This is a genomic window from Actinomadura livida (genome assembly GCF_014648675.1).
Classification (GTDB): Bacteria; Actinomycetota; Actinomycetes; order Streptosporangiales; family Streptosporangiaceae; genus Spirillospora; species Spirillospora livida.
In genome coordinates this window covers 418,711-530,756 of the sequence record NZ_BMRO01000003.1, presented here as the reverse complement: position 1 = coordinate 530,756, position 112,046 = coordinate 418,711, and the positions used below count along the sequence as shown (strand labels likewise).

Here is a 112,046-nt window from a genome sequence, read left to right as displayed (position 1 = left end):
CCCTCGCCGAGGAGGTCAACCGGCTGCGCGCCCAGGCGGCCAAGGGCGCCCAGGGCGTCATGGCCCCGGAGGACGCCCATTTCCAGGCCGTCCGAATCCTCTCGCAGGCCCAGCAGACCGCCGACCTGTACGTGGCGGACGCCGAGCGCTACACGCGCGAACTGGCCCACGAGGCCAGGCTGCAGCGCGAGGCGATCCTGTCCGACGCCAGGGGCCGCGCCGAGCACATGCTGGAGGACGCCCACCGCAAGGCCGCCGCAGTCGCCGACGCGGCCGTCCGCGAACACACGCCGTCACCCACCGCCGACGCGCAGCCGGACGACCAGCGCCGCGCGATGGAACGCGAGATCGCCTACCTCCGCACCTACAGCGACGTCTACCGCACCCACCTCCGCTCCTACCTGGAGGCCCTTCTGCGCAACGTCGACGAGTGGGAGAACGCGGAACGAGTTTCGACCCCCGTCCCCTGGCCAACACCCTGATGGACAGACCTGCCAACGACCCGGCCTGAGCCCATCCCCGCCGGACCGCGTCGGTATGACGTTCGACCGGCTCGTGACGGGGTTCTATGGTTTCTGGCCGGGTCACTCCCTGTTTCTTGGAGCGACCTCAGCCCGTGCGGAGCGGGGGTTCCAGGGGGTGGCCCCCCTGGGCTAGCAGGGGGGCCGCCCCCTGGGCGACACACTCTGGAAAACTGGGAGCGCTATGGAATATCTGATCGTCATCGCCGCGCTGGCCGCCGTCGCTCTGATCGTCGGCGGCGTCGTGCTGCTGCGGCCCCGTCGTGGAAGGCCGCGTCCGCCCGCCGAACGCCCCGCGGAGCGGACGGGCGGCGCGACCGTCGCCGAGGAGGGGGACGCGGGCGCCCCCACGATCGAGCGGGCGCCGCCGACGGAGGTTCCGGCGCCGCGGCCCACGGTCGAGATCGAGAAGCCGCCGCCCGGCGCGGGCCGGCTGGTGCGGCTGCGCGCCCGGCTCGCCCGCTCCCAGAACACGTTCGGCAAGACCCTCCTCGGGCTCCTGTCGCGCGAGACGCTCGACGAGGACGCCTGGGAGGAGATCGAGGACACCCTGATCACCGCGGACATGGGCGCGGCCGTGGCCCGGCAGATCACCGACGACCTGCGGACGCGGGTGCAGGTGCTCGGCACCCGCGAGGTGGGCGAGGTCCGGGAGCTGCTCAAGGAGGAGCTGGTCAAGCAGATCGGCCCGGATCTGGACCGCTCCCTGAAGACGGAGACGGCGGGGGGCCGTCCGGCGGTGCTGCTGGTCGTCGGCGTCAACGGCACCGGCAAGACCACGACCTGCGGCAAGCTCGGCCGCGTCCTCGTCGGGGACGGCAAGACCGTGCTGCTCGGCGCCGCGGACACCTTCCGCGCCGCCGCCGCGGACCAGCTGGAGACGTGGGCGAGCCGCGTGGGGGCGCAGGTCGTCCGCAAGGAGGAGGGCGCCGACCCCGCGAGCGTCGCGTTCGACGCGGTCAAGCAGGGCATCGACAGCAAGGTCAACGTCGTGATCGTCGACACCGCCGGGCGGCTGCACACCAAGACCGGACTGATGGACGAGCTGGGCAAGGTCAAGCGCGTCGTGGAGAAGCAGGCCACGGTCGACGAGGTCCTGCTCGTCCTGGACGCCACGACCGGGCAGAACGGCATGCAGCAGGCCCGCGTGTTCGCCGAGGTCGTCAACGTCACCGGCGTGGTGCTGACCAAGCTGGACGGCACCGCGAAGGGCGGCATCGTCGTCCAGGTGCAGCGGGAGCTCGGCGTCCCGGTGAAGCTCGTCGGGCTCGGGGAGGGCCCCGACGATCTCGCGCCGTTCGAGCCGGAGGCGTTCGTGGACGCCATTCTCGGTGACTGACATTTGCCGAAAAAATCGCTATGTGAGGATTTAGAAACACCGGCGAAACACGCCGGGGCCGGTTTTCACACCGCGGAAACGTAGCAGCCGATCGGGTGAAACGGCCGCGCCAGAGTCTCTGAGCAGTCACGTTCCCTGGCGAGGAGGGACTCTCTCAGAGATGAAGATCGATAGCGGTAACACCGCGTGGATCCTGACGAGCGCGGCGCTCGTTCTGCTGATGACACCGGGCCTGGCCTTCTTCTACGGAGGCATGAGCCGGGCCAAGAGCGTGCTCAACATGATGATGATGAGCTTCGTCAGCATCGCCACCGTCGGCATGGTGTGGATCGCCTACGGCTGGTCCATGGCCTTCACGTCGGGCGGCGGGCTCAGCTCCTTCGTCGGCGGGTTCAGCGAGTGGGGGCTGGTCGGGCTGGAGACCGTCGCCACCGCCGACGACGGGACCGGAATCCCGCAACTGGCGTTCGTGGCGTTCCAGGCCACGTTCGCCATCATCACGGTCGCGCTCATCAGCGGAGCCGTTGCGGACCGTGCCAAGTTCGGGGCTTGGGTCGTGTTCACCGTGGTCTGGGCGACGCTCGTCTACTTCCCGATCGCGCACTGGGTGTGGTGGTCGGACGGCGAGGAGGGCGGCAAGGCCGGCTGGATCTTCGAGCTCGGCGCACTCGACTTCGCGGGCGGCACCGTCGTCCACATCAACGCCGGCGTCGCGGCGCTCGCCCTGGTGCTCGTCCTCGGCAAGCGCCGGGGCTGGCCGAAGGAGCCGATGCGCCCGCACAACCTGCCGTTCGTCCTGCTCGGTGCGGGTCTGCTGTGGTTCGGCTGGTTCGGGTTCAACGCCGGCTCGGCCGGGGCCGCCAACGAGATCGCGGGCATCGCGTTCATCAACACCATCGGCGCGACCTGTGCCGCCGCGTTCGCCTGGATCGTCGTGGAGAAGCTGCGGGACGGCTCGTCCACCACGCTCGGCCTCGCGTCCGGCATCGTCGCCGGACTCGTCGCGATCACCCCGGCCTGCGCGTTCGTGACCCCGCTCGGGTCCATCGCGATCGGCCTCGTCGCCGGTGCCGTCTGCGCGTTCGCGGTCAGCCTCAAGTACAAGCTCGGCTACGACGACGCGCTCGACGTGGTCGGCGTCCACATGGTCGGCGGCATCGTCGGCGCCCTGCTCATCGGCGTCCTGGCCACCACGGCCGTCAACGAGGGCGGCGCCGACGGCCTGTTCGCCGGGGGCGGCGTGTCGCTGCTCGGCAAGCAGGCGATCGCGGTCGTGGCGACCCTCGCCTACTCGTTCGTGGCGACCTACATCATCGCCAAGATCATCGACCTGGTGATGGGCTTCCGGGTCAGCGAGGACGACGAGGCCGCCGGCCTCGACAGCACGGCGCACGCCGAGACCGCCTACGACTTCGGCACCATCCGGACGGGCGGCGGTTCCGGTGCGACGCTGGCCGCGGCCGCCGCGCCCGCCCCGGCCGGCGGGGACGCCGACAAGCCCGAGGGCGCGGCGAAGAAGGTGGAGGCGTAGGGATGAAGCTCATCACGGCGGTCATCAAGCCGTTCAAGCTGGACGAGGTCAAGAAGGCGCTGGAGACCTTCGGCGTCAAGGGCCTCACGGTCAGCGAGGCCAGCGGCTACGGCCGGCAGAAGGGGCACACCGAGGTCTACCGCGGCGCCGAGTACCAGGTCGACCTGGTGCCCAAGCTGCGGATCGAGGTCCTCGTCGACTCCGCGGACGCCGACGACATCATCGACGTGATCGTCAAGGCGGCCCGCACCGACAAGATCGGTGACGGCAAGGTCTGGGCCGTTCCCGTCGACACGGTCGTCCGCGTCCGCACCGGCGAGACCGGGCCGGAAGCCCTGTAGGCGTCCCGGTGACCCTCGCCACCCCGCGCCCCGGAGACCGCCCGGCAGGACCGGGCGGTACCGGGGCGGACGGGGCGGGAACCGCCCGTGCCGCCCTCGCGGCGGCGCGGGCCTCCCGCGCCGCGGAACTGGACCGCTGGCTGGGCTCCCTCCTCACGGCCGGCGGCACCCCGGACGGCGTGGCGCTCATCGCGGTCGGCAGCCACGGCCGCCGCGACCTGACCCCCGGCGGCGACCTCGACCTCGTCCTGCTGCACCGAGGCCGGGCCGACATCGCCGGGATCGCCGACCGGATCTGGTACCCCGTCTGGGACTCCGGGCTGCGGCTCGACCACTCGGTCCGCACCGTCCACGAGGCCCGCACCGTCGCGCGCGGCGACCTGAAGGCCGCACTCGGGCTGCTGTCGGCGCGCCGGATCGCGGGCGCCCACGCGCTCGCCGACGAACTGCGCGCCGCGGTCCTCGCCGACTGGCGGGCCGACGCGCCCGTCCGGCTGGCCGACCTGTCGGCGATGTGCCGCGAGCGCTGGGACGGGCAGGGCGAGCTGGCCTTCCTGCAGGAGCCCGACCTCAAGGAGGCGCGCGGCGGGCTCCGCGACGTCCACGTCATGCACGCCGTCGCCGCGTCCTGGGTGGCGTCCGCCCCGGGCGGGCAGGTCCGGGACGCCCACGACCTGCTCCTCGACGTGCGGCACGCGCTGCACGAGGTCACCGGCCGGTCCACCGACCGGCTCGTCCTGCAGGAGCAGGAGGCGGTCGCGCACGCCCTCGGCCTGCTGGACAGGGACGTCCTGCAGCGCTCGATCGCGGAGGCCGCCCGCACGATCACCTACGCGGCCTCCCACCTGTGGCGCCGCGTCGACCGCTTCACCGCGTCCCAGGGCCGGCGGCCCGGTGGCCAGCGGGCCGGTGGCCAGCGGCCCGGTGGTCAGCGGCGTGGCGTGGAGCGGCGTCCCGTCGGGGACGGCGCCGTCGAGCACGAGGGCGAGGTCGTGCTCGCGCGGAACGCCGACCTGGACGACCCCGCGCTCGTCCTCCGCGTCGCCGCGGCCGCGGCCCAGGCGGGCCTTCCGCTCGCCCCCGCCACGGTCTCCCGCCTCGCCGAGCACGCGGCCCTGCCTGCGGCGCCGTGGCCCGCCGAGGCCCGCGACGCCCTCGTCGCGCTGCTCGGCGCCGGTCCAGCCGCCATCGGCGTGTGGGAGGCCCTCGACCAGGCGGGGCTGGTCGTCCGGCTGCTGCCCGACTGGGAACGCGTCCGCAACCGCCCGCAGCGCAACCCCGTGCACCGGTTCACCGTGGACCGCCACCTGGTGGAGGCCGCCGCGGGCGCCGCCGCGCTCACCCGCGACGTCTCCCGGCCCGACCTGCTCCTCGTGGGCGCGCTCCTGCACGACATCGGCAAGGGCTGGCCGGGCGACCACTCCACCAGCGGCGCCGTCGTCGCCCGGGACCTCGGCGCCCGCCTCGGCTTCCCCGAGGAGGACGTCAGCGTGCTGGAGACGCTCGTCCGCCACCACCTGCTGCTCCCCGAGACCGCCACCCGCCGCGACATCGACGACCCGGTCACCGTGCGGACCGTCACCGCCGCCGTCGCCGAGGTGCCCGGCCGCGAACGCGAGATCATCGAGCTGCTCGCCGCCCTCGCGATCGCCGACGGCAACGCCACCGGCCCCGCCGCCTGGGGCGCCTGGAAGGCCCGGCTCGTCGCCGAACTCGCCCGCCGCTCCGCCGCCGCGCTGGCCGGCGGGACACCGCCGCCCGCCCCCGGCCCCGGCCCCGACCGGCTGGCCCTCGTCCGCCACGACGGCGGCGCCGTCCGCGTCAGCGGCTCCCGCATCACCATCGCCGCGCCCGACCGCCCCGGCCTGCTGTGGCGCGCGGCCGGCGTCCTCGCCCTGCACCGGCTGGCGGTGAAGACCGCCCGCACGATCTCGTCCACCGAGGACTCCGCCGGGACCGCCGTCCTGGACTTCACCGCCGTCCCCGAGTACGGGACGCCGCCCGACCCGGCCGGCCTGGAGGCGGACCTGCGGCGCATGCTCGCCGACCGGCTCGACGTGGCCGGCCTGCTCGAACGCCGAGCGAGGTCGGCCCGGGTGCGTCCGGGCGTGACGGTCCCGCCGCCCCGCGTGCTGATCGTGGACGACGCGTCCCGCACCGCCACCGTCATCGAGGTCCGCGCCCACGACCGGCCAGGGCTGCTCTGGCGGATCGGGCAGGCGCTGGGCGCGTGCGGCCTGCGGGTCCGCGCCGCTCGGGTCGACACCCTCGGCGCCGAGGCCGTCGACGTCTTCTACGTGGTGGACGAGCGCGGCCGCCCGGTGGAGGACCCCGCCGTCCTGGCCGATGTGCGGACCGGGATCCTCGCGTCCCTGCGCTGACCCGCGCGTTTCCCGGCGACCGCCGGGCGGCCGCGGAAAGGGCTCGGCGAGACGGGTGGGGCTCGGCCGGTGACCCGATACGCTGATAGACGATCCCAGAAGCTTTCCAAGGACGGTCCAGACACGTGTTCGAGACGCTCTCCGACCGGTTGACGACGGTCTTCTCGTCGCTGCGCAGCAAGGGCAGGCTCTCCGAGGCCGACATCGACGCCACGGCCCGGGAGATCCGGATCGCGCTGCTCGAGGCCGACGTCGCGCTGCCGGTGGTCAAGGACTTCATCGCGCAGGTCAAGGAGCGGGCGCGGGGCGCTGAGGTCTCGCAGGCGCTGAACCCGGCGCAGCAGGTCGTCAAGATCGTCAACGAGGAGCTCATCAACATCCTCGGCGGCGAGACCCGCCGGATCAAGCTCGCCAAGACCCCGCCCACCGTGATCATGCTCGCGGGCCTGCAGGGCGCGGGCAAGACCACCCTCGCCGGCAAGCTCGCCCGCTGGCTGAAGCAGGAAGGCCACGCCCCGATGCTCGTGGCCGCCGACCTGCAGCGGCCCAACGCCGTCCAGCAGCTCGAGGTCGTCGGCGAGCGGGCCGGGGTCGCGGTGTTCTCCCCCGAGCCGGGCAACGGGGTCGGCGACCCGGTCGACGTCGCGCGCCGCTCGATCGACCACGCGCGGCAGGCCCAGCACGACGTCGTCGTCATCGACACCGCCGGCCGCCTCGGCATCGACGCCGAGATGATGCAGCAGGCCATCGACATCCGCGACGCCGTCCAGCCCGACGACGTGCTGTTCGTCGTCGACGCCATGGTCGGCCAGGACGCCGTCAACACCGCCCAGGCGTTCGTGGACGGGGTCGGCTTCGACGGCGTCGTCCTCACCAAGCTCGACGGCGACGCCCGCGGCGGCGCGGCGCTGTCGGTGCGGCACATCACCGGCCGGCCGATCATGTTCGCCTCGACGGGGGAGAAGCTGGAGGACTTCAGCGTCTTCCACCCGGACCGCATGGCGGGCCGGATCCTCGACATGGGCGACATCCTCACCCTGATCGAGCAGGCCGAGCAGGCGTTCGACGCCGAGCAGGCCGAGCGGATGTCCACGAAGTTCGCCTCCGGCGAGGACTTCACGCTCGAGGACTTCCTCGAGCAGATGATGATGATCCGCAAGCTCGGCCCCATCGGGAACCTGCTCGGCATGATGCCGGGCATGGGGCAGGTCCGGGACCAGATCAGCGGGATCGACGACCGGGACCTGGACCGCATCGCCGCGATCATCCGCTCGATGACCCCGCAGGAACGCGCCCAGCCCAAGATCATCAACGGTTCGCGGCGGGCCCGCATCGCGCGCGGTTCCGGCGTCGGCGTCGGCGAGGTCAACAGCCTGGTCACCCGGTTCTTCGACGCGCAGAAGATGATGCGCCAGATGGCCGGGGGGATGGGCATTCCCGGCATGCCAGGGATGCCGGGCGGACGGAAGAAGGCGGCCAAGGCGAAGGCGGCCAAGAACAAGAAGGGCAAGCAGCGCAGCGGCGACCCGCGCAAGCGCGCCGCCGGGGGGAAGGGCCGCCAGGACGACCAGCAGCCCGCGGCCGACGCGATGCCCCAGGGGCTCCCGCCCGGCCTCGGCGGGGGGCAGCTTCCCCCGGGCCTCGGCGGCGGCCAGCTCCCGCCCGGCTTCCAGATGCCCGACCTGGGCAAACTGCAGGGCCGCAAGAAGAAGTGACCGCTCGTTCCGCCCTCGGGCGGGCGCGTCCCGGACACGGCATCGTGCGATTGCGCTTTCGCCGCCATCGTCTGGCAGAATGGCTTGCTGGAAACCCGGATCCGCGAGGCGCCCTCTCTCGTCCTGCGCGGCCGGAGTCCATCGGACGGCCGTGAGCCGGTGTTCCCCACCTGGCACGGGCCCGTCCACCCGTAATGAAGTCTGGAGTGCACCACACCCGTGGCAGTCAAGATCAAGCTCAAGCGTCTGGGGAAGATCCGGAACCCGCAGTACCGGATCGTCGTCGCCGACGCCCGCACCAAGCGTGACGGGCGCGCCATCGAGGAGATCGGGCTCTACCAGCCCAAGCAGGAGCCGTCCCTCATCAAGATCGACTCTGAGCGGGCGCAGTACTGGCTCGGCGTCGGCGCGCAGCCGACCGAGCCCGTGCTCAACCTGCTGAAGATCACCGGCGACTGGCAGAAGTTCAAGGGCGAGCCGGGTGCCGAGGGCACCCTCAAGGTCGCCGAGCCCAAGCCCGACAAGAAGGCCGTGTTCGAGGCGGCCGTCAAGGAGTCGATGGGCGACGCCCCGGCCCCGGCCCCGGCGGCCAAGGGCAAGAAGAAGGCCGAGCCGAAGAAGTCCGAGGCGAAGCCCGCCGAGACCACCGAAGCTAAGAGCGAGGGCTGACCGTGCTCGAAGAAGCGCTCGAGCACCTGGTCCGCGGGATCGTGGAGAACCCGGACGACGTCCGGGTCCGCGCCCGCCGGATCAGGGGCGGCCGGGTCCTCGAGGTGCGCGTGCACCCCGAGGACCTCGGGAAGGTCATCGGCCGCAGCGGTCGTACCGCCAAGGCCCTGCGCACCGTGATCAGCGCCCTGTCCGGGGGCCGCTACGTGCGCGTTGACCTGCTCGACGTCAACGAGGTCCGCTGAGTGGCGTCCCGATGAGCGAACCGCTCGTGGTGGGACGGATCGGACGGGCACACGGGATCCGCGGTGAGGTCGCCATCGATGTCCGCACGGACGAGCCGGAGTCCCGGTTCGCCGCGGGCACGACGATCGCCACCGACCCCGCGCCCACCGGCCCCCTCACCATCGAGCGCGCCCGCTGGCATTCGGGGCGCCTGCTCGTGCGCTTCGCCGGGATCGGCGACCGGTCCGCCGCGGAGGCCCTCCGCGGCACCTGGCTCGTCGTCGACCCCGGTGACATCGCCCCGTCCACCGACCCGGACGACTACCACGACCAGGAACTGATCGGCCTCACCGTCGTAACCGCCGACGGCGGCGCCGTCGGCGAGGTGGCCGACATCCTCCACCACGGCCAGGACCTCCTGGTCGTACGGGGCTCCACCGGCGAACGCCTGGTCCCCTTCGTGGCAGCGATCGTCCCCGAAGTGGACGTCCCCGGGGGGCGGCTGGTAATAACCCCGCCCCCCGGCCTGCTCGACCCCTCTGACTAAAGCGCGCGAGTGTCTTCGCTGCTCTGCGGAGCCGGTGCCTTCTCCGTGCCGAAGCGGAGACTTCCTCGGAAGGACTCCGATGAGACTCGACATCATCACGATCTTCCCCGAGTACTTCGGTGCCCTGGACATCTCCCTCCTGGGTAAGGCGCGGCGGGCCGGCATCCTCGACGTGCACGTCCACGACCTGCGCGACTGGACCCACGACCGGCACCGCACCGTGGACGACACCCCGTACGGCGGCGGCCCCGGCATGGTCATGAGGCCGGAACCATGGGGCGAGGCCCTGGACGCCCTGGTCCCGCCGCTCTCCGGCCGCGTCGACGAGAACTCCCCGCGGCCGGCCTCCGGTGCGTCCCCCGCGGGCCTCCTGTCTTCGACTACGTCCGGTGCGACCACATCGGACGCGGGATCCTCGCGGCCAGAAACCCTCAACCCGGCGTCTCCCGCCACCGCACCCGGCAACGGAGCACCCGGCACGGCCTCCGCCGACGCAGCGTCCGGCGGAAGGCCCGGCAACGCGGCGGCGGCTGGCGGGACGTCCGGCAACGCGCCTTCCGGCGGCGAAGCTTCCGGTACCGCAGCAACCAGCGGGGCGTCCGGCAGTGAAGCTGTCGGGCGGGAGGACGGTAACGCATCACCCGGCGGCATGGCACTCGGCGGCATGGCACTCGGTGGCAGGGCGCCCGGCGGTGCGGCATCCGGGGGTGCAGCGACAGGTGGTGTGGCGACAGGCGGTGCGGTGTCCGGGGAGACGGCGGGCGGCCGGGGGACGGGAGAGCTCGGGCCGCCGCGGCTGATCATTCCGACACCGAGTGGGCGGCCGTTCACGCAGGCCGATGCGGTCCGGTACGCCGCCGAACCGTGGCTCGTGTTCGCCTGCGGCCGCTACGAGGGCATCGACTCGCGTGTCGCCGAGGAGGCCCGCACCCGCATGCCGGTGGACGAGGTCAGCCTCGGTGACTTCGTGCTCGCCGGCGGAGAGGTCGCGGTCCTCGTGATGGTGGAGGCGATCGGGCGGCTCCTGCCCGGTGTCCTGGGCAACGCCGACTCCGTCGCCGACGACTCCTTCGCGCCCGGCGCCATGGAATCGCTGCTGGAGGGCCCCGTCTACACCAAGCCCCCGGTCTGGCGCGAGCGGCCCGTGCCCGACATCCTCCTGTCCGGACACCATGGCGCGATCGCCCGCTGGCGACGGGACGAGGCGCTCCGCCGGACCGCGCGGACCCGTCCCGAGCTGCTCTCCCGCCTCGATCCGGAGGCCCTCGACAAGCATGATCGCGCCGTGCTCCGCGAGGCCGGTTTTCCGGTTGACGGCGAAGATATGGCAGACTAAAGCGTCCGTGCGTCCAGACCGCACGGCACCCCACGACCACATTCCGCGGCGCGACGCCCCCACGCACGATCCACCGGGGCCTCTCGGCGCCCGCGTTCGACCATGAGGAACCTCTGCGATGCACACCCTGATCCAGGAGATCGAAAAGGCCGCGATGCGCGCCGACGTCCCGGACTTCCGTCCGGGCGACACGCTGAAGGTTCACGTGCGTGTCACCGAGGGTAACCGGAGCCGTATCCAGGTCTTCCAGGGCGTGGTGATCCGGCGTCAGGGCGGCGGCGCCCGCGAGACCTTCACCGTCCGGAAGGTCAGCTACAGCGTCGGCGTCGAGCGGACGTTCCCGATCAACAGCCCCTCCATCGACAAGATCGAGGTCGTCACCCGCGGCGACGTCCGCCGCGCCAAGCTCTACTACCTGCGCAACCTCCGCGGCAAGGCGGCCCGCATCAAGGAGAAGCGGGAGAACTGAGCCCCCTCCTCGCTCGCGAACAGGACAACAAGAGCTGATGAACCACGACGCCCCGGGACCCCGTAACGGTGACCGGGGCGTTGCCGGTTCCGGAGGAGGAAGTCCGCCTTGAACGCCGGCGACACGCCCACGGGAGGCGTCCCGCGGGGCCCACGCCGCTAGGCTTTCGCTCTGATGACTGACGAGGACGATCGGAGAGACGTGCGATCCGAAGCCGAGGGCGCGGTGCCCGAGGAGAAGGAGCCTGTGGACTCGGCCGAGGAGACGGGCGACGACTCCGAGGACGACGGCAAGAAGGAAGAGAAGAAGCAGGGCTCGTTCTGGAAAGAGCTCCCGATCCTCATCGTGGTCGCCGTCGTCCTGGCCCTGGTCATCAAGGCGTTCGCGGTGCAGGCCTTCTACATCCCGTCCGGCTCCATGGAGAACACCCTCCAGGTCGGCGACCGGGTCCTCGTCAACAAGATCGTCTACCACACGCGTGACGTCGCCCGCGGTGACGTCATCGTCTTCAACGGCCTCGACTCCTGGGACCCCGAGATCCAGGTGGACGAGCCCGGCAACCCCGTCTCCAAGGTGCTGCGCGCGATCGGCACGGCCTTCGGTGTCGCGCCCAACGAGAAGGATTACATCAAGCGCGTCATCGGCGTCCCCGGCGACCGCGTGAAGTGCTGCGACGCGCAGGGACGGGTCACCGTCAACGGCGTCCCGCTGGACGAGAACTCCTACCTCTACACCGACCCGATCACGAACGAGCGGAACAAGCCGTCCAACGATCCGTTCGATGTCACGGTGAAGCCGGGCCAGCTCTGGGTCATGGGCGACCATCGCGAACTCTCCTACGACTCGCGCTCCCACCGCGGCGACCCCGGCGGCGGCACCATTCCCGTCGACCGCGTCATCGGCCGCGCCTTCGTCATCGTCTGGCCCCTGGACCGCGCCGACACCCTCCCGATCCCCGACACCTTCAAGCAGCGCGGCCTGGCAGTGCCGGCCGCAGCCGCACTCCCCGCCACCCCCTATGCCCTGGGCGTCCTCTGCACCCTCCCTCTCGCCTACCTCCGCCGCCGCCACTACAAGAAACCGCGACCGCCGCTCACCAACGCGAGCGCGCCTTAAGCGGGAAGGGAAGTTCCGGAGCGGTAGGTGCTGTCGGGACGTACGCTGCGTTGCATGAAAGGTCGTCCGCTTCGTTTCACGCCGCGCCGCGACGCCGGGATGCATCGGTATGAGCGTGCCCTGGAGCACGCCGGGTTCAGTCCGGTGGCGGGCGTCGACGAGGCCGGACGGGGAGCGTGCGCGGGCCCGCTGGTCGTGGCGGCGGTGATGCTTCGCGGCGGACGGCGCAGGATCGACGGCCTCACCGACTCCAAGCTGCTCACTCCCGCGCGCCGCGAGGAACTGTACGCCGAGATCACCGAGCGCGCGCAGGCGTGGAGCGCGGTGGTCATCCCGTGCCACGACATCGACCGGCTCGGCCTCCACCGCTGCAACGTGACGGGGATGCGGCGGGCCCTCGCCGCCCTGGACGAGCAGCCCGCCTACGTGCTCAGTGACGGATTCCCGGTCCCCGGCCTGAGCGTCCCCGGGCTCGCGATGATCAAGGGCGACCAGGTCGCGGCCTGTGTTGCGGCGGCCTCGATCGTCGCGAAGGTCACCCGAGACCGGATCATGGTGAATCTTCATGAGCGCTACCCGGAGTACGGGTTCGACCTCCACAAGGGCTATGTGACCCGGGCGCACGGCAGAGCGCTCGCCGCGCACGGACCTTGTCCTGAACATCGCTTCTCCTACGTCAACGTCGGCCGTGCCCTGCGTAACAATGGAGAGGTGGAGCTGGTGGAGGAGACCGAAGGGGAGATCCCCGGCGAGGACCGCACGGAAGGGGCACGAGCGTGAGCGCCGAAGACCTCGAGAAGTACGAGACCGAGATGGAACTGCAGCTCTATCGCGAGTACCGCGACGTTCTCGGGCTCTTCGCCTACGTCGTCGAAACCGAGCGAAGGTTCTACCTCACGAACTCGGTCGACCTCCAGGTCCGCACCACCGACAACGGCGAGACCTTCTTCGAGGTCACGATGCAGGACGCCTGGGTCTGGGACATGTACCGCCCTGCCCGCTTCGTCAAGAACGTGCGTGTCGTCACGTTCAAGGACGTCAACGTCGAAGAACTCGCCAAAACCGACTTCGAACTCCCCGCAAACCGATAACCGACTAGGGCATCCCACCTCCCCTCGTCCCAGCGCGCACTCGCCGCCCCCCACCCCAGCCGAAGACGACGACCGCGACCACCAACCGCGCACCACCCACCCACAACGCGACGCGGCACTCTCTCCGACACCTCACTCCGCTCGTTTCGTGTGCGCGTCGCTCGGGTTCGGTTGCTCGGTCTGATGTCCGATGCGGGGGTCTCGTGCGGGGGGTTTAGTTCGGTTGTCTGCCTGGGTGTTCGTGTGGTCGCTTCGTGCTGGGGTGGTTGCATACACGCTGGGGCGGCCTTGGCCGAGGTTGACGTCTGGAAGACGTCTACGGCGCCTTGTCTGTGTCGACGTGGTGGTCACTTGGTTGAGGAATGGGTGCGTGCGCCGCTTCCGTTCCGTGCCGCTCCGGGCGTGGGCGGCCGGAGGGATTGACTGGCTCGCGGTGGCTGGTGCGGGAACCGGTTGGGCCGGTTGGTCGGGTTTGGGGTCATGGGGGGTGTGGGGGAGGGGTGGGGTGGGTCGGGGTGTCGGTCAGGGGTTTGGGGGTTTTTGCTGACTTGGTTAGGCGCCAGCCTGCGGATACGCGTTCTACGAAGCCCGCCGCTGCAAGGAGGCCGAGTTTGGCGTTGATCGTGGTCAGGTCGACGCCCGCCTTGACGGCGAGTTGGGCGGGGCCGGTGGCGCCGCGGGCGGGGAACGCTTCCAGGACCGCGCGGGTGACCGGTTCGAGGCGGTCGCGGGGGAGGACGGGGGTGTGCGGTGGCGGGGCGAGGTCCGTGCCGATGCTCCCCACCGCCTCGATGATCTCCTCCGTGCGGGTGACGAGGGTGGTGCCCTCCTCGCGCAGCAGCCGGTGACAGCCGACCGACGTCCGGCTGGTGACGGAACCCGGCATGGCCATGACGACGCGGCCGAGCCTGGCCGCCCAGCCCGCGGTGTTGAGCGCTCCGCTGCGGGCTTCCGCCTCGATGAGGACCGTCCCGCGGGACAGGGCGGCGATGACGCGGTTGCGGACGAGGAACCTCAGGCGATGCGGGTGCGTGCCCGGCGGCGACTCGCTCACCAGGAGGCAGCGCCGGGCCATCTCCGCGAACAGGCCCTCGTTGGACGCCGGGTACGGGACGTCGACGCCGTTGGCGAGGACGGCGACGGTGGAGCCGTCGGCGGCCAGGGCGCCGCGGTGCGCGGCGGCGTCGATGCCGAGGGCGCCGCCGGAGATCACCGTCCAGCCCCGGTCGGCCAGCTCCGAAGCGAAGTCGGCGGCTGCGCGCAGCCCGTAGGGGGACGCGGCGCGGGAACCGACGACGGCGACCGAACGCAGGCAGCCGTAGCGCAGGTCGCCGGGGCCGCGCAGCCACAGGGCGTACGGGCGTCCGTCGCCGAGGTCGTCGAGGGTCGTCGGCCATTCGGGGTCTCCCGGGCAGATGAGGCGGCCGCGGAACCGGGCGCACACGGCCATGTCCTGGTCCGGTTCGGCGGCGATGAGCCGGATGCGCCATTGGCCGAGCCGCTTGACCTCCTTCGCGTCGGCGATGACGCCGTCGGGCAGCGTGCCGGTGCGGATCGATTCGAGTGCCCGCTCCGCACCGGAATGGTCGATGATCCGGTTGAGGAACGTGTCGCCGGGCTCCGCCACGGCGGTGAGGGTGGCTCGGGCGGTTCGCTCGTCGCTCATGGGCGCCCCGCCGACCACAGCATGAGCGCGCCGCCGACGTCGTCCGGGCCGGGTTCGTCATGGCCCGCCAGGTCCGCGATCGTCCAGGCGACCCTCAGGACGCGGTCGAGGCCGCGTGCGCTGAGCGCGCCCCGCTGCAGGGCCTCATCGGCGCCCTGCATCGCGTCGGCCGGAGGTGTGAAGCGGCGGCGCAGTTCCGGTCCGGGGATCTCGGAATTGGACCGCCACGGGGTGCCTGCGAGGCGTCTGAGCGTCCGTTCCCGCGCGAGCTGGACACGTTCGGCGACGACCTTGCTGGACTCCGCGAACTCCAGGTCGTAGCGGAGTTCGGCCCGGGTCGCGGGCGCCAGTTCGAGTTTGAGGTCGATGCGGTCGAGAAGCGGGCCGGACAGGCGGGACGCGTACTTGCGGCGGACACCGGGCGCGCAGGAGCAGTCGATCTGCTTGGCCGCGGCGCACGGGCACGGGTTCGCCGCGAGGACGAGCGTGAACCGGGCGGGGAACCGCGCCATGCCCTCGATCCGGCTGATCCGGACCTCGCCCTCTTCCAGCGGCTGGCGGAGGGCGTCGAGCGTGCCCGCGATGAACTCGGGAGCCTCGTCCAGGAAGAGGATCCCTCGGTGCGCGAGGGACACCGCGCCCGGCTGGAGGACGCGGCCCGAGCCGCCGCCGACCATCGAGGCGCGCGAAGCGGTGTGGTGCGGCGCGTAGAACGGCGGTTGCGTGATCAGCGGCTGCCCCGGCCGGAGGGTCCCGGCGACGGAGTGGATCGCGGTGACCTCCAGCGCGATGTCGGGTTCCAGGGGCGGCATCAGCGTCGGCAGCCGTTCCGCGAGCATGGTCTTCCCGCAGCCGGGTGGGCCGGCGAAGAAAAGGTGGTGACCTCCTGCGGCGCTGATCTCCAGCGCCCGGCGTGCCTCTGCCTGGCCGCGCACGTCGTTCAGATCGAGGTCGGGCGGTATGTCCTGCTGCCGCAGGGCGAGATTGTCCGTGGGCGGGGACGGGCCGTCTTCCTCGTCCTCCTCGATGGGCGGCGGCTCGTCTCGCAACAGGCACAGGAGGCCGCGCAGAGTGCTCGCGGATACCACCTTCATTCCCGGGACGAGTTCCGCCTCGGCGGCATTGGCCTTCGGGACGACGACCGTGTGGCAGCCCTGGTTCGCCGCGGCCAGCACGGCGGGCAGGACGCCCTGGATGGGGCGCAGGCGTCCGTCCAAGCCGAGTTCACCGATCAGCACGAGCCCGGCACACGCCCGAGCGGGAACGGCCTCGGCCGCCGCGAGCAACGCGATCGCGATGCTGATGTCGAAGGTCGAGCCCTTCTTCGGCATGCTCGCCGGGAACAGCGACACCGTCACATGCCGGTTGGGCCAGTCCTCGCCCGAGTTGAAGATCGCGGCGCGGACCCGGTCGCGGGCCTCGCTGAGCGCCGTGTCCGGCAGGCCGACCAGGTGCAGGCCCGGGACGCCGCTGGTGATCGCCGCCTCCACGTCCACCACGAAGCCGTCGACACCGACGAGGGAGACCGAGCGGGTCTTGGCGAGCGTCACCTAGCACACCTCCCGCAGATGGTCGATAGAGAAGCCGTCGCCGTCCGCGACGAGGCCGAGGACGTCCACCCGCACGCGCGGGCCGCCGGCGCCGTGTTCGGCGGCCCACCGCCCGGCCAGGCGCCGCAGCCGGGCCGCCTTGTCCGTGGTGATCGCTTCGAGGGGGTCGCCGAACCGTGCCGAGCCGCGGGTCTTCACCTCGCAGACGACGTGGCCGCGGCCGTCGTGGGCGATGATGTCGAGCTCGCCGCCGTCGCACCGCCAGTTGCGCTCGACGATCGTCCAGCCGAGTCCGGCCAGGTAGTCGGCCGCCGCGTCCTCGCCGCGCCGGCCGAGACTGATATGGGCTCTCATGGCCTCACCTCCGGCCTTCGACGCTGCCGGAGGGTGACGTTGCGTCGCCGAGAAACGACTGCCTGTGGATAACTTCGGGAGAGCAATCCCGGCGACTCGCGCGAAACGGTCTGAGGTCCTTGCTTCGCGGAGGCCGTTGGCGCAGCGTGACGCCTGTGAGCAACGCGCTAGAGGAGGCACTCTCCGAATTCGAACGCCATCTGCGCGCGGAGCGTGACGTTTCGCCGCACACGACGAGGGCCTATCGCGGTGACCTGAGCGACCTGATCGCCTACGCCACCGACCTCGGCGTGACGGAGCCCGCGGAACTCGACGTGTCGCTGCTTCGCGCCTGGCTCGCCCGTCAGCACGCACTGGGCCGCTCCCGCGCCACCCTTGCCCGCCGGACCGCCGCCGCCCGCGCGTTCACCCGTCACCTGCACCGGCGCGGCGTGCTCCAGGACGATCCGGGGCTGCTGCTCGGCACGCCCAAACGGCAGCGTGCCCTGCCCGGGGTCATCACCCAGGACGGTGCCGCGCACCTCCTCGACAAGATGGACGCACAGGGGCCCGTGGGCCTGCGAGACCTGGCCGTCCTGGAGGTCCTCTACGGGACGGGTGTGCGGGTGAGTGAGTTGTGCGGTCTCGACATCGACGACCTGGACGCCGGCCGCGGAACCATTCGCGTCCTGGGCAAGGGCGGCCGTGAACGCACCGTTCCCATGGGCGAGCCCGCCGCCCGCGCCATCCAGGATTGGCTACGCGCAGGACGGCCCGCACTGGCGACTGAGGACAGCGGCCCGGCCCTCTTCCTGGGCACCCGCGGGGGACGCCTCCACCCCACCAGCGCACGGCGCATCGTCCACGCACGAATCGCCGAGGTCGGCCAGGTGCCCGACCTGAGCCCGCACGGACTCCGCCACAGCACCGCCACCCACCTGCTCGAAGGCGGAGCCGACCTGAGAAGCGTTCAGGAGATCCTGGGCCACGCCTCCCTGCAGACCACGCAGATCTACACGCACGTATCGGCCGAGCGACTCAAACAGGTCCACCGCCGAGCCCACCCTCGCGGCTCCCAGGCGGACTAGGGGCCTGCGGGTACCGTCCGAGGCGGCCAGGGCGGGCTTCAGTGGTCCCGTGCCTGCTGGGAGCGCAGGCGGCCACACCTTGGCTCCTGCTGCTCGGCCGCGGGCGGGAACGGGGGCCGCGCTCGTTTCCACCGTTAGTGGATCCCCGACTCCACGGCACAATCTGGCACTCGATTCGCCGCAGCAGTATCGGCAGGCCGACGTGCACCGGGTCCAACCCCGCGATCGCGCACCGTCGGCCTGTTCCTGGATGCACTTAGGAACGCCTCCGCCCCCGCCGATCCTGTATGTCGGATCGGCGGGGGCCTGGGGTCAGAGGGTGCGGCGTAGACGGCGTTCTTCGGAGAGGTTGACCACGCCCTCCGGTGGGCGGCGCCGGCTGTGCAGGCGGTAGCGGGCACGGGTGCGGCGCCAGGTGAAGGCCAAGGTTAAGGTCAAGGCCATGCCGGTCAGTGCCCCTCCCGTCGCCGTGGTCGCGTCGCGGAGGGTCATCCTCGGCTCAGAGGAAGGTTCCGGGGCGCGTGGCGGCGGCGAGGGCGATTGCCAGACGGGAAGCAGGCGGACTTGGCGCTGCACCAGGTCGAGCGGGTTCAGGTACAGGGAGCCGCGGCGTAGACCCCAGTGCAGGCAGGGCTTGGGGCAATGGGAGTGCCCCTCCTCCAGAACGCCGATCCGGGTGCCGGACGCGACCCGGCCGCCCACGCGGACGCTGGGACGGACGGGCAGGTACGTGGTGCGCAGCGTGCCGTGGTCGATCGCGACGATGCCGCGTCCGGCCAGCCGGTCGGCATACGAGACGCGTCCGGGTCCGGCCGCGTGGACGGGCTGCTCCGCTCGCGCCGCGAGGTCCACGCCCCGGTGGCCCGGACCCCACGGGGACGCGGGCGGTGAGAAGCCCCGGACGACCTGCGGGGCGGGCGGCCCTAACGGCCACCGCCAGGCGTCCAGGCCCGGCGTCCCGGCGGTGATCACACAGGTCAGGAGCAGAGTCAACAGCGTCATGGACCCGAGCCTGCAGGTTCGCAGCACCGCCCGGAGGCCCCGCCGCCAACTGTGGATAACCGCGCTGGGCGTTGATTCCCGGACGCGTCCGGGCCCTGATAATCTGTAGGAGTGCCCGAAAGGACACCGGCCAGGGCCAGGCCGTCGCCGATCCGTCCCCAGGGCGGGGCGGTGAGAAGCCGCTCCCGGTGAGCGGAGAGGTCACGGACCCGGTAACGGGCACAGCCGCCTGGGGTATCCCGGCGGCTGATTTCACGCGTCCGCATGCCACCGAAGACATGGTGGGGCGCCGTCCCTCGGTCCGTCGCCACGGCGACGGTGGGGCGACACCCGGGCGTAGGCAACAACCAAATGCGGCCCGGCAGGGCCAGAGAAGGAGAGCACGGGCAATGGCACCCGTCGTCACCATGCGGCAGCTCCTTGAGAGCGGCGTCCACTTCGGTCACCAGACCCGCCGGTGGAACCCGAAGATGAAGCGCTTCATCCTCACCGAGCGCAACGGCATCTACATCATCGACCTCCAGCAGTCGCTGTCCTACATCGACCGCGCCTTCGAGTTCGTCAAGGCCACGGTCGCCCACGGCGGCACGATCCTGTTCGTCGGCACCAAGAAGCAGGCCCAGGAGTCCATCGCCGAGCAGGCGACCCGCGTCGGCATGCCCTACGTCAACCAGCGCTGGCTGGGCGGCATGCTCACCAACTTCTCCACCGTCCACAAGCGGCTCACGCGGCTCAAGGAGCTGGAGGAGATCAACTACGACGACGTGGCCGGCTCCGGCATGACCAAGAAGGAGCTTCTCGGGCTGCGGCGTGAGAAGGACAAGCTGGAGCGCACCCTCGGCGGTATCCGCGACATGGCGAAGGTTCCGAGCGCCATCTGGATCGTGGACACCAAGAAGGAGCACATCGCGGTCAACGAGGCCAAGAAGCTCGGCATCCCGGTCGTGGCGATCCTCGACACGAACTGCGACCCGGACGAGGTCGACTACCCGGTTCCGGGCAACGACGACGCCATCCGCAGCGTCAGCCTGCTGACCCGCGTCGTCGCCGACTCCGTGGCCGACGGCCTGATCGCCCGCGCGGGCGCCGCGTCCGGCGGGGACGAGAAGCCGGCCGGCGGCGCCGCCGCCGGTGGCGCCGAGCCGCTGGCCGAGTGGGAGCGCGAGCTGCTGGAGAACAAGCCGGCCGAGGAGGCCGCCGAGGCGACGGCGCAGGCCCCCGCCGAGGGCGAGCAGGCCGCCGCGCCCGCCGAGGCGCCGGAGGCGCAGGCTCCGGAGGCGCAGGCTCCGGAAGCCGCTGCTGAGGCCCCGGAGGCCCCGGAGGCCCCGGCCGAAGCGCAGGACGCTCCGCAGGCCGCCGAGGCCGAGCAGGCCTGATCCCGTGGTCCGGCGGGCCCTTCCGGGGCACCGCCGGGCCGTCGCGGGTCCCACGACCAACGACGAGAGAAGCGAAGAGAGCGATGGCTAACTTCACCACCGCCGACGTCAAGCGGCTGCGCGACCTGACCGGCTCCGGCATGATGGCCGTGAAGAACGCCCTCACCGAGGCGGACGGCGACTTCGACAAGGCGACCGAGCTGCTGCGGCTCAAGGGCGCCAAGGACGTCGGCAAGCGCGCCGAGCGCACCGCCGCCAACGGGCTGGTCGCCGAGTATTTTGCGAACTCCGGTGACGGGGCGCTCCTCGAACTCAACTGCGAGACCGACTTCGTCGCCAAGAACGACCAGTTCATCGGGCTGGCGGACCGCCTGGTCGAGTTCGCCGCGGGCAGCGGCGCCACCGACGCCGAGGGCCTGCTGGCCGCCGAGATCGAGCCGGGCAAGACCGTCCAGGCCCTGATCGAGGAGCACAGCGCCACGATCGGCGAGAAGGTGGAACTGCGCCGCTTCGCCCACTTCAAGGGCGCCTACGTGGCCAGCTATCTGCACAAGTCCGACCCGTCCCTGCCGCCGACCACCGGTGTCCTGGTCGAGCTGGACGGCGAGAACGCCGAGGTCGCCAAGGACGTCGCCCAGCAGATCGCGGCGATGGCGCCCAAGTACCTCACCCGCGACGAGATCCCCGCCGAGGCGATCGAGAAGGAGCGGGCGCTCGCCGAGCAGCTCACCCGCGACGAGGGCAAGCCCGAGCAGGCCATCCCGAAGATCGTCGAGGGCCGGGTCAACGCCTACTTCCGCGACTTCGTCCTGCTGGAGCAGGCGTTCGTGAAGGACGGCAAGAAGACGATCGCGAAGGTCCTCGACGAGGCCGGTGTGCAGGTCGCCCGCTTCGCCCGCTTCAAGGTCGGGCAGGCGTAGGGGCATCCTGGAGAGGGATGCCCGACAGATATCGCGAAGGAACGAGGAGGCCGCCGACGTGCCGGACAAGACGACCACTAGCGCGACGGCGGCCTCGTCGTCCGATCGGGACGCGCCGGCACGCGGCGCGGCCGGCCGGGCCGGGGCCGGCGGCGGTGCGTCCGGTCGGCCCGGGACCGGCGCGGACGCGTCCGTCCAGCACGCCCCGCGCGCCGGCTGGAAGCGGGTGCTGCTGAAGCTGTCCGGCGAGGCGTTCGCCGGACGCGAGCCCCTCGGCATCGACCCCGAGATCGTCCAGCACGTGGCGGAGGCCATCGCGGAGGCGGTCCGGGAGGGCGTGCAGGTGGCGGTCGTCTGCGGCGGCGGCAACATGTTCCGCGGCGCCGTCATGGCCGAGCGCGGCATGGACCGCGGCCGCGCCGACTACATGGGGATGATCGGCACCGTCATCAACTGCCTCGCCCTCCAGGACTTCCTGGAGAAGCTGGGCCTCGACACCCGCGTGCAGACCGCCATCACCATGAGCCAGGTCGCCGAGCCGTACATTCCGCGTCGCGCCATCCGGCACCTGGAGAAGGGCCGCGTCGTCATCTTCGGCGCGGGTCTCGGGCAGCCGTTCTTCTCCACCGACACCACCGCCGCCCAGCGCGCGCTGGAGATCGGTGCAGAGGCCGTCCTGAAGGGGACTCAAGTGGACGGTGTCTACGACGCCGATCCGCGAAAGAATCCAGACGCGGTCAAATTCGACCGTTTGGATTACGGTGAAGTTCTACAGCGGGGTTTGAAGGTCATGGACGCCACGGCCATCAGCCTCTGCATGGACAACGCGCTCCCCATCGTGGTCTTCGACCTCATGGGGCAGGGCAACATCGTCCGGGCCGTCCGGGGTGAGAAGATCGGCACGCTGGTCAGTCCGGCCGAAGGCTGACCACAGCCGGGAACCGCAGTGCGTGAGGCGGCGCGGAGCGCAGTGTGGAACCCTAGGATTAGGGCCGACCAGATGACATGGGAGTCACAGTGATCGACGAGACCCTCCTCGAAGCCGAGGAGAAGATGGAGAAGGCGGTCGTGGTCGCCCGGGAGGACTTCCAGACCATCCGCGCCGGCCGCATCACCCCCGCCATGTTCAACAAGATCACCGCCGAGTACTACGGGGTGCCGACGCCGATCAACCAGCTGGCGTCCTTCACGCTGCCGGAGCCCCGGATGGTCATCGTCCAGGTCTACGACAAGTCGTCCATGCAGGCGGTGGAGAGGGCGATCCGCGACAGCGACCTGGGCGTGAACCCGAGCAACGACGGCAACGTCATCCGGGTGGTCTTCCCCGAACTGTCGGAGGAGCGCCGCAGGGAGTACATCAAGGTCGCGGGCGGCAAGGCGGAGGACAGCAAGATCGCGATCCGCAACATCCGCCGCCGCGCCAAGGACACCCTCGACAAGCTCGCCAAGGACGGCGAGGCGGGCGAGGACGAGGTCCACCGTGCCGAGAAGGAACTCGACGACGTCACGCACCGCTACGTGGCGCAGATCGACGAGCTGCTCGAGCACAAGAAGGCAGAACTCCTCGAAGTCTGATGAAGATGGATGATGCCGGGGAGCCCTCGGGTTCCCCGGACGAACCGGAGGCCGCCGAGTCCGGGAAGGCACCGGACACCTCCCCCGAGAAGCTTCCGTCCTCCGGCCCCACCCCCGCCCCTGATACGACTGACGTGCGCGCCCACCCCTCGCCCGCGAACGAGCCCTCCGCCGAGGAGCCCCTAGCGCCCGCTGCCGACGAGGCTTCCGCGGGCGCGTCGGCTGGAGCGCCCGAGGGTGGCAAGCCCGTAGGCAAGACGGGCCGTAACCTCCCCCTGGCCGTCGCCGTGGGCGCCGCTCTCGGCGCCCTGGTGCTGCTCTCTCTCTACACGGTCAAGGAGATCTTCCTGGCCGTCATGGTCGTGTTCCTCTTCCTCGGGATGCGGGAACTGGCCGAGGCGTTCCGGAGCCGCGACATCGGCGTCCCGTTCATCCCCGTGGCAACGGGCATGGTCGGCACACCGGTCGTGTCCTACGTGTGGGGGCCCACCGCCACGGTGGCCGCGGTCTCCCTCACCGTCCTCGCACTGCTGATGACGCGGATGCTGGACGGCTCCGACGGATACGTGCGGGACGTCGCCGCAGGGTCGCTCCTGGCCGGCTACCTGGTGCTGATGGGCGGAATCGTCGCGCTGCTCATGCGGCCCGACGACGGCGACCACCGCACCGTCATCTTCATCGCCATCACGGTCGCCAGTGACACCGGCGGCTACTTCGTGGGGTCCTTCCTGGGCAAGCACAAGATGGCGCCCACGATCAGTCCCAAGAAGACCTGGGAAGGCGTCACCGGCTCGGCCGTCATGTGCATGATCGTCGGTGGCTGGCTCGTGTGGTGGCTGCTGGACGGCGGCCAGATCTGGCAGGGCGTGCTGGTCGGCCTCGCCGCCGTGGTCACCGCCACCGCGGGCGACCTCGTCGAGTCGATGGTCAAGCGCGACCTCGGCATCAAGGACATGGGAACGCTCCTGCCGGGCCACGGCGGAGTGATGGACCGCCTCGACTCCCTGGTCGCGACGGCCCCCGTCGTCTGGCTCCTGCTGGAGCTGTTCGTTCCGAGCTAGCGGTTCCGGGACGCGGCGAAGGCGTCAGACGCCCCGGACTCGGTGAGGCGAGCCGGGACGTCGGAAGGTCAGGAGACGACCCAGGACCTGCCCTGCTGGGCGAGGCGCCTGATCAGCGCGTCCGATCCCTCGCTCTTGGCGTAGCGGTGCTCCTCAGCGGTGATGGGCACAAGCCAGAGCCACCGCACGGGATCGCCGTTGAGCGTGAAGCCCGTCAGGGCGGGGCCTTCAGGGCCGGTCAAACGACTTGGATCGTCCAGCAGGAGCACACCCTCCCACTTCGCCTCGTCGCCGCCGAGGGGGAACGTGCGGGCCTCGTGGTACCACTTGACGACGTCCCCGGGGGCGAACCAGGTCACGGACCGCCATGGGTACTGCGCCAGCCAAGGGAAGATGCTGCCGGCGCGCTGGCTCGGGAGGGTGCTCGCGACGGCCAGTTCGATCCGCCCGAAGGGGGCGACGTCGTCCTCGTACAGTTCGACGGTGGGCATCCGCTGGCGGCACATTCCGACCGTGCTCAGCACGGTGAACTCGCGGTCACCCCGTGCGGGACGCTCGGACACCCCCACGGTCGGGGCCGCGCCCGTCCGCGCGCTGCCCAACTGCCGGCCGACATCGTGCCAGTAGTGGCCACCCGGGCCGAGCCGTTGCAGCAGGTGGCCGAGCACCGCCTGCTGGAAGTCCGCCCAGGAACCGTCTGCACGGACCATCTTCCAGTGCTCGCGCGCACGGTCGATCCGCGGCCCGAAGTCTTCGATCTCCTCGTCCAGTGGGAACGCGAAAGGGCTCTGGCGGGTCGCGTCGCGGGCGTATCCGGGGATGCCGCGTCCCATGTCGGACCAGCCGGGGATGACGAACAGCGGGTCGCCCGCCTCAAGGACGGCCACACCGTCGCCCTCCTCGAACCAGACGACCTCCAGGCCCTCGGCGTCGAGTGCCTTGCGCGGCTCCGGATGGCGAACATGGGACTCGGGCAGGAGCGGGGCACGGCCCGCCTCCAGCCGGGACCGGTCGAGCTCCGCCGGGGCCTTGCGGTGGTTTCCGACCCACGTTGCACCGACCACCGAGTCGCGTGCGTCTTTCAGGTAGGCCGCGGTGACGTCACCGTCGGTCTCGATGATGAGCCGCCGACTGCCGTAGGGGCTGGCAGAGGCGTGGACGACCGTGGCCTTCGATCCCCGGGACGGGGCGGCGCCCTTACGCAATACCGACATGATCGAGACCTTAGTCGCACACAAGGTCATGTGCAGGAATGTCGTCGTACGCGTCGAGCGGCGCCGCGCCGGCACCGGACGCGGGGCCGAGACGGACGATACACATGGACCGTGCACATGGACGATGCACACGGCCTTGTTTGCGACACTGGAGGCACCATGTCTGCCACCCAGCCCGCAACCGCCGGCCCCGCGCCCGAGAAGACCCCGGCCAAGCTCGTCTTCGCCGCCCCACGGCGCGGCAAGCCGCCGAGGCATCTCGCCGACCTCACCACCGCGGAACGCCGCGAGGCCGTCACCGAGCTGGGGGAGAAGCCGTTCCGCGCGGACCAGCTGTCGAGGCACTACTTCGCCCGGCTGGTCGACGACCCGGCGAAGATGACGGACCTGCCGGCCGCCGTCCGCGAACGTCTCGTGTCCGAACTGCTGCCGTCGCTGCTGACCCCCGTACGGGAGATGGACTGTGACGGTGGCACGACGCTGAAGACCGTCTGGAAGGCGTTCGACGGCGTCCTGTTCGAATCGGTGCTGATGCGCTACCCGGACCGGGCGACGATGTGCGTGTCCTCCCAGGCTGGTTGCGGCATGAACTGCCCCTTCTGCGCGACCGGTCAGGCGGGGCTCACCCGCAACCTCTCCACGGCTGAGATCGTCGAGCAGGTGACCGCGGGCGCGCGCGCACTGGCGCGTGGGCGCATCCCAGGCGGGCCCGGACGCGTCTCCAACATCGTCTTCATGGGCATGGGGGAGCCGCTGGCGAACTACAAGGCCGTGATAGGCGCGGTACGCCGTATCACCGATCCGGCACCCGCCGGCTTGGGCATCTCCCAGCGTTCGGTGACGGTGTCCACGGTCGGGCTCGTCCCGGCGATCGAGAAGCTCGCCGCGGAGGACATGTCGGTGCGGCTTGCGGTGTCCCTGCACGCACCCGACGACGAACTGCGCGACGACCTCGTCCCGGTCAACAACCGCTGGAAGGTCGCCGAGGTCCTGGACGCCGCCTGGGCCTACGCGGAACGCAGCGGCCGCCGCGTGTCGATTGAATACGCCCTCATCAAGGACATCAACGACCAGGCGTGGAGGGCGGATCTCCTCGGCAGGCTCTTGCGCGGGAATCTCGTACACGTCAATCTGATCCCGTTGAACCCGACACCCGGTTCCAAGTGGACCGCGTCCCGGCCGGAGGACGAGCGCGAGTTCGTCCGCCGCCTGGAGGCCCACGGGGTTCCGGTTACGGTGCGCGACACTCGGGGCAGGGAGATCGACGGGGCCTGCGGTCAGCTGGCCGCGGCGACCAAGGACTGAGCGCGCCGCGGGCGTGTCACCGCCGTCCCGCGGCCGCGCTGATGCGGGCTGAGGAGCACGGTACCGGTGAAGACGGGTGTGCGGCTGCCGGTGGTCCTGCGCGGCTACGACCGCGGTCAGGTGGACGCGCTGCTGCGGAGGATCTCGCAGGCGCTGAACGGCGGGCCGCCGATGTCCGCGGACGAGGTGCGGGGCACCCGGTTCGACGTCGTCATGCGCGGCTACGACCCCCGCTCCGTCGACGAGCTGGTCGGCGAGTGCATCAGGGAGCTGCAGGCGAGGGCGCCGATCAGGGAGCGGCCGGGCCGGTCGCGCGCCCAGCCCGCCTGGTTGATCAACTGGATCCAGAACGCCCGGTTCTCGGGCGCCGGCATCCGCTCGGGCTACGACGTCCGGGATGTGGACGCGTTCCTCGACCGGGTCATCGCCGGCCTGCGCGGTTCGGCCCCGCCGGTGACCGCCCGCGACGTGCGGGAGAGCGCCTTCCGCGTCGTCCGCCTCGGCCCTGGCTACGACGAGCAGGAGGTCGACCGCTTCCTGCTGCAGCTCGCGAGCGCCCTCGAACGCCGCTGACGAAGTTATCCACATGTTCGCGGGATGCTGCGCGCCGTTCCCGTGCCGGGTGAGGCTACGTGCATGGATCACTTCGCGGAACAGTACGCCCGCCTCCGAGCGCTCTTCGCCGCCTTCCTGACCCCGGAGGTCACCGCGGCCCTGCTGCCCCTGGCCGGCCGGGCGCTGAGGCTCGGCGCCGAGGGCGACGCACCCGTCGACCTCGGCGGCACCCCGCTCCTGCCGCCCGGCGAACCCTGGCCGCGCTGGAACGGTCGCCCCCTGGACTTCCTCGGCGCGATCGACTTCACCGACCTCACCCCGTTCGGGGAGATCTCCGGCATCCCGTCGTCTGGGAAGGCCGCCTTCTATTACGCGAGCGACGTCCCGCGCCCCTGGGGCGACACGGCCGCGCAACGCGACGGCTGGCGCCTCTTCACCGGCGACCTTCGTGAAGCGGCCCCGCCCCCCGGCGCCTTGACCTACCCGCAGACGCGCCTGCACGCCATGCCGTTCCTCTCCCTGCCGTCCCCCAAGGAACCTGCTGTGCGCCGGCTGGAGGCCGCTTACAGCGGCCTCGTGCCCGTCTACGAGCAACTGCACGCCGTCTGGTCGCAGCACATCTGGCCCCGCGACATGCCCGCCCACCAACTGGGCGGCTGGCCAGCCCTGGTCCAGCGCCCCCTAGGCCCCGACTGCCTGTACACCTCGACGGGCCGCCCCCTGGACTCCGTAGCACCTCCGCCCCTGACTCGGGACGAGGAGCGCGCCGTAGACGAGTGGCGTCTCCTGCTCCAACTCGATTCTGACGACCGGCTCGGCTGGTACTGGGGCGACCCTGGCCGCGTCTACTTCTGCTCCAGACCGGAGGACCCCCTCGAACAAACCTGGCTGACCCTCCAGGCCGCCTGACCCCCGCTCCCACTCGGGACCTGCGACGCCGGGGGAGAATATGGCCATGGGTGATTCGAAGGTGTGCGTGTTCTGCGAGATCGCCAAAGGGGAGCGCCCCGCGCACGTGGTGATGGATGCGCCGGACGCGATGGCATTCCTTGACACGAGGCCGCTCTTCAAGGGGCACACGCTGCTCATCCCGCGCGTGCACTACGAGACCCTCACGGATCTGCCCGGCGAGATGCTCGGCCCGTTCTTCGGCCACGCACAACGCCTCGCGGCCGCGATGGAGTCGGTGCTAGAGGCGGCCGGCTCGTTCGTGGCGATGAACAACCGCATCAGCCAGAGCGTCCCGCACCTGCACGTCCACATCGTCCCGCGCGACCGCAAAGACGGGCTCCGCGGCTTCTTCTGGCCCCGCCAGAAGTACGCCTCAGAAGCCGAAGCCGCCGACTACGCCACCCGCCTCTCCACCGCCGTCCCCACCCCCTGACCACAAGCACCGCACCGGACGCCCGTAACCGCACCCGGTAATCACCTCAGGCGATTGCGACGGCGTTGAGTGCGGCCTTCCACCGCCCCCGCCGGCGCGGCATGACCCAGCGTTTGCGGCCCGTGCCCCCTGGGGGCCAGGCTCACCACCGTCAGGTAGCGCCCTCATCGGTCAACTCCTGCCCTGCTCACGGGCCGGGGCCACCAACCGGCCGACCAGCTCCTGATCAACTCCGGCCATCTCCGTGGTCGGGGTCGTCGGACTCGGCGCTCACGGCCTACCCGACGCCCTCTGCGCCGGGTAGGCCGTGAGCAGCCGTTGCCGTGTGCGGTGATGGTTGCGTGGTCGTTGGGGAGTCGTGGGGGGTGCTGGCGGGTTTTCGTCTCCGGGCGGGAGCTCGGGGGCGCCGGAGATGGAGGCGGGTCAGGTCAGGGCCGACAGGAGGGCTAGGAAGGGGTCTGACGGGTCGGTGTCGGTGAAGTCGGTGGGAGCTGCGGCCTCCAGGGCGGCGGCGTGTTCGTAGAGGTCTCGTTCGGCACGGTCCAGAACGGTGGACAGTACGTAGTCGGTGACCGTCCAGCCGGCCAGCTCGGCCGCCTTACGGATCACGAGGATCTGTTCCGCGGACATCCGCAAGGCGATGTGATCGTCGGCGTGGGTGGCGGGAAGGTCCTGGTGAACCGACTCAGACATGGCCGGTCTCCTTCCTTGCGGCATTTAAAAGTACGCCCGGTCGTCACCTCGGGACATCCCCACAGAGGACGAGAATCACCGCACGGCGGGACTATTCGGCGGGCATGGCTACCAGGCGCATCCAAGGGTGTGCGAAGGGGTCCTCGATCACCGGTGGCGCGGCCGAAACGCATATCTCTTGGTGAAAGCCCGGTAACACTCCGTTCCAGGATTCGCCTTCCTGGGAAGTGCATGTCTCGGTGTCGGCCGGAGGCAGTCGGCATCGACCGCGGTGCCTGAACCCGGGGGGGCACATGCCGGTGCGCCGCCGCCGTCGTCAGGACGGCGGGCCGAAACGTCGGGCCGCCGGGACGATGGGCCGCCGGGACAGGACGCCCGGCCGGGCCGCCGGGTCGGGCCGTCGGGTCGGGCCGTCGGGTCGGGCCGCCGGGTTTGGGCCGTCGGGTTGGGACGTCCGGTCGGGCCGCCGGGTCGGGCCGCTGGGTCGGGACGTCCGGCCGGGCCGCCGGGTCGGGACGCGAGGTCGGGATGGCAGGTCGGGATGGCGGGACGTGTGTGGGTGTCCGGCTGCCGTGTCGCTACTGGAGTGATGGTCGGCGTGCGGATGGGGCGGCCGGTCAGTGGAGAGGCGGGGGTTGCCGCGTTGGTAGGTGCGCGGGATCCGCGTGGCGGCCGGAGCGGGGCTAGTCGGGGGATTCGTCGATGGTGCCGAAGATCACGGAGGAGACTTCCAGGTAGAGCTGTTCCGGGTACGGCATGAAGTTGACGGCGCGGATGGCCTGGCTCTGGCCCGCGGACTCGGTGAGGAACTCGCCGTAGCCCAGCATCCGGCCGATCATGGAGCGGTTCAGCGTGATGTCGGTGACCTTGGACAGCGGCATCATCGCGACGTTGCGGTTGAGCACACCCTTGACCAGCATCACCCGGTGCTCGGTGACGAGGAAGAACTCCAGCGACCAGGCGATGATCTTCCACAGCAGGTAGCCGAGCGTGGGCAGCCACAGCCACCAGATCCACATCACGCCGGTGATCACGGCGACCGAGGCGCAGGCGACCAGCCCGCCGACGACGAGCGCGACCGAGGGGATGAGGACGGCGGGATGGTGGCGAACGGCGATGACGCGTCCCTCGTGGGACATGAGGTACTTGTCGACGGTGCGCGACGAGCTGTCGTGCTGCACCATCATGTCCTGCAGGTTCACGGCTGCGTCCTCGTCAAGATCCGGGTGGTTCAACGGTAGCCGACGCGACCGCGCCGCCGCAGTAAGGGAAGCGGGGCCTTGCCGGAGGGGGAGCGGCGGCTGATGATGATCGTCATGGACGGCGTTGGGGACGCGGGCGGGGCGCGGAGCGCCAAGGGGGCACGGGGTGAGTTCGTGCACGAGGTGACCCGGCGGCCCATCTGGCGGCTGCTCCTGCGGGGGCTCGGCGTCTACCTGCCCGGTTGGGAGATGCCGGCGGGGGCCCTGCGCGCCCGGGACGGGTTCGGCCCGCCCGCGTACCTGAACGGCGACGCCGGGTTCGGCCTGCAGATCTCCGGACGGCGCAGGGGGCTGGAGCCCGACCGGGAGATCTACGTCCGAGGGCGGGAGAATCCGAGCTTCGGCATCGTCGTGGCGGGCCCGGCGGCGGCCATCGGCAGCCGCGTGGTGGACGCGGAGGTGCTGATGCGCTTCGCGCGGAGGCTGACGTTCGAGGAGCTCTTCGACACCGGCGACGCCGATTCCGTCCCGTACGCGGTGCGAGGGGCGCGCGCGGTGGAGAACGCGGTCTTCCTTGATCGAGCGGCCGGTATCGGGCTCTGCGTCGAGGTGGATCCGGTGTCGCGCGCCCTGACGTGCCCGCTGTACGTGCGACTGGGCGGCCCGGCGGAGCGAACCGTGCGGGTTTACGGCGTGGCCGCCCAGCCTGTCGGGGCGCGGAGCTGACGGAGGGCAGCGCCCCAGCTGGGCGGTGGAGATCGCGGTCTTCTTGGACCCGGTGGCATTGGTGTGGGTTGGGGTGGCTTGGGCGGGCTGGGTGGGGGGGTTAGGGGGCGGTGGCCCAGGTGGTCAGGTCCCATAGTTGGTGGGAGGGGAGGCGGCGGAGGCGGACTGTTGCGGCGGACGGGTCCCAGAAGAGCTCGTCGCTTTCCAGTTCCAGGGACTGTGCGGCTGTCAGGACGGCGCATAGGAGTTCGTCGCGGGTTCGGACGGCCATTAGGGGGCCGATCTGGGCTACGGCGCCGGAGCATTCCGAGAGGGTTCTGAGGAGGGCCTTGAGGGCGGCCTCGTCTTCGGGGGGACGTGTCGGTTCCACGCCTGGGGGGAGGCCGGGTTCGATGCGGGCTAGGCCGCGTCTTACCTCGCCGCGGGGGGCGTCGTGCAGGCCGTTGCGGGGGAGGTCGGCGCCGGTTGAGATGAGCAGCGCGCTGAAGGCGCCGGCCAGGTCCTCGGCGGCTTGGCCGCCGAGGAAGTACCGGCGGCGTTCGGGGGAGCCGGGGGCCGGCCCGTCCGAGCCCTCGGTGGTGCGGAAGCGGACGTTGAGGCGGCTGGCGCGCACGCAGCGCTCGTACATTTCGCCGAGGATGTCGTCCAGCTGGTCGTCGCGCGTCCAGAGCCGTCCCGTGGCGGTGACGGCGTCGCCGTGGGGGCGGGGGCGGCCGGTGAGCGCCGCGCTGACCGTGTCGTCCAGCTCGCCCTCGGTGAACTGCAGCAGTTCGGCGACGACGTCCTCGACGTCCTCCAGCGTCCGGGTGAGGGTGCGCTGGAGGGCGAGGATCTCCTCGCCGCCGCGCTCAAGGTCGGCGAGCCGGCCCAGGGCGGTGTCGACCTTGCCCTCGATCTCCTCGGCGCCCGTCCGGGTGACGGCCCGCACGGACGTCTCCACCTCGCCGAGCTTGCGGCGCAGCGCGGCCAGCGTGATCCGCTGCTGCTCCAGGTCGCGGAGCCGGCCGGCCTGGGTCCGCAGGAACTCGTCGGCCTGGTGGACGAGCCCGGCGAGTTCCTCGACCTGCCCGGTGTTCTGGCGGAGCCGGGTGTCGAGGGCGGGCAGCACGTCCTGCTTGACGCGCGACAGTTCGGCGGTGAGCTGCTCGCCCACCGTGACCAGGACGTTGTTCTGTTTGGTGACCTGTTCGTTCAGTTCGTCGATCCGGCGGGAGAACGCGTTCGACTGATCCCGGCTCTGCTTGCCCGCGTACAGCTCGAGCGCCCCGACCACGACGCACATCACCACCAGGATGACCGTCGTCATTGCACTCCTCGGGGGTGACGGTGATTACCGGACCGATTTTTGATCGCGACCATAACTTACGATCACGCGGGCCGACCGTAACTTACGTAACCGACTGATCTCAGTGACCGGCCGAGGTCCGTGCCATTCAGTGAGTGCTCGAATACCGTTCGTGATGGACGTCAGATGCAGCCTTCGAATTGCGGGACGGTGGTCGTCAGGTCCAGTCCGGTGGGGGCGAACCAGCGCTTGAGCTGCAGGCGCATCGTGCCGTCCTGGTACATCTTCGTGATGGCCTCGTTCACCGCTTCGCAGCCTTCGACGTCGTCCTGCCGGAGGCCGACGCCGTAGCGCTCGTCGGAGAACGGCGCGTTCACGAGCCTCATGTACTCGCCCTTCTTGGCGGCCTCCGAGGCGAGGCCCGCGAGGATCAGGTCGTCGGTGGAGATGGCGTCCAGGTCGCCCGCGATCAGCTTGTTGAGGCAGTCGGTATATCCCTCGGCCTCGACGGGCACCGCGCTGACGCTCTGTTCCGTGGCGACGCGCTGGAACGACTGCGACCCCGGGACCATGCAAAGCCGTTTACCGGCGAGATCGTGCAGGTCCCCGATCGACGCGGGATTGGACTTCCGGACGAGAATGTCCTGGTGGGCGACATAGTAGGGGCCTGCGAACTTCACTTTCGTCTTGCGTTCCGGGGTGATGGAGTAGGTGCCCACGACCATGTCCACCGCGCCCGACTGGATGAGTTCCTCGCGGTCCTTGGACGCCACTCTCCGGAACGTCACGTTCGCGGCGGGGACCTTCAGGTGCCTGGCGATCTCCTTGGCCATGCGGATGTCGAAACCCTCGTAGGAGTCGTATCCGTCCGCCGGTTCGCCGATCTGCTGCCCGAGGCCGGGCTGGTCCCGCTGGACGCCGATGACCAGGCCGTCCGAGCCGGCGACGGACGACGTCGCCTCTCCCACGGTCCCGCATGCGGCGGCGAGGAGCGCGAACGCCGCGGCCGCCGCCGCCCATCTCGGGGACCGCAGGGCCCGTCCCCTCACTTCGACCACCGGTACTCGGCCAGGCGGGGACGCACTCCGACGAGCACGAGCAGGGCGATGGCGACGCCCGCGATGGGCAGCACCGTGTACCAGCCGCTCGTTCCGTCGTCTCCGTCCTTCACTGCTTCGTCGAACTCCTTCTGGTGAAGGCCGATGAGGCTCTGCAGGGACCTGTCGTACACGGCGAAGTCCTCGGCGGCGGAAGCGCGTGCCGCGATGGCCTCCGAGCGCTTCCCGGCGTGGACGAGGTCCCTCATCTGGCGGTCGTTCGCCTGCACCTTCTGGTAGTCGGCCAGGGCCTTGTTGAGGGCGTTCACCATTTGCGACAGCTGCTCTCCCGATTCCGTGGGCCGGTTGGCCTCGGTACCGAGGAAGCCGAGGAAACGGGCACGTCCGGGTTCGAACGACAGGTCTCCCTGCACGGCCTTGTTGTACTCGGTCAGGTTCCCTGCCGGGAGGTAGAGGACGGTCTGGGACTTGTTCAGGTAGACCTGCTCGTAGGCGTCGGCCCTATCCGGGTCGAGGAGGAAGCGGGTCTCGTCCGCGGCGGCGCTGTTGCTGATGGCGCGTGCCCGAGCGAGGGAGAGGATCGAGTCGAAACCGTCCTCCTTGGCCTGGCGGAGATGGCTCGCCTGACCGGACAGCATGGCCGTGCCCGTCACGACCAGGACGAGCGACGCCAGCGTGGCCAGGGCCAGCGGCACGTTCAGCATCCGGCGGAAGCGCTTCGCCAGGTACAGCTGGAAACCGGCCAGGACGACGAGCAGCGCCAGCCCGGTGATGAGGACCCACATCCGCCCGGTGAGGACGGCGGACCGCTTGTCCTCGTAGGTGTGCCGGACGAGGGTGCCGTTGTCGAGCGTGAGGTTGTACGCCTTGGGCAGCAGGTCCAGTTTCATTAGATCGGTCGCCTGCCGGTACAGGCCGATGACCTCCGCGGACGGCGCGCCGGACGCGCGGTCGGACTGCCGGTCGAGCAGCAGGGCCTGCCCGGCGAGGCGCTCGTAGCGGCCGAGCGCGTCCAGCACGTCGCGGGCCGTGTTCTCCTCGGTGCGCTCGTCGGCGAGCTTCGCCGCCTTGAGCAGCGCGTCGCCCGCCTTCAGCCGGTTGTCGTTGTAGCGGGCCAGCGCCTGGTCGCGCGCGCCGCCGGCCGCACCGCCCGCCAGCAGCGCGTTGGCGAGCTGCGCGTCCATGTCGGTGAGCTGGAAGTACAGGTCGCCGGTCGCGACGACCTGGGGCCCCGCGTCCTGGCCGATCACCCGCACGCCCTCGCGGGCGTTCGCGATCGCCGCCCACGCGACCGCCAGCAGCGCGACGAGCAGGACGAGCGACACCGCCGTCAGCGTCCGGATCCGGGCCGCGACGGTGCGGGGGAGCAGCCGCGCGACACGGCCGGGCGGAGTCTCGGGCTCCGCCCGGCGCAGCCCGGTGGTGCGGCGCCGCGCGGGTGGTGCGGGCGGCTGGGAGGGGGCGGGCTGCGCCGTCCCTGGAGCCTGCCGAACGGCCGTCATGTCGCCTCGCCTCGGATGAGCGTGATGGTGGTCCACGCGCCCACGTGGATGCGGTCGCCGTGGGAGATCGGGATCTCCACGTTGTAGGGGATGGGGTCGATCGTCCCGTTCATGCAGGTCCGGTTGGTGGATCCGGGGTCGACCAGCGTCCAGGTGCCGTCGGGCTTGGCCAGCAGGACCGCGTGGACGTGGGAGACGCCGGGGTCCTCGGGCGGCTCGCGCAGGTCGATCTCCGGCGGGGACGGCTGCGCGGAGCCGCGCCGTCCGATGCGGACCTGCGGCCCGGTGAGCGGGATCCGCCGCTCGGGCGCGTACGGGGGGAAGTTCAGCGCCTGCGAGTCGGGGCCCTCCTCGGCCATGACCATGTCGAAGTAGCCGCGGTCGGCCGTCACGACCGCCGTCCAGACCGACCCCGGGACGGGCGGGGCGGGCACGGGCGGCGTCGGCACGGGCGGAGCGGGCACCGGGGGCGCGGGCACTGGGGGAGCCGGTACAGGGGGTGCGGGGACGGGCGGAGCGGGGACGGGCGGGGCCGGGACGGGCGGGCGCGGCACCGGAGGGGTGGGGGCGGGTAACGGGCCGGACGGCTCCCGGCCCTGCGCCGAAGGCTGCGGCCCCGACGGATGCGGCGCCGAAGGATGGGACGTCGAAGGGTGCGGCGCCGTGGGGTGGGACGGGGCCGATTTCTCGGTCCGCGGAGTGGGCTGCCCGCCGCCCGTGGCGAAGTCGTAGCCGCACGCCTCGCAGAAGCGGTCGGTGCCGGGCGTCCCGCAGTCCGGGCAGGGCCGCGCACCGCCCGGCGGGGCCTGCGCCATGGCCGGGCCCGGGCCCGCGCCGGGCGCGGACGCGGCGCCGATGAGCGCGCCGCAGACGTCGCAGTAGTCAGCCGCGTGGGAGTCGTGTCCGCTGGGGCAGGTCGCCATGCTCAGCGCTCACCCGGCCGCGGCGTGGTCAGCGTCTCGTCCTTGCGCGTCCGGACCGTCTTGCTGGAACGCGTGTCGAGCGCCATCTCGTCGGCCTTCTCGACGTGGCGCTTCAGCCGGACGGTGCCGGTCGCGGGATCGACGACGTCCACGACCTTGCGCAGCATCGCGGTGATCGCTTCGTTGCCGGCCTCGTCGGCCAGCACCACGGCCCGGCCGAGGCGCGCGGTCGCGGTGTCGAAGTCGCCGTCCTTGCGGGCCTGGAGCCCCTCCTGGATGGCGACGGCGAGCTCGGCCTGCCCGGTGTAGTGCGCCACCCGCGGGTTGATCCGGGTGGACTGGGCCTCGTCGTCCGTCCACTGGGCGAGAACGTTCCCGGTGGCGAGGACCTGCGCCTCCTCACCGGGCGCGCCCGGCACGACGAGCTTCACCCACGCGGCGCGCAGCTCCTTGCCGATCTCGCCCGGCGGGACCTCCACGCAGATGTGGTAGTCGCGGCTCTCCGCGCCCCACGCGCCCAGCGGGTAGTCGCCGGCCTGCGGCGCCGACTCGACGCGCTTGCCGGTCAGGTCCTCCACGGACGGCATGACCTGCTTGACGAAGCGGAGCCGCGCGGTCTGCGGCGTCCACACCCGCAGCGCCACGTCGGCGACGGACTTGCCCATGGCCGCCTCCGTCATCGCCTGGAAGTCGGCGACGAGGCCGGCGGGGTCGGCGACGATGTCGACGCTGCCGAGCAGCGCGGAGGCGATCTTGCGCAGTTCGGCGACCTCCCAGTCGGTGCCGACGCCGCGGCAGTCGCACACGAACCGGCCCCCGCAGCGGAACAGGACGGCGTCGAGCTCCTCGGGCGTCTCGTGCTGGTTCTTGCCGTCGGTCAGCAGGATCGCGTGCCGGATGCCGCCCTGGACGTCGTCGAACAGCTCGTCGGCGAGCCGCAGCCACGAACCGATCGCGGTGCCGCCGGAGGCCCGGAGCCCGCTCAGCGCCCGCTTGGCCTTGTCCTTGGTCTGCGGGGACGCCGTGACGAGGCCGCCCTGCCGCGGGTAGACCATCGACGCGGTGTTGGAACCGGAGATGACCGCGAACTCCACGCCGTCGCGCAGCGTGTCGACCGCGACCTGCGCCGCCGCGACCGCGGCGCGCAGCTTGGTATCGGGGTAGCTCATCGACCCCGAGGTGTCGATGATGATGACCTCGGACGCCTTGGTGCTGGCGGGGGCCGGCATGGCGCCGCCCTCGGCGCCCGCCTCGACGGACACGATGGCGTGCACCTCGCGGCCGCCCTCGGGCAGGAACTTGTTCTGGTCGATCTTGACGGTGAACTGCGGCTGCTCGCTCATCGGGGCTGCTCCGTGCTGTGCGGGATGCTCTCGTGGATGCTGCTGTGCGGGGAGCGTGGGGCCGGGATCGGGATGACCGCGACCGTGATGTTGTCGCGGCCGCCCGCGTCCAGGGCGTGGCGTACCAGCGTCCGCGCGACGCCGAGCGGGTCGGCCGCCGGGTCGTGGCCCGGATCGGGCACGGGGCCGGGTGCGGGGTCGGTCGCGGTGCCGCCCGCCCCGTTCGCCGCGTCGGAGGCGGTCGCGGCGGCCGGCTCGTCCGGGCCGGGCGCGGCGGGGCCGGCGGCCAGCAGCGCCGCGAGGTCGCGGGCCGCCGGGAAGTAGTTCCACAGGCCGTCGCTGCAGACCAGCAGCGTGCCGGGACCCGCCGGGCGGAACGTCGCCACGTGCGGGCTGACCTGCCCGGCGTCCGCGCCGAGCCACGCCGTGATGACGTGGGCGTTGGGGTGCTCCTCCGCCTCCGCCTCGGTCAGCGCGCCCTGGGCGATCATGAACGCGGCCCACGAGTCGTCCTCGGTGAGCCTGCGGGACGGGCCGAGCTCCGCCATGTCGCCGGTGCTGAGCTCCGCGGTCTCCGGGCCGGACCCGTCCGTGGCCGGTTCTTCGTCGCCGCCCTCGCCGGTGCCGTCTTCGCCGGGGTCGACGGCGCCGTCCGCGGACAGCCAGTAGGCGCGGCTGTCGCCGATCCAGCCGACGGTGACGGACCCCCCGCGCGTCACCGCGGACACGTACGTGCACGACGGCGCGTCGCCCGGCGACGTGGAGAGCGCGGCGACCGCCGAGGCGGCCCGGAGCGCCGCGGTGCGCGTCGCGTCCTCGGGGTCCTCGCCGGCGCCGAGGAGCGCGACGAGCTCGGCGGCGCCGGTGTCGGCGGCCGTGCGGGAGGCGTCCTCGGGGCGCTGCGACGAGCCGACGCCGTCGCACACCACGGCCGCGACCCCGGCGGCGTGGGCGGCGAGGGCGAGCGCGTCCTCGTTGCGGCTGTAGCGGCGGCCGCGGTCGCTGGCCCCGGCCGCGGCGACCGGGCCGGACCCGTTCCCGCCGCCTGGCGCGGGCAGCTCGACCTCGACGTGGTCGCGTTCGGCGGGCTGGCGCATCCCGCAGGTCTCGCAGTAGCCGTCGGCGTCGATCGGCGTCCCGCCGCACCCGCGGCACGGGTCCCCGGCGGGCGCCGGGGCCGCACCGGCTCCGCCCGGGGCGGCGGACTCGACCGGCTCGGGGGGCGGGGCGCCGGCCAGCCGGTGCCCGCACTCCTCGCAGAAGACCTCGCCCGGGTACACCGTCTCGCCGCAGGAGGGGCAGGACGGCTCCGCCGCCTTGGCCCCGTCCGGGTCGGCGTGGCCGGCACCTTGGTCATCGGCCCGGTGGTCATCGGCGCCGTGCTGGCCGCCCGTCACAGCAGGGTCCTCGGGCGCACGGCGTTGGCGGAGTCGACGAGCCGGCGGCACTCGTCCCGGTCGCGGGTGCGCCGTGCCAGCTCCCGGTAGGTCTCCTCCAGCCGGCGGCGCAGCGGGGTCTCGGACAGCTGCGCGTCGAGCAGCCGCCCGCCCGCCCTGCCCGCCGCGCCCGGGCCGTCGAGCAGCCAGTCGAGCGCGGCCTCCAGGACCTCCGCGGCCAGCCGGTCGCGGCGTTCGGCGTCCAGGTCCAGCGCGGTGAGCCGCTCGCCCGCGGCGACCAGCTCCGGCGCCGTCAGCTCGGCGGGGCTGCGGCCGCGCACCGCCGTCGCGACCGCCGCCACCTGGGCGGCCACGTACCGGATGGAGACCTCCGGCACCGAGTTGAGCGCGGCGACCGCCGCGCCCCGGTCGCCCGCCGCCAGGTGCACGCGCGCGAGGCCGAACGCCGCGTTGATGTAGCTCTGGTCGGTGCGCCACACCATCTCGTACAGGCGGATCGCGTCGAGCGGGGCCCGCAGCTCGCGGCAGTAGGCGAGGGCCAGCTTGGGCGCCGCCTCGCCGGGCAGCAGCCCGTACAGTCGGTCGAACAGCGGCGCGGCCTCCTGGACGCGGCCCTGGGACAGGAGCGCGATCGCGCGGTACCAGTCGATCCGCCAGTCGCCGGGGCGCTCGGCGGCGAGCTCGTCGAGGATCTCGCCCGCCTCCTCGACCGCGCCCAGCTCGATCTTGACCCGGGCGTGCGCCAGCTTCACCTCGGGCGTGCGCTGCGGCGCCTTCGCCGCGGCCTCGGCGACCTGCGCGGGCTCCAGGGCGGTCAGCCCGGACACGAACGCGGCGGCGGGGTCGGAGCCGTCCACGAGCGGCACCGGCAGCGCCGCCGCGGCCACCGGCGGCGGGACGGGCGGCAGCGCGGACTCCGCCGACCCGCCGTCCGCGATCCGCGCCGCGAACCGCTCCGGCCCGAACAGCCCGGACGGGGCGGGCCGCGGCACGCCGTCCTCCGCGGCGAGGACCTCGCGGAGCACGCCGGTGAGCTGCTCGGCCATCTCCGCCGCGTCCTGGAACCGCTCCGCGGGCACCTGGTGCGTGGCGCGGCGCAGGAACCGGTCGAAGGACTCGAACCGCTGCAGCAGCGGGATCTGCGAGCGCGGCGGCAGGGATTCGGCGAACGTCCGGGTGTAGCCCTTGAACGGGAAGCTCAGCACGGACAGCGCGCGGCCGACCGTGTACAGGTCGGACGAGATGGAGGGGCCGGCCTCGGCGATCTCGGGGGCCTGGTAGCCGGTCGTGCCGTAGATGGCGCCGTCCGGGTCGTCCAGGCGCCGCACGCCGCCGAGGTCGATGAGCCTGAGCTGCTCCTCGGACTGGATGACGTTGTCCGGCTTGAAGTCGCAGTAGACGAGGCCCTGCGCGTGCAGGTACTCGAACGCCCGCAGGACCTCCAGCCCGTAGGCGATGGCCTGCGCGAGCGGGAGGTGCTTCTCGCCGCGCGGCTGCGGCTGCTGGAGCAGGATGTCCTTGAGGGACTGCCCGCCCACGTACTCCATGACGATGTAGCCGTCGCCGTCGTGCTGGACGAAGTTGTAGATCTTGACGATGTTGGGGTGCTCGACCTCGGCGAGGTAGGCGCGCTCGGCCGCGGCGGCGGCCATCGCGTCGGCGTCGCCGCTGTCCAGCAGGCCCTTGAGCACCACCCACCGGTCGCTGACGTTGCGGTCCTTGGCCAGGTAGATCCAGCCGAGGCCGCCGTGGGCGAGGCAGCCCAGCACGCCGTACTGCCCGCCGACGAGGTCGCCGGGGCTGAGCTTCGGGGTGAAGGAGAAGCGGGTGCCGCACTTGGGGCAGAACCCCTCGGTGCGGCCCGGCCGGTCGCCGCGCCCCCGGCCGACCGGCTCGCCGCAGCTGCTGCAGAACCGCTTGCCCTCCGCGACCTGCGGGTCGCTCATCACCGCCGTGGACGGGTCCCGGTACGGGACGCGCGGCACCTCGACCAGGCCCGCGCCGAGCATGCCGCGGCGGCCGGACGACCGCGCGGACCCGGTGCGCGTGCTGCCCGTCCGCGTGCTGCCGGTGCCCCGGCTGCCCGACGTGCCCGTTCCCGACGTGCCCGTTCCGGGCGCCGGGCGCGACCGCGAGGTCAGGCTGGTGTGGGCGGGCGGTGAGCCGCACACGTCGCAGTAGCCGTCCATGATCTTCCCGGTGCAGCCGGGCTGGCGGCACGCGTCGTCGGGCACGGCGACCGGGGGACGGGGCGCGGGCACGCTGGGCGCGGGGGGACTGCCGCAGACGTCGCAGTAGCCGTCCACGACCGTGCCGGTGCAGCCGGGCTGCGCGCAGGCGTTCGGGGAGGCCGGCGCGGGCGGCGGGCTGGAGGAGGCGGCCACGCCGCATAGGACGCAGTACCCGCCGTCGACGGTTCCGCCGCAGCCCGGTTCGGCGCACTGGCTCATCGCTTCGCTCCCTTCGACCGGGCGTTGACGGCCCGCTGGTATTCGGACAGCGCCACGGTCGCCCGCCGCAGGTCGCAGGGCGACGTCCACAGCAGCTCGCGGGCGCGGTCGTGGATCCGCGCGAGCCCGGCGTCCTCGGCGTGGCCGAGCCTGGCCGCCTTCACCCGGTACGCCTCTAGCCGGCCGCGCAGCTCCGCGCGCCGGTCGAGCAGCCCGCGGATGAGCCCGACGGTCTCGCGCGCCCGGGCCAGCGCGTCGTCCGCCGCCCGCTCCAGTTCCTCGACCCGTGCGGCGAGCTCGTTCCAGCCCGTGCCGTGCCCCGGCCGGCCGAGGGCGGCGAGCCGGTCGGCGAGGGACGCGGACGCCCCCGGCAGGTCCGGCGGCGCCGGTGAGGCGATCTTGGTGAGGACCTCGTCCCGGACGCGGCGGGCCTCCGCCTCTTCCTCGCGCAGCCGGTCCAGGACGCCGGCGACGGCGCGGAGCCGGCCGGTGAACCCGTCCCGGACCCGCTCCGCCTGCTCCAGGCCGCGCCGCACCTCCGCGAGTCCGGCGTGGATCGCGTCGAGGCGCCCGGTGTCGGCGCTGCCGCCGGCCGCCAGCGCCATCGGGTCGGCGCGCACGACGGCGGCGACGGCGTCGAGGTCGGCGCGGAGCCGGTCGAGCTCCGGCTCCGTCCCGCCGAGGGATTCGAGCAGCTCGTCCGCCGCGCGCCGCTCGGCCTCGACCTCGGCGAGCCGCGACAGCAGTGCCGACCAGACCGCGTCCAGCGACGCGACCGCCTGCGCGACCTCCTCGTAGAGGGGGGTCATGCGCTCGACCGCCGCGCGCAGCGTCAGCCGCTCGCCGGACGGCACGGACAGCAGCGTCCGCCGCCCCAGCGGCACCTCCGTGACGGGCAGCTCGACCGACGGGCCTGCGAGCAGCCGGGTGAGTTCCGTGAGCTGCGCCTGGCCCGGCCTGGGGTTGCGGGCGCGGAGGTCCTCCGCGGCGCTCACGACGCTTCCGTAGAGATCGAAAAGGCCCCAGAGGGAGGCCATCCCGGTGCGCACGTCGGCCTGCACGCGGCGCGTCTCACCGTCGAGGGCCGCGCCTTCCAGTAATTGGTAGCCGTGGTGGGCCTCCAGTTCGAGCAGTGCCGTGCTGATGCGGTCCCTCTCGTCCCGGAGCCGCGCTAGCGTGCGGTCCGCCTCGTCCCGGCTCATCGGGGGCCGGCCCACGCGTGCGTCGCTCAACGCCGGTTCACCGGTCCGCCCATGGTCGCCCCGATTTCCCCAGATTCAGCCAGTTCGGTGTTCAAGTTTTCACCATGCGAGGTCGCCTTCTCAAGCGGGCGGCCGATCCTCCGCCCCCGCCTGCCCGTACTGCGTCACGCGACCCGAAGAAGCCGCGCCCGGAACCTCCAGAATGTCAGTGTTCGAACGTATGATCGAACCATGGCGAACGTTGCGACGCACCACCAGACCGCATCCACCGCGCTCACCGCGGCGGAGATCGCCGCACTCGCGCTCTCCCTCGCGCACCTGGGCACGGGCCCGCAGGCCACGACCGCGCGCCGCGCCCTGCACGCCCTCCTCGACACCACCCCCCACGACGACGCCCCGCACGCCGACGCCCACAACGCCGCCACCCACGACGACGTGGTCACCACCACGCTCGCCACCCTCACCACGCCGCTCGACGCCTCCACCTCCGACCGCGCCCGCGTGGTCGCCGCGGCCATCACCGAGCACCGCGTCGTCCGGCTCTGCTACGGCGACGCCGGCGCCAACGTCACGATCCGCGAGGTCGAGCCCGTCACCTGCCTCGTCCACCGCGACCACTGGTACCTCGTCGGCTGGTGCCGCATGCGCCGCGGCATCCGCGCCTTCCGCTTCGACCGCATCCTCGCCGTGGAGTCCACCGGCCTCCTGGCCCGCCCCCGCCGCGCGGACCGCTACCTCCCCTTCCAGCGGAGGACGACCTGACCCCCGCCCGGCCCGCGGCCTTCGAGCCGCGGGCCGCGGCCGGCCGGGCCCAATAAAGTACTTCGATGAGCACCCAGGATGTCCTTGAGCATTTGCAGCGGCTTGGCATGTCGGGGTACGAGGCCAAGGCGTATGTGGCGCTGGTGGGGGCGGGCCGGCCGGTCAACGGCTACGAGGTCGCCAAGCGCTCCGGGGTGCCGCGCAGCACCGTGTACGAGACGCTCGGCAAGCTCGTGGCGCGGGGGGCGGCGTACGAGGTGCGCGGGGCGTCCGACGCGACGGAGTACCTGCCGCTGCCGCCGGAGTCGCTGCTCGACCGGATGCGGCGGGAGTTCGACGGGTCGGTGTCGGCGCTGCGGTCCGCGCTGCCCGCGGTCGCGGCCGCGCCGGAGGGGCATCTGATCCACAACCTCAAGGACGGGCAGGCGATGCTCGACCGGGCGGGGGACGTCGTGGCGGGCGCGCGGCGGGACCTGTTCATGTCGATATGGCCGGACGAGATGCGGGTGCTGCGCGGCCAGGTCCTGGAGGCGGCCGCGCGGGACGTCGAGGTCTCCGTCGTGTCGTTCGGGAAGGAGCCGTTCGACGGGCCCGGGAACGTCCACGAGCACCGTTACTCGGCGCCCGAGACGGTCATCGAGGAGTTCGGGTACCGGCTCATCGTGGTGGTGGGGGACCGGCGCGAGGCCGTGGTCGGCGGTTTCGGGGACGCGGCGGCGTGGGGCGTCTACACGGCGGACCCGGCCGTCGCGCTCATGGCGGCGGAGTTCGTCCGGCAGGACATCGCGCTGCAAGTTCTCGCCGACCGGGTGGGCGCGGCTGAGCTGGACCGCCTCTTCGCCACCGAGCCCGGCCTGCTGCGGCTGCTCAGGAAGCGCTGACGGCCCGGCTCACTCGCGGAGCCAGGAGGCGAGCAGCGTCCCCGTCTCCTCCTCGCGGTCGGTGTAGAGCATGTGCCCGGCGTCGATCTCGCTGATGACGAGGGCGGGCCCGAGGGCGGCGCGGCAGTCGGCGACGAACTCGGGCCGCACCATGTCGGCCTTCGCCGCGATCACCAGGTGCGCGGGCATGTCCGGCGGGGGCGTCAGCCGGGGGCGGGTCATCTCCGAGTACGCGGTCACGACCGCCGCCTGCTCGAACCGCCACCGCAGCCGCCCGTCCGGGCCGGGTTCGAGGTGCTCGGCGACCTCGTCGTCCAGCGCCTCGTCCGGCGCGTCCGGCCAGCGGGCCGCGAGGGCGGCGCGGGCCTCCGCCGCGTCGGCGAACGACACCGGCGCCATGTAGGAGCGCGCCTCCGCGGCCGCGTCCGCGGGCGGCAGCCCGATCGCCGGGTCCAGCAGGACGAGGCGCCGCACCCGCCGCTGCGACGTCCGCGCCAGATGCACCGCGATCAGCCCGCCGTAGGAGTGCCCGACGAGGTCGGCCCGCTCGATGCCGTCCGCGTCGAGGACGGAGAGCACGTCCGCCACGTGCCGCTCGACCGTCCACGGCGGCTCGTACGGCGACCGCCCGTGCCCGCGCAGATCGGGCGCGAGGACCAGGCGGTCCGGGAGGTACCGCTCGGCCGTCCGCCGCCAGCGGGCCCCGTGCCCGGTGACCCCGTGCAGCACGACGACCGGGGAGCCCGCCGGATCCCCGTACCGGTGAACATGCAACGCAGCGTCCGTCATGCACTGAAGGTTATGCGGGACGGCGCCGCCCCATGGCGGCCTTCACCGGCCAGAAGGTGCCGCAGCCGGGAGCGGTCAGGGCCGTTCCCAGCGGACGGAGCTGAGCGCCAGCAGCGCGACGTGGAGGGAGACGCAGGACTCGACGTCGTCGAGATCGGCGTCCAGGACGCGTTCGATTCGGCGGAGCCGCTCGTAGAAGGCGGGGCGGGACAGGTGGGCGTGCTGGGCGGCGACGGCCTTGTTCCGCCCGGAGTCCAGGTAGATCTCCAGGATGCGCGTGAGGTCGGCGCCGCGCTGGGCGTCGTACTCCAGCAGCCGCCCCAGCTCGCGCTCCACGAAGGTCTGGACGCGGGCGTCGTCGCGGAGCAGGTGCAGCAGGCCGCGGAGGCGCAGGTCGGGGAGGCGGTAGAAGAGGCGGGCGCCGGAGCCGCGCGCGGCGACGTCGGCGACCTGCTCGGCCTCCAGGAACGAGCGGCGGACGTCGCGGATCGTCTCCACCACGGACCCGGCCGCCATGACGGCGCCCTCCGACCGGCCGCGGACGCGGGTGGCGATCTCGGTGAGCGCGGTCTCCACGTCGGCGCGCGCGGGCAGCGAGGCCAGCACCCCGACGCGGGCGTGCGGCCCGCCCTCGTCGAGGACGCCGACGAGGGCGGCGAGCCGGGCGTCCTTGCAGGCGGCGGCGGCCGTCTCGGCGAGCGCGGACAGCTCGCCGGCGGGCGGGGCGCCGGGTCCGCGGTGCCGCAGCACGGCGCCGAGCAGGCGGCGGCCGGACAGCGGGACGCCGAGCGCGCGGGCCCGCGCCGCGGCCTCCTGCGGGTCGGCGTAGGCGTGCGCGAGGATGCGGGCGATGATCGTGCCGTGCGCCTGGCGCTCGACGCTCTCGGCGTGCCGGTCGAGGAGCCGGCCGAGCGCGAGGGTGGTGGCGGCCCGCTCGATCAGCACGGTCTCGCGCGGCGAGGGCGGCGAGCCGAGGTCGATGATGAGGCGGCCCCAGTCCTCGCCGCGGGCGCCGACCGTCGTCACCAGCCAGCCCGAGGTCGGGTCGTAGCCGGTGCGGCGGCCGGGCCGGACGGCGCGGGAGCGGGTCTCCCACGCCGACAGCAGCTCGGACGCGTCGGCGCCGCCGGCGTCCGCGGCGAGGACCTGGTGGGCGAGGTTCTCCAGGACGGCCGGGTGCCCGCCGAGCGCGGCGACCTGCCGGACGACCTCCTCGGTGGAGGCGCCCTCGACCGACAGCCGGGTGAAGATCTCGTGGAGCTGCTCGGAGGCGCGCAGCTCGTCGAACTGGTCCTGCAGGATGCGGGAGTGCACCGACTCGGTGATGTCCACGAACGCGGGCTCGTGGGCGAGGACGATGACCGGGAGGCCGTTCTCCTCGGCGGCGGCGATCAGCGCGGGCGGCGGCTCGGTCGCGTAGCGGCGGCCCAGCTCGATCATCAGGCCGCTCACCCCGACATCGGCGAGCTCGCCGATGTAGGTGCGCAGCCGCTCGGGCTCGTCCGGCAGCGCGATCCCGGTCGTCAGGACGAGTTCGCCGCCGTGCAGCAGGTGCGCGATGTCGGCGATCTCCGCGACGTGCACCCAGCGGACCCGGTTGCCGGTGCGGTCGCCGCCCGCGACGACGCGCGGCTGCCCGCGGCGGACCGCCTCAAGGCGGAGGACGTCGTCGACGGTGGGCAGCATCGACCCCGAGGATATCCGCACAGGGTGTCAAGAAACCCGCCGTTCTCCGTTACAGGATGTCAGCCGCCAGCAGACCGTTAACGGAACGCTCGGGGTCGTGACACTCTGCGGGTGGCCTGTCCGGCCTGCGCGAACGAGACTTGGGGCATGTCGGAACACGCGAACCTGCTCAAGCGCCACCGGGCGGTCATGCCGTCGTGGATGGCGCTCAACTACAGCGAACCCATCGAGATCGTCGGCGGCAAGGGCAGCCGCGTGACCGACGCCGAGGGGAACGGCTACCTCGACTTCTTCACGGGCATCCTCACGAACATGCTCGGGTACGACGTGCCCGAGGTGCGGGAGGCGGTGGAGCGGCAGCTCGCGACCGGCGTCGTGCACACCTCCACCGCGTACCTGGTGCGCGGGCAGATCGAGCTCGCCGAGAAGGTCGCCCGGCTGTCGGGCATCCCGGACGCGAAGGTGTTCTTCGTCAACTCCGGGACGGAGGCGAACGAGACGGCGCTGCTGCTGGCGGCGTACGCGCGGCGCAGCGACCAGGTCCTCGCGCTGCGGCAGAGCTACCACGGCCGGTCGTTCGGCACGGCGGGCGTCACCGGCAACCGGGCCTGGAGGAACCTCCCCTACTCCCCGCTGAACGCGCACTTCCTGCACGGCGCCGACCGGCACCTCCCGCAGTTCGCCGGGATGTCGGACGAGGCGTACGTCGACGCCTGCGTGCACGACCTCCGGCACGTGCTCGCGACCGCGACCGGCGGGGACGTCGCCGCGCTCATCACCGAGCCGATCCAGGGCGTCGGCGGGTTCACGATGCCGCCGGAGGGCCTGCTCGCCGCCTACAAGAGCGTCCTGGACGAGGCCGGGATCCTGTTCATCTCCGACGAGGTCCAGACCGGATGGGGACGGACCGGCGAGAACTTCTGGGGCATCGGGAACCACGGCGTGACCCCGGACATGATGACCTTCGCCAAGGGCCTCGGGAACGGGTTCACGATCGGCGGCGTGGTCGCCCGCGGCGACCTGATGGACGGCCTGCACGCGCTCGGCATCTCCACGTTCGGCGGCAACCCGGTCTCGATGGCCGCCGCGAACGCGACCCTCGACTACGTCCTCGACCACGACCTGCGGGCGAACGCCGCCAAGCAGGGCGGCACGCTCATCGGCGGGCTGCGGTCGGCGGCCGGGAGGTTCCCCGTCGTCGGGGACGTCCGGGGCAAGGGCCTGATGTTCGCGATCGAGCTGGTCGATCCCGGGACCGGCGAGCCGAGCCCGCCGCTCGCCGCCGCGCTGATGGAGGCGGCCCGCGAGCGGGGGCTGCTGATCGGCAAGGGCGGCCTGTACGGCAACGTGGTGCGCATGGCGCCGCCGATGACCCTGACCGACGCCGAGGCCGCCGAGGGTCTCGGCGTCCTGATCGCGTCCCTCGAAGCCGTGAACGGGGAAGCGGTGCACGGGGAAGCCGGCTCATGACCGCCGGCGGGCGCGTGACGCACTGGATCGGCGGCAAGCCGTTCGCCGGGGAGGCCGAGCGGCGCGGCGACGTCTACGAGCCCGCGTCGGGACGCCGGGCCGGCACGGTCGACTTCGCCGGGCGGGCCGAGGTCGACGCCGCGGTCGCCGCCGCCAGGGCCGCGTTCCCCGGCTGGCGGGACGCCTCGCTGTCGCAGCGGGCGCAGGTGCTGTTCAGGTTCCGCGAGCTGGTGCACGGGCATCGCGGCGAACTGGCCCGGCTGATCTCGGCCGAGCACGGGAAGGTCGTCTCGGACGCGGCGGGCGAGGTGGCCCGCGGCCTGGAGGTCGTGGAGTTCGCCTGCGGGATCCCGCACCTGCTCAAGGGCGGGTTCTCGGAGAACGTCTCGACCCGGGTGGACGCCTACTCGATCCTGCAGCCGGTCGGCGTCGCCGCGGGGATCACCCCGTTCAACTTCCCGGCGATGGTGCCGATGTGGATGTTCCCCGTCGCGATCGCGTGCGGGAACACGTTCGTCCTGAAGCCGTCGGAGAAGGACCCGTCGGCATCGGTCCGACTTGCGGAGCTGTGGGCGGAGGCCGGCCTTCCGGACGGGGTGTTCAACGTCGTCCACGGCGACAGGTCCGCGGTGGACGCCCTGCTGCACCACCCGGACGTCCGGGCGGTCAGCTTCGTCGGCTCCACCCCGATCGCCCGGTACATCTACGGGACGGCCGCGGCGAACGGCAAGCGGGTGCAGGCGCTCGGCGGCGCCAAGAACCACATGCTGGTCCTGCCGGACGCCGACCTCGACCTCGCCGCGGACGCCGCGGTGTCGGCCGGGTTCGGCTCGGCGGGGGAGCGGTGCATGGCGATCTCCGTGGTCGTCGCCGTCGATCCCGCCGGGGACGAGCTGATGGCGAAGATCCGGGAGCGGGTCGCGCGGCTGAAGGTGGGGCCCGGCGACCACCCCGAGTCGGAGATGGGGCCGCTGGTCACCCGCGCGCATCGCGACAAGGTCGCGTCCTATCTGGACTCCGGCGTCGCGCAGGGCGCCACGCTCGCCGTGGACGGGCGCGACCCGGACGTCCTGGGCGGCGCGGGGGACGGGTTCTGGCTCGGCCCCAGCGTCCTCGACCACGTCACCCCGGACATGGACGCCTACCGGGACGAGATCTTCGGCCCGGTGCTGTCGGTCGTGCGGTGCGGCTCCTACGAGGAGGCCATGGAGCTGATCTCGGCCAACCCGTACGGGAACGGCACCGCGATCTTCACCAACGACGGAGGGGCGGCGCGCCGCTTCCAGAACGAGGTGGAGGTCGGCATGGTCGGCGTCAACGTGCCGATCCCCGTTCCGATGGCTTACTACTCCTTCGGCGGTTGGAAGGACTCCCTGTTCGGTGACAGTCATGCCCACGGGATGGAGGGCGTCCACTTCTACACCCGGACGAAGGCCGTCACCGCGCGGTGGCTGGACCCGAGCCATGGCGGAGTGAACCTCGGCTTCCCGACCAGCGGCTGAGCCCGCTCTTCCCGGGCATTCCCCGGACGTGCGGCCGGCCGCGGCGACCGGCCGCACGTTCGCTGCGTCCAGAAAGCGATGAAACTCTCAGAATGCAGCACAAGTGGACAAACGTGGCACGGTGGGGTCGCAGCGCGTGAGAGCGGTTCGCCGCACCGTGAGAACGCCTAGGTCCGCGGCGTATGGGACTTTCCCACATCCGGTGGATTTCGTCGTCAATTTTCGTCCGGCGGCCGGTGGCGAATAATGCCAACACCCATTGACGGAGTCTGTGGCGGGCGACACAATCTGACTGTCCGCATTAAATGGGGCGAAATTAAAAGTCAGGTTCCATAGTCAACAAAAACGTGAGGTCCGGGGCCGCCGAAGCCGGCGGGCCGATGTGCAGGAGAGCCGCGCCATGACCGCAGTCGACCACGCAGCAGAGGTGGACGCGCTCGCAAGACGCTTTCCCGGCTGGACCATCTGGTTCGGCCTGTCCACCGGCCGCTGGTGGGCGCTGCCGCCCCGGGACCGCGACGTCGGCGACTTCGTCGAGGCCGACACACCGCAACGGCTCATCGCACGGATCGAGGTGGTCAGGCGCGCCGCACCGGCGCGCCCCGTGATCGAGCACGACCGTCCGCGGACGTCCCGCGACACCCGGCCCGACGTGCGATGTCCCTCGAACCTCCGGCGTATCGAGGGCGTCACACCGTCGCCGTCCGGCCGGGTACCGGCGATCGCGTGGCCAGGCAGCACTGCAAGGTGATCCGCTGTTCCCCAACCTCGCCACGCCCGCCGGTGCCGCCGCGGCCCCGGGCAAGGACGGCAGCCCGCGCCATATCCCTCTCCGGCAACCTCCGTGTATGGCGCGGACGCCAGCACCCGCCGTCCCCCCGGGGTCGTGGCGGTTTCCTCGTTAACAACACGTCCGAAACCGCCCATCCGGCAATCCGCCCCGGAAACGCGATACCGCTGGCCATCAATGGCCACATTGTTCTTACCTCCGGGAACGTGAACGGGAAACACCGGAGTTGCGACCACCGGTAATGACCGCACCTTCCCGGGAAGCCGGAAGTGTCATCGAAGAAAACCGGCGATCGACTCGTGCGCGGTCGCCGGGACACCCGGAATGGCTGCCGGGTGCCGCGCGGACCGCCGCCTCCGCCGGGTACGGGCCGCCCCGGGCGCCCCGAGACGCTACGCTCGCGACGGGCCCGGTTCAGGTCGGGGAGGGCCCAGGGCAAGGATCGGGAGCGACATGCGGCTGAAGGCCACGGCGCGGGTGAGGATGTGGTCCGCGCTGGCGGCGGCCGCCGCGCTCGGCGCCACGGGCGTCGCGGCGTGCAGCGGCGGCGGCGACGAGGAGCCGGTCGGCGTCGCCAAGGTCGCGAGCACCCTCGGCCCGGGCGAGGGCATGCTGAACCTCGTCACGCTGCCCGGATCGATCGAGAGCGGCACCAGCGACCCGCGCGTCGACTGGGTCACCCCGTTCGAGGAGCGCACCGGCTGCAAGGTCGGGCTGAAGACCGTCCGGACGCCCGAGGAGATGGCCGGCCTGATGCGCGACGGCGGCCGCCGCTACGACGGCGTCGCGGCGCCGCCCGAGGTCGCCGGGCAGCTGATCGCCGAGAACCAGGTCACGCCCGTCAACACCGACCTCGTGGACGGCTTCAAGAAGCTGGAGCCGAAGCTGCGCGGCCTCCTCAAGCGGGACGGCCGCCAGTACGGCATCCCGTACGTGTGGGGCTCCAACCTGCTCATGTACGACACCCGGGCCGTCCCGCCGCCGCCGAGCTGGGCCGCGCTGTTCGACCCCGGGCAGGCGAGCCGGTACTCCGGGAAGCTGGTCATGCGCGACAGCCCGCTGGCCATCGCCGAGGCCGCGCTCTACCTCAAGCGCGAGCGGCCCAAGCTCGAGATCGACGACCCGTACTCGCTGACCCCTGGGCAGCTCAAGGCCGCCGGGCGGGTGCTCGCCAAGCAGCGGCCGCATGTCGGGGAGTACTGGGAGCGGCCCGCCGACGCCGTCAGCGCGTTCGCGGGCGGGCGCGCGGTGCTGGGCCAGGCGTGGCCCTACCACGTGGACGTCCTCACCCGCGCCGCGCGGACCGTGCAGGCCGCCGTCCCGTCCGAGGGCGTGACGGGCTGGATGGACGCGTGGATGATCGGCGCCAGGGTCGAGCACCCGAACTGCATGTACCAGTGGCTGCAGTGGACCGCGTCGCCGGACGTCCAGCAGCAGGTGGCCGAGTGGACCGGGGTGGCGCCCGCGAACCCGCAGGCGTGCTCCGGAGACCGCCTCAAGCCGGGCTTCTGCACCGCTTACCACGTCGGTGACCGCGCCTACCTCGACAAGGTCGTCTTCGCGCACGCGCCGACGAAGGCGTGCGACGGCGAGTCCGACGACAACGACTGCACGGACTACGCCGAGTGGAAGAAGACCTGGATCGAGGCCACCAAGCTCTGACGGTCCACCAGGCGCGGTCCACCAGGCTCGGTCCACCGGGCTCGGACGACCAGGCTCGGACGACCGGGACCGTCCGCGACCCCGTCCGCGCGGCCCCGGCGACGGGGCCCGGCCGGTTCCGGTCAGGGAAAGAGTCTCTCCGGCGCGCCCGGCCGCCCCCAGCCGGGCGCGCCTGTCAGGTGGCCCCGGACTTCCCCCCGAACGCCCGGGTCACCCTTCTCCCTGGAGAGACCTCCACGACGACGGCGTCCAGTGCCGACGTCCGCGCGGGCGGCCGCTCCCCGGCCGGCCGTCCGGCGTCCGTGACCAGCTCCCGGGAGCCCCGCCGTGCGCGGGGTACCGGCGGGGCGGGTGCGCATTCGTCGCACGCGAACACCCCGGTCGAATCCGGCAGGCGGCCGACGCGTGCGCGCGGCCGCGGCCACTTCTTGCGGCAGACGACGCAGGCCTCGCCCAGGCGCTGGGCTGCGGTCAGCCCGCCCGGGTCCACGGTCGGCTCGCCTGTCTGGCCCATGCCCTCCCCCTGACGGGAGTCGACGTCACGTGCCTCCTTTATAGGCGGGGGAGTGTGTTGTCTCCGCTACCCAAAGTGAAAAATGCGGCAAAGGCTTATGTGTCGCCCGTCGGTACAAGGTCATCCGGATCGCGCGATCCGGCCAACCGCGCGGTCACTCGGGACGGGCCGCCCGCGAGGGCATACGCAGACCATGGCCATACGGTCGGCGACCGGACGCTTTGCCGCTGCTTTGGTAGGTAGTGCGTACAAAGGAGACATGTCGGTCCGGCACGCCACGCGGCGCGGCCGGCCGCACAGGCCCGGCTCCGCACGGGCGCGCGGAACGCTCTCGGTGATCGGCGCGGCCGGCTCCCTCCTCGTCGCCGCCGTGGTCCTGGCGGCGGTCGCGCTGTCCCTGTTCGCCGAGGTCTCCGGCGTCGCCGCCCTCGCGGCGGTCATGGCCGGGCTCTGCCTCGCCGCCCTCGCGCTGCTCGGCGCGGCCGCCTCGCACGCCGTGCGCGGGGCCATGCGCCCGGTGGAGCGGCTCAACGCCGAGCTGGACGGCATCGACATCGAGGAGGCCGAACTCGGCCGCCGGGTCTCGGTGCCGGCCGCCGGCGGCGACGCCGAGGAACTCGCCGGCCGCGTCAACGTGCTCCTCGCCCGGCTGGACCGGGCCGTGCTGCGGCGCCGCTCGTTCATCGCCGACGCCTCGCACGAGCTGCGCACCCCGCTCACGGGCCTGCGGACCCGCATCGAGCTGGCCCTCGCCGCCCCGGAGGACGGCGCGGCGTGCGACACGCTGCGGCACTCGCTGGACGACATCGACCGCATCCACCGGATCGTCGACGACCTCCTCGTCCTGTCCCGCATGGACTCCGGCGACGCCCCCGTCCGGGAGGTGCTCGACATCGGAGCGCTGGTCGAGAGCGAGGTCGGCCGCCGCGACCCGCCCGTCCCGACGACGGTGAAGGCGGAGCGGGGGCTGCTGGTCGAGGTCAACCGGCCGCACCTCTGCCGCGTGGTGCTCAACCTGCTCGCCAACGCCGAGCGGCACGCCACGTCGCTGATCGAGGTCGAGGCGCGCGCGGAACGGGGTGAGGCGGTCGTCGAGGTCCGCGACGACGGGCCCGGCATCCCGCCCGCCGACCGCGACCGGGTCTTCGAACGCTTCACCAGGCTCGACAGCGCCCGCAGCCGCGCCGACGGCGGCTCCGGCCTCGGGCTGGCCGTCGCCCGGGAGATGGCGGTCCTGTACGAGGGCCGCCTGTACGTCGGCGAGAGCGCGACCGGCGCCCGCCTGATCCTGTGCTTCCCCCTGGTGCGCCGCCGCTGACGCGCCGGCCGCCGGCCGTCCCGCCGCGAGGGCGGGACCTGGGCGCGGAAATGCCCGACAATGGTCCCGTGCTCTCTCACTCAAGCTCCGACGCACCCGCCCGCGAGCTGGCCGTGCTCGGCTCCACCGGTTCGATCGGCACCCAGGCCCTGGACGTGGTCCGCCGCAACCCGGGCAGGTTCCGGGTGGCCGGGCTGGCGGCCGGCGGCGGACGGGTCGACCTGCTGGCCGAGCAGGCGCTCGAGTTCCGGCCCGACATCGTCGCCGTCGCCAGGGCGTCCGCCGCGCAGGACCTGCAACTGGCCTTCTACGCCGAGGCCAAGCGGCGCGGCTACGCCTCCGGCGACTACCCCATCCCGAAGATCGTGGCGGGCCCGGACGCCGTCACCGAGGTCGCCGCGTGGCCGTGCGACGTGGTCCTGAACGGGGTGACCGGCGCGCTCGGCCTCGCCTCGACGCTCGCGGCCCTGGACGCCGGGCGGACGCTCGCCCTGGCCAACAAGGAGTCCCTCATCGTCGGCGGCCCCCTCGTCAAGGAGCGGGCGCGGCCCGGGCAGATCGTCCCGGTCGACTCCGAGCACTCGGCGCTCGCCCAGTGCCTGCGCGGCGGGCGCGCGGCGGAGGTGCGGCGGCTCGTGCTGACCGCGAGCGGCGGCCCGTTCCGCGGCCGCGGCCGCGAGGAGCTGACCGGCGTCACGCCCGAGCAGGCGCTGAACCACCCGACATGGGACATGGGCCCCGTCGTCACGATCAACTCCGCGACCCTCGTCAACAAGGGGCTGGAGGTCATCGAGGCGCACCTGCTGTTCGACGTGCCGATGGACCGGATCGAGGTCATGGTGCACCCGCAGTCGGTGATCCACTCGATGGTCGAGTTCACCGACGGCTCCACGCTGGCGCAGGCCAGCCCGCCCGACATGCGGCTGCCGATCGCGCTCGGCATCGACTGGCCGGACCGCGTCCCGGACGCCGCGCCCGGCATCGACTGGAGCAAGGCGCACACCTGGGAGCTGTTCCCCCTCGACGACGAGGCGTTCCCCGCCGTCGCGCTGGCGCGCAGGGCCGGTGAGCTGGGCGGGACGTTCCCGGCCGTTTACAACGCCGCCAACGAGGAATGTGTGGACGCGTTCCGCGCGGGCCGGCTTCCGTTCCTCGGGATAGTCGACACGGTCGCGCGGATAGTGGACGAGCACGAAGAGCACGGCGCTGGTCCGGCCGGGCGGCCGACGCTGGACGACGTCCTCGCGGCGGACGGCTGGGCGCGGGCCAGGACCAGAGAACTGACCGCGGCCGGCCGCCCGGCCGCGGGCGACTGACCCCCGGGGGTCCGCCTCGGGACTAGCCCTAGGGGACCCGCATGGCCTTCTTCCTCGGCGCGGTGGCGTTCGTCGTCGCGCTGCTGGCGACGGTGATGCTGCACGAGGGCGGGCACCTGCTCACCGCCAAGCGGTTCGGGATGAAGGCGACGCAGTACTTCGTGGGGTTCGGGCCGACCCTGTGGTCCACCCGGCGGGGCGAGACCGAGTACGGCGTCAAGGCGATCCCGCTGGGCGGCTACGTCAAGATCGTCGGCTACACGCCGCTGGAGGAGATCGACGAGGCGGACCGCCCCCGCGCGTTCTACCGGCAGCCCGCCCCGCGCCGCGCGGTCGTCATCGGGGCGGGCGTCGCCGCGAACTTCGTGTTCGCGTTCGTCCTGCTCATGGTGATGGCCATGACGATCGGCGTGCGGGAGCCCGGCGCGGTGACCAGCACGGTCGAGGAGGTCAGCCCCTGCGTGCCCGCCACGATGCAGTCGGCGTGCGCCGGGGACCGCCCGGCCTCGCCCGCCGCACTGGCCGGGCTGCGCGCCGGAGACCGCGTCGTCTCCTTCAACGGCACGCCGGTCGCCGACTGGAAAGGCATCACGGAGGCGATCGGCCGGGCAGAGCCGGGCCAGACGGTGCAGTTGGTGGTGCAGCGGGGCGATGCGGGGCGGGAGGTCCCGCTGCGGGTCACGCTCGCGGACGTGGAGGGCCGGCCGTTCGTCGGCATGTCGGCGAAGGTCGTCGGCGGCGGGTACGAGCGGACGGGCCCGCTGAACGCGGCGGTGTTCGCCGCGAACGGCATCGGCCGGACCCTCGCCGGCATCGGCGACGTCGTCGTGGACCTGCCGTCCGCGATCCCGCGGCTGTTCTCGCCGGACCGGGAGAGCACGCCGGGCGGCCAGGTCGGCAGCGTGGTGGGCGCGACCGACGTGTCCGGGCAGATCTTCGCCTCCGAGGGCGCCACCACCCGGGACAAGATCGCCCTGTTCCTGTCGCTCGTCGTCTCGCTGAACATCTTCCTCGGGGCGCTCAACCTCCTGCCCCTGCTGCCGCTGGACGGGGGCCATCTCGCGGTGGTCGGCTACGAGCGGGCGCGCGCCGGCGTCAACCGGATCCGCGGCAGGCCGGATCCGGGCACCGTCGACATGACCAGGCTCCTGCCGCTGACCTACCTCGTCGTGCTGCTGCTGGTGGGTTTCGGCGTGCTGCTGATACTGGCCGACCTGTTCAATCCGCTCCGGCTGCCGGAGTGACACAAATCGTTCACATAGAGTTGCCGAACGGTCACCTCGTTGGGCACCGGGCGCCGTCAATTCAGCGGTACGGGACGCTTAGGCTTTGTACGGGGCCGGCGAGCATGAGGAGAGGGATGAGCGTTTCACTGGGAATGCCGAGCGTTCGCGGGAACGGGGACGGTCAGGGGGCGCGGGGTCCCGTCGCGGCACGCCGCAAGGCCCGGCAGATCATGGTCGGGAGCGTGCCGGTGGGCGGCGACGCCCCGGTGTCGGTGCAGTCCATGACCACGACCCTCACCGCCGACGTGAACGCCACGCTGCAGCAGATCGCGGAGCTGACCGCGTCGGGCTGCCAGATCGTCCGGGTCGCGGTGCCGTCGCAGGACGACGCCGAGGCGCTGCCCGCGATCGCCCGCAAGTCGCCGATTCCGGTCATCGCCGATATCCACTTCCAGCCCAAGTACGTGTTCGCGGCGATCGACGCGGGCTGCGCGGCGGTGCGCGTCAACCCGGGCAACATCAAGAAGTTCGACGACCGGGTCGGGGAGATCGCCAAGGCCGCCAAGGACGCGGGCGTGCCGATCCGCATCGGCGTGAACGCCGGCTCGCTGGACAAGCGGCTCCTGGAGAAGCACGGCAAGGCCACGCCCGAGGCGCTGGTGGAGTCGGCGCTGTGGGAGTGCTCGCTGTTCGAGGAGCACGACTTCCGGGACATCAAGATCTCGGTCAAGCACAACGACCCGGTCGTCATGATCGCGGCGTACCGGCAGCTGGCCGCCGCGTGCGACTACCCGCTGCACCTCGGGGTCACCGAGGCCGGCCCGGCGTTCCAGGGCACGATCAAGTCGGCGGTGGCGTTCGGGTCGCTGCTCGCCGACGGGATCGGCGACACGATCCGGGTGTCGCTGTCCGCGCCGCCGGTCGAGGAGGTCAAGGTCGGCACCGCGATCCTGGAGTCGCTGGGGCTGCGCGAGCGCGGGCTGGAGATCGTGTCCTGCCCCTCGTGCGGGCGGGCCCAGGTGGACGTGTACACGCTGGCCGAGGAGGTCACCGCGGGCCTCAAGGACTTCCCGGTCCCGCTGCGCGTCGCCGTGATGGGCTGCGTGGTCAACGGCCCGGGGGAGGCCCGCGAGGCCGACCTGGGCGTCGCGTCCGGCAACGGCAAGGGTCAGATCTTCGTGAAGGGGCAGGTCGTCAAGACCGTTCCCGAGGCGCAGATCGTGGAGACCCTGATCGAGGAGGCCATGCGCATCGCCGAGGACATGGGCATCGAGATCGGCGAGGACGGCTCGGTCTCCGGCCCCGGCGCGGACGTCGTGGTCGGCTGACGCCGGCCTGCCGAAGCGCGGGCTGACGGCGGGTCGCAGCGCGGCCTGGCGGCGGGTCCGCCGCCGTACTGGGAGCGGACGAGAGCGAAGGGCCCCGGGTCACCGACCCGGGGCCCTTTCGCGTGCCCGTGCCCGGCCCTCCCGCTGTCGGCGGGCGCGGAACGTTCCGCGGGATCACGAAGTTCCGATGATCTTGTCACGATTGCGTATCCACTCATCTCCGCCCTTGCCGCCATAAGGGACGAAGTGCCAACAATCTCCACGCAATCGGCATCCGCTATGCATCGGCGCGGCTCCCCCTCCGGTCCCGATGGCGGGACGTCCGGAGCCGCCGATGGGAGAGGGTCACATGAAAAGGATCGTTCTCGTCGCGACCGCCTTGGTCACGACGGTCGGCGGCACCGGCGCCGTCGTTCCCGCGAGTGCGGACACCGGTCCGTCCGGGGCCGCCGCCGCTGTGGCGGCCCAGGGCATCGACTGGGGCAAGTGCGAGGTAAGCGGCCCCAATGACCCGATGAACAACGCGCAGTGCGCCCAGGTCGAGGTGCCCCTCGACTACAGCAGGCCCCAGGGGCGCAAGATCTCGATCGCGGTGTCGCGCTTCCGGCACACCGACGAGGAGAACTACCAGGGCGTCCTGTTCGTGAACCCGGGCGGTCCCGGCGGCTCCGGTCTCGCCTACGGTCCCGCCCTCGCCCGCTGGCTCGGCGGCGTCGGCCACGCGGACGTGGCCGCCAAGTACGACATCATCGGCTTCGACCCCCGCGGCGTCGGCTCCAGCAAGCCCGCGATCACCTGCGACCCGGACTACAACGACCCGGTCCGGCCCGCCTACGTGCCCGAGACCCGGCGCGACGAGCTGGCCTGGATCGCCAAGTCCAAGGGCTACGCGCGCGACTGCGAAGAGAAGTTCGGCTGGATGCTGCCGCACATGCGGACCACTGACGCCGCGCGCGACGTCGACACCATCCGCGCCGCCCTCGGCCAGGAGAAGATCAGCTGGTACGGCTTCTCCTACGGCACCTACTTCGGCGCCACCTACGCCACGCTCTTCCCCAAGCGCGTCAGGCGCATGGTGATGGACGGCAACGTCAACCCGAAGAACGTCTGGTACGACAGCCAGCTCGAACAGGACAAGGCGTTCGAGCGCAACATCCGGGCCTGGTTCGGCTGGGTCGCCGAGTACGACTCGGTCTACCACCTCGGCACGTCCGAGAAGGCCGTCCGCGCCAAGTACTACGAGGCCCTGCACGCGGCCGAGGAGTCGCCCATCGGCGGGAAGATCGGCCCGGCCGAGCTGACCGACATCATCCTGAGCGCCGGCTACAACACCGGCTACTACATCCCGTTCGCCGAGGCGCTCTCGGCCTGGATCAACGACAAGGACCCCTCCGTCCTGCTCCAGTGGCTCGGCTCCGGCGGCGGCGACAACGGCTTCGCGGTGTACCTCGCCGTCCAGGGCGCGGACGCCCGCTGGCCCCGCAACTGGACCAAGTGGCACCACGACGCGGCGAAGCTCCACCGGCAGGGCTACCAGTTCGAGACGTGGGGCAACGTCTGGTTCAACGCGCCGATCGCCTTCTGGCCGTTCAACGGCGGGCCCGCGCTCAAGCTGAAGGGCAGCAGGCACCTGCCGGGCATGCTGCTCGTCCAGTCCACGAAGGACGCCGCGACGCCCGTCGAGGGCGGCCTGGAGATGCACAAGGTGTTCCCGTCCTCGCGCCTGGTGTTCGAGGTCGGCGGCAAGACGCACTCCAACACGCTCAACGGGAACGCGTGCCTGGACGACAAGGTCGCCGCGTACCTGGACACCGGTGCGCTGCCGGACAGCAGCCGCGGCCCGGACGCCTACTGCGACGCCGTCCCGGCGCTGAACGACCCGGACCCGACGGCCATGCAGCTCAAGGCCGCGTCCGGGGCCGGCAAGGACCTCCCGGTCGGGCGTCCCTGACCCGCTGAGGCCCTCGCGCTGAGGCCCTCGCGCTGAGGCCCTCGCACTGAGGGCCCCGGCATTGAGTCGAGCACGCTGATCCGTGGCGTGCCCGCCGCGCTCCATTCCGTGGAACCGGCGGGCACGCCACGCGCCGTTCCGGCGGCGTTCGGCCCTGAGCGGGGCCGCGCCGTTCGGTGGGGACGATCCGGATTCGGGGAGGAATCGCGCGATCCCCGAGGTCACGCGGTCCGCGGCGTCCCTTCGGTAGAAAGCCGGAGTGCTGAACGACGCTGGAAAGAAGGCCGCGGCCGGCTCGGCCGCCGCCGCGCTCGTCCTCGGGACCGCCGGGGCCGCCGTCCTGCCCGCCCACGCCGCCGCGGGACGACCCGGATCCGACCCCGCCCCGCGGCCCGCAGGTCTCGCCTGGCAGCCGTGCCCCGCCCAGGACCACTGGGAGGGCGGCCGCATCAAGGACCTCCAGTGCGCGTCGGTCCGGGTGCCGCTCGACTACGGCCGCCCGGACGGCGAGCAGGTCACGCTCCGGCTGACCCGCGCCCGGCACACCGCGTCCGAGTCCCAGGGCGTCGTGCTGCTGAACCGCGGCGGGCCCGGTGCGCACGGGCGCGACCTCCCCGCCTTCTTCACCGGCTCGCTGCCCGAGAAGGTCGCCGCGTCCTACGACTGGATCGGTTTCGACCCGCGCGGTGTCGGCGCCAGCGAGCCCTCGCTGACCTGCGACCCGAAATACCAGGACCCGGGCCGCGCGCGCCCGGACACCGTCCCCGCCGACGTGCTGGACGAGTGGGCCTGGAGGGCCAGGGCCAAGGCGTACGCCGACGACTGCGCCGAGAAGTACCGGAAGGTCCTCCCGCACATGGGCACGGCCGACTGGGCCCGCGACATGGACGAGATCCGCAAGGCACTCGGCCAGCGGAAGATCAACTACTTCGGCTACTCCTACGGCGGCTACCTCGGCGCCGTGTACGCGACGATGTTCCCGAAGCGCGTGCGCCGCATGGTGCTCGACAGCGTCCCCCGCCCGAGCGGCGTCTGGTACGAGAACAACGTCGACCAGAACATCGCGTTCGAGAAGCGGATACGCGCGTACTTCAGGTGGATCGCCCGTCACCACGAGACCTATCGGCTGGGGACGACGGGGCGCGAGGTCGCCGCCGCCTACGCCAAGGCGCGGGCCGGGCTGAAGGCCGCGCCCATCGACGGGAGGGTCGGGCCGACCGAACTGGACGACATCTTCCTCTCCGACGGCTACGACGACCGGACCTGGACATCGCACGCCGACGCCCTCTCCGCCTACGTCAACCGGGACGACCACGCTCCGCTGCGCAAGGCGTGGCGGCCGCCCGGAGAGCGCCAGCAGAACGCCTACGCGGTCTACACCGCGGTCGAATGCCGCGACGCGGCGTGGCCGCGCGACTGGCGCCGCTGGCACGACGACGCCACGCGCCTCTACCGGCAGGGATACCGCTTCGAGACGTGGAGCAACACCTGGTACAACGCGCCGTGCATGTTCTGGGGCGTGCCGGGCGGGCCGCGCCCGGTGGTCCGGGGCACCGCCTCGCTCCCGCCGATCCTGCTCATCCAGGCCACCGAGGACGCCGCCACCCCGTACGGGGGCGCACTGGAGACGCACCGCAGGTTCCCCACGTCCAGGTTGCTCGTGCAGGCGGGCGGCGGGAACCACGGCGTCACGCTGGGCGGGGACCGGTGCGTGGACGGGGCCGTCGCCGCCTACTTCGCCGGCGGTGACCTGCCCGCGAGCCGGCCCGGCCCGGACGCCTCGTGCGAGGCCGGCCCCGCGCCGGAACCGGCCAAGGCCGCGAAGCCGGGCAAGAACGGGCCGGAGAGTACCGGTCACGTCGCCGCCGACCACCCGGCCGCCCGGCCCTAGGCGGGCCGGGCCGCCCGTCCCGGAGCCGGGAAGCCCGCCCGGACCCGGCGTTGACCGGGACCTTGGCGGTGCGCCGGCCCGCGGACCACATAGTCTTGTCCACGTGGTGCTTTCAGTGGTGAGGGCCGAACGGGGGCCGTTCCCGTCGCGGAGCCGGTAGCCGTGCGCATGCTCGGCTCGATGCCGGTGCGCGTGCTGGACGACCGGCACCGGGCGGAGGCCCTCGCGATCCTGGACGCCGATCCGGTGTCCAACGTCTTCGTCAGTTCCCGCGTGCACGCCGCAGGGCTCGACTCGCGCCGGCTCGGCGCCCAGATGTGGGGCTACCTGCGGGACGGCCGGCTCACCTCGCTGTGCTACTCCGGCGCCAACCTCATCCCGGTGGCGGCGGGGCCCGAGGCCGTCCGCGCGTTCGGCGAGCGGGCGCGGGCGCAGGGGCGGCGCTGCTCGTCCATCGTCGGGCCCGTCGACGCGGTCGGCGAGCTGTGGGAGATCCTCTCGCCGTACTGGGGGCCGCCCCGGGCCGTCCGCGCGGAGCAGCCGGTGATGGCCACCTCCGCGGTTCCGGATGTGCCGCCCGACCCCGGGGTCCGGCGGGTCCGGATGGAGGAGTTCGACGTCGTCTACCCCGCCTGCGTGGCGATGTTCACCGAAGAGGTCGGGGTGTCGCCCAACGCCGGGGACGGGGGAGTGCTCTACCGCGCCCGCGTCGCCGAGCTGGTCCGCGACGGCCGCGCGTTCGCCCGCATCGAGGACGGCCGCGTCCTGTTCAAGGCGGAGATCGGCGCCGTGACCCCGCGGGCCTGCCAGGTGCAGGGCGTGTGGGTGCCGCCCGACCTGCGGGGCCAGGGCCGGTCGGTGGCCGGGATGTCCGCGGTGGTGCGCGAGTCGCTGCGGAGCATCGCGCCGACCGTCTCGCTGTACGTCAACGACTACAACGCGCGGGCGCGGGCCGCGTACCGGCGTGTCGGATTCACCGAGGTCGGATCGTTCATGTCCATCCTCTTCTAGGGCTTTTGTTCGTTTCATCGGGCCTGTCGTGGCATGAGTGGTACTCCCCGGTACATGAATCGATCTTCCCGGACCGGTACCATCCGGCCGTGGAGTTCGCCGGGGCATTACGGCAGGCCATCCAGGCCAGCGGGCTGACCCTGGAACGGATCCGGCACCGGCTCTGCCGGCGCGGCCTGACCGTGAGCGTCGCGACCCTCAGCTACTGGCAGCGCGGCCGCAGCCGCCCGCGCTCGCGGGACGTGGTCGTCGCGCTGGAGGAGATCCTCCAGGTGCCGCCGGGGACCCTCACCGAACTGCTGGACGACCCCGCCCCCACCGCGCCCGCCGTCCGCGCCGGACCGGCCGCCGGCCTCGCCGCCGCCGAGCGCGGCCGCCCGGTCCGGGAACTGTGGCCGGACCCGGACGGGTACGCGGGCCTCGTCGGCCAGCTCGACCGGTCCGGCGACCACCGGCTCGAACGGCTCAGCATCCACGACGTCTACCGGCTGGACGAGGCGCGCCGCTCCTGGACGCTGTCGGTGCGCACCGTCCTGCGCGCCGCGGGCGACGACATCGACCGGGTCGTGTGCGTGCACCAGACGGGCGGGCCCGGCGAGGCCGGCGGCGCCCACCGCGCCGGCAACGGCGCCGCCCACCGGCCGGACGACGCCCCCGCGGCCCCGGCCGGGAAGGTCGCCCTGACGCGGGTGCGGTACTGCCGGCCCGGCCGGATCCGCGCCGAGGGCGGGCTCATGGCGTTCGAGCTCGTCTTCGACCGCGTCCTGTCGGCGGGCGACACCGCGGTCGTCGAGTACGAGCTGGGGCCCGTCGGGCAGCCCGCAGCCGACAGCTACGACCGGCGCTTCCCCCACCCGGTCCACGACTACGTGGCGATCATCCAGTTCACCGGCGACCGGCTCCCCGCGCGGTGCTACGGCTTCACCGCGGAGAGCTCCCTGGCGCCCCGGCGGCGCCTCGGCGAGCTGTGGATCGGCACGTCCGGCAGCGCGAACATCGCGGTCGGCGCGGTGCGGCGCGGCATCGTCGGCATCGAATGGGAGTGGCACTGAAGCCGGAGGCGCCGGTGGCGCTGAAGCCGGGCGCCGGTGGCGCTGAAGAGGGGACGCGGCCGCGCGGGGGCGTCGAACCGCGGTTGTGGGAAATTGCCGGTTGGAATCGTGCCTCCCTGGCCTTACAGTGAGCGCTGAAGTCGCAAGTGCAGGAGTCAAGGCCGTCATGCGGGGGCCGGCCGGAGCGGATCCGGAGGCCAGCGGTGCAGAGTGTCGCAGAAGACGATCTTCTACAGGTACTGCAGTACGGTCCCTTCAACGTCGCCCTCCACGCGGCCATCCAGGCCCGCGGCCTCAGCCTCGACTCGCTGCGGCGCCGCCTGGAGGCGCAGGGCATCGCCGTCAGCCTGTCCACGCTGAGCTACTGGCAACGCGGCCGGACGCGTCCCGAGCGCGCCGACTCCATGCGCGCCGTCCGCGGCCTGGAGGTCATCCTCGAACTGCCGCGCCATTCGCTGCTGACGCTGCTCAGGCCGACCGCCGAGCGCTCCGCCGGGGCGTGGCTCCCGGTGGAGGAGCTGTGCCCGGAGCCCGGCGTCCGCGACCTGCTCGACGAGATCGGCGACCGCGGCGGGCGGCAGCTCACCGGCCTGAGCCTGCACGACCAGCACACGATCGGGCGGCGCCGGGAGCTGCGCGAGGTCCGGTCCCGGGCGGTGTTCCAGGCGCAGCAGCGCGGCGTCGACCGCTGGATCGCCGTGTACCACCATCCGCACGGCGTCCTGCCGTCCTCGCGCACCGCGCGCGGCTGCCGGTTCGGGCGGGTCAGGATGGACGAGGCGAGCGGCCTCATCGCCGCCGAGCTGCTGTTCGACCGGGCCCTCGGCCGCGGCGAGACCTACCTGCTGGAGTACGGCTTCGGCTTCGACGAGACGGGCCCGCCGGTGACCGAGGAGGGCCGCGGGTTCCGCACGCCGCAGCACGAGTTCCTCATCGAGGTCCGGTTCCACCCGGCCGCGCTGCCCGCCCGCTGCTACCGGACGTGGCGGCCCGACGGCCACACCGCGCTCAAGGACTCGGCCGACCTGCGGCTGTCCAGCTACCACAGCGTCCACTTCATCGAGTTCGGCATGGCCGCCGGCTACCACGGCATCCGCTGGGAGTGGACGTAGGCCGCACGGGCTACCTGGCCGACGCGGGGTTACATGGCCAGCAGCTGAAGGAGGCGGTCCAGTTCGGCCTTCGGGTTCTCGGTGAGGCCCGCGTGGACGGGGCCGGGCTGGACGATCGTGCTGCGGGGCGCGGTCAGCCACCGGAAGCGCGTGCCGGGGCTCTCGGCGGCGGCCTGCCCGGCCCGCTCGCCGCCGCAGCAGACGGCGTCCACGGCCTTGAGCGCGGCGCGCACGCCCGCCAGGTCCAGCGCGGGGTCCAGCGCCAGGAGGCGCCGCTCGTCCAGATGCGTGCGGCAGCCGAGGTAGTCGAGGGCGCGGCAGTACACCACCACGCCCACGTTCATCACCTCGCCCCGCTCGACGCGCGGAACGACGCGCAGCGCCGCGTACTCGAAGACGGTGGGGTCCTCCGGGGACCTGATGTTGCTCATGAGGCGCCGCCGAGCCATTCCGGGCGGTTGCTGCCGCGCTTGGGCGCCGCGGCGGGCCGGTGGCCGGAGACGTCCGTCTCGGGCAGCCAGTCCCGCGGCTTCCCGGCCCGCGGCAGCAGGACGTCGACGTAGGCGTCCCGCAGGGCCTGCGGGCCGTCGAAGCCCGGCTCGTCCTCCAGCCAGCGGTCGGGGACGAGGCCGGTCACCTCGCGCAGCAGTTCCTCGGTGATCTTCGGCGCGAGTTCCGCCTCGGCGGCCTCCAGCATCGTCGCGTACGGCGTCAGCACGTGGTCGTCCACGTCGTACGCCCCGGAGAACAGCCTCGCGGCGTTCGCCCACGCGTGGTGGAAGATGAGGCTCGCGCCGTGGTCGATCAGCCAGATGTCGCCGTGCCACACCAGCATGTTCGGGTTGCGCCAGCTCCGGTCCACGTTGCCGATGAACGCGTCGAACCACAGCACCCGCGACGCGAAGCCCGGGTCGGGGCGCCAGCCCAGCGGATCGAATCCGAGCGAACCGGGCAGGAAGTCGACGCCGAGGTTCCAGCCGGGGCTGGCCTTCAGCAGGTCCTGCACGTCGGCGTCGGGCTCGTGCCGCCCGATGGCCGGATCGAGGTCGACGAGCACCTGGTCGGGAATCCGGAAGCCGAGCCGCCGGCCCAGCTCGCCCGCGATCACCTCGGCGATCAGCGCCTTGCGGCCCTGCCCGGCGCCGTGGAACTTCGTGACATACGTGCCGAGGTCGTCGGCCTCGACGATGCCCGGAAGCGACCCGCCCTCGCGCAGCGGCGTCACGTATCGGATGGCCGTCACATGTGGCAACACGCCGCAACGCTATCGGGTGGGGGCGCGCCCGGGATAATCGATCGCATGGGCGTTGAGCTGCTCGACCTGTCGGTGCCGATCGTCACGGGAATGCCCGTCTACCCCGGGGATCCCCAGGTGGAGGCGGTGCCCGCGCTGACGGTCGCCGAGGCGGGGGTGAACGTCCTGCGCCTGCACATGGGCTCGCAGTCCGGCACCCACGTGGACGCCCCCTTCCACATCGACGACTCCCTTCCGCGCCTGGACGAACTCCCCCTGACCCGCTTCACCGGCCCCGCCGTCGTCATGGACGCCCGCGGCCTGCCGCCCCGCGCCCCCATAGGCCCGGACCTCCTGCCGGCCGGTCTCGAACCCGGTGTGATCCTGCTCATCGCCACCGGGTGGTCAGAGCGGTGGGGGAGCGAGGACTACCTGGGCCACCCCTACGTCGCCGCCGAGACGGCCGAGGCGGTGGTCGCCTCCGGCGTCCGGACGGTGGGCATCGACGCCCTCAGCGTCGACCGGACCGCACCGCCGGGCTCGGACGAGTTCTCCCTGGCCGCGCACCGGATCCTCTGCGGGGCGGGCGCGGTGATCGCCGAGAACCTCACCGGGCTCGGACGCGTCGTCGAGGCGCAGGACTCGGGCTGCGCGATCGAGGTGTCGCTCTTCCCGATCGCCCTCGCCGGCGCGGACGGCGCGCCCGCCCGCGCCGTCGCCCGCGTGGACGACCGGGCCGTCCTCATCTGAACGGAAGCAACGTCCGGAGGGGGTCAGCGGATCATCCGGAAGCAGAAGAAGGTCGGGAACCGGTAGTACTGCTGCTTGCCGGCCTTGATCGCGCCGAGGATGAGGAGCCACCAGCCCGCGATGATCAGCTCCAGGTACGGGACGGCGAGCGCGATGAGGAAGATCGGCGTGTCGAAGACGATCGCCGGCGGCACGCAGATCGCCACCACGACCAGCAGGTGGATCAGCAGCGTGAGCTGGTAGTTCATCGACTGGGCCGCGTGGAAGCGGGTCAGCGGCGAGGTGTTCTTCTTCACCAGGTAGATGACCAGCGGGGGCAGGAAGCCGATCAGCAGGTTCCCGACGTAGGCGAAGATCGCCCAGGTCGCGTCCTCGGTCTGGGCCTGCGGCTGGGGCGGCGGCGGCCCGTAGCCGTAGCGCGGGTCGTAGGGGCTTCCGGGAGGCGGGTCATAGCGACCGCCGCCGGGAGGCTGCCCGTAGGGCGGCTGCCCGGGGGGTGAGCCGGGCGGGGGCCCGCCGTGGGGAGGCTGCCCGGGCGCGTGGCCGTACGGGCCCGAGTACGGCGGGGGCTGTCCGGGCTGCGGCGGGGGGTGGTCCGTCAATGGTCTTCCTTCGGATCCTCGGTGTGTTGCAGGAATCTACCGAACGCCGAGCCCCGCCGCAGGCGCGCCGCGGCGGCCGGACCCCGCCGTCCCGGGCGCGCACGCCCGCATCCTAGAATCGCGTTCTGGTAGACGGGAGGGCCGATGAGCACGATGCCGATGGAACGGCACCAGTTGGGGGACGAGGAGTCGGCCGCACTGGCGGGACTCGCCGCCAGGATCCGCGAGCTGGCGGAGGCGGCCGTCGTCACCGGGACCGGCGCCGCCGAGGCCGCCGCGGTGGCGGACGAGGTCGCGGCGCTGACCGCGCGGCTGTCGGAGCGGCGCCACGACGCGCCCCCGTACCGGATGTCCGGCGAGGCCGTCCTGGACCGGGCCACCGGCAACCCCGTCACCGGGGCCCTCAACCCGCTGGCGCCCCCGGTCGTCCTGACGGCCGGACCGGACGGCGTCGTCCGCGGCGAGTTCACCCTCGGCCACCTCTACGAGGGGCCGCCGACCTACGTGCACGGCGGCGTCTCCGCGATGGTGCTCGACCAGGCCCTCGGCATGGCCGCGGCCGTCTCCGGCACGCCCGGCATGACCGCGACGCTGGAGACCCGCTACCGGCGCCCCACCCCGCTCGGCGTCCCGCTCACCGTGGAGGCGAAGCGGAGCCGCGTCGAAGGGCGCAAGGTCTACGCGTCCGGGACGATCTCCGGCCCGGACGGCCGCGTCACGGTCGAGGCCACCGCGATGTTCATCATGCCGGACCGGTTCGTCGCGGCGGGGGAGTGAGGCGAGGCCCCCTGAAGCCCGCTCAGTATTCGTAGACCTTCACCGCGGGATCGCCCTCCGCCCAGGTGGCGATCACCGACGAGGTGTGGTCGTCGTCGAGGAAGTCGACGCGAAGCCAGCCCCTCGCCTTCGTCACGCGCGTCTCGTAGCCGGGGTTGGGCGTCGCCGACACCAGCCGCACGTGGTCCTTCTCGATGGCCATGGCGGTGCGCCCGCCGCGCGTGACATAGCTGCGCACGTTGTCGGGCGGCTTCCGGGAGGGGGTGCCGCTGCTCTCCCGCTCGCCGGGCGTCGCGGGCGGCGGCGCCTTCGGGGTCTTGGACGGCTTCGGCCCCCGGTCCTCGCCGGGCGGCGGCCCCGGATGGGACGTCGGCGAGCCGATGGACGTGGGACCGGGCGGGCTGGAGCGGATGACCGGCCCCGCGATCGGCGGCGGGGACGACCTCTCCGACACCGCGCCGCGCACGACGCCGCGGACCCCCAGCCAGGAGAGCGCCACCGCGAGCGCGGTCACCCCCGCCCACGGGGCAACATACGACATCGCGCGACGCATGGGCACATGGTGGCATACGGTTCCGCCATGGCGAGTGTTCTGGTGGTCGAGGATGATGCGAATGTCCGGACCGCCCTGATTCGGGAATTGAGCGTGCGGTCGCACGTCGTACGCAGCGTCGGAACCGCGATGGACGCGCTGCGGGAGGTCACCCAGTCGCCGCCCGACGTCGTCGTCCTCGACCTGGGGCTGCCCGACCTCGACGGCGCGGAGGTGCTGAAGATGCTGCGGGGGATCTCCGACGTCCCCGTCATCATCGCGACCGCGCGCGACGACGAGCCCGAGATCGTCCGGTTACTGAACGCCGGCGCGGACGACTACCTCATCAAACCGTTCTCCATCGAGCATCTCAGCGCCCGGCTCGCGGCGGTCCTGCGCAGGTCCGCGCGGTCCGGCCCGACCGCCGAGCTCACCGTCGGCGGCCTGCACATCGACCTCGACCGCCGAGAGGCCATGCTGGACGGCAAGCCCCTGGAGCTGACCCGCCGCGAGTTCGACCTCCTCGCCTACCTCGCCGCCCGTCCCGGACGCGTCGTGGCCCGCCGCGAGCTGCTCGCCGAGGTGTGGCGGCAGGCGTACGGCGACGACCAGACCATCGACGTCCACCTGTCCTGGCTCCGCCGGAAACTCGGCGAGACCGCCGCCGCGCCGCGCTACCTGCACACGGTGCGCGGGGTCGGGGTCCGGCTGGCCGAGCCCGATCCGCGGCCATGAGGAAGACGCTCGTCCTGGTGTCCCTGGCGGTCACCTCGATGGTGGCGCTGGCGTTCCTGATCCCCCTCGCGCTCACCGTCCGGGAGATCGCCCGGGACCGCGCCCTCACCACCGCCGAGCGGCAGGCCAGCGCGCTCGGCCCCGTCCTCGTCGTCACGGAGGACCCCGCCGCGCTCGAACGCGCCGTCGCCAGCACCGCCGCCGGCGCCGCCGGCCGGATGACCGTGCACATGCCCGACGGCGGGCTCGTCCCGCGCGAGGGCCACGGCGACTTCAGCGCCCGCCCCGAGCAGCTCGCCGAGGCCGGGCGGCGCGGGCGCGCCTACAACGCCCGCGTCAACGGCGGCTACGCGCTGCTGCAGCCGGTGTCGCTGGACGCCGGCCGGACCGCCGTCGTCGAGGTCTTCCTGCCCGACGAGGACCTGTCCCGCGGCGTATGGCAGGCGTGGCTCGTCATGACGACGGTCGCCGCCGCGCTCGTCGCCGGGTCCGTCGCCGTCGCCGACCGGCTGGGCGCCCGGATGATCCGCTCGACCCGCCGGCTCGCGGAGGCCGCCGGCGCGTTCGGCGAGGGCGAGCTGTCGGTGCGGATCGAGCCGGACGGGCCGCCCGAGCTGATCGAGGCGGGCCTGGCGTTCAACGCGATGGCCGACCACGTCGTCCAGCTCCTGGCCGCCGAACGGGAGATGGCCGCCGACCTCTCGCACCGGCTGCGCACGCCGCTGGCCGCGCTCCGCCTCAACGCCGAGGCCCTCGGCGACGGGCCCGTCGCCGACCAGACCCGCGAGGCCGTCGACCGCATCGAGCACGAGGTCGACCAGATCATCCGGACCGTCCGGCGGCCGACGGGCCGCGGCAGCTGCGACGCCGCCAAGGTGCTGCGCGACCGCGTCTCGTTCTGGTCCGTCCTCGCCGAGGACGAGGGGCGCTCCTGCGAGCTGATCGGCGCCGACGGCCCCGCGGAGCTGCCGCTGCCCGGCACCGAGCTCGCCGCCGCCGTCGACGCGCTGCTCGGCAACATCTTCCGGCACACGGCCGAGGGCACCGGCTTCGCCGTCACCCTCCACCAGGGCCAGGGCGTCACCGGCATCCTCGTCGCCGACGCCGGCCCCGGCATAACGGACCCGGACGCGGCGCTGAAGCGCGGCAGCAGCGGCGGCGGCTCCACCGGCCTCGGCCTGGACATCGCCCGCCGCGCCGCCGAGTCCACGGGCGGCTACCTGCGCATCCACCGCAGCGTCCTCGGCGGCGCCCAGGTGCAGATGTGGTTCCGCACCAAGTGGCTGCCGCCCGCGCGGCGCTCCCGCCGCCTCGTCCGCCGCCGGCACTCCCGCACCTAGCGGTCGCGTCCCTCCCGCAGCTTCGCGACGGCCTGCTCGACCCGCCGCCGCCGCGTCTCCGGCTTCTTCGCGCCCTCGACCGACAGCACGAACCAGCGCTGCTTGCTGTAGGACAGGCCGCCGAAGAACCGCTTGGCCTCCTCGTCGCCGGCGAGGGCCTCCGCAAGGTCGTCCGGGACGGTCACCGTACGCGGCTCGGAGTCGAATTCCACGTCGACGTCGATCTCGTCCCCCGCCCGCACGCCGGCGGCCTCGCGGTTCTCCGCGCTGAGGGGCAGCAAGAACCGGCCGCCCATGGTGGCGATGGTCGACCGGTACGTGTGCCCGTTGACGGTGACCTTCACGGCGGGCCGCCTGCCCTGGCCCAGCTCCTCCACGACCTCCGCGGGCACCTCCATCCCGGTCGCGGTCTTCTTGCCCAGCTCCAGCGTCGCCCGAAACCTCATGCCGTCCTCCTCGTTCGACCTTGTCCTCAGCAACGCGTCGAACGGCCCGCCGCAGGATCGACATAGCCGGAAATTAAATCCGCCTTAACAGTGAGGAAGGTGTCGCCGCGCCCTCCTAGCCTGGCGGACATGAAGCGTCCCCGCTCCCCGTACGAGCCCCGGCGCTCCCAGTACGTGGCCGCCGGCCTCGTGGGCGTCGTCGGCCTCGTCGTCGCCGTGCTGATCGCCGTCCTCGCCATCCGTGCGAGCGGCAACATCCCCACCGGCCCCAGCGGGTACACGGTCAAGGTCGCGTCCGCGACGCAAAGCCCCGCCCCATGACCGGCGGTCGATGAGGCGGGGCGGTGTGCGAAGGTCTCAGCAGTTGCTGTACCCGATGTACCACTTGCCGTTACCGTTGCCGGTCTTGTAGTCGGCGATCCAGTAGGAGCTGTTGCGGAGCTGCACCCACAGGTACCCGTTCCGGCGCTGGATGGTGTCCCAGTTCGTGGTGACGTGCGTGCCGCGAGCCAGCGCCCCGACCACCCGGTAGGCGGTGCCCGGCCCAGTCCGCACGTTGAGCCCGTCCCGGGGGAGGACCCTTCCGTTGCACCAGCGGGCGCGCAGGGTGTCCCGCTGCTGCAGGCGCCCCATCGCCTTGGCGGCGCCCTCCGGACCCACGAAGATGGCACCGGGCCCGTGCCCCTCCTCCTCGGCGGGCCGCGGACCGGCGGTGCCCTGCTGCTCGATCCCCGGCATCGGCGGCGGTTGCGAGGCGGCGGCGACCGCACCGCCGCTCAGCGTGGCCCCCATCATCGCGGCGGCGAGCCCGATGCCGATCTTTACCCCTACATGCATCTCTTCCTCCAGGTGTGTCCGACCTATCGCCAAGTGACTACCCTCAGTGACTCAATGGGGACACTTGGTGATGAAGATGCTTGAGTCAACATCGCCCCATCACGGCGAGTCGTGGCGGTTGCGGGCATTTGAGTGAGCCCTCCCCTGAGCGAACCTGCCGGCGACCGGAGGCGGTTGACCGAGCGAGCGGGGGCATCCGCCGTACCGCCAGAACCTGGCGAGACGACGGATGCCCGGAATGCGCTCCCTATCGGCCGTAGTGGTGCCCGTGCCCGTGGCCGTGCCCGTGGCCGTGCCCGTGCCCGTGGCCGTGACCATGGCCGTGGCCGTGACCATGCCCGTGCCCGTGGCCGTGCCCGTGCCCGTGCCCGTGGCCGTGGCCGTGGTGGCCATAGATCCGCACGCACTTGTGGAAGCGGTAGCTCCACTTCGATCCAGGCGGGCACCAGTGGGGCCGCGCCTCTTGGACCGCTTGAACCGCGGCATTCGGGGCGGCGTTCGCCGCAGGTACGGAACCGAACACGGCCAGGCCGGAGGCCATGGCCAAACCGGCGGTGACCACCGCGGCCGAGCGCAGCGAAGTCGGAATCTTCATGTTTCCTCCAGAGGTGAGGGCGCGAGGCCCGTGTTTCCTCCCGACGTGAAGACTCACTGTAATCAGTCGACTGCAAAGAGTGGCACAAGCTGCTCCAGCCGTGACCACTCGACCTCCCATGCGGGTCCGCCGGGCGGCGGATGCGCAGCCCGACAGCCCCCTGACGGCCGGGGAAGACACCCCGGGACGGCGTGTCGACGGGCCCTGAATAAGCCTTGCTCAGGGGTTCCCTAAGTGAGGCCCAGGGCTGGATTCTGTGTTGATCCAGGTGGGGGATGGGGGCCGTAGCGTCCGAAGTCTTGGGGAGCCATGTCGGGAGCCAACTCGCCTACGCGGACTTGAAGATGTCGTTCATGTGCTCGGCCCCGTCGCGGATCTCGGGCCTGAGCTGGTGGCGGTAGACGGTTTCGGTGATCTTCGTACTGGAATGGCCGACGAGGGTGCTGATCTTCTCTATGGGGACGTCGTGGTCACTCATGATGGAAACGAACGTGTGGCGCAGCTCGCGTGGGCACCACTCGGTGGGGCTGAGGTTGGCCGCTTTGAGGATCATGCGGAACCGGTGGCGGACGTGTTGTGCGGTGTAGGGGCGGCCGTCCTCGTGGCAGAAGACGAGGCCGTTGTCTTGGTACGCCTCGCCTCCTTTGAGCTTCTCGGCCGCTTGTCGGGTCTTGAGGGTGCGGAGAGCGTCCACGGCCGTGTCTGCGATGCCTAGACCGCGTCGGCTCAGCGTCGTCTTGGTCTCGCCCTTGTGTCGGTCGGCTCGGAGGACGTAGACGGTTGCCTTGTCAAGATCGACGTCGCTCCACTTGAGGGTGCGGAGTTCCTCCGTGCGGAGTCCTGAGACGATCGCTAGGACGACGTAGGCGCCGAGTCGGTGTGCTGGCTTGCTCGCCTCTGCGAGTAACGCTTTCGCCTGTTCCAGGCTGAGTGAGCGTGACTTGCGGGCGGGCTTGCCGTCCGGGGTGTCGACCAGTTCGGCGACGTTCCGGCCGATGCGATCGTGGCGCGCCGCTCTGCCGATCGAGCGCTTGAGGATGCTGTGCACGATGCCGAGAGAGGACGAGGTGAGGTGTTCGGCTCTGCCGTTGAGCCACTTCTCTACGTCGTCGGCCGTGAGTTCCTTGAGTCTCGTCCGGCCGATGAACGGGATGAGCTGGTGATCGGCGAGCGAGCGGTAGACCTCCTGTGTCTTCGGTGACTTGCCGGACTTGGCGAATGCGGTGAGGAACTCGTTCACCGCGTCGCGGACGAAGTAGTTGCGGTCCGTCTTGACGCCCTTGTCCAGCTCTTCGACGGCTTCCTTGAGCTTGTTCTTGACCTCTGTCTTGGTGCGCCCCTTCCTCTTGAGTCGCTTGCGCTTGCCGTCCGGGCCGAACCCGAGTGAGAGTGCGCCGGTATACCCGTCGCCCTCCTCGTAGATCGACCCCTCGTACGTGCCGACCAGGATCTTTGCCAACGGATCCCTCCTCGTGTCTGGCGAGGTCACCACCGACCATAACTCAAGACGTCCCAAGACGTCCCTAGGTTGGGAGGTCCGTTTGCGGACGAAGGCGTCCGGACGGACCTCCCTCGCGGGTGTCAGCGCTCGGCCTCTTCGAGGGAGGGCTCTTCAAGGGAGGTGACGAACTCGGCGAGGTGCCGGTCAGTGATGCGGCGCAGCTTGCCGATTTTGATGCTGCGGAGTTGGCCGGTGCGGATCAGGAAGTAGACCTTGTCCCGTCCGATGCTGAGGATCTCGGCCACTTGCTCGACGGTGTACGCCTGCACGGGACACCACCTCCTCTCGCCCGGTGGTCCGGGCCTGTGCGCGATGTGGGTCGCTGAGCATCTCCTCGGTTGCGTTGGGTGCTCGTCTCCGTCTCGTCTCACGGACGTCTCGGCCGCCCTTACGTGGAGGCGCACGCGCGTGAGATGAGACGGTGAGACGACTACTGGGCGTGATCGGACGCCTTGTAGCGGCCTCGTCCGACTTGGACGGCGTGGCCGGTCTTCATCGCCTCGGCGAGGCGCCGGTAGAGGGTCGGTCGGCTGAGTTGTGTGAGCATCATGAGGTGTGCGATCGGAAGCCCCTCGTCCGGCGCCCCCTTTAGGGCCTCTCTCAACGCCGTCTCGGCACGGTCGTCACGGGACGGTGTGACGGGGACGGTCGGCTCATCGACGGGTGCCATTCGCGCCTCGTTTAGGGCGCGCTGAGAGACCTCGTCCAGCGCCGGACGCATCGCGGCGTGCCGCTCTGCTGTATCTGCCACAGTGGCATCGGTGAGCAGGTAGGCGCGGCCTCGTCGGGGTGTGTCGTGTTCGGGTGCGGAGAGTAGGAACTTGCCGGGGGCGTTGAGGGTGTGGGCGTGCCATCCGGCGTTGAGCATGCCTTGCCCGAGGATGAGATCGACGTCCTTGCGTTCCCGGACGCGGAAGCTCACACGGACGTCCATCTGAGAACGAACGGCGCCCTTGCCCATGGCCTTCTGTGTGGGCCGCTGAGTGGCCGCAATGAGGGTCACGGCAACTGCTCGCCCTCGTCGCGCGATTGAGTCCGTGTCGCCGGCGGCGTCGGGCGCATCGTCGGCGAGTTCGGCGTACTCGTCCACGACGATGACCAGCGCAGGGAATTTCGGGGTCGGGTCCCACACACGCCGTCCGCTTGCCGTGAGCCATTCGGCGCGCGCCTCAAGGACGGTGACGGCGTCGCGCAGCATGGCGCGGGCTTGCTCCGGAGTGGTGGCGAGGCGATCGATACAGGAGGCCCAGGGCTGCAATTCCATCCCGCGCTTGAGGTCGCTGGCCCAGATGACCACGTCCTGGCATGCGCTGAGATTGCCCATCAGGACATTGATTCCGCCGCTCTTCCCGGAGCCCGCCACGCCTCCGATGAGGCCGTGTCGGCGCAGCAGCAGAACACGCGCGCCGGTGGCGTCCTCGAAAGGGCCCAGGTCGATCGGCTCGGTAATGGACGAGGCAGACGGTCCGGGCCATGGGATCGCGTCGGCGTGCGGGTCGGTGTCCAAGACCTGGAGTTCGAACCGGTTGGCTTTGTCGTCGCGCGTCGGAGCGACCCGCACAGCGCCCCGGAACGTCCCAAGCGCCGACTCGATCGCGGGAACCTTGCCGATGACGTCCTGGATGGTCTGGCCGCGTGCCAGGGCGAAGCGTGCGCGCCATCCCCACACGTCCACTACCGCGGATTGCGCGCGTGAACCGGCGAGGCCGACCGATTGCGCGATTTCCGGCCACGCGGCTAGCTGCCGATCGACGCGCACCCTGGCGCGCCTTCTCCGGTGCACCCACCACGGAACGGCGAGCACGAACCCACCACCGACGAGCAACAGGGGGAGCGGCCGGAACGTCGCGCCCAGTGCGGTAGCGGCAGACAGCCACCCACCACCGGCCATGGTGACGGTAGCGGCATAGAGCCGCTCGATTCGACGGACGAGGCCGACCCGTTCCCCGAACATGGCGAGCGCCCACGCAACCGCCGTTGCGAGGCACAGCAGCCACGGCCACCATTCCGGGTGCGTGAGGTGCAAGACCGCCCCCGAGACGGCGAGGACGGCGACCAGGTAGACCGGTGCCAGCTCGGAGCGGTAGCGCCACATGGCCCGCGCGACGAGCACAGCGGCCACGTCCGGGAACTGGTCGTCACGGTCGATGATCACCATGGGCTGAAGGCCGTTGCGGCGCATCTTGTGGGCGTGCCGCCGCATCTGACGCGTCCGGCTCATGAGCGCCCCCAAGCGTCCGGGGGAAGGTGCCCTTGCGCGCGAAGCTCGTCGCGCAGGTAGTAGAGCGGATCGGGTTCGGCGTCACGGTCGGCTTTGAGGGTGGCGCGTCCAGCGGCCACCAGGTTCGCGCGGTCCCGCCGCACCTTGGCCAGAACAGCCGCAAGCCGGGTGATTTCTGAGACGAGTGTGGGGACATCGGCGAGTGCGGCGTACAGGCGGAGCCACAAGTCCTCGATGGACGGCATCGCGGCGGACAGATTGGCGACGATTTCACGCGCGGCGAGGTTGCGCGTACGGACCTCCTGAACGTTGACCTTGACGTGCGGCGGCGTATCAGGCACCAGGGCATCCCTCCCTTCGGTCAGGGGACGTCAGTGCTGCGAAGCCGTTTGGACCAGGACCGACACCAGCCGGCGAATCTCCGGCGCGGCACTGGTAGCGGCGAGGAAGAACCCGAACAGCAGACACACCGCGATGTGCCAGCCACGAAGCCCCATGTACCGCCACGCGACCCACACCACCGCGCCCAGGATCACCACCAGGGGAACCGAGACGTCCACGGGATCACCTCCTCACAGCCACAGGTCCGGGTAGCGAGAGCCGCGCCCCCGCCGGAGCCATCGGGCGCGGGCGCGGCACTTGCGGCACCGCCGGTTACCGTGCTCGACACGCGCGCCGCACACGCAGGCGTGGCCGGTGATGACGCGAGGCATGCGCTGCATCCTCACCGCCCCGCCGGAACGCGGTGGGGAAGATCGTCCCCCGTCCGGGTGCTGAGCAGGCGGCGGGAGGCCGCGCCACAGCGGGACGACTCGGTACGCCCCCGCGCGGCCCGCCGCTCCTCGGCATGGATGCCGATGACGAGCATGGCGAAGATGCCGCAGGAGGACCCGGCGAGGAAGACGGCGATGATCGATGCCAGGACGAGGATCATGTGCGATCACTCCTCTCGTAAGGCCCGTATCCGGCGGGGGCGGTTTCGGGCGGTCGGTGACTTACGAGAAAGAGAATGCGCTTGACCTGGGGGACGAGATCACTACATGACTGGACGTGTTCATGACGTCCTCATAGGGTTGTTCGCGTCCCAGGACGTCCCGGATCCCGGACGGGTGCATGCCGAACGAACGCCTACGCGCCGCTCTTCTAGAGCAGGGGCTGACTATCGCCACGCTCGCCGAGTCGATCGACGTGGACCCCAAGACAGTAGAACGCTGGATCACCAAAGACCGCACCCCATACCGGCGGCACCGTTACGCAGTGGCTTCGCGTCTGGGCGTGGACGAGACGTTCCTCTGGCCGGACGCCCTTTCCAACGAGCAAGTCACCGCAGCGTCCACAAGCGAACTAGTGACGCTCTACCCGCACCGCACGTCTGTTCCGAGGGACGCATGGGGACGTCTTTTCGCGTCGGCCAAGGAAGAGATAGGCGTCCTGGTCTACTCCGGCCTCTTCCTCTCCGAAGACTCCGGAATCCAACGCACCTTCGTGGACAAGGCCACGGCTGGCGTACGCGTTCGCATCCTCCTTGGCGACCCCGACAGCCCCCAGGTAGCCGAGCGCGGATTGGACGAGGGAGTTGACGAGGCCATGGCCGCAAAGATCCGCAACGCGCTCGTCCTCTACAAGAACCTGCGCAAACAAGACGGCGTAGAGTTCCGCCTTCACCGCACGGTCCTCTACAACTCCATCTACCGCGCAGACGACCAGCTCCTCATCAACACCCACGTCTACGGCGTCACGGCCCCACACGCCCCCGTGTGGCACCTCCGCCGCATAGCCGGCGGAGACCTGGTCAACACCTACCTAGAAAGCTTCGAACGCGTCTGGGAAGGCGCAACACCCATACCGGGGGACTGATCCCATGGGCCGCAGAATCGACTACTACGACGACCCCAACGCCCCCAAGGCCAACAGCCTCGTTCCATCCGTCAACGTCGTCGTAGAGAACGACAAGGGCGAGATACTCATGATCCGCCGCACCGACAACGACAACTGGGCCCTACCAGGCGGCGCCATCGACCTAGGCGAATCCGTAACCCAAGCCGCCATCCGCGAAACCAAAGAAGAAACCGGCATAGACATAGAGGTCACCGGCCTAGTAGGAATCTACAGCGACCCAAGACACGTAATCCACTACACCAGCAACAACGAAGTACGCCAAGAGTTTTCGATCCTGCTAGCTGCAATCCCCGTGGGTGGCGGAGTGCGCGCAAGCGAAGAAAGTTCAGATACGACTTGGATGGATAGAAACCGCATTCGGAATCTGCAGATCGACCAATCCATGAGGAAGCGGGTTGCTGATTGGAATCTATTTAACGGACATGCCTACGTTAAATAGACTCTATTCATGGCTTTCTCGTTTAGAGCGAGCTCTCTCGGCCCTGTAACGAGCATCGCTTAGATCCCTATCTAGCGCCTCAGACGTCAGATCCCATCGGAAGCTCAAATCAGTGGCGCCTGCTTCGAAACGCGCCCATTCGCTATCAAGGTATTCCTTGAATATGCATGCTCGATCGAGGCGGTCGAAGATCGATGTCGCATCTTGAATTCTTCTACGGAAGCCAGCATCCACAATCGGCGTGTCAACGATCATTGCGTCAATATATACAAACCGCTGGACGAGGCTACGATACGTGTAGCTTCCGTTCGTAGTAACTCGGCAAGGTGCGCTGGCGCTTTCCCCGCTACTTGATTCAAGGAGTCGCTTTGCCAGCCCGCGCTGAAGTTGATTTCCCGTTTGCTCCTGAGAAAAGCCGAGTCCTTGCGTGAAGTCGTAAACTTCATCAATGGGAACGAAGCCGTCTCGTCCAGCGGACTCCCCTAGTCGCTGGACATGAGCGAGAATATTGGGAAGGAGAAAGTGTTCCCGTCCATCGTTCTCGCTAATGTCAAACAAATTGCATATTGCGGATGCGCTTGGTTGAAAGTGCTCATGGTCGCCGAATATTATCGCACGAAGAAATTCGTGCATCGGAACCGAATACAAGCCGCCCCTCTCGGCCACTTCAAGGACCCGTTGGGTTGATACGTAACCGCTACCTATGAATGCATATAGAAACATAAGGGCGGTCCGCAGATTCCCTCCACTAAGGTTATCAATCAGAACTTTCAAATCATCGTTGCTCTCAAAGGCCTTGATGAGCACGTCCATATATGCGGACAAGTCTGATGAATCGATAGACAGCCCATGGGGGAAAACGTCGCCTTCTCTGGCCTCTTCCACTTTGGCGCGTGCAAAAATCAGCCGCTTCAAGATAACTTGTTCGGTCCGAGCCGGTGCGATCGTGAACATGCGGGGCTGATAGGCCGCCAGCGAGCCACTACTCCGTGATTCAAAGAAGGTAGATGGCCTTAGTGATATAAAGACGGTTCCAGGCCAGGTCTCTGCTAACGATTGACCAATTAGGAAGACTCGCTCTTGGAAGTCTTTTGGCCGTTGATCGATGTTGTCTAGAATTACGAGAGGCGAACGTTTCGATGTCCCTCGTATGTGTTCAAGTGACCGTCGCAGGTGTGCTGGACCATCATTGACGCGAGCCTCCAACATAGCGAGTTCTCGGCGCCTGAATTCGGCAGGATCGTCCTCTTCGAGATAGCCAGCAGGCTCTTGCTTGAATTGATTTATATCGCGGTTATAAACTGCCCTTACGAAGTTGCGTTCCCGAATGTTGATGTTATATGTGTCACGTAGTTGATCGCTCAGGCGTTTTGCAACGAAGTCTTCCAAATTGGATGCCAGTGCAGGCTCACGCCCAAAATCCACATAAAGCACCAGCGAACCTGCGAGAATGTCTTTTGCGTCGATTCGGATCAGATGCCTAAGGAAGATCGTCTTGCCAACGCCGACATCGCCGAGAATCACAATGGGACGTCGGCTTAAGGCTTGACTCATTGCGTGCGTAGTTAATGCTGGATTCACTCCCTTTTTGGTATACGCAGATTCCACTTGGCCAGGATGCTCTCGCTTTACTGATGCATATCTGGCCCTAAGTATCTCTTTGCTTACTAGGGCATACTGGGAAAGTGCCCCACTGCTGCAGTAGCACTCCTCAAGAAACTGATCTTCTACCTCTTCCTCATCTTCGAGGTCTTGGATGAAGAGACCGCCAATGATCTTGAGATCTGTTTCTAGCTGTGTTCGGGGCCTGAAACCCGGATAGCCAGGGATTCTGTCAGACAGTTTTTCAGGGGAAAGTGCAATTGGATTCTTGCCGAGAAGGGCTCGCTGGAGATTGCGCGTAGCTATGCCTTCTTTGGAGAGGTGGCTCCACAGTATAGAGAAGTCTTCGCACATCTCTTGTATAGAAGAGAAGATAAGTGCCCTTCCCTTTAATGGTGGTACGCCATCCTGTCGTGAGGCAAAGAATGCAATGAGCTGATGGCCATTCGCGAGGACCGCAATAGGAACACCACGCTTTTGGCAGTAGCCGAGCACTTGTTGTATTGCCTTGCTCGTGTCCGTTGTAGTCAGAAGCGTTTCTATTTCGACTTGCCTTCTGCCCGCTACGCCTGGCGGTAGAGTGAAATGAATACCTTCCTTCTTGGCTTCAACTATTAAGGATTTGGCGCGTGTGCCGATTGCATAGTCAACATATTCTCCGTCGTGGTGCTCCTCCAGGACGAGATCCTCGGGATTCCACCCCAAGCAGTCCAGAATGAGCCGATCGATAAGGCGGAGACGCGTGGTCGCTTCGTTGCTATTCGTAGGACTTGGATGTGCGTCTTTCAAGATTTCCAAGTTATGCAACCCGGATGCATAAGGGTCCACGTCCGGCCTCCGTGCTGCGCTTCCCGGCGCGGACGGAACCCGCGCCGAACTCTGCTCAGTCTCGCCGCTGACAGGTGCGGCTGCAAGGACCACCTGAGAAGTTTAGATCATGTGGCACAGAGTGGCCATGGTGCGATGTGGACATGTACCCCTTTGAGGTAGAAGGGGCGTTTGTCTGGTTCATGATGTGGCTGCTCTTCCTAGGTCGCACTAAACGTGCGATGCATCTGCTGGATCCTGTGTACTGCGTCCGTGAGATGAGGCTCAGCAGTCCGGACGAACTTGGTGACTATGTGATTGGAGCCGTAACGGTCGCGAATCTCTGACAGGCGGCTGCCTACTTGTATGCAGTGGCCGTCAGGACTCGTCGTCATGTCGCAGTAGATGAGGAAATCGCTCATGGGTGGTGGAGCAGCGTGAAACTCCAGAGCGAGCACCTTGGCTAGGCCTCGTTCGCTGGCCTCGATGAGGGCGCACGAGTGGTGGGCTACGAGGCGACAAAGGTGCTCGTCAGCCTGGTGAGTTTCCCGGAGGTAGCGGGCGCCGTCTAGAGGATGGAAGCCGGTCTCTGCGAGTTCGGGGGCGTAGCCGATGTCGTGGAGCCATGCGGCGGCTTCTAGTAGGTCGGCATGGTCGCCGAGGATGGGGGCGAGGGTCCGGGCTTGGCGGGCTACGCCTTGGGTGTGTGCCCAGCGGCGGGGGAGCGAGGTCTCTAGGTGCTTGCGTACGAGGTCGCGTGCCCATGCTGCGGTGTTCTTGTTCATGGGTTCGACGCTACGGCGGCGTGGGTGGACGTCCACGGGCGTGTGTGGCTCATCTGGGGACGTCTTGGCGGACGTAGCGTCCTTTGCCGTGGACACAGGTGACCAGGCCGGCGGCTTCGAGGGCCTTGAGAGCTGTACGGGCTGTGGAGCGGGATACGCCGTAGCGTCGGGAGAGTTGGGCCTCACTCGGTAGTGGGTCGCCCGGTTGGAAGCGTCCGGTCTCGATCTGGTGGCGCAGGTTCGCGGCGATGTGCTCGGAACGAGTGCGTGGTTGGGCGGCATCATCCTGGACGCAGCGTCCTACTCCAGGGCGGACGGTGATAAGGGCCTCGTCCTGCAAGGTGGACAGGGCCCGCCGCACGGTGGTGCGGGCAACGCCGAACTCGGCGCAGAGGGCGGCCTCGCTCGGTAGGCAGGAGCCGGTGGCGTAGGTGCCATCGGTGATGCGTTGGCGTAGCGCAGCGGTAATGCGCGTGTAGGTGCCCCATGCCGTGCGGCGGGTCATGTCAACGTTGCTCGTCCCTGAGTAGGTCGAATGCTGCTGCGACCCAAGGTGTGAGCAGGATGGCCAGCTTGTCAGCGGCTAGTTCGACCTCTCGGCAGGACGTGAGCCACAGGCCGGTGCTGGACTGGTACCACCAGGCGCCGTTTCCCCATGCCACGGACACACTCTCGCCGACGGTCGGGGTGCATTTGGCGTAAATGCGCAGGAGACGGCGTGGCCCGGTGATGCGGAGTTCGGTCTTCCAACCCTTTCGACGCATCACCAGGGAGAGACGGGTGAGGTGCCAGCGTGCGCGCCATGGGCCGCTGTAGGTGGGCAGAGGGAGCGCAGGCGGTGCATATAGGGGAAGCCACACCGACCGCGCCACCTCCGCCCCACCCTGTGAGGCCGCGCTCTCCCTCGCGGCCTCCTCTGGTGACGGCTGCAGGAATCGGTACCGCGCCATCACCAGGTCTCCACACGCGCGACCCGGGCGCGCTCCGCCTCGTTGACGAGCGCCTCGCGTAGCGCGGCGGGGTCGGATCGGATCACCGTGAGGTCCACACCGGCTTGTGGGTCGTGCAAACTCGCCACCCAGTCCCCGAGACGTCCGTCCCAACGCACGGCGCGCCAGATCCGGTGACCGGTGAAGTCCCGGCGCAACTGGGCGAGCGTCTCGTCTGCCGCGCGTGCGTCGGTCTCGTACGGGTTCGAGGCGGCCTGGTTGGGCCATTCGGTGGACATGGTGACTCCTTGGCTTGCGTGCGGGTCTTGGGGCGATGTGGTGTCTTCGCCGTGTGTCTTGAGCCTTCCGTCCGGGTTGGGACCTCTCCATCGGCATCTAGGGACGTCTAGGGACGTCTTCTGTTAGCGTCGGTTGTGCGTCGTTCTCACTTGAATCCGCGGGAGGTCCGGTGAACGACTTGTTGCGGCGTGCCCTTGCCGATGCGTGTCTGACTGAAGCCGGCGTTGCGGCCCGGTTGGGCGTGGATCCCAAGACCGTTCACCGATGGGTCGCCGGACGGGTGCCCTACCCGCGCAACCGGACGAGGGTCGCGTCACTGGTCGGGCGCGACGAGGCGGACTTGTGGCCGCAACTCGCGGTGGCCAACGTCCAGGCAGAGTCATCGGGGATCGACATACTGGCGACCTATCCGCACCGGTGGGCCGTCCCTCGTCCGGTCTGGCAACAGCTCTTCAAGGGCGCGCGGGACGAGATCGGCATCCTGGCCTACGCGGGACTCTTCCTCGCCGAGGACACCGGCATCATGCGCGCCCTCGCCGAACGGGCGCGTAACGGCGTCGCCGTGCGGATCCTCCTCGGCGACCCGGACGGGACCTGCGTCGCTCAGCGCGGCAGCGACGAGGGCGTAGGCGGATCCATGGCCGCAAAGATTCGCAACGCCCTCGTCCACTACCGAGTCTTGCGGGACGTGGACGGCGTCGGTATCCGTCTACATGACACCGTCCTCTACAACTCCATCTACCGCGCCGATGACGATCTACTGATCAACCCGCACGCCTACGGAATCGCTGCGTCCCGTGCCCCCGTCCTGCACTTGCGGAGGAGAGAGGATGGCGACATGGCGAGTACCTACATCGAAAGCTTTGAGCGCGCATGGTCTGGTGCATTTCCGATGGATAGGCTGCAGCCCATGGACTAATCTTGGAAGCTTGGTATTGGGGCTTTGTATATAACTCTTGCAGGTCTTCCAAATGGCTTAGATTGAGATCATGCCCTATCCAGTGAGCTGGGCTATCTGCTTGATCTTGGAAGCGAAGTCCAGTGGACAGCGATCGAGATTATCTCGTACTGGCGTCCAATATTCGGCCGGGTTGGGCACTTGTGACAGTCGGCCTTGAAAGTTGCCCCAGTCAGGTGTCAGGCTCGTGTAGATCCGTCGGTAGGTTCGCACGCCTCTAGGGCAGTTAACCGCAGTTAGTGCGAACGGGCGGCCTGCATCATCGAGTGTCATGGTCTGAGGCTTGGCGTCATCGCCAACAAAGTAGCTAAGCCTGAGTCGGAACTTCACCGAATACCGGCTCACCGCTACCGGCACCCAGATCGTATCCCTGTCGTCTTTGTTCAATTCAAGTTCTTGATGTTGAAAGAATGGCCCTTGAACGTTGCCCTTTCCGTCCACCTCCCGGGGGATGGGCCTAGCCTCATCAAGGTTGAAGGCGATTCGAAATACATCGGCTCCACCTTGTCCGGGTAGATGCAGCAGCGTTCCGTTCAGTGGCGGTTTTTGAACTAGCTCCACCACCTCAAGTCCGATGATTCGCACCCTTCGCTGACCGCGATTTAGTAGTCTGACGGCAATATTTAAACCCGCCTCGTCGAAGTGCGATGCGCCGGCCGTGAGCCACTGTTTCCTGAGGTCCTCGACTTTTGGTCCACTGACGGCAATCTGCATCTCTTCGGGCATCGTGTACAAGCCTGGAAATACCACGGATAGGCTAATCCGGTCGGTAGTGGCGGTGACTTGTAAGGGTTGTGATGGCTCGGTAACCTTCTTGGTTATTGCGCTAAACCCGCCAGTAGCGGCAGTGACAATAACGGCTGTAGCGGCGGCTGCAAGGCTCGCCCCGCCCCATGCGAGTAATCTATTCCGCTGTGACGGTGGGTGGCTGTGGTGTCGGACGGGGCGGCGAGGTCGTCGTGGATTCACGATTTCCCATCCTCTCTGAGGTGGCCGTAGTCGATATATATTAACTAGAAGTGTGGGATTAGCTTCTGTGGAATGTCAGGAACTCGGCCAGGAGTGGACACAGGGGAGCGCTCACTCATGCTTGTTCCCAAACTAGCTTGACTCCAGAGCGTCATTATGACCCCTCGCCCGGAGGGTTGCTTGCGGCACGCAGAAGCCCCAGCCGCGCCCAGAGTGGGGCGTGACTGAGGCTTCGTCTTCACGCTGGGGCGGATTGCTCCGCGTTGGTGATGATCTGCTTGACCTTGCGCCGGTCGATGCTGTGCTTCTCGGCGAGGTAGCGCTGAGACAGCGGACGTCCCGGGCCGTTGAGGCTTGCTCGGTACTCGTCCAGCACGGCTTGTTCCGGTGTCTGCTCCACTTCGGTGCGCGGTGGTGCGGGTTGGGCCGCTTCGGTGGACGCTTCGTCCTGGACGAGGTCAGAGCGTGACGTGTTGCGAGTGAGCGTCATCAGTAGCTCGAAAGCGCCGACGAGGGCGAGTGCGGGCCATGCACTGACGAGGGCGCCGATGACGCCGTGGGAGGCGCCGTGCGCCACGTTGGCGCCTACCGTCGCCACGATGCCCACGGCGAGGCTCCACTTGGCCAAGGGTGGTGCGGGTTGCTGCCGGCGGCTTGCGTCCAGGATCACCATGGATGCGGCCCAGATGAGGCCGTCCACCGTGAAGGGGACGAGGCGCGCCGTTGGGCCGGTCTCGCCGTGGGCGTGGACTAGTTCGTAGGCGTGGCGGTATGAGATGACGGCTGCTACGGCGGCTACCGCCACCACGGCGAGCGCGGTCGTGATCCGGATGAGGCGGTCAGTCACGGGCCAGCTCCTTGCGCCACTCGTTCACGCATGGGTCGTCCTCGCCGTGGGTGATGACGCGTTCGGCGAGTGAGAGGGCCGTGATCGCGGAGTTCCGGTCGAGTGGGCGCGGCCATGTCGTGACGTGCCAGGCGTTCCCTACGCGTGTGCCGGTGGCGATGACCTCGCCGTTTACGGTCGCGGTCATTGCTGTTTCGGTGATTTCGAGGGCCATGGAGACCCCTCCTCCCTGCTGAGAGGGAGGAGCCAGGGGAGCCAGAGCCGGGAGCCAACTCAGGTCGGGTTAATCCGACTCTGATCGACTGTGCCGGACGGTTCCCCTGGTCCCCTTCCCTTGTGTTCGCAGGTGAGTGGCTCTCTTCACGACGTCCCCGGACGGCTTCGGACGGGCCCTGAATAAGCCTTGCTCAGGGGTTCCCTAAGTGAGGCTTAAGGGCGTTCTGCCGGGGGGTGGGGGGCCATAGCGTTGCGGGTGTCAGATCTAAGACACGGCGGAGGTGCACAGGCGGAGAGCAGAGCGAACGTCGGCTGAGGTTCCGACTGAGGTTCCTGATTGAGACAGGTTTCTGGCCCGCACGGCCCCGTAACCCCGCTCTGGGGCCGTGCGGGCCAGAAGCCTTTTTCAGGTCCGGGGGAGGGCGCCCAGGAGGAGCAGGCGGAAGGCGTCGGCCGTGCCGGTGGCGGCGGTGTCGCCGGTGGCGAGGCGGCGGACGGCGAGGCCGTAGAGCATCGCGACGATCGTGGGGGCGTGGCGTTCGGCGTCCGGGATGCCGAGGGCGGCGAGGACGGCGGCGGCCAGGCGGTCGTAGGCCTCGACGGAGCGGGCCGAGGTCTCGCGGAGGGCCGGGTCGCGGGCGGCGTGCAGGTGGAGTTCGAGGTTGGCTATCTGCTCGGGGCCGTACGCGAAGTCGACCACGGCCTTCTCGACCGCGTCGGCCGCGTCGAAGGGGGCCATCCCCGAGTCGGCGAGGGCGGTGACGTAGGCGGTGATGCGGGAGATCTCCTCGTCCACGAACCTCTGCAGGGCCTCGCGGAGCAGGTCCTCCTGGCTCGGGAAGTGGTAGGTCAGCGAGCCGAGGGACACGCCGGCCGCGCGTGCGACGGCCCGGTTGGTCACGGCGCCGATGCCCTGCTCGCCGATGAGGCGGAGGGTGGCCTGGAGGATCTGGTCGCGGGCGCTCATCGCTGCACAGTCTTCCCTAAGATCGACTCTTTCTGTATCGTTCGTTCGAACGAACGATACCCCCTCTGGGAGGCGACGTGGTGCTGGGCGGGCTGGCCGGGCAGGCGGAGGCGCTGGCGAAGGGGGAGGTGTCCGCCCGCGAGCTCGTCGAGGACTGCCTGGAGACCATCCGCCGGCAGGAGTCGCTCGGGGCGTTCCGCGTGGTGCGCTGGGACGCGGCGGCGCAGGAGGCGCTGGAGGCCGACAAGCGGCTGGCGGACGGGGAGCGGCTGCCGCTGCTCGGGGTCCCGGTCGTGGTCAAGGACGACACGGACGTGGCGGGGGAGACGACGCCGTTCGCCGTGGCCGGGGATCACCGCCCCGCGGCGCGGGACGCGGAGGTCGTGCGCAAGCTGCGGGCCGCGGGAGCCATCGTCGTGGGCAAGACCACGACCTGCGAGCTCGGGTTGTGGCCCTTCAGCGAATCGCCCGAGTTCGGGATCGCCAGGAACCCGTGGAACCCCGACTACACGCCGGGCGGCTCGTCGGGCGGGTCGGCGGCCGCGGTGGCGGCGGGAATGGTCGCCGGGGCGGTCGGGTCCGACGGGGCCGGGTCGATCCGCATTCCGGCGGCCTGGACCGGATTGGTGGGCATCAAACCCCAGCGGGGACGTGTTTCCGGGTATCCGAACACCGACCCGTTCAATGGGATCACCGTCTGGGGCCCCCTTGCCAGAAGTGTCGGGGACGCCGCCTTGCTGCTGGACGTGCTGACCGGCAGCCATCCCGAGGACGCGTATCAGCTCGATCCGCCGGTCACGCCGTTCGCGGAGTTCGCGAAGCGGGAGCCCGGCCGGCTGCGCATCGCCGTCTCCTACAGGACGGCCTTCGGGGTGAGCGGGAAACTCGACCCGGAGATCCGCGGGGCCGTCGAGCGGCTCGCGAGGCGGCTCACGGCCCTGGGGCACAAGGTGTTTCCCGCCGATCCCGACTACGGGCTCGTGGGGCTCGGGCTCATCCCGCGCGGCACGTCGGCGGTGGCCGACATGCTCGACGCGATGCCCAATCCGCGGCCTGAGCGGCGGACGGAGGTCGAGGCCCAGATCGGCCGGGTGCTCGGGAAGCGGCTGCTTCCGCTGGCCAAGAGGATGGACCCCCACCTGCGCAGGAAGATCGGCCGCATATTCCAGGTGGCCGATGTGGTGCTGACCCCGACCACGGCGCAGCCGCCGTTGCGGATCGGGGCGTTCGACGGGGCCGGGTACCAGAAGACGCAGTCCGGTGTGGCCGCGGCGTGCCCCTACGCGTGGACCTGGAACGTCCTCGGATGGCCCGGCGTGAACGTGCCCGCGGGCTTCACGAAGGCCGGGCTGCCCATCGGGGCCCAGCTCCTCGGGCACGACTCCGACGAGGGGACGCTCATTTCCCTCGCCGCCCAGCTCGAAGCCGTCGAAGGATGGGTCGAGCGGCGTCCATAGACCCGCGACGGGTCGCCGGTGCCGGGGGTCCGAACCGTTGCCGGCGGCCCGTCGTGTTGTGCGTGCCCGGCCTCAGTACCCGGCGCCGGTGAGCATGCCGCCGTCGACCAGGACCTCGCTGCCCGTGCAGTAGGAGGAGTCGTCCGAGGCGAGGTAGACGACGAGGCCCGACACCTCCTTGGACTTGCCCATGCGGCCGAGGGGCAGGGCCTTCAGGAAGGCGTCGGCGCTGTCGGCGGTGGCCGAGACGACGTCGTCCTGGAGGGAGAGCGGGGTCAGGACGCCGCCGGGGTGGATCGAGTTCACGCGGATCTCGTACCGGCCGAGCTCCCGGGCGGCCGCCTTGGTGAGGCCGCGGATGCCGAACTTGCTGGCGCTGTAGGCGGCCAGCCCGTGGGCGCCGATGAAGCCCTCGGTGGACGAGACGTTGATGATGGAGCCGCCGCCCGCCTCGCGCATGGCGGCGGTCACGGACTTCACGCCGAGCCACTGGCCGATCAGGTTGACGTCCAGGATCCGGCGGAACTCCTCGAGGGTCATGTCCTCGATCGTCTTGTGCCTGATGATGCCGGCGTTGTTGACCAGGACGTGCAGCGCGCCGAAGGTCTCCGTGGCGGTGTCGACCGCGGTCTTCCAGTCCTCCTCGCGGGTCACGTCCATCCGGACGAACCGCACGCCGTCCCCGAGTTCGGCGGCCAGCTTCGCCCCCTCCTCCTCCAGGACGTCGCCGAACACGACCTTGGCGCCCTCGTCCAGGAAGCGGCGGACGTGGGACTTGCCCATGCCGCGCGCACCGCCGGTGACCAGCGCCACCTTGCCGTCAAGCTGCCCCATCAACGCTCCTCGTCGCCGGTGACCATCGTCCGCAAACCTAGCGAACGCTTGGTCAAGGCAACAAGCGGGGTCCGGTGACGCGCGGTGGTCAGCGCGTCCGCAGGCCGTCGAAGAGGAGCGCGAGCATCCGGTCGGCGTACGCGGCGGGATCCGGGGTGCGCTCCGACGCGACGCCGATCGCGTTGGTGAGCCGCAGCAGGTCGCCCGGGTCGATGTCCGCGCGGATCGAGCCCGCCCGCTGCGCCCGCTCCAGCAGCAGCCCGAGCGCGTCGCGGATCGAGGTCGCGGCGGCGCCCAGCCCCGTCCCCGCCCACTCCGCCGACATGGCCTGGATGATCACGGTGGAGGTGCCGCGCGGCGTCATCGCGCCCGCGAGGTAGGTGCGCAGCCAGCGGCCCAGCGCGGCGTCCGCGCCGCGCGCCTCGCTCTCCGGGTCCTGCTCCGGCTCGGACAGCAGCTCGTCGGCGTGCGCCAGCAGCCCCTCGATGCGGTCGTGCAGGACGGCGTGCAGGAGGGAGTCACGGGTGGGGAAGTGGCGGTACAGCGTCCCCGAGCCGACGCCCGCGCGCTTGGCGATGTCGTCGAGGGAGGCGTCCGTTCCGTGCTCCATGAAGGCAGTGCGGGCCGTCGCGACCAGTCGCTCGTAGTTGCGGCGGGCGTCGGCCCGCATCGGCCGGGTGTCCATGGGCCACCGTCCAGCGGTGTCGCGGATGACCTGGGGTGTCTCCGCCTCCTTGTGCACGAGACTGCCATCTTCCCGTACCGGGCGCTACCCGGCCAGGGCGTCGCGCGCCAGCCGGTCGGCCCTGCGGGTGGTCTCCGGAAGGCGGTACGAAGGCGTGAGGTCGAGGACGTTCCGGCAGGCCGTGTCGAGGTCGGTGCGGTGCCCGGCGGAGACGTACACCGGTTTGACGCCGTCGCGCGTCCGCAGCACCCGCCCGACGACCTCGCCGCCGTCCAGCAGGGGGCTCGCGTCGCCGCGCCGCCGTCCCGGCTCCTCGTACTCGCCGACGAAGGCCGTCTTGCCCACGCCGATCGCGGGCAGCCCGGTCAGGACGCCCACATGGCACGCCAGCCCGAACCGGCGCGGGTGCGCGACCCCGAAGCCGTCGCAGACGAGCAGCTCCGGCACGGTCTTCAGCCCGCGCAGCGCGTCCAGGAGCGTGGGCAGCTCGCGGAACGCGAACAGGCCGGGCACGTAGGGGAACGCGGCGGTGCCGACGGCGACCGACTCCTCGATCACCTCCAGGCTCGTCCCGTCCAGCACGGCGACCGCGGCGGCCAGGCGCGTCCCGGTGCCGCCGCCGTCGGCCGCGTACGCGACGTCCAGGCCCGCGACGGTGCGCGGCCTCACCGGCCCGGGTTCGCCCAGTTCGAGCATCGGGCGCAGCAGGTCCTGGACGGCCTCGGCCTCGCGCGGGGTGGACGGCCAGGCGTGCAGGTCGCGTACCTCCATGGGGCGGCACGCTACCGCGGCCTCAGGACACCGGCGCGTACGACTCAGGACACCGACGCGTACGCGGCGTCCAGCAGCCGGTAGGCGCGCAGGTCGCCGGCCGCCATGTCGCTCATCATGTTCGGCAGGTACGCGAACGCGAGGCCGGCGTCGGGGTCGCCGAGCCCGATCGAGCCGCCCGCGCCGGTGTGCCCGAACGCCGAGTCCCGCCCGGCCTTCGGGGTGAAGAACGTCTGGGCGGGACGCATGAAGCCGAGGCCGAACGAGCTGTCGATGAGCATCGTCCGGTCCGGTCCGGCGACCCGCGGGCGGATCGCCTCACGCAGGGTCTCCGGGCGCAGGATCCGGCCCGTCACGAGGTCGCGGTAGAAGCCGGCGAGCGCGGGCGCGGTGGCGAGCATCCCGGCGGACGGCCAGCCCGCGCGCAGCACGACCGGGTTGTTGTAGCCGCCCTTGCCCGGATGCGGGTTGCCGGTCGACCGGTTCATGGTGCTCTGCGGGTCGGTGTACGCGGCGACCAGGCGGTTGAGGAGGTCGCTGGCCAGGACCCTGGGGGAGTCGGCCGTCCTCGCGGAGTCAGCTGTCTTGGCCGAGTCGGCGGTCTCGGTGGAGTCGGCGCCGCCCTGGACCCGCCGTGCCGCCGACAGCTTCGCGGCGCGATCGATCACGTCGTCGGGGGCGCCGACCCACAGGTCCAGGCCGGCGGCGAACTCGTCCCTGACGAACGCGCCCACCGTCCTGCCCGAGTGGCGCCGGACGATCTCGCCGGCGAGCCAGCCGTAGGTCAGCGCGTGGTAGCCGTGGGTTTCGCCGGGCGTCCACTCCGGCTCCTGCGCGGCCAGCTCGTCCGCGAGGGCCACGGGGTCGGCCGCCTCCTCCGCCGATACGGGGCGGGCGAACGCGGGCAGGCCGGCCTGGTGGGTCAGCAGGTGCTCGGCGGTCGTGCCCTCCTTGCCCGCGGCGCCGAACTCGGGCCACCAGTCCGTCACCGGGCCGTCCAGCTCGTACAGGCCGCGCTCGGCGAGCAGCAGCGCCGCGGCGGCCGTCACCGCCTTGGTGCAGGAGAACCCGAAGCAGGGGGTGTCCGGCAGCCACTCGCGCCCGGTGCGCCGGTCGGCGACGCCGCCCCACAGGTCCACGACCTTGCGGTCGCCCGCGTAGACGGCGACGGCGGCGCCCAGCTCGCGTCCCTCGGCGAAGTTCTCCTCGAACACCTCGCGGACACGGGCGAACGCCGGGTCGCAGTGCCCCTGCACCGTGGTCATGCGCGCTCCTCTCGACGGGGAACCTCCATCGAATCACGTTCTAGGAAGTCCCGACGAGCCCGGTCAGGGGCGGCTCAGGTCACGGGCCGGTTCGGTCACCGGGCTCGCGGCCCGCTGGACGGGGCGGATGCGGCCGAACTCCAGCGTGAAGAGGGCGGCGGCCAGCCAGGCGACGTCGAGCCAGGAGCGGAAGACGACGTGGCGCGGCTTGTAGGACGGGCCGAACTTCCGGTCGAACAGGAAGAGGGACTCGGCCGCGATCCACGGGTCGAGCAGGTGCAGCGCACGGTGCGCGACCCTCTCCAGAGGGGTGCGGTCCCGGGTGTCGAGCAGTGCGCGGAACGGGACGAAGTTCAGGGAGACGACGCCGTGGCCCCGGTCGGCCGCGTACTCGATCATTTCGGCGATGAGGCGCTCGTTGACGCCGTTCGGCCCGCCCGGCACGCGCCGCATCGCGTCCAGGCTGACGCCCTCGCCGGCGGCGACGTACCGCTGGAAGGCGATCGGCTCTTTGTCCTCGTCGTAGGCGACCGCGACGACCGCCCCGGGATGGCGGCCGGTGAGGAGCTCGTCGAGGTTCATGGCGAAGCCGCGCTCGGCCGCGCCGCCGAGCGAGCGGGACGCGACGTCCAGGAGCCGCTCGCGCAGGTCGGCGTCGAGGTCCCTTTCCAGGAGGATCCGGGTGGTCACGCCGGCGTTCACCGTGCGCTGGACCGCCTGCCGGACGTTGCGCATCCGGCGCCCGGACATGCTGAACCCGCCGGGCCGTACCACCACCTCGTCGCCGTACCCGATCGTGCGGGCGAGCCCCCACACGGGGAGCAGCCCGCCGCTCGCGCCGAGGACGGCGGGCCGCCAGCCCGCGGTCCGGCACCGGGCGAGGAACGAGTCGACCGCGCCGGCGTGCGCGGCCGGGTCGCCGACCGGGTCGCCGCCCGCCACCGCGACGCCGAACAAGACCCGGTAGCCGACCGCGGCCCGCTCGTCCGGGCTGAACGCGTACGCCTTGTCGCGCCGCAGCGCGAAGGGGGCGAGGGTGTCCGAGCCGGGGTGGGCGACCAGGTCCGCGACACGGCGGCGGTCCGCCTCGTCGGCGGGCGGCGGCGCCGGGGCGGGCGCCAGCAGGATGACCACCAGCACGAGGAGCCCGGCGGCGCCCGCGAGTCCGAGGACGTCCGGCAGCCAGGACGCGCCGTCCATGGGCGCGCCGGTCGAGCCGAGCCCGCCCGCCACCTGGCCGACCGACCTGGCCGACACGCCGCCGAACAGCAGCGAGCCGGAGACCGCGACGACGGCCAGGAGGGCCCCGGTCTTCACGGCCGCGCGGCCGCGCTCGGGGTGCACGGGGACGGAGAACCGGCCGCGCTCCAGCCACAGCCCGCCCAGCACCGCCGCGAGCAGCGGCACCCGCCACGGCTCGCCGTCTCCGGTGAGCGCGGACAGCAGGCCCAGGACGGCCAGCAGCATCAGCCCGCACCAGGCTGCACGGCGCCGCAGCAGGACGCCGCGGGCCACGATCGCGAGGGCCAGGCCGAGGGCCGCGGCGTGGGCGGGGGCGAGCGGCGCGCCGCCCGTGACGAGGCGTGCGGGCCCGCCGAGCCAGGGCGGAGCCTGCGCGGGTGCGGGCATCGCGACCAGGGCGGCGACGAGCAGGGTGCCGAGCGCGATCGGCCACACGGGCCGCTCCGGCACGCCCGACGCCGCCGTCTGCGCCGCCTCGTCCGTTCGCACTAAGGACACCTGCACCACCATCCCCGACCAAGATCCTTCGTGGAGCCCTACCCGGCAGCGGCGTTTCGATGTCACCCATTGCTATATGAGGTCACCATGTGTTACTGGCGGCAAGGTGCCGGGCGCGGTCAGGCCCGCGGTCAGTCCTGTGGTCAGGCCCGTGGTCAGGCCCGTGGTTAGGCTCGTGGTGATGAAGAGGCTGCTGATCGTCCACCACACCCCGTCGCCGTCCGTCCAGGCGATGTTCGAGGCGGTGCGCGCAGGCGCGTCGACCGACGAGGTCGAGGGCGTGGAGGTGGTGTCGCGGCCGGCGCTGACGGCCTCCGCCGTGGACGTCCTGGAGGCCGACGGCTACCTCCTGGGCTCGCCGGTGAACCTCGGCTACCTGTCCGGCGCGCTCAAGCACTTCTTCGACCAGATCTACTACCCGTGCCTGGAGGAGACCGTCCGGCGCCCGTTCGGGGCCTTCCTGCACGGCAACAACGACGCGACCGGCGCGTTGCGCGCGCTCGACTCGATCACCACCGGGCTGAGGTGGAAGGCCGTCCAGCCGCCGGTGGTCGTCACCGGGGAGCCCGCGAAGGCCGACCTGGAGGCGTGCTGGGAACTCGGCGCGATCACGGCGGCCGAGGTCGGCGGTATCTGACCCCTCGCGGCGATAGCGTGCCGCCATGAGCGGATTCCGGCACGTGGTGATGTTCAGGTGGGCCGAGGGGACGACGACCGGCCAGCAGGAAGAGGTCGCGGCCAGGCTGGGGGAGCTGCCCGGTCTGATCGAGGAGATACGGGAGTACAGCATCGGCGTGAACGCCGGCGTGAATCCCGGCGCGTACGACTTCGCCGTGGTCGCGGACTTCGCCGGACGCGACGCCTACCTGGCCTACCGAGACCACCCGGCGCACCGCGCGGTGGTCGAGCAGTACATCACACCGATCGTCGCGGAGCGGGCGTCCATCCAGTACGAGGCGTGAGGAGATCCCCGGTAGGCGGGTTCTGCCGAAAAGGGAGACGTAACCGAGCAAGCGCTTGTGCCTAGAACGGGTTTCAGTTAGCGTCGCTGGGACGCCCTCCGGGGACGGATCGCGCCCCGTTCCCGGTGGGCGGCCGGTCATCCCCGGCTGCGCATGCTCATGATCTCGTCGCGGAGCCGCTGCGGGGTCGGTGCCTCCAGCAGCCGCGGCCCGCCGCGCGCGGGCACCATGGCCCACCACGATCCGGTGGCCTCGCCGAACCAGACGCGCACCCCCGGGAACTGCTCCTGCAGGCCGCGCGCCGTCTCGGCGCGCATCGCCTCCGGTGTGGGCTCGTCGCGGCCGGCGCCCCCTTGAGCCGTCACGTCGCCCTCCCCCCGTAGATCTCCTCGGTAACAGCGTCCCCACGGGCCAAAGCGTCACCCCTACTCGGCAAATTGTGACTAAGCACACTATGGGGGTTGGGGCACGTGCACAGTGGGATTCCGCGCCGGTTGTGCCCGAACGGATGTATTCGCCGAACCGAATCGCCCCGGCATGTCCGTAAAGGCGGGTCCCGCGGGCCCGGCAGCGCAGGGCGACGAGAAAATGATCTTTACGAAGCGAGTGCCGCGACCTTGCACCGCCGCCCCTGCGGAGCAGTCCTCAGGGGCCGGGCTAGTGGAGGTTGATGCCGTCGAACATCACCTTGAGGTAGTGGTCGGCGAGGCCCTGGGCGTCCAGCCTGCCGCCCGGCTTGAACCAGCGGACCGCCACCCAGATCGTGTCGCGGATCATCCGGTAGGTGAGCTTCGGGTCGAGGTCGTCGCGGAACAACCCCTCCTTCTGGCCCGCGCTCAGGGTGTCGACCCACATCTTCTCGACCTCGTCCTCGGACTTGTTCAGGTACGAGAAGCGGTCCATCCCCTTGAGGTAGTTCCAGTCGTTCTGCATCACCGTGATCGCGGCCCGGTGCGGCTCCAGGCTCCCGAACGCGACGCGGACGAGCCCGGCGATGGTGTCGCGGGGGCTCTCCCGCCGGTCGAGCACCGCCTGGTAGGACGCCATGATCTCGTTGAAGAAGCTGGCGAGGATCTCGTCGACGATCGACTCTTTGGAGTCGAAGTGGTGGTAGAGGCTGCCCGAGAGGATGCCGGCCTCGTCGGCGATGTTGCGGACCGTGGTGGCCTGGAAGCCCTTCTCGGCGAACAGTTCCGCGGCCAGCCTGACCAGGTGCTCGCGCCGCTCCGACGCCAGCGCGGCGGAGCCCTTGCCGCGGCGGCGGGCACCGCCGGCGCGGGTCCTGGGTCGTCCGGAATCGGCGCTCGTGGTCGTCACCCTCTCATTATGCCGTGTCGCCCAACCGCTTGCTCGTCGCCCGCACCAAGCGTACGCCGCGGCAACAAGCGCTTGCTGCATTTCGGCGCCCGCGCGCCACGCATAGGCTCGGGCCATGCCCGACGTGATCGTTTTCGACCTGTACGGAGTGATCGCCCGCACCCAGACCCCCGAGGCGGTGCGGCGGATCGAGGAGACCGCCGGAGATCCGGGCCCCTCCTTCTGGGACGCCTACTGGTCGTGCCGGCCGTCCTACGACGCCGGTCAGGAGAGCACCGCCTACTGGGCCGACGTGGCCGGCCTCCTCGGCACCGCGTTCCCGGACGTCCCGGCCCTCATCGAGGCCGACCTGGAGTCCTGGACCGAGGTGGACGACGCCATGGTCGACCTCGTCCACGAGCTCGCCGACGGGGGCCGCACCCTCGGGCTCCTGTCCAACATCATCAGCGACCTGGTGCCCCGCTTCGAGGCCCGCCACGGCGCCGTGCTCGGCCGCTTCGACGCGCTCACCTACTCCTGCCGCATCGGCGTCGCCAAGCCCGACCCCCGCGCCTACGAGATCTGCGCCGAACGCCTCGGCGTCCAGCCGTCCGACGTCATCTTCTTCGACGACAACGAACGCAACGTCCTGGCCGCCCGCGAAACCGGCATGCGCGCCGAACTCTTCACCTCCCCAACCCAGGTCCGCACCCTCGTCGGCTGATCGTCCGGTGTGGACGCCTCCGCGCCGAGGGGAGAGCGCGGGCGGAGACGGCCGCGACCAGGAGGAGGACGGCGAGCGCGGTGAAGGCGTGGCCGTAGGTGGTCGTCAGGGTGACCAGGGCGGCCAGGCCCAGGGCGGCGCCGGTCTGTTTGGTGGTGTTCATCAGGCCGGAGGCGGCGCCGGCGTCTTTGGCGGGGACGTTGGAGGTGACGGCCTTGGTGAGCGGGGTGTTGAGGAGGCCGGCGCCGGCGGAGATCAGGATCGCCGGGCCGAGGATGCCCGCGAGGTAGCCGTCGCCGGGGGCCAGGCGGCTCTGCCAGAGGAAGCCCGCGGCGGCCGTCAACGCGCCGATGGTGATCAGGGTGCGGTCGTCGGTGCGTTTCATCAGGCGGGGCGTGACGTGCAGGGCGACCGCCATGGTGAGGAGCGTGTGGGGGAGGAAGCCCAGGCCCGTTTGCAGGGGGCTGTAGTGCATGACGTTCTGCATGGACAGCGTCAGGAAGTACCACATCGGGTTGAGGCAGGCACCGGCGAGCAGCATCGTCACGTTCCCTGCGGCCACCGGGCGGATGCGGAAGAGGTGCAGGGGGAGCAGGGGTGTCTGCGACCGGGATTGCAGGACGGTGAAGGCCGCCAGGGCGGCAACACCGAAGGCGAGGGCCGGGATGTTCCAGTCGCGTGCGATGCCGTAGGTGAGGGACGCGACGCCGGCGGTGGCCAGGACGGCTCCGGGGACGTCCAGGCGCCCGTGTGGGTGCCTGCTGTTCGGCAGCAGGCGCGTGGGCAGGAGGGCCAGGGCGCCGACCGGGACGTTGATGAGCAGGATCCAGCGCCATGACAGGGCGTCGGTGAGGACGCCGCCGATGAGGTTGCCGGCGGTTCCCCCGGCCAGCCCCACGGCCGTCCAGGCGGCCAGGACGCGCGGGCGCAGGTCCTCGTCGAACGTGGTGGTGAGGACGGTCAGGGTGGCGGGGGCGAGGACGGCGGCGCCGAGGCCCTGGAAGGCGCGGGCCGCGATGAGGGTCCCGGGGTCCGCCGCGAGGCCGCCCGCCAGGCTGGCGAGGGTGAAGAGGGCCAGCCCGCCGAGGACGGTGCGGCGGAGGCCGCAGAGGTCGGCGAGGCGGCCGCCGAGCAGGAGCAGCCCGCCGAACGCCAGCGCGTAGGCGTTCACGATCCACTGCAGGTCGGCCGGGGCGACGCCCAGGTCCGCCTGGACCGACGGCAGGGCGACGTTCACCACGGAGACGTCCAGGACGACCATGAACTGCGCGGTGCATGCCAGGGCGAGCACCAGCCGATGGCGCGGTGTCATCCGTCTCCCGTTGTGGTACGGCTGTATCAATATGATACGTGTGTATCACACACCGGAAGGGGAGAGCTTGCCGAGAACCGCCGACCACGACGCGCGCCGCGCGCAGATCATCGACGGGCTCGTCCGGGTGGCCGGGCGGGACGGGCTGCACGCCGTCACCATGCGGTCGGTGGCCGCGGAGGCCGGGGTGTCGCTGCGGCTCGTCCAGTACTACTTCGAGAGCAAGGCCCAGCTGATGAACGCGGTGCTGGAACGGCTCGAACGGCAGAGCCACGAGCGGTGGGCGGCACGGCTGGCGGGGCTGCGGGACCCGTCACCGCGGGAGGTCGTCGAGGCCCTGCTCGCCGAGGCGCTGCCCACCGATCCCGAGAGCCGCGTGTTCCACCAGGTCTGGACGTCCTACGCCGTCCTCGCCCTGACCGATCCCTCGATGGCGGCCCAGCCGTTCGTGGAGGGGCCCGACCGGCTGGAGCGGCAGATCACGCGGGTCCTCGCCGGCGCGGGCGTGGCGGGGGATCCGGAGACCGAGGCGGCGCGGCTGCTCGCGCTCGCGCACGGGCTCGGGACGAGTGTCCTGGTGGGCCGCCGGAGCCCGGGCTCGGCCATGGACATCCTGCGCCGCCACCTGGACGAGCTGTTCGCACCGGTCCCTTAGGGCGGGGGAGGGAGCTCGCCGCCCGCCTCCGCCGCCTTCGCCAGCCGCTCGCGCAGCGTCCGGACGAGCTCGTCGCTCTGCTCGGTCAGCCGCTCGATCGCGGGCAGCGCGAGGTCGTCGCGGACGGTGTCGGCGATCAGCTCGTCGTACTGGCGGGCCTTCTCCGCGATGGACTCCAGGTGCCGCTGGGCGCGCAGCACCTCGTCCGCCGACCTGGCCCGCGCCGCGTAGCGCTCGAGCGCCTCCACGCGGCGCGTCACCGCCGCCACGGAGATGGCGAGCTTCTCGCGCAGCGGGGCGAGCGCGGCCTCGACCTCGGGGAGCAGCGTGCCGCCGCCCGCCAGCTCCTCCTGCTCGGCGCGCAGCTTCGACTGCCGCGCCAGCACCTGCGCGATCTCCCACTCCTGCCGCGGCAGCGTGACGGCGTTGTCGACGGAGTCCAGCAGCCCCTCCCGGTTGACCTCGGAGTCGCGGACGGCGTCGATCGCGGCCTGGACGCGCCCGAGCATCGCGCGGCCCTCGTCGTCGAAGTCCTGCGGGGTGAGGTAGCGGTCGCGGCGCCGCTCCAGCTCGCGGGCGCGCCGCAGGTCGAGCGAGACCGAGGGGGTGCCGAGCGCGACCAGCACCGCGAGCATGCCGAGGCCGATCAGCCACAGCGAGCCGAGCAGCGGCGAGCCGAGCAGGCCGAGGCCGAGCACCGTCAGCGGCGCCAGCCACAGCAGCGGGCGGCGGCGCGCGACGATCGTGTCGAGTTCGGCGCGCAGGGCGGGGTCGGCGACGGGGCGCGGCTCGGCGGGCGAGCCGTCCTCGGGGGCGCGGGGCGGCGCGATCCGCCGCCAGTAGGTGGACACGTGGGTCTCGAACGCGAAGTCCGTCTGCGCGATCTCGATCTCGGTGGGGCCCGGGGGCAGCGGCCACGAGCCCACGGGGTCGCCCCCGCCGGGTCCGGTGAAGCGCACCCACCAGCCGCCCTTGCCGTCGTCGCACCGGTAGCGCCCCGGTGCCACGTCGATGCCGACGAAGAACGTGCCGATACCCGGTATGGAATCGTTCCACGCGCCACTGGTCACCGGCGACCTCCGACCCGACTCGTCCGCCGTGTCCCCCCGCCCTCTCCGGCGGGGACCGTCCAGCCCGTATAGGGAACGACGTCCGGGGGACGGTAAGAGTTGCAGTACCCACATCCGTCTCCGGAAAGCCGGATCGAGTTTGGAATACTCCACACGTGCGACCTGACCATGCGCCTTTCGTGGACCCCCTCGACGATCCGCCCTGGGCGATGCAGTTGGTGGTACGCGCCGAGAAGGCCGATCCGCCCAATCACGGCGCGGTCTGCGAGGCGGCGGCGGCCGCGGTCGTCAGGCTGCTCACCGACCCGCGCGCGGCCGAGCCCGGCGGCGAGTGGCACGACGCGGTCCGCGAGTGGGAGTCGCGCCGCATCCGCAAGGTGACCCGGCGGGCCCGCGGCGTCCGCTGGCCGGAGGCGGAGGCGCTGCCAGGCGTCACGGTCGGGCACGCGGGCGCGCAGGTGCGGGCGTTCCCGCCCTGCCCGGTGCAGGACGTCCCGCCCGAGCTGGCGAAGCTCCAGGTGGCCGGCCTCGACCTTGCCGACGCGGACGAGCCCGGGCCGCCGCCCGCGCCCCCGTACGCCGCGATCGCCCTCAACCCGGACGTGACGATCACGACCGGCAAGGCCGCCGCCCAGTGCGGGCACGCGGCCCAGCTCCTCCTGCGCAAGGGCCGCCGCAAGCACGTGGCCGAATGGGTGGAGAGCGGGGCGGCGGTTCACCTGGTCAGGGACGTTCCGTGGCGGAGCTGCGTGAAGCAGTCGACGGTCGCGGTCCGCGACGGCGGCTTCACCGAGGTCCCGCCCGGCACGATGACGGCCGTCGCCTGGCTCGTGCGCAAATAGCCGGGAACCCGGGCGGGACGCTGGACGTGCGGGAAGCGGCGCGGCGTGCCGGACGCCGTTGTCCGGCACGCCGCACGGTCATCGGAGGCGGTCAGGGCAGAGTGACGGCGACCGGGTCGATCCCCGCCTCGGCGATCAGCGACGGCAGCCTGCCCGCGAACGGGTGGTGGTCCGTCGGAAGGCCGCGCGGGTTGTCGACCACGTAGTGGACGACGCCGCCGCTGCGGCTCTCGTCCCACCTCGCGCCGACCGACCGCAGGACCGACGCCGCCTCGGCCGCGTCGGACGCCTTCACCGACACCCGGATCGGCGACTCGTGCGACGGGAGGGCGGCCGCCTTCCGCGCCGCCTCGGCCGTCGCGGCCGCCCGCGGAGCCGCTTCACGCTCCGGGTCCGGGCCCAGGATCGCGTTGTAGAGCAGCTTCGCCGTGCCGTCGGTGAACGCGCGGAAGTTGGGCTCCGCCGCGAACAGCACCGAGCGTCCCTCGCCCGCGGGCTGGTCCACGACCGCGGCCGTGCCGCCCAGCTCCGCGGCGCCCCGCTCGAACCCGGACACGAACCAGGCGGGCGAGTCCGCCTCGGGGTACGCGGCGGCGACGCCGCTGGACGCCCGCATGACCAGGTCGTAGGACGTGAAGTTCCAGACCGTCCCGCCGACGTCCGCGGCGAGCGGGCCGTCCTCGTCCACCTGCACGCGGAACAGCGTGCCGGGTATGTCGGAGGCCGGTTCCGACAGCGTCGCCGTCGTCAGGCCGAGCCGCGCCGCGAGCTGCGTGCCGCCCTGCCAGCCGATGTAGCGGCCGCCGCCGCGCGTCCACTCCTGGAGCGCGGAACGCCCCGCGTCGCCGAGCGCGTCGTACGCGGACGACGCCGGGCCGTCCGGGGTGACCAGCACCTCGATGCCCGCGAGCCTGCCCGCCGCCACGTCCGCCGGGGTCAGCATCGTGTACGGCAGCTTCCAGTCGCGGTCGAGGCGGTGCCGCAGCCAGCCGGCCGACTCGCGCGCCGCCGACGACGTCGCGGAGAGCTGCAGGACGCCGAGCCGCGGCGCCTTGCCCTCGTGGCCCGGGCGCGGCGCCGGGACGGTCTCCACCGGGACGGCCCGCGGGCGCAGCGCGGCGCCGGACGACCCGCCCTGCACGTTCGCCAGCAGCGGCAGGCTCCACGCCGTCACGTCGTAGAAGTACGGGAACGGCGTGTAGGAGTCCTCGTTCAGCATGGCCTGGATCCAGTGCTTCCGCCCCTGGGCCATCGTGATCCAGTAGGTGCCGGCGGGGAGGGTCGCCTTGCCCTCGGCCTGCCCGTACGGCTTGAAGTCCGGGACGGTCAGCGGCCGCACGAGCTTCTCGACGCGGACGCCCATCCGCTGCAGCCTGCGCACGACCGTGCGGACCTCGTCGCGCTTGGCCGGGTCGCCGTCCCGCAGGAAGTAGTGCCGCACCTTCCGGTCGGGCACCTGCCGGTCGATCTGGTTCGGCGGGTTGTAGATCTGGTTGGGCTCCAGCTTCCCGGCCTCGCCCTGCCGGTACGCGTCCACGGTCATCTGGCGCCACTCGGTGAGGACGCGCTGCCGGTCGCCGGCCGCGGCCGACAGCGTCACCCACTGGGTGAGGTACTGCTCCTCCACCTTCTCCGGGTACGGGCTGGAGTTGCCCTTCTCGAACGTCATCCCGGCGGCGTGGAAACCGCTGGTCGGCACCGAGTCGCCGTACCCCTGGTAGAAGAGGTCGTAGACGTCGCGGTTGAAGAAGTCGATGCCGCGCCGCGTGAACTCCGCGGCCATCGCCCCGCCGTACAGGTCGTTGATCCAGCCGATCGCCTGCTCGGGCGTCTCGTGGTAGATCGGGTCGGCGTTCGGCGGGAAGAAGTACGACGTCCCGCCCATCTCGTGAGCGTCGATGTACAGCGCCGGCGGGTACTGGTTGAGCATCGCCAGCTTGCCGTCGGTCTCCGGCTGGGTGCGCGCGAACCAGTCGCGGTTCATGTCGAAGCCGTACGCGTTCTGGCGCGTCCCCGCCTCGCGGCCGTCCGGGTTCTGCGTCGGCAGGACCACCACGAGCGCGTTGTCGAGGATCGCCTTCGCGGCGCAGTCCGTGCGGTCGCCGAGGCCGCGCAGCACCCTGAGCGCCGCGTCCGTGCCGCTCGGCTCGTTGCCGTGGACGTTGCCGCTGACCCACAGGATCGGGACGCCGTGCCTGGTGATGTGCTTGGCCAGCGCCTCGGGCGTGCGCGGGTTGCGCAGCAGGCCCGCCTCCGTGCGCACCTTCGCAAGCCCCGCCTTGGACACCAGCCCGGGGCGGCCCGCGATCGCGTACTTGAGCGGCCGGCCCTGCGCGGAGGTGGCCAGCGTCCCGGACACGACGCGCTCGCTCTTCGCGGCGATCGCCTCCAGGTACCTGTCGGACTCGGCGGCGGTGACCGGCCGCTCGCCGAGCTCGAAGCCGAGGACCTGCTCAGGGGAGGGGACCTCGCCCCGGTAGACCGGGTCGGTCCGCGTCGGATCGCAGTTCGCCGGAGGTGCGGCGGGGGACTGCGCGGCCGCCGGGGCCGCGAGCGACGCCGGCAGCGCCAGGGACGTGGCCAGCGCCAGCGGCCACACCAGTTTTCGGGCTCTCATGAGCGACAAAGTGACACCGGGCGGGTGACCCACCAAGGGCAAGATCTGCCAAGATCAGGCGGGGCGCCCCGGGCGCGGCCGCGGCCCGGTGAGGGCTGCGGCCCGGTTGATCGCCTGGAGCGCGAACTCCTGGGTCCGGGTGAGCTGCGGCCCGCCGCCGGACGGGCCGTCGTCCTCGTCCTTGGCCGCCCCCGCGAGCTGCGCCTTCGCGCTCAGCCCGTAGGACAGGAACAGCAGCACGACGAAGGCCGCCAGGTACAGCAGGTGCTCGACCAGGCCGCCCCATCCGGCCGTGAAGACGTCCAGCACGGCGAACATCGCGAACCCGGCCATCCAGCCGACCATCGGCGGGACGAGCAGGACGTCCCGGCGGAGCACCAGCGCGGCGGCCGCCGAGGCGGTGAGCGCCACCTCGATCACCTTGACCAGGATCAGGACGGCCGTCGCGGGCAGTGCCCCGAAGTAGCCCTCGACCTCGTCCTGCCGGTCGCCCCACATCAGCACCGCGCTGAGCAGGCCCGTCCCGCCGTACGCGATCAGGAAGACGCCGACCGCGTAGTGGAAGCGGTGCCATGTGGACGAGCCCTGCCCGGCCTTCCGCGCCGCCTTCTGCACGGGCGACTCCGGCATGGGCGACTCCGGCACAGGCGGTTCCTGCGCGGGCGTTCCCTGCACGGGCGGTTCCTGGACGGTCCGGTCCGGTGCCGGTCCGGCTCCCGGTCCGCCGCCGGCTCCGGGGCCGCCCGCCCCGCCGCCGGTTCCGGAACCGGTGACCGGCGTGGCTCCCGGGTCCGCCCCCGCGCCAACCGTCATCGTCCCCCCACATCGCGGTTCGTGTGCTACGCGCAAGATATCCCGGATAGGGTGCCCTGGCGCTCCGAAACGCGGCGGCCCACCGCGGCCGCCCGCCGGCCGGCCCACCGGCCGGGCACCGCCGACACCCGGCTGACCAGCCCGAAGTGCTTGCGCACGGGCGGGCGAAGCGGGAGGCTGAGGTCTCGTCGGGCCGCGCGGAGTCCGTGAGGAACTGAGGATGACGCCTGACGATACGGGAACGGCCGCGCCGTCGAAGACGCGGATCGAATATCTGGAAGAACTGGGCGACGAGCTTGTCAAGCGTGGCTTCCGGGTGCGTCTCACCCTGCCCCGCGGCCAGTCGCCGAGCCTGCACGTGGTGAATCCGGACGCGTCCGCCCTCACCGAGAACATCCTGGCGGAGCAGGGCGCGGACGGCTGGTGGTACTGGTGGTCGTGGGCGGAGCGGATCGCGGCCGCCGACGACGTCGCCACCGCGGCCGACCGGGTCGCGCTGGTCCTCGCCGTCAACTGAGGCCGCCGGACAGACCGCGACGCGAGCCGCCGAGTGCGGTCGCCGAGCCGAACACTTGACGGAACCGTCCGTCCACCGGCCGGGGTGGTCTCCTGCCGCCCCGGCATGGCCCCTGCGCGCCCGCGGACCGGCCCCGGCGCGCCCGGAGCCCGCGTCACGCGCGCCCGCGAACCGGCCCTGGCGTGCCGCGAAGCCCTCTCCGGGCGGCCGATCCCCGGTTTAGGGGAATGTTGAGCCGCCGAACATACTGCGCCCCCGCGGTGGGACGGCCCTGGCCGCCGCGTCTCATCCCGCCGCCCGCGAATCCCCGTGTCGCGCCCGTGTTGATCTCGCGTTACGTGATTGTTACGCCTGACAACAAATTGGTCGGGCGACAGGTCTGGCGCACCGGGCAAGGCCGACATAAGTTGCGGGGCACAACATTCACGCCGGTGGGCATGTGATCTCGCTCACCGGCTTGCGACCCCCTCGGCCGCGCCACGGCGGCCCACCCCAGAAAGGACCCGGGCAATGCGCAAGGGGATCCTCAGCCTGATGGCCGTCATGACGGCCGGGGCGCTCACACTCACCGCCTGCGGCGACGACGGCTCCGACGACGCCGGCGGTTCCGGCGAGGTCAAGGGCAAGGTCGGCGTGATCCTGCCCGACACCGCCTCCTCGGACCGCTGGGAGAGCTTCGACCGCCCGTACCTGGAGCAGGCGTTCAAGGCGGCCGGCGTCGAGAGCGACATCCAGAACGCGGAGGGCTCGGCCCAGCGCTTCCAGACGATCGCCGACCAGATGCTCACCAGCGGCGCCACCGTCCTCCTGCTGACCGGGCTCGACTCCAACTCGGCGGCCGCGGTCCAGCGCAAGGCGCAGTCGCAGGGCGTCAAGACCATCGACTACGACCGGCTCACGCTCGGCGGCGTCGCCGACTACTACGTGTCGTTCGACAACGTCAAGGTCGGCGAGGAGATGGGCAAGGGCCTGGAGAAGTGCCTGGGTGAGGAGAAGTCCAACATCGTCTACCTGAACGGCGCGCCCACCGACAACAACGCGACGCTGTTCGCCCAGGGCTCGCACAACATCCTCGACAAGAACGCCAACTACACGAAGGTCGCCGAGCAGCCCGTTCCGGAGTGGAGCGCGGAGAAGGGCGCCACGCTCTTCGAGCAGATGTGGACCGAGCAGCAGGGCAAGATCGACGGTGTCCTCGCCGCCAACGACAACCTCGGCAACGCGGCCATCTCGATCCTCAAGAAGAACAAGCAGGCCGGCAAGGTCCCGGTCACCGGCCAGGACGCGACCGTCCAGGGGCTGCAGAACATCCTCGACGGCACCCAGTGCATGACGGTCTACAAGCCGGTCAAGCAGGAGGCCGACGCGGCGGCCAAGCTGGCCGTGTCCCTGATCAAGGGCGAGAAGGGCGAGACCAACGGCACCACGAACGACCCGGAGGGCAAGCGTGACGTGCCGTCGGTGCTGCTGACCCCGATCGGCGTCGACAAGGAGAACATGAAGACCGTCGTGGACGACGGGTTCGTCAAGGTCGAGGACCTCTGCAAGGGGGCCTACGCGGCCAAGTGCAAGGACGCGGGCATCCAGTAGCCGCTTCCCCCGACCTCGTGGCGGGCCCCGCACCGCTGATGGCGCCCCGGGTACCCGGAAACCCGGGACGCCGGGGGCCCGCCACGGGCACGACGTGAACCTGGAAGGAACCACGTGGCTGAAACCGGAGACCCCGTCCTCCGCATCACCGGGCTCAACAAGAGCTTCGGCGCCGTCCATGTGCTGCACAACGTGGACTTCACGGTGCGGCTGGGCGAAGTGATGGCGCTCGTCGGCGACAACGGCGCCGGCAAGTCCACCCTCATCAAGTGCATCGCCGGCATCCACCCCACCGACTCGGGGCAGATCGAGTTCGAGGGCCGCCCGGTGACCATCGACGGGCCGCGCGCCGCGTCCGAACTCGGCATCGAGGTCGTCTACCAGGACCTCGCACTCGCCGACAACCTCGACATCGTGCAGAACATGTTCCTCGGCCGCGAGCGGCGCAAGGGCCTCGTGCTCGACGAGCCGTCGATGGAGGAGGCGGCGCGCGAGACGCTCGCCCGGCTGTCGGTCCGCACCGTCAAGTCCGTCCGCCAGCAGGTCGCGAGCCTGTCCGGCGGGCAGCGGCAGACCGTCGCCATCGCCAAGGCCGCGCTGTGGGAGTCCAAGGTCGTGATCCTGGACGAGCCCACCGCCGCGCTCGGCGTCGCGCAGACCCGCCAGGTGCTCGACCTCGTCCGGCGGCTCGCCGACACCGGGCACGCCGTCGTGCTCATCTCGCACAACATGAACGACGTGTTCGAGGTGGCCGACCGCATCACCGCGCTCTACCTCGGCAGGGTCGCGGCGGACGTCGCCCGTACCGAGGTCACCCACGGCCAGGTCGTGGAGCTCATCACCGCCGGCCGTTCCGGCGATCTCGGCCTCGCGCCGCAGACCGCCGCCGAGAGCATCTGAAGGGGGACCAGGTGTCCACCGACATCCCCGAAGGCAAGGAGACCGCCTTGAAGCTGGCGGACTCGGATTTCGCAACAGACCGGCGCGAGCACGACGTCAAGTCCGCGGTGCTGGACTACTGGAACCGGCTCAAGGCGGGTGAGCTGGGCGCGCTCCCCGCCCTCATCGGCCTGGCCTCGCTGTTCGTCCTGTTCACCTTCCTGAAGCCCGACACGTTCCTCAGCACGGGGAACATCGCGAACCTCTCCACGCAGGCGCTGCCGATCACGATCCTCGCCATGGGCCTGGTGTTCGTGCTGCTGGTGGGGGAGATCGACCTGTCGGCCGGTGTGGCGAGCGGTCTCTGCGCGGCGCTGATGGCCAAGCTCCTCGTCGAGGGCGGGCAGCCCTGGTACGTCGCGGTGATCAGCGCCATCGCGGCCGGCATCATCATCGGCACCGCGATCGGCTGGCTGGTCGCGATCCTGCGCATCCCCTCGTTCGTCGTCTCGCTGGCGTTCTTCCTCGGCCTGCAGGGCATCACGCTGTGGCTGATCGGCGAGGGCGGGACCGTCCCCGTCCGCGACGAGGTCATCGTGGCGCTCGCCACCAGGAACATGCCGATCTGGCTCGGCTGGACGCTCGCCGTGGCCTGCGCGGTCGGCTACACCGCCACGCAGCTGCTGCGCTGGCAGCGCCAGCACGCCCGCCACCTGCACTCCAAGCCGATCGAGCTCGTGCTCATCCAGTGCGGGGTCGTCGCGGCCGTGCTGCTCGGCGCCACGTACGTGCTCAGCCTGGACCGCGCCGCCAGCCCGCTGATCGAGCTGGCCGGCATCCCGTGGGGCGTGCCGCTCGTCGGCACCCTGCTGATCGTGTGCACGTTCATCCTGGGCCGCACCTCGTTCGGCCGGCACATCTACGCCGTCGGCGGCAACGCCGAGGCCGCCCGCCGGGCCGGCATCAACGTGGTCCGCATCCGGATCTCCGTCTTCATGATCGGTTCCGGGCTCGCCGCGATCAGCGGCATCCTGGCCGCGTCCCGGCTCAACTCGGTCGCGGTGAGCGCGGGCGCCGGCAACACGCTGCTGTACGCGGTCGGCGCCGCCGTCATCGGCGGGACGAGCCTGTTCGGCGGGCGCGGCAAGGCCCGCGACGCGGTGTTCGGCGGGCTCGTGATCGCCACCATCGAGAACGGGCTCGGCCTGCTCGGCACCAAGGCGTACCTCAGCTTCCTCATCACCGGTGTGGTGCTGCTGCTCGCCGCCAGCATGGACGCGCTGGCCAGACGGCGGCGGTCCAACGTAGGACGGTGACGCCATGGACGCGGCCATGGACGCGGCCATGGACGCGGCCGGTGTCGCGGCCGGTGTCGCGGCCGGTGCCGGGGCCGGTGCCGGGGCCGGCGTGCGAGCTGTGATCCCGTGAACACGACCGGGGAGGCCTGGGAGCCGGTGGCGCGCGCCGTCGGCTCCCCGGCCTTGCCGGAGGGCCTTCGCGGGCCGTCCGGCGGTTCCTGGCCGCGGAGCTCTGCTGATAATCTCACTGCTCACGACCGCCTGCCGCGCGGCGGCGGTGCGGCACGGTGGGAGCCCCTCGGCATGTCAGTGACACCAGCCCTGGACCTGCGCGGGATCGAGAAGAGCTTCGGTTCCGTCACGGTCCTGCACGACGTGGCGTTCTCCGCCTACCCCGGCGAGGTCACCGCGCTCGTCGGCGACAACGGCGCGGGCAAGACGACGCTGGTCAAGTGCATCGGCGGCATCCACGCGTTCGACGCGGGGGAGTACCGCTTCGAGGGCCGCCCGGTGCGGATCGGCAGCCCCCGCGAGGCCACCCGCCTCGGGATCGAGATCGTCCACCAGGACCTCGCGCTCTGCGAGAACCTGGACATCGTCCAGAACCTCTTCCTCGGCCGGGAGCGGCGCCGCGGCCTCACCCTGGACGAGACCGCGATGGAGGAGATGGCCCGCTCGACGCTGTCCGGCCTCGCCGTCCGCACGATGGGCTCGGTCCGGCAGCGGATCGCGACGCTGTCGGGCGGGCAGCGGCAGACCGTCGCGATCGCCCGCGCCGTCCTGTGGGACAGCAAGGTCGTGATCCTGGACGAGCCCGCCGCCGCGCTCGGCATCGCGCAGACCCAGCAGGTGCTGGAGGTCGTCCGCCGGCTCGCGGACAAGGGCCTGGCCGTCGTGCTGATCTCGCACAACATGAACGACGTCTTCGCCGTCTCCGACCGGATCGCCGCGATGTACCTCGGCCGGATGGTCGCCCAGGTGCGGACCTCCGACGTCACCCACCGGCAGGTCGTCGAGCTGATCACCTCGGGTGCCAGCGGAGAGCTGGGGCTGCGCCGATGATGAAGGGCGGCCCGTCACAAGAGGACATCCGGCGGCACAACCTGGGGACGCTCCTGCGCTTCGTGCACCTGCGCGGCCCGGCGTCGCGCGCCACGCTCGCCGAGTCCCTCGGCCTCAACCGCAGCACGATCATGGCGCTGACCGCCGACCTCACCGCGGCCGGGCTCGTCCGCGAGGAGCTGCCGCGCGGCCCCGGACGCCGCGCCGGGCGCCCGTCCCTCGTCGTCCGCCCCGAGTCCACCCGGGTCTACGTGCTGGCGTTCGAGGTCGGCGTCGACCGGCTCGTCGTCGCGCGCGTCGGGCTCGGCGGCGTCGTCCTGGACCGCCGCGAGGGCGTGCGGGCCCGCGGCTCCGACCCCGCGGAGCTGCTCGGCGTGCTGGTCGCCGGGGCCCGCGCGCTCGTCCGCAAGGCCGAGCGCGACGCCGTCTGCGTCGGCGCCACGCTCGGCTTCCCGGGCACCGTCCGCCGCTCCGACGACACGATCATGTTCGGCCCCAACCTGGACGTCGGGGAACTGCGGCTCGGCGACGCCCTGTCCCGCCGGCTCGGCCTCGGCATCCCCGTGTCGGTCTGCAACGACGCCAACCTCGGCGCCCTCGCCGAGCACGAGCGCGGCGCGGGGGTCGGCTGCGACAACCTCATCTACCTGCACGGCGACGTCGGCGTCGGCGGCGGCATCATCGCGCACGGGCGGCTGCTCGGCGGCGACGAGGGCTTCGGCGGCGAGATCGGCCACATGATCATCAATCCGGGCGGGCGGCTCTGCGCCTGCGGGTCGAAGGGCTGCCTGGAGGCCGAGGTGGGGGAGCGGACGCTGCTCGCGCACGCCGGCCGCGAGGAGTCCCCCGACCAGCCGGGCCGCGACGCGGTCCGGGCCGTCGTCGCCGCCGCCGACGCCGGGGACATCGCCGCCCGGGAGGCGCTGCAGCGGGTCGGGAGCTGGCTCGGCCTCGGCGTCGCCAACCTGGTCAACGTCTTCAACCCCGGGCTGGTCGTCTTCGGCGGGACGCTCCGCGACATCTACCTCGGCGCCGCCGCGCAGATCCGCAGCGTCATGGCGACCGGCGCGCTCGCGGCGCCCCGCGAGCGGGTCAAGCTGCGCACCGCCGCCCTCGGCGACGACACGACCCTCGTCGGCGCCGCCGAGTTCGCGTTCGCGGAGGTCCTGGCCGACCCGGTCCAGGTCCTCACCCGGCTGCGCGCCCCGGAGGCCGTTCCCTGAGCGGCCCGTCACCGCCGCCCGCGCGCCGGTTCAGGGCCTGCGGGTGGGGTTCACGGCGTCGGACTCGGCGGGGGTGTCCGGGCGGGGCCGCTGGGGCGCGTCCTCGTCGGCCAGTTGCCGTTCGTACTCGGTGATGCCCAGGCCGTCCTCGCTCTCCTCCGGTTCCTCGATCCGCAGCCCCTCGGGCGGGTCGGTCACGTACTCCTCGGTCAGGCCGATCTCCAGGTCCTGGTCGTTGTCGCCCATCTCGTCGACGTCCTCGCGGAAGTCGCGGCTCTCACCGGGCTCGCGTGCCCGCATGCCTCCTCCTCGGTCCGTCTCGGTTCCGCTGATCGGACCGGTATCCCCGCTGGGGCGCGGCCTACTCGCGGTCGCGGACGGCGACGAGCCCGCCGAGGACGCCCACGTACGCGGTCCCGTCCGGGCCGAGGGTGATGGGCGCCCAGTTGTTGTCGAACCACTTCCCGGGGCCCGTCAGGACCTTGTAGACGGTCCGGCCCGTGTGGACGTCCACCGCCGTCAGGTACCAGGCGTCGATGAAGTCGTTGCGGGGCTCCTTCGTGTACAGGTAGAGCAGCCCGGCGGGGACCGAAACCTTGGGAACGGTGGAGAGCGAGCGCTCTTTGCTCGTCCAGACGGTCTCACAGCCGCTCCCGCCCGGCTTCACGTCCACGCGGCTGACCCCGCCCACCGACGACCCGCCCGGCGGCAGCTCGAAGAAGTTGCGGTAGCCGTAGTTGTTCTCCACGAACAGGCTGCCGCCGTACCCGACGAGCGAGTTGTCCGTGGCGCTCGCTCCGCTTCCGAACACGGGGATCCGGCACACCAGCCCGCCGTCGGCCCTGCGGCGGACGATCACGTGCATGCGGTCGTCGGCGTTGTCGGTGATGGCCACGTACCCGTCGCCGAAGTAGGTGGGCGTCGTCCCCGAGCCCTGGTCGATCTGGCCCGGCTTGCGTCCGCTTCCCCTGTCGTACGGCTCGCGCCAGATGACCTCGGGCGTGCCGTCCCGATCCGCCCGCATCTGGTAGAGCGCGTGGTCGGACACGATCGAAAGGCCGTCCTCGGACGCCGCGAACGAGTTCTGGATGCTCTCGCCCTGGAGCCGCGTCATCCGGACGGTGCCGGAATCGGGGTCGACGGTGCCGATCCGCCCGTTCCGCGTGATCCACCAGATGAGGCCGCTCCAGTCCGGGCCGACGGCGGTGACGGGGTCGCACTCGCCCGCGGGCCACGGATTCGTCCAGGTGGCGCAGTCGTGCGGGAGGTACCGGCTGAGGTCCCAGTCATCGGTCACCGTGAAGCGCCACTTGCCGTCCGCGCCCTTCTCGTGGGCGAACCGCCGCAGATGGAACGCCGAGTCCGCGAGGACGGCGCGGTCCTGCGGGTCCAGGTAGTAGTACGCCCCGCCCGACGTGTCGGTGAGCACCTTGTCCAGGCTCAGCGAGAAGACCGCCTGGACCGTGGACGGCCTGGGCGGCAGTTCGTAGGTGGCGAGGTCCTTCAGCGTCCTGGGGTCGATCAGCCGCAGCATGAAGTTCTGCCCGCGCGTGCACTGCGCCACGATCAGCCCCGTCCTGCGGGCGAACGTCACCGTCGAGCACAGGCCGGGCAGGCCGCCGCCCTTCGCCTCGTTGAGAACCTCAGGGGTGCGACCGAGCGGCCCTAGGAACGGGTACGTGTCCGACGCGTAACTGTCGGCGTGCATGGACGACAACCCCACGGGCCCCTGGTGCGGGTTCGCGGGAACGGGCCGTCCCTCCAGCGGCTTCGGCGTGGCGGGCCCGCCGATGT

General features: G+C 71.2%; 111 protein-coding genes and 2 pseudogenes (1 of these 113 running past the window's edge). 61 read left to right on the top strand and 52 right to left on the bottom strand.

All coding sequences use genetic code 11. The features are described 5' to 3' along the window. The 15 genes and pseudogenes from IEZ03_RS09145 to IEZ03_RS09075 form a co-directional block, all read left to right on the top strand. Positions 1-482, top strand: the 3' portion of a protein-coding gene (locus tag IEZ03_RS09145) for a DivIVA domain-containing protein (protein WP_184887042.1). 178 nt of this gene lie to the left of the window's left edge; 482 of the gene's 660 nt are visible here — the last part of the coding sequence; its start codon lies beyond the left edge, outside the window; it ends in the stop codon at positions 480-482. Positions 483-705: 223 nt separating this feature from the next. Beyond that, positions 706-1,860, top strand: coding sequence for a signal recognition particle-docking protein FtsY (ftsY, locus tag IEZ03_RS09140; RefSeq protein ID WP_184887041.1), 1,155 nt, complete (start codon positions 706-708; stop codon positions 1,858-1,860). 160 nt (positions 1,861-2,020) lie between these two features. Next, complete coding sequence (locus tag IEZ03_RS09135; protein WP_184887040.1) at positions 2,021-3,391, top strand: ammonium transporter; 1,371 nt, start codon at positions 2,021-2,023, stop codon at positions 3,389-3,391. A gap of 2 nt (positions 3,392-3,393) precedes the next feature. Then, positions 3,394-3,732 (top strand): P-II family nitrogen regulator, encoded by a 339-nt coding sequence (locus IEZ03_RS09130; RefSeq protein ID WP_132050311.1) that lies wholly within the window; start codon positions 3,394-3,396, stop codon positions 3,730-3,732. A gap of 8 nt (positions 3,733-3,740) precedes the next feature. Beyond that, a complete protein-coding gene (locus tag IEZ03_RS09125) occupies positions 3,741-6,113 on the top strand; it encodes a [protein-PII] uridylyltransferase (RefSeq protein ID WP_184887039.1) in 2,373 nt (790 codons plus the stop codon). A 125-nt stretch (positions 6,114-6,238) separates the two neighbouring features. After that, entirely contained in the window at positions 6,239-7,828 is a 1,590-nt protein-coding gene (gene ffh, locus IEZ03_RS09120; RefSeq protein WP_184887038.1) for a signal recognition particle protein, read from the top strand. 219 nt (positions 7,829-8,047) lie between these two features. Continuing rightward, complete coding sequence (rpsP, locus tag IEZ03_RS09115; protein ID WP_132050316.1) at positions 8,048-8,497, top strand: 30S ribosomal protein S16; 450 nt, start codon at positions 8,048-8,050, stop codon at positions 8,495-8,497. Positions 8,498-8,499: 2 nt separating this feature from the next. Further along, positions 8,500-8,742 carry an RNA-binding protein gene (locus IEZ03_RS09110; protein ID WP_021598307.1) on the top strand — a complete coding sequence of 81 codons (243 nt, stop codon included), beginning with the start codon at positions 8,500-8,502 and terminating at the stop codon, positions 8,740-8,742. A gap of 11 nt (positions 8,743-8,753) precedes the next feature. After that, positions 8,754-9,269 carry a ribosome maturation factor RimM gene (gene rimM, locus IEZ03_RS09105; RefSeq protein WP_184887037.1) on the top strand — a complete coding sequence of 172 codons (516 nt, stop codon included), beginning with the start codon at positions 8,754-8,756 and terminating at the stop codon, positions 9,267-9,269. A gap of 79 nt (positions 9,270-9,348) precedes the next feature. After that, positions 9,349-9,609 (top strand): annotated as a pseudogene (locus tag IEZ03_RS09100) (tRNA (guanosine(37)-N1)-methyltransferase TrmD); the annotation flags it as partial. A gap of 438 nt (positions 9,610-10,047) precedes the next feature. After that, positions 10,048-10,605: pseudogene (gene trmD, locus IEZ03_RS09095) on the top strand (tRNA (guanine(37)-N(1))-methyltransferase); the annotation flags it as partial. Positions 10,606-10,723: 118 nt separating this feature from the next. Continuing rightward, complete coding sequence (rplS, locus tag IEZ03_RS09090) at positions 10,724-11,074, top strand: 50S ribosomal protein L19 (protein ID WP_131956169.1); 351 nt, start codon at positions 10,724-10,726, stop codon at positions 11,072-11,074. 201 nt (positions 11,075-11,275) lie between these two features. Beyond that, a complete protein-coding gene (gene lepB, locus IEZ03_RS09085; RefSeq protein ID WP_229808157.1) occupies positions 11,276-12,190 on the top strand; it encodes a signal peptidase I in 915 nt (304 codons plus the stop codon). Between the two features lie 54 nt (positions 12,191-12,244). Continuing rightward, positions 12,245-12,970, top strand: coding sequence for a ribonuclease HII (locus tag IEZ03_RS09080; protein WP_184887035.1), 726 nt, complete (start codon positions 12,245-12,247; stop codon positions 12,968-12,970). Beyond that, a complete protein-coding gene (locus IEZ03_RS09075; RefSeq protein WP_184887034.1) occupies positions 12,967-13,281 on the top strand; it encodes a DUF2469 domain-containing protein in 315 nt (104 codons plus the stop codon). Before IEZ03_RS09080 ends, IEZ03_RS09075 begins: the two co-directional genes overlap by 4 nt. 478 nt (positions 13,282-13,759) lie before the next feature. On the opposite strand, the gene dprA is transcribed toward IEZ03_RS09075, so the two are convergent. The 3 genes from dprA to IEZ03_RS09060 are packed head-to-tail and all read right to left on the bottom strand — an operon-like array spanning position 13,760 to position 16,851. Continuing rightward, the gene (dprA, locus tag IEZ03_RS09070; protein WP_184887032.1) at positions 13,760-14,947 is read right to left on the bottom strand and encodes a DNA-processing protein DprA; all 1,188 of its coding nucleotides are present in this window, start codon (positions 14,945-14,947) and stop codon (positions 13,760-13,762) included. Next, positions 14,944-16,497 carry a YifB family Mg chelatase-like AAA ATPase gene (locus IEZ03_RS09065; RefSeq protein WP_184887030.1) on the bottom strand — a complete coding sequence of 518 codons (1,554 nt, stop codon included), beginning with the start codon at positions 16,495-16,497 and terminating at the stop codon, positions 14,944-14,946. Before IEZ03_RS09065 ends, dprA begins: the two co-directional genes overlap by 4 nt. After that, positions 16,498-16,851, bottom strand: a complete 354-nt coding sequence (locus tag IEZ03_RS09060; RefSeq protein WP_184887028.1) for a YraN family protein — start codon at positions 16,849-16,851, stop codon at positions 16,498-16,500. A gap of 155 nt (positions 16,852-17,006) precedes the next feature. Here IEZ03_RS09060 and IEZ03_RS09055 point away from each other — a divergent pair, with 155 nt between their 5' ends. Beyond that, complete coding sequence (locus tag IEZ03_RS09055; protein WP_229808156.1) at positions 17,007-17,918, top strand: tyrosine recombinase XerC; 912 nt, start codon at positions 17,007-17,009, stop codon at positions 17,916-17,918. A gap of 312 nt (positions 17,919-18,230) precedes the next feature. Here IEZ03_RS09055 and IEZ03_RS09050 read toward each other — a convergent pair whose 3' ends face one another. After that, positions 18,231-18,920 (bottom strand): murein hydrolase activator EnvC family protein, encoded by a 690-nt coding sequence (locus IEZ03_RS09050; protein WP_184887024.1) that lies wholly within the window; start codon positions 18,918-18,920, stop codon positions 18,231-18,233. A gap of 389 nt (positions 18,921-19,309) precedes the next feature. On the opposite strand from IEZ03_RS09050, the gene rpsB reads away from it, so the two are divergent. From rpsB to IEZ03_RS09025, 5 genes are all read left to right on the top strand, one after another. Then, on the top strand, positions 19,310-20,296 hold the full coding sequence (gene rpsB / locus IEZ03_RS09045; protein WP_184887022.1) for a 30S ribosomal protein S2: 987 nt from the start codon (positions 19,310-19,312) through the stop codon (positions 20,294-20,296). Between the two features lie 83 nt (positions 20,297-20,379). Continuing rightward, positions 20,380-21,216, top strand: a complete 837-nt coding sequence (gene tsf / locus IEZ03_RS09040; protein WP_184887020.1) for a translation elongation factor Ts — start codon at positions 20,380-20,382, stop codon at positions 21,214-21,216. A 226-nt stretch (positions 21,217-21,442) separates the two neighbouring features. Then, positions 21,443-22,144, top strand: a complete 702-nt coding sequence (pyrH, locus tag IEZ03_RS09035) for a UMP kinase (RefSeq protein WP_132053634.1) — start codon at positions 21,443-21,445, stop codon at positions 22,142-22,144. Positions 22,145-22,233: 89 nt separating this feature from the next. Beyond that, positions 22,234-22,791: a ribosome recycling factor gene (frr, locus tag IEZ03_RS09030; protein WP_184887018.1), complete on the top strand. Its 558-nt coding sequence runs from the start codon at positions 22,234-22,236 to the stop codon at positions 22,789-22,791. Next, entirely contained in the window at positions 22,791-23,852 is a 1,062-nt protein-coding gene (locus IEZ03_RS09025; RefSeq protein ID WP_229808155.1) for a phosphatidate cytidylyltransferase, read from the top strand. Before frr ends, IEZ03_RS09025 begins: the two co-directional genes overlap by 1 nt. Positions 23,853-23,920: 68 nt before the next feature. On the opposite strand, the gene IEZ03_RS09020 is transcribed toward IEZ03_RS09025, so the two are convergent. Then, positions 23,921-25,066: a suppressor of fused domain protein gene (locus IEZ03_RS09020; RefSeq protein ID WP_184887017.1), complete on the bottom strand. Its 1,146-nt coding sequence runs from the start codon at positions 25,064-25,066 to the stop codon at positions 23,921-23,923. Between the two features lie 159 nt (positions 25,067-25,225). Here IEZ03_RS09020 and rlmN point away from each other — a divergent pair, with 159 nt between their 5' ends. The 4 genes from rlmN to IEZ03_RS09000 all read left to right on the top strand — a co-directional run bounded on the left by rlmN (position 25,226) and on the right by IEZ03_RS09000 (position 28,310). Further along, positions 25,226-26,371 (top strand): dual-specificity RNA methyltransferase RlmN, encoded by a 1,146-nt coding sequence (gene rlmN / locus IEZ03_RS09015; protein WP_184887015.1) that lies wholly within the window; start codon positions 25,226-25,228, stop codon positions 26,369-26,371. A gap of 66 nt (positions 26,372-26,437) precedes the next feature. Next, complete coding sequence (locus tag IEZ03_RS09010; protein WP_184887013.1) at positions 26,438-26,944, top strand: DivIVA domain-containing protein; 507 nt, start codon at positions 26,438-26,440, stop codon at positions 26,942-26,944. A gap of 63 nt (positions 26,945-27,007) precedes the next feature. Next, entirely contained in the window at positions 27,008-27,835 is an 828-nt protein-coding gene (locus tag IEZ03_RS09005) for a DUF1963 domain-containing protein (protein WP_184887010.1), read from the top strand. A 46-nt stretch (positions 27,836-27,881) separates the two neighbouring features. Further along, positions 27,882-28,310 carry an HIT family protein gene (locus IEZ03_RS09000; RefSeq protein ID WP_184887008.1) on the top strand — a complete coding sequence of 143 codons (429 nt, stop codon included), beginning with the start codon at positions 27,882-27,884 and terminating at the stop codon, positions 28,308-28,310. A gap of 423 nt (positions 28,311-28,733) precedes the next feature. Here IEZ03_RS09000 and IEZ03_RS08995 read toward each other — a convergent pair whose 3' ends face one another. Continuing rightward, positions 28,734-29,003: a type II toxin -antitoxin system TacA 1-like antitoxin gene (locus IEZ03_RS08995; RefSeq protein WP_184887006.1), complete on the bottom strand. Its 270-nt coding sequence runs from the start codon at positions 29,001-29,003 to the stop codon at positions 28,734-28,736. 683 nt (positions 29,004-29,686) lie between these two features. Further along, the gene (locus IEZ03_RS08990) at positions 29,687-30,205 is read right to left on the bottom strand and encodes a PH domain-containing protein (protein WP_229808154.1); all 519 of its coding nucleotides are present in this window, start codon (positions 30,203-30,205) and stop codon (positions 29,687-29,689) included. A 78-nt stretch (positions 30,206-30,283) separates the two neighbouring features. On the opposite strand from IEZ03_RS08990, the gene IEZ03_RS08985 reads away from it, so the two are divergent. Further along, on the top strand, positions 30,284-30,931 hold the full coding sequence (locus IEZ03_RS08985) for a hypothetical protein (RefSeq protein ID WP_229808153.1): 648 nt from the start codon (positions 30,284-30,286) through the stop codon (positions 30,929-30,931). 100 nt (positions 30,932-31,031) lie between these two features. Here IEZ03_RS08985 and IEZ03_RS08980 read toward each other — a convergent pair whose 3' ends face one another. The 8 genes from IEZ03_RS08980 to IEZ03_RS08945 form a co-directional block, all read right to left on the bottom strand. Further along, complete coding sequence (locus tag IEZ03_RS08980) at positions 31,032-32,237, bottom strand: kinetochore Spc7 family protein (protein WP_184887004.1); 1,206 nt, start codon at positions 32,235-32,237, stop codon at positions 31,032-31,034. 161 nt (positions 32,238-32,398) lie between these two features. Then, positions 32,399-33,250, bottom strand: coding sequence for a glutamate ABC transporter substrate-binding protein (locus tag IEZ03_RS08975; RefSeq protein WP_184890803.1), 852 nt, complete (start codon positions 33,248-33,250; stop codon positions 32,399-32,401). An 11-nt stretch (positions 33,251-33,261) separates the two neighbouring features. Next, positions 33,262-34,776, bottom strand: coding sequence for a GlnX family signal transduction membrane protein (locus IEZ03_RS08970; protein WP_184887003.1), 1,515 nt, complete (start codon positions 34,774-34,776; stop codon positions 33,262-33,264). Next, positions 34,773-35,699, bottom strand: a complete 927-nt coding sequence (locus tag IEZ03_RS08965) for an FHA domain-containing protein (RefSeq protein WP_184887001.1) — start codon at positions 35,697-35,699, stop codon at positions 34,773-34,775. The genes IEZ03_RS08970 and IEZ03_RS08965 overlap by 4 nt, the downstream gene beginning before the upstream one ends. Before the next feature lie 2 nt (positions 35,700-35,701). Beyond that, positions 35,702-37,042 carry a vWA domain-containing protein gene (locus tag IEZ03_RS08960; protein ID WP_184886999.1) on the bottom strand — a complete coding sequence of 447 codons (1,341 nt, stop codon included), beginning with the start codon at positions 37,040-37,042 and terminating at the stop codon, positions 35,702-35,704. Beyond that, entirely contained in the window at positions 37,039-38,439 is a 1,401-nt protein-coding gene (locus tag IEZ03_RS08955) for a protein phosphatase 2C domain-containing protein (protein WP_184886997.1), read from the bottom strand. Before IEZ03_RS08955 ends, IEZ03_RS08960 begins: the two co-directional genes overlap by 4 nt. Next, positions 38,436-40,448 (bottom strand): serine/threonine-protein kinase, encoded by a 2,013-nt coding sequence (locus IEZ03_RS08950; RefSeq protein ID WP_425117600.1) that lies wholly within the window; start codon positions 40,446-40,448, stop codon positions 38,436-38,438. Before IEZ03_RS08950 ends, IEZ03_RS08955 begins: the two co-directional genes overlap by 4 nt. Before the next feature lie 437 nt (positions 40,449-40,885). Then, positions 40,886-42,121: a hypothetical protein gene (locus tag IEZ03_RS08945; RefSeq protein WP_229808151.1), complete on the bottom strand. Its 1,236-nt coding sequence runs from the start codon at positions 42,119-42,121 to the stop codon at positions 40,886-40,888. Between the two features lie 201 nt (positions 42,122-42,322). On the opposite strand from IEZ03_RS08945, the gene IEZ03_RS08940 reads away from it, so the two are divergent. Beyond that, positions 42,323-42,853, top strand: a complete 531-nt coding sequence (locus IEZ03_RS08940; RefSeq protein ID WP_184886993.1) for a helix-turn-helix transcriptional regulator — start codon at positions 42,323-42,325, stop codon at positions 42,851-42,853. 65 nt (positions 42,854-42,918) lie between these two features. Continuing rightward, complete coding sequence (locus IEZ03_RS08935) at positions 42,919-43,734, top strand: TrmB family transcriptional regulator (protein ID WP_184886991.1); 816 nt, start codon at positions 42,919-42,921, stop codon at positions 43,732-43,734. Between the two features lie 9 nt (positions 43,735-43,743). On the opposite strand, the gene IEZ03_RS08930 is transcribed toward IEZ03_RS08935, so the two are convergent. Both IEZ03_RS08930 and IEZ03_RS08925 read right to left on the bottom strand, forming a co-directional pair. After that, entirely contained in the window at positions 43,744-44,523 is a 780-nt protein-coding gene (locus IEZ03_RS08930) for an alpha/beta fold hydrolase (protein ID WP_184886989.1), read from the bottom strand. A gap of 75 nt (positions 44,524-44,598) precedes the next feature. Next, the gene (locus IEZ03_RS08925; protein ID WP_184886987.1) at positions 44,599-46,209 is read right to left on the bottom strand and encodes a PucR family transcriptional regulator; all 1,611 of its coding nucleotides are present in this window, start codon (positions 46,207-46,209) and stop codon (positions 44,599-44,601) included. A gap of 147 nt (positions 46,210-46,356) precedes the next feature. Here IEZ03_RS08925 and IEZ03_RS08920 point away from each other — a divergent pair, with 147 nt between their 5' ends. The 4 genes from IEZ03_RS08920 to IEZ03_RS08905 all read left to right on the top strand — a co-directional run bounded on the left by IEZ03_RS08920 (position 46,357) and on the right by IEZ03_RS08905 (position 51,633). Beyond that, a complete protein-coding gene (locus tag IEZ03_RS08920; RefSeq protein WP_184886985.1) occupies positions 46,357-47,679 on the top strand; it encodes an aspartate aminotransferase family protein in 1,323 nt (440 codons plus the stop codon). Beyond that, positions 47,676-49,181, top strand: coding sequence for a CoA-acylating methylmalonate-semialdehyde dehydrogenase (locus tag IEZ03_RS08915; protein WP_184886983.1), 1,506 nt, complete (start codon positions 47,676-47,678; stop codon positions 49,179-49,181). Before IEZ03_RS08920 ends, IEZ03_RS08915 begins: the two co-directional genes overlap by 4 nt. A 400-nt stretch (positions 49,182-49,581) precedes the next feature. Then, positions 49,582-49,932, top strand: a complete 351-nt coding sequence (locus IEZ03_RS08910) for a hypothetical protein (protein WP_132049799.1) — start codon at positions 49,582-49,584, stop codon at positions 49,930-49,932. Between the two features lie 492 nt (positions 49,933-50,424). Then, on the top strand, positions 50,425-51,633 hold the full coding sequence (locus tag IEZ03_RS08905; RefSeq protein ID WP_184886980.1) for an ABC transporter substrate-binding protein: 1,209 nt from the start codon (positions 50,425-50,427) through the stop codon (positions 51,631-51,633). Positions 51,634-51,808: 175 nt separating this feature from the next. On the opposite strand, the gene IEZ03_RS08900 is transcribed toward IEZ03_RS08905, so the two are convergent. Further along, positions 51,809-52,147: a hypothetical protein gene (locus IEZ03_RS08900; RefSeq protein ID WP_184891031.1), complete on the bottom strand. Its 339-nt coding sequence runs from the start codon at positions 52,145-52,147 to the stop codon at positions 51,809-51,811. A gap of 259 nt (positions 52,148-52,406) precedes the next feature. On the opposite strand from IEZ03_RS08900, the gene IEZ03_RS08895 reads away from it, so the two are divergent. The 9 genes from IEZ03_RS08895 to IEZ03_RS08855 all read left to right on the top strand — a co-directional run bounded on the left by IEZ03_RS08895 (position 52,407) and on the right by IEZ03_RS08855 (position 64,352). Beyond that, positions 52,407-53,465 carry a sensor histidine kinase gene (locus tag IEZ03_RS08895; RefSeq protein ID WP_184886978.1) on the top strand — a complete coding sequence of 353 codons (1,059 nt, stop codon included), beginning with the start codon at positions 52,407-52,409 and terminating at the stop codon, positions 53,463-53,465. A 50-nt stretch (positions 53,466-53,515) separates the two neighbouring features. Next, a complete protein-coding gene (gene dxr / locus IEZ03_RS08890; protein WP_184886976.1) occupies positions 53,516-54,781 on the top strand; it encodes a 1-deoxy-D-xylulose-5-phosphate reductoisomerase in 1,266 nt (421 codons plus the stop codon). Between the two features lie 41 nt (positions 54,782-54,822). Continuing rightward, entirely contained in the window at positions 54,823-56,025 is a 1,203-nt protein-coding gene (locus IEZ03_RS08885) for a M50 family metallopeptidase (RefSeq protein WP_184886974.1), read from the top strand. A gap of 116 nt (positions 56,026-56,141) precedes the next feature. Then, positions 56,142-57,335 (top strand): flavodoxin-dependent (E)-4-hydroxy-3-methylbut-2-enyl-diphosphate synthase, encoded by a 1,194-nt coding sequence (gene ispG / locus IEZ03_RS08880; protein WP_373293559.1) that lies wholly within the window; start codon positions 56,142-56,144, stop codon positions 57,333-57,335. A gap of 349 nt (positions 57,336-57,684) precedes the next feature. Further along, positions 57,685-59,286 carry an alpha/beta hydrolase gene (locus IEZ03_RS08875; protein ID WP_184886972.1) on the top strand — a complete coding sequence of 534 codons (1,602 nt, stop codon included), beginning with the start codon at positions 57,685-57,687 and terminating at the stop codon, positions 59,284-59,286. Between the two features lie 259 nt (positions 59,287-59,545). Next, entirely contained in the window at positions 59,546-61,177 is a 1,632-nt protein-coding gene (locus IEZ03_RS08870; protein ID WP_184886970.1) for an alpha/beta hydrolase, read from the top strand. Positions 61,178-61,345: 168 nt separating this feature from the next. After that, positions 61,346-62,188, top strand: a complete 843-nt coding sequence (locus tag IEZ03_RS08865) for a GNAT family N-acetyltransferase (protein WP_184890800.1) — start codon at positions 61,346-61,348, stop codon at positions 62,186-62,188. Between the two features lie 89 nt (positions 62,189-62,277). Then, the gene (locus tag IEZ03_RS08860) at positions 62,278-63,240 is read left to right on the top strand and encodes a helix-turn-helix domain-containing protein (RefSeq protein ID WP_184886968.1); all 963 of its coding nucleotides are present in this window, start codon (positions 62,278-62,280) and stop codon (positions 63,238-63,240) included. Positions 63,241-63,443: 203 nt separating this feature from the next. Further along, on the top strand, positions 63,444-64,352 hold the full coding sequence (locus IEZ03_RS08855; protein WP_184886966.1) for a hypothetical protein: 909 nt from the start codon (positions 63,444-63,446) through the stop codon (positions 64,350-64,352). Positions 64,353-64,381: 29 nt separating this feature from the next. Here IEZ03_RS08855 and IEZ03_RS08850 read toward each other — a convergent pair whose 3' ends face one another. Both IEZ03_RS08850 and IEZ03_RS08845 read right to left on the bottom strand, forming a co-directional pair. Further along, positions 64,382-64,783 (bottom strand): DUF3037 domain-containing protein, encoded by a 402-nt coding sequence (locus tag IEZ03_RS08850; protein WP_184886965.1) that lies wholly within the window; start codon positions 64,781-64,783, stop codon positions 64,382-64,384. Then, positions 64,780-65,607: a HipA family kinase gene (locus tag IEZ03_RS08845; RefSeq protein WP_184886963.1), complete on the bottom strand. Its 828-nt coding sequence runs from the start codon at positions 65,605-65,607 to the stop codon at positions 64,780-64,782. The genes IEZ03_RS08850 and IEZ03_RS08845 overlap by 4 nt, the downstream gene beginning before the upstream one ends. A gap of 45 nt (positions 65,608-65,652) precedes the next feature. On the opposite strand from IEZ03_RS08845, the gene IEZ03_RS08840 reads away from it, so the two are divergent. After that, positions 65,653-66,336: a cyclase family protein gene (locus IEZ03_RS08840; RefSeq protein WP_184886961.1), complete on the top strand. Its 684-nt coding sequence runs from the start codon at positions 65,653-65,655 to the stop codon at positions 66,334-66,336. 23 nt (positions 66,337-66,359) lie between these two features. On the opposite strand, the gene IEZ03_RS08835 is transcribed toward IEZ03_RS08840, so the two are convergent. Further along, positions 66,360-66,938 (bottom strand): DUF4870 domain-containing protein, encoded by a 579-nt coding sequence (locus tag IEZ03_RS08835; protein WP_184886959.1) that lies wholly within the window; start codon positions 66,936-66,938, stop codon positions 66,360-66,362. Between the two features lie 144 nt (positions 66,939-67,082). Here IEZ03_RS08835 and IEZ03_RS08830 point away from each other — a divergent pair, with 144 nt between their 5' ends. Then, positions 67,083-67,715: a PaaI family thioesterase gene (locus tag IEZ03_RS08830; protein ID WP_184886957.1), complete on the top strand. Its 633-nt coding sequence runs from the start codon at positions 67,083-67,085 to the stop codon at positions 67,713-67,715. Between the two features lie 22 nt (positions 67,716-67,737). Here IEZ03_RS08830 and IEZ03_RS08825 read toward each other — a convergent pair whose 3' ends face one another. Then, positions 67,738-68,268 carry a hypothetical protein gene (locus IEZ03_RS08825; RefSeq protein ID WP_221480835.1) on the bottom strand — a complete coding sequence of 177 codons (531 nt, stop codon included), beginning with the start codon at positions 68,266-68,268 and terminating at the stop codon, positions 67,738-67,740. 27 nt (positions 68,269-68,295) lie between these two features. On the opposite strand from IEZ03_RS08825, the gene IEZ03_RS08820 reads away from it, so the two are divergent. Both IEZ03_RS08820 and IEZ03_RS08815 read left to right on the top strand, forming a co-directional pair. Beyond that, on the top strand, positions 68,296-68,982 hold the full coding sequence (locus IEZ03_RS08820) for a response regulator transcription factor (protein ID WP_184886953.1): 687 nt from the start codon (positions 68,296-68,298) through the stop codon (positions 68,980-68,982). Further along, positions 68,979-70,322, top strand: a complete 1,344-nt coding sequence (locus IEZ03_RS08815; protein ID WP_132046731.1) for a sensor histidine kinase — start codon at positions 68,979-68,981, stop codon at positions 70,320-70,322. Before IEZ03_RS08820 ends, IEZ03_RS08815 begins: the two co-directional genes overlap by 4 nt. Here the strand turns inward: IEZ03_RS08815 and IEZ03_RS08810 are convergent. Beyond that, a complete protein-coding gene (locus IEZ03_RS08810; protein WP_184886951.1) occupies positions 70,319-70,768 on the bottom strand; it encodes a YdeI/OmpD-associated family protein in 450 nt (149 codons plus the stop codon). The two genes, IEZ03_RS08815 and IEZ03_RS08810, sit on opposite strands and share 4 nt — an antisense overlap. Positions 70,769-70,897: 129 nt before the next feature. On the opposite strand from IEZ03_RS08810, the gene IEZ03_RS08805 reads away from it, so the two are divergent. Further along, the gene (locus tag IEZ03_RS08805; RefSeq protein ID WP_184886949.1) at positions 70,898-71,089 is read left to right on the top strand and encodes a hypothetical protein; all 192 of its coding nucleotides are present in this window, start codon (positions 70,898-70,900) and stop codon (positions 71,087-71,089) included. Positions 71,090-71,125: 36 nt separating this feature from the next. Here the strand turns inward: IEZ03_RS08805 and IEZ03_RS08800 are convergent, their stop codons facing one another. The 8 genes from IEZ03_RS08800 to IEZ03_RS08765 all read right to left on the bottom strand — a co-directional run bounded on the left by IEZ03_RS08800 (position 71,126) and on the right by IEZ03_RS08765 (position 76,856). Then, on the bottom strand, positions 71,126-71,605 hold the full coding sequence (locus tag IEZ03_RS08800; RefSeq protein WP_184886947.1) for a hypothetical protein: 480 nt from the start codon (positions 71,603-71,605) through the stop codon (positions 71,126-71,128). A 247-nt stretch (positions 71,606-71,852) separates the two neighbouring features. After that, the gene (locus tag IEZ03_RS08795) at positions 71,853-72,200 is read right to left on the bottom strand and encodes a hypothetical protein (protein ID WP_184886945.1); all 348 of its coding nucleotides are present in this window, start codon (positions 72,198-72,200) and stop codon (positions 71,853-71,855) included. Positions 72,201-72,528: 328 nt separating this feature from the next. After that, a complete protein-coding gene (locus tag IEZ03_RS08790) occupies positions 72,529-73,659 on the bottom strand; it encodes a tyrosine-type recombinase/integrase (RefSeq protein ID WP_184886943.1) in 1,131 nt (376 codons plus the stop codon). Between the two features lie 122 nt (positions 73,660-73,781). Further along, positions 73,782-73,970, bottom strand: a complete 189-nt coding sequence (locus tag IEZ03_RS08785) for a helix-turn-helix domain-containing protein (protein ID WP_184886941.1) — start codon at positions 73,968-73,970, stop codon at positions 73,782-73,784. A 161-nt stretch (positions 73,971-74,131) separates the two neighbouring features. Then, complete coding sequence (locus IEZ03_RS08780) at positions 74,132-75,859, bottom strand: FtsK/SpoIIIE domain-containing protein (RefSeq protein WP_229808150.1); 1,728 nt, start codon at positions 75,857-75,859, stop codon at positions 74,132-74,134. 59 nt (positions 75,860-75,918) lie between these two features. After that, entirely contained in the window at positions 75,919-76,263 is a 345-nt protein-coding gene (locus tag IEZ03_RS08775) for a hypothetical protein (protein ID WP_184886937.1), read from the bottom strand. A gap of 30 nt (positions 76,264-76,293) precedes the next feature. Beyond that, positions 76,294-76,482, bottom strand: coding sequence for a hypothetical protein (locus tag IEZ03_RS08770; RefSeq protein ID WP_184886935.1), 189 nt, complete (start codon positions 76,480-76,482; stop codon positions 76,294-76,296). Positions 76,483-76,646: 164 nt separating this feature from the next. Further along, entirely contained in the window at positions 76,647-76,856 is a 210-nt protein-coding gene (locus IEZ03_RS08765) for a hypothetical protein (RefSeq protein ID WP_184886933.1), read from the bottom strand. A gap of 179 nt (positions 76,857-77,035) precedes the next feature. Between IEZ03_RS08765 and IEZ03_RS08760 the strand changes: the two genes are divergently transcribed. Both IEZ03_RS08760 and IEZ03_RS08755 read left to right on the top strand, forming a co-directional pair. Continuing rightward, positions 77,036-77,779, top strand: a complete 744-nt coding sequence (locus IEZ03_RS08760) for an XRE family transcriptional regulator (RefSeq protein ID WP_184886931.1) — start codon at positions 77,036-77,038, stop codon at positions 77,777-77,779. 4 nt (positions 77,780-77,783) lie between these two features. Next, on the top strand, positions 77,784-78,260 hold the full coding sequence (locus tag IEZ03_RS08755; RefSeq protein ID WP_184886929.1) for an NUDIX hydrolase: 477 nt from the start codon (positions 77,784-77,786) through the stop codon (positions 78,258-78,260). A gap of 3 nt (positions 78,261-78,263) precedes the next feature. Here the strand turns inward: IEZ03_RS08755 and IEZ03_RS08750 are convergent, their stop codons facing one another. The 4 genes from IEZ03_RS08750 to IEZ03_RS08735 all read right to left on the bottom strand — a co-directional run bounded on the left by IEZ03_RS08750 (position 78,264) and on the right by IEZ03_RS08735 (position 82,682). After that, entirely contained in the window at positions 78,264-80,690 is a 2,427-nt protein-coding gene (locus tag IEZ03_RS08750) for a hypothetical protein (protein WP_184886927.1), read from the bottom strand. A 200-nt stretch (positions 80,691-80,890) separates the two neighbouring features. Then, the gene (locus IEZ03_RS08745; protein WP_184886926.1) at positions 80,891-81,454 is read right to left on the bottom strand and encodes an HD domain-containing protein; all 564 of its coding nucleotides are present in this window, start codon (positions 81,452-81,454) and stop codon (positions 80,891-80,893) included. A gap of 49 nt (positions 81,455-81,503) precedes the next feature. Then, positions 81,504-81,959 (bottom strand): GntR family transcriptional regulator, encoded by a 456-nt coding sequence (locus IEZ03_RS08740; protein ID WP_184886924.1) that lies wholly within the window; start codon positions 81,957-81,959, stop codon positions 81,504-81,506. Positions 81,960-82,403: 444 nt separating this feature from the next. Beyond that, entirely contained in the window at positions 82,404-82,682 is a 279-nt protein-coding gene (locus tag IEZ03_RS08735) for a hypothetical protein (RefSeq protein ID WP_184886922.1), read from the bottom strand. A 170-nt stretch (positions 82,683-82,852) separates the two neighbouring features. On the opposite strand from IEZ03_RS08735, the gene IEZ03_RS08730 reads away from it, so the two are divergent. Further along, on the top strand, positions 82,853-83,602 hold the full coding sequence (locus IEZ03_RS08730; protein WP_184886920.1) for a DUF5919 domain-containing protein: 750 nt from the start codon (positions 82,853-82,855) through the stop codon (positions 83,600-83,602). Between the two features lie 75 nt (positions 83,603-83,677). Here IEZ03_RS08730 and IEZ03_RS08725 read toward each other — a convergent pair whose 3' ends face one another. The 4 genes from IEZ03_RS08725 to IEZ03_RS08710 form a co-directional block, all read right to left on the bottom strand. Next, positions 83,678-84,367, bottom strand: coding sequence for a hypothetical protein (locus tag IEZ03_RS08725; protein ID WP_184886918.1), 690 nt, complete (start codon positions 84,365-84,367; stop codon positions 83,678-83,680). A 481-nt stretch (positions 84,368-84,848) separates the two neighbouring features. Next, positions 84,849-85,457 (bottom strand): DUF2637 domain-containing protein, encoded by a 609-nt coding sequence (locus IEZ03_RS08720; RefSeq protein ID WP_184886915.1) that lies wholly within the window; start codon positions 85,455-85,457, stop codon positions 84,849-84,851. Beyond that, entirely contained in the window at positions 85,450-85,644 is a 195-nt protein-coding gene (locus tag IEZ03_RS08715) for a hypothetical protein (RefSeq protein WP_184886913.1), read from the bottom strand. The genes IEZ03_RS08720 and IEZ03_RS08715 overlap by 8 nt, the downstream gene beginning before the upstream one ends. A 435-nt stretch (positions 85,645-86,079) precedes the next feature. After that, entirely contained in the window at positions 86,080-86,640 is a 561-nt protein-coding gene (locus tag IEZ03_RS08710) for a TetR/AcrR family transcriptional regulator (RefSeq protein ID WP_184886911.1), read from the bottom strand. A gap of 77 nt (positions 86,641-86,717) precedes the next feature. On the opposite strand from IEZ03_RS08710, the gene IEZ03_RS08705 reads away from it, so the two are divergent. Beyond that, a complete protein-coding gene (locus IEZ03_RS08705; RefSeq protein ID WP_184886909.1) occupies positions 86,718-88,097 on the top strand; it encodes an amidase in 1,380 nt (459 codons plus the stop codon). A 72-nt stretch (positions 88,098-88,169) separates the two neighbouring features. Here the strand turns inward: IEZ03_RS08705 and IEZ03_RS08700 are convergent, their stop codons facing one another. From IEZ03_RS08700 to IEZ03_RS08680, 5 genes are all read right to left on the bottom strand, one after another. Continuing rightward, positions 88,170-88,931, bottom strand: a complete 762-nt coding sequence (locus tag IEZ03_RS08700; RefSeq protein WP_184886907.1) for a glucose 1-dehydrogenase — start codon at positions 88,929-88,931, stop codon at positions 88,170-88,172. 88 nt (positions 88,932-89,019) lie between these two features. Next, positions 89,020-89,673, bottom strand: a complete 654-nt coding sequence (locus IEZ03_RS08695) for a TetR/AcrR family transcriptional regulator (RefSeq protein ID WP_229808149.1) — start codon at positions 89,671-89,673, stop codon at positions 89,020-89,022. Positions 89,674-89,700: 27 nt separating this feature from the next. Then, positions 89,701-90,387, bottom strand: a complete 687-nt coding sequence (locus IEZ03_RS08690; protein ID WP_184886905.1) for an endonuclease V — start codon at positions 90,385-90,387, stop codon at positions 89,701-89,703. Positions 90,388-90,431: 44 nt separating this feature from the next. Then, positions 90,432-91,652 carry a serine hydrolase domain-containing protein gene (locus tag IEZ03_RS08685; RefSeq protein WP_184886903.1) on the bottom strand — a complete coding sequence of 407 codons (1,221 nt, stop codon included), beginning with the start codon at positions 91,650-91,652 and terminating at the stop codon, positions 90,432-90,434. Positions 91,653-91,715: 63 nt separating this feature from the next. Continuing rightward, on the bottom strand, positions 91,716-93,383 hold the full coding sequence (locus tag IEZ03_RS08680) for a bifunctional lysylphosphatidylglycerol flippase/synthetase MprF (protein ID WP_189241175.1): 1,668 nt from the start codon (positions 93,381-93,383) through the stop codon (positions 91,716-91,718). 190 nt (positions 93,384-93,573) lie between these two features. Between IEZ03_RS08680 and IEZ03_RS08675 the strand changes: the two genes are divergently transcribed. Together IEZ03_RS08675 and IEZ03_RS08670 are read left to right on the top strand one after the other, a co-directional pair. Then, positions 93,574-94,029, top strand: coding sequence for a flavodoxin family protein (locus tag IEZ03_RS08675; protein ID WP_184886899.1), 456 nt, complete (start codon positions 93,574-93,576; stop codon positions 94,027-94,029). A 25-nt stretch (positions 94,030-94,054) separates the two neighbouring features. Further along, entirely contained in the window at positions 94,055-94,354 is a 300-nt protein-coding gene (locus IEZ03_RS08670; RefSeq protein ID WP_132046683.1) for a Dabb family protein, read from the top strand. 137 nt (positions 94,355-94,491) lie between these two features. Here the strand turns inward: IEZ03_RS08670 and IEZ03_RS08665 are convergent, their stop codons facing one another. Then, entirely contained in the window at positions 94,492-94,719 is a 228-nt protein-coding gene (locus IEZ03_RS08665; RefSeq protein ID WP_184886897.1) for a hypothetical protein, read from the bottom strand. Between the two features lie 292 nt (positions 94,720-95,011). After that, positions 95,012-95,671 (bottom strand): TetR/AcrR family transcriptional regulator, encoded by a 660-nt coding sequence (locus IEZ03_RS08660; protein WP_229808148.1) that lies wholly within the window; start codon positions 95,669-95,671, stop codon positions 95,012-95,014. Positions 95,672-95,786: 115 nt separating this feature from the next. Between IEZ03_RS08660 and IEZ03_RS08655 the strand changes: the two genes are divergently transcribed. Continuing rightward, on the top strand, positions 95,787-96,374 hold the full coding sequence (locus IEZ03_RS08655) for an HAD family hydrolase (RefSeq protein WP_184886895.1): 588 nt from the start codon (positions 95,787-95,789) through the stop codon (positions 96,372-96,374). Here the strand turns inward: IEZ03_RS08655 and IEZ03_RS08650 are convergent. Beyond that, on the bottom strand, positions 96,337-97,686 hold the full coding sequence (locus IEZ03_RS08650) for an MFS transporter (protein ID WP_184886893.1): 1,350 nt from the start codon (positions 97,684-97,686) through the stop codon (positions 96,337-96,339). The genes IEZ03_RS08655 and IEZ03_RS08650 overlap by 38 nt on opposite strands. Positions 97,687-97,753: 67 nt before the next feature. On the opposite strand from IEZ03_RS08650, the gene IEZ03_RS08645 reads away from it, so the two are divergent. Then, complete coding sequence (locus tag IEZ03_RS08645) at positions 97,754-98,341, top strand: TetR/AcrR family transcriptional regulator (RefSeq protein WP_184886891.1); 588 nt, start codon at positions 97,754-97,756, stop codon at positions 98,339-98,341. Here the strand turns inward: IEZ03_RS08645 and IEZ03_RS08640 are convergent. Continuing rightward, complete coding sequence (locus IEZ03_RS08640) at positions 98,338-99,411, bottom strand: Rv1352/Rv1906c domain-containing protein (RefSeq protein ID WP_184886889.1); 1,074 nt, start codon at positions 99,409-99,411, stop codon at positions 98,338-98,340. The two genes, IEZ03_RS08645 and IEZ03_RS08640, sit on opposite strands and share 4 nt — an antisense overlap. Positions 99,412-99,566: 155 nt before the next feature. Here IEZ03_RS08640 and IEZ03_RS08635 point away from each other — a divergent pair, with 155 nt between their 5' ends. Further along, complete coding sequence (locus tag IEZ03_RS08635) at positions 99,567-100,253, top strand: aminoacyl-tRNA hydrolase (RefSeq protein ID WP_184886887.1); 687 nt, start codon at positions 99,567-99,569, stop codon at positions 100,251-100,253. A 91-nt stretch (positions 100,254-100,344) separates the two neighbouring features. Here IEZ03_RS08635 and IEZ03_RS08630 read toward each other — a convergent pair whose 3' ends face one another. Both IEZ03_RS08630 and IEZ03_RS08625 read right to left on the bottom strand, forming a co-directional pair. Continuing rightward, on the bottom strand, positions 100,345-102,870 hold the full coding sequence (locus IEZ03_RS08630; RefSeq protein WP_184886885.1) for a M14 family zinc carboxypeptidase: 2,526 nt from the start codon (positions 102,868-102,870) through the stop codon (positions 100,345-100,347). 54 nt (positions 102,871-102,924) lie between these two features. After that, a complete protein-coding gene (locus IEZ03_RS08625) occupies positions 102,925-103,500 on the bottom strand; it encodes a hypothetical protein (RefSeq protein ID WP_184886883.1) in 576 nt (191 codons plus the stop codon). Positions 103,501-103,903: 403 nt separating this feature from the next. On the opposite strand from IEZ03_RS08625, the gene IEZ03_RS08620 reads away from it, so the two are divergent. The 6 genes from IEZ03_RS08620 to IEZ03_RS08595 all read left to right on the top strand — a co-directional run bounded on the left by IEZ03_RS08620 (position 103,904) and on the right by IEZ03_RS08595 (position 110,252). Continuing rightward, entirely contained in the window at positions 103,904-104,200 is a 297-nt protein-coding gene (locus tag IEZ03_RS08620; RefSeq protein WP_184886881.1) for a hypothetical protein, read from the top strand. A 510-nt stretch (positions 104,201-104,710) separates the two neighbouring features. Next, on the top strand, positions 104,711-105,790 hold the full coding sequence (locus IEZ03_RS08615; protein WP_184886879.1) for a sugar ABC transporter substrate-binding protein: 1,080 nt from the start codon (positions 104,711-104,713) through the stop codon (positions 105,788-105,790). A gap of 114 nt (positions 105,791-105,904) precedes the next feature. Then, positions 105,905-106,690, top strand: a complete 786-nt coding sequence (locus tag IEZ03_RS08610; protein WP_184886877.1) for an ATP-binding cassette domain-containing protein — start codon at positions 105,905-105,907, stop codon at positions 106,688-106,690. Between the two features lie 11 nt (positions 106,691-106,701). Further along, complete coding sequence (locus tag IEZ03_RS08605) at positions 106,702-107,985, top strand: sugar ABC transporter permease (RefSeq protein WP_184886875.1); 1,284 nt, start codon at positions 106,702-106,704, stop codon at positions 107,983-107,985. Positions 107,986-108,270: 285 nt separating this feature from the next. Then, the gene (locus tag IEZ03_RS08600; protein WP_184886872.1) at positions 108,271-109,029 is read left to right on the top strand and encodes an ATP-binding cassette domain-containing protein; all 759 of its coding nucleotides are present in this window, start codon (positions 108,271-108,273) and stop codon (positions 109,027-109,029) included. After that, positions 109,029-110,252, top strand: coding sequence for an ROK family transcriptional regulator (locus IEZ03_RS08595; protein ID WP_184890797.1), 1,224 nt, complete (start codon positions 109,029-109,031; stop codon positions 110,250-110,252). The genes IEZ03_RS08600 and IEZ03_RS08595 overlap by 1 nt, the downstream gene beginning before the upstream one ends. Positions 110,253-110,282: 30 nt before the next feature. Here the strand turns inward: IEZ03_RS08595 and IEZ03_RS08590 are convergent, their stop codons facing one another. Continuing rightward, entirely contained in the window at positions 110,283-110,552 is a 270-nt protein-coding gene (locus tag IEZ03_RS08590) for a hypothetical protein (RefSeq protein WP_184886870.1), read from the bottom strand. A 61-nt stretch (positions 110,553-110,613) separates the two neighbouring features. Continuing rightward, positions 110,614-112,046 (bottom strand): PQQ-binding-like beta-propeller repeat protein (locus IEZ03_RS08585; RefSeq protein ID WP_189241174.1); only part of this gene is annotated, 1,433 nt, incomplete at its 5' end.

Excerpts from the sequence above, each read along its gene's own strand:
- IEZ03_RS08710 (WP_184886911.1), bottom strand. The coding sequence starts at position 86,640 with ATGAGCGCCCGCGACCAGATCCTCCAGGCCACCCTCCGCCTCATCGGC.
- IEZ03_RS08700 (WP_184886907.1), bottom strand. The coding sequence starts at position 88,931 with ATGGGGCAGCTTGACGGCAAGGTGGCGCTGGTCACCGGCGGTGCGCGC.
- IEZ03_RS08815 (WP_132046731.1), top strand. The coding sequence starts at position 68,979 with ATGAGGAAGACGCTCGTCCTGGTGTCCCTGGCGGTCACCTCGATGGTG.
- rlmN (WP_184887015.1), top strand. The coding sequence starts at position 25,226 with ATGTCTGCCACCCAGCCCGCAACCGCCGGCCCCGCGCCCGAGAAGACC.
- ftsY (WP_184887041.1), top strand. The coding sequence starts at position 706 with ATGGAATATCTGATCGTCATCGCCGCGCTGGCCGCCGTCGCTCTGATC.
- IEZ03_RS08930 (WP_184886989.1), bottom strand. The coding sequence starts at position 44,523 with ATGACGGACGCTGCGTTGCATGTTCACCGGTACGGGGATCCGGCGGGC.
- IEZ03_RS08965 (WP_184887001.1), bottom strand. The coding sequence starts at position 35,699 with ATGGCGACCTGCCCCAGCGGACACGACTCCCACGCGGCTGACTACTGC.
- IEZ03_RS08825 (WP_221480835.1), bottom strand. The coding sequence starts at position 68,268 with ATGCGTCGCGCGATGTCGTATGTTGCCCCGTGGGCGGGGGTGACCGCG.
- IEZ03_RS08910 (WP_132049799.1), top strand. The coding sequence starts at position 49,582 with ATGACCGCAGTCGACCACGCAGCAGAGGTGGACGCGCTCGCAAGACGC.
- IEZ03_RS09080 (WP_184887035.1), top strand. The coding sequence starts at position 12,245 with ATGAAAGGTCGTCCGCTTCGTTTCACGCCGCGCCGCGACGCCGGGATG.
- IEZ03_RS08970 (WP_184887003.1), bottom strand. The coding sequence starts at position 34,776 with ATGACGGCCGTTCGGCAGGCTCCAGGGACGGCGCAGCCCGCCCCCTCC.
- IEZ03_RS08980 (WP_184887004.1), bottom strand. The coding sequence starts at position 32,237 with ATGACGACGGTCATCCTGGTGGTGATGTGCGTCGTGGTCGGGGCGCTC.
- IEZ03_RS08655 (WP_184886895.1), top strand. The coding sequence starts at position 95,787 with ATGCCCGACGTGATCGTTTTCGACCTGTACGGAGTGATCGCCCGCACC.
- IEZ03_RS08915 (WP_184886983.1), top strand. The coding sequence starts at position 47,676 with ATGACCGCCGGCGGGCGCGTGACGCACTGGATCGGCGGCAAGCCGTTC.
- IEZ03_RS08950 (WP_425117600.1), bottom strand. The coding sequence starts at position 40,448 with ATGCTCGGCGCGGGCCTGGTCGAGGTGCCGCGCGTCCCGTACCGGGAC.
- IEZ03_RS08900 (WP_184891031.1), bottom strand. The coding sequence starts at position 52,147 with ATGGGCCAGACAGGCGAGCCGACCGTGGACCCGGGCGGGCTGACCGCA.
- IEZ03_RS08715 (WP_184886913.1), bottom strand. The coding sequence starts at position 85,644 with ATGACCGCGACCGTAAACGGCGAGGTCATCGCCACCGGCACACGCGTA.
- IEZ03_RS09005 (WP_184887010.1), top strand. The coding sequence starts at position 27,008 with ATGGATCACTTCGCGGAACAGTACGCCCGCCTCCGAGCGCTCTTCGCC.
- IEZ03_RS08820 (WP_184886953.1), top strand. The coding sequence starts at position 68,296 with ATGGCGAGTGTTCTGGTGGTCGAGGATGATGCGAATGTCCGGACCGCC.
- IEZ03_RS08630 (WP_184886885.1), bottom strand. The coding sequence starts at position 102,870 with ATGAGAGCCCGAAAACTGGTGTGGCCGCTGGCGCTGGCCACGTCCCTG.
- dxr (WP_184886976.1), top strand. The coding sequence starts at position 53,516 with ATGCCCGACAATGGTCCCGTGCTCTCTCACTCAAGCTCCGACGCACCC.
- IEZ03_RS09130 (WP_132050311.1), top strand. The coding sequence starts at position 3,394 with ATGAAGCTCATCACGGCGGTCATCAAGCCGTTCAAGCTGGACGAGGTC.
- IEZ03_RS08780 (WP_229808150.1), bottom strand. The coding sequence starts at position 75,859 with ATGGTGATCATCGACCGTGACGACCAGTTCCCGGACGTGGCCGCTGTG.
- rpsB (WP_184887022.1), top strand. The coding sequence starts at position 19,310 with ATGGCACCCGTCGTCACCATGCGGCAGCTCCTTGAGAGCGGCGTCCAC.
- IEZ03_RS08620 (WP_184886881.1), top strand. The coding sequence starts at position 103,904 with ATGACGCCTGACGATACGGGAACGGCCGCGCCGTCGAAGACGCGGATC.
- IEZ03_RS08805 (WP_184886949.1), top strand. The coding sequence starts at position 70,898 with ATGAAGCGTCCCCGCTCCCCGTACGAGCCCCGGCGCTCCCAGTACGTG.
- IEZ03_RS08625 (WP_184886883.1), bottom strand. The coding sequence starts at position 103,500 with ATGCCGGAGTCGCCCGTGCAGAAGGCGGCGCGGAAGGCCGGGCAGGGC.
- IEZ03_RS08590 (WP_184886870.1), bottom strand. The coding sequence starts at position 110,552 with ATGCGGGCACGCGAGCCCGGTGAGAGCCGCGACTTCCGCGAGGACGTC.
- IEZ03_RS08595 (WP_184890797.1), top strand. The coding sequence starts at position 109,029 with ATGAAGGGCGGCCCGTCACAAGAGGACATCCGGCGGCACAACCTGGGG.
- IEZ03_RS08615 (WP_184886879.1), top strand. The coding sequence starts at position 104,711 with ATGCGCAAGGGGATCCTCAGCCTGATGGCCGTCATGACGGCCGGGGCG.
- IEZ03_RS09060 (WP_184887028.1), bottom strand. The coding sequence starts at position 16,851 with ATGAGAGCCCATATCAGTCTCGGCCGGCGCGGCGAGGACGCGGCGGCC.
- IEZ03_RS08670 (WP_132046683.1), top strand. The coding sequence starts at position 94,055 with ATGAGCGGATTCCGGCACGTGGTGATGTTCAGGTGGGCCGAGGGGACG.
- IEZ03_RS08795 (WP_184886945.1), bottom strand. The coding sequence starts at position 72,200 with ATGAAGATTCCGACTTCGCTGCGCTCGGCCGCGGTGGTCACCGCCGGT.
- IEZ03_RS08960 (WP_184886999.1), bottom strand. The coding sequence starts at position 37,042 with ATGAGCGAGCAGCCGCAGTTCACCGTCAAGATCGACCAGAACAAGTTC.
- IEZ03_RS08740 (WP_184886924.1), bottom strand. The coding sequence starts at position 81,959 with ATGACCCGCCGCACGGCATGGGGCACCTACACGCGCATTACCGCTGCG.
- IEZ03_RS08905 (WP_184886980.1), top strand. The coding sequence starts at position 50,425 with ATGCGGCTGAAGGCCACGGCGCGGGTGAGGATGTGGTCCGCGCTGGCG.
- rplS (WP_131956169.1), top strand. The coding sequence starts at position 10,724 with ATGCACACCCTGATCCAGGAGATCGAAAAGGCCGCGATGCGCGCCGAC.
- IEZ03_RS08760 (WP_184886931.1), top strand. The coding sequence starts at position 77,036 with ATGCCGAACGAACGCCTACGCGCCGCTCTTCTAGAGCAGGGGCTGACT.
- IEZ03_RS08690 (WP_184886905.1), bottom strand. The coding sequence starts at position 90,387 with ATGGAGGTACGCGACCTGCACGCCTGGCCGTCCACCCCGCGCGAGGCC.
- IEZ03_RS08765 (WP_184886933.1), bottom strand. The coding sequence starts at position 76,856 with ATGATCCTCGTCCTGGCATCGATCATCGCCGTCTTCCTCGCCGGGTCC.
- IEZ03_RS09020 (WP_184887017.1), bottom strand. The coding sequence starts at position 25,066 with ATGTCGGTATTGCGTAAGGGCGCCGCCCCGTCCCGGGGATCGAAGGCC.
- IEZ03_RS08800 (WP_184886947.1), bottom strand. The coding sequence starts at position 71,605 with ATGCATGTAGGGGTAAAGATCGGCATCGGGCTCGCCGCCGCGATGATG.
- IEZ03_RS08755 (WP_184886929.1), top strand. The coding sequence starts at position 77,784 with ATGGGCCGCAGAATCGACTACTACGACGACCCCAACGCCCCCAAGGCC.
- IEZ03_RS08745 (WP_184886926.1), bottom strand. The coding sequence starts at position 81,454 with ATGAACAAGAACACCGCAGCATGGGCACGCGACCTCGTACGCAAGCAC.
- IEZ03_RS08895 (WP_184886978.1), top strand. The coding sequence starts at position 52,407 with ATGTCGGTCCGGCACGCCACGCGGCGCGGCCGGCCGCACAGGCCCGGC.
- IEZ03_RS08885 (WP_184886974.1), top strand. The coding sequence starts at position 54,823 with ATGGCCTTCTTCCTCGGCGCGGTGGCGTTCGTCGTCGCGCTGCTGGCG.
- IEZ03_RS08875 (WP_184886972.1), top strand. The coding sequence starts at position 57,685 with ATGAAAAGGATCGTTCTCGTCGCGACCGCCTTGGTCACGACGGTCGGC.
- IEZ03_RS08735 (WP_184886922.1), bottom strand. The coding sequence starts at position 82,682 with ATGTCCACCGAATGGCCCAACCAGGCCGCCTCGAACCCGTACGAGACC.
- IEZ03_RS08935 (WP_184886991.1), top strand. The coding sequence starts at position 42,919 with ATGAGCACCCAGGATGTCCTTGAGCATTTGCAGCGGCTTGGCATGTCG.
- IEZ03_RS08725 (WP_184886918.1), bottom strand. The coding sequence starts at position 84,367 with ATGCCCGAAGAGATGCAGATTGCCGTCAGTGGACCAAAAGTCGAGGAC.
- IEZ03_RS08850 (WP_184886965.1), bottom strand. The coding sequence starts at position 64,783 with ATGAGCAACATCAGGTCCCCGGAGGACCCCACCGTCTTCGAGTACGCG.
- IEZ03_RS08650 (WP_184886893.1), bottom strand. The coding sequence starts at position 97,686 with ATGACACCGCGCCATCGGCTGGTGCTCGCCCTGGCATGCACCGCGCAG.
- ispG (WP_373293559.1), top strand. The coding sequence starts at position 56,142 with ATGAGCGTTTCACTGGGAATGCCGAGCGTTCGCGGGAACGGGGACGGT.
- IEZ03_RS08840 (WP_184886961.1), top strand. The coding sequence starts at position 65,653 with ATGGGCGTTGAGCTGCTCGACCTGTCGGTGCCGATCGTCACGGGAATG.
- IEZ03_RS09000 (WP_184887008.1), top strand. The coding sequence starts at position 27,882 with ATGGGTGATTCGAAGGTGTGCGTGTTCTGCGAGATCGCCAAAGGGGAG.
- IEZ03_RS08920 (WP_184886985.1), top strand. The coding sequence starts at position 46,357 with ATGTCGGAACACGCGAACCTGCTCAAGCGCCACCGGGCGGTCATGCCG.
- IEZ03_RS08830 (WP_184886957.1), top strand. The coding sequence starts at position 67,083 with ATGAGCACGATGCCGATGGAACGGCACCAGTTGGGGGACGAGGAGTCG.
- IEZ03_RS08995 (WP_184887006.1), bottom strand. The coding sequence starts at position 29,003 with ATGTCTGAGTCGGTTCACCAGGACCTTCCCGCCACCCACGCCGACGAT.
- IEZ03_RS08675 (WP_184886899.1), top strand. The coding sequence starts at position 93,574 with ATGAAGAGGCTGCTGATCGTCCACCACACCCCGTCGCCGTCCGTCCAG.
- IEZ03_RS08600 (WP_184886872.1), top strand. The coding sequence starts at position 108,271 with ATGTCAGTGACACCAGCCCTGGACCTGCGCGGGATCGAGAAGAGCTTC.
- IEZ03_RS08925 (WP_184886987.1), bottom strand. The coding sequence starts at position 46,209 with ATGCTGCCCACCGTCGACGACGTCCTCCGCCTTGAGGCGGTCCGCCGC.
- IEZ03_RS09135 (WP_184887040.1), top strand. The coding sequence starts at position 2,021 with ATGAAGATCGATAGCGGTAACACCGCGTGGATCCTGACGAGCGCGGCG.
- IEZ03_RS08685 (WP_184886903.1), bottom strand. The coding sequence starts at position 91,652 with ATGACCACGGTGCAGGGGCACTGCGACCCGGCGTTCGCCCGTGTCCGC.
- IEZ03_RS08810 (WP_184886951.1), bottom strand. The coding sequence starts at position 70,768 with ATGAGGTTTCGGGCGACGCTGGAGCTGGGCAAGAAGACCGCGACCGGG.
- IEZ03_RS08940 (WP_184886993.1), top strand. The coding sequence starts at position 42,323 with ATGGCGAACGTTGCGACGCACCACCAGACCGCATCCACCGCGCTCACC.
- IEZ03_RS08865 (WP_184890800.1), top strand. The coding sequence starts at position 61,346 with ATGCTCGGCTCGATGCCGGTGCGCGTGCTGGACGACCGGCACCGGGCG.
- IEZ03_RS09025 (WP_229808155.1), top strand. The coding sequence starts at position 22,791 with ATGAAGATGGATGATGCCGGGGAGCCCTCGGGTTCCCCGGACGAACCG.
- rimM (WP_184887037.1), top strand. The coding sequence starts at position 8,754 with ATGAGCGAACCGCTCGTGGTGGGACGGATCGGACGGGCACACGGGATC.
- dprA (WP_184887032.1), bottom strand. The coding sequence starts at position 14,947 with ATGAGCGACGAGCGAACCGCCCGAGCCACCCTCACCGCCGTGGCGGAG.
- IEZ03_RS09050 (WP_184887024.1), bottom strand. The coding sequence starts at position 18,920 with ATGACGCTGTTGACTCTGCTCCTGACCTGTGTGATCACCGCCGGGACG.
- tsf (WP_184887020.1), top strand. The coding sequence starts at position 20,380 with ATGGCTAACTTCACCACCGCCGACGTCAAGCGGCTGCGCGACCTGACC.